Annotated in this window: 124 protein-coding genes, 1 tRNA gene, 2 riboswitches and 1 other annotated feature (2 of these 128 running past the window's edge); of the genes, 27 read left to right on the forward strand and 98 right to left on the reverse strand. The window is 39.5% G+C overall.

The genetic code is table 11. The annotated features are described in order from the left end of the window. Window positions 1-126, reverse strand: partial view of a hypothetical protein gene (locus AC0VYJ_RS13660; RefSeq protein ID WP_475365428.1) — the 5' portion only. 12 nt of this gene lie to the left of the window's left edge; the window shows 126 of its 138 coding nt (coding positions 1-126); the start codon lies at window positions 124-126; its stop codon lies beyond the left edge, outside the window. A gap of 147 nt (window positions 127-273) precedes the next feature. On the opposite strand from AC0VYJ_RS13660, the gene AC0VYJ_RS13665 reads away from it, so the two are divergent. Then, the gene (locus AC0VYJ_RS13665; RefSeq protein ID WP_475365429.1) at window positions 274-813 is read left to right on the forward strand and encodes a P-loop NTPase family protein; all 540 of its coding nucleotides are present in this window, start codon (window positions 274-276) and stop codon (window positions 811-813) included. A 90-nt stretch (window positions 814-903) separates the two neighbouring features. After that, window positions 904-1,365, forward strand: a complete 462-nt coding sequence (locus AC0VYJ_RS13670) for a hypothetical protein (protein WP_226615440.1) — start codon at window positions 904-906, stop codon at window positions 1,363-1,365. A 47-nt stretch (window positions 1,366-1,412) separates the two neighbouring features. Here the strand turns inward: AC0VYJ_RS13670 and AC0VYJ_RS13675 are convergent, their stop codons facing one another. From AC0VYJ_RS13675 to AC0VYJ_RS13685, 3 genes are read right to left on the reverse strand one after another with little or no spacing between them, the layout of a single operon-like run. Further along, window positions 1,413-1,844 carry a GNAT family N-acetyltransferase gene (locus AC0VYJ_RS13675; RefSeq protein ID WP_430246024.1) on the reverse strand — a complete coding sequence of 144 codons (432 nt, stop codon included), beginning with the start codon at window positions 1,842-1,844 and terminating at the stop codon, window positions 1,413-1,415. Continuing rightward, entirely contained in the window at window positions 1,841-3,076 is a 1,236-nt protein-coding gene (locus AC0VYJ_RS13680; RefSeq protein WP_194222046.1) for an MFS transporter, read from the reverse strand. Before AC0VYJ_RS13680 ends, AC0VYJ_RS13675 begins: the two co-directional genes overlap by 4 nt. Window positions 3,077-3,108: 32 nt before the next feature. Next, window positions 3,109-4,731, reverse strand: a complete 1,623-nt coding sequence (locus tag AC0VYJ_RS13685) for an SLC13 family permease (RefSeq protein WP_475365430.1) — start codon at window positions 4,729-4,731, stop codon at window positions 3,109-3,111. Window positions 4,732-5,026: 295 nt separating this feature from the next. On the opposite strand from AC0VYJ_RS13685, the gene AC0VYJ_RS13690 reads away from it, so the two are divergent. Further along, the gene (locus tag AC0VYJ_RS13690; RefSeq protein ID WP_194222048.1) at window positions 5,027-5,704 is read left to right on the forward strand and encodes a hypothetical protein; all 678 of its coding nucleotides are present in this window, start codon (window positions 5,027-5,029) and stop codon (window positions 5,702-5,704) included. 87 nt (window positions 5,705-5,791) lie between these two features. On the opposite strand, the gene AC0VYJ_RS13695 is transcribed toward AC0VYJ_RS13690, so the two are convergent. The 4 genes from AC0VYJ_RS13695 to AC0VYJ_RS13710 form a co-directional block, all read right to left on the reverse strand. Beyond that, entirely contained in the window at window positions 5,792-7,087 is a 1,296-nt protein-coding gene (locus AC0VYJ_RS13695) for a Na+/H+ antiporter NhaC family protein (protein ID WP_283154026.1), read from the reverse strand. 70 nt (window positions 7,088-7,157) lie between these two features. Continuing rightward, window positions 7,158-7,261, reverse strand: a riboswitch (SAM riboswitch). Window positions 7,262-7,454: 193 nt separating this feature from the next. Further along, the gene (locus AC0VYJ_RS13700; protein ID WP_283154025.1) at window positions 7,455-8,294 is read right to left on the reverse strand and encodes an alpha/beta fold hydrolase; all 840 of its coding nucleotides are present in this window, start codon (window positions 8,292-8,294) and stop codon (window positions 7,455-7,457) included. 161 nt (window positions 8,295-8,455) lie between these two features. Then, window positions 8,456-8,785, reverse strand: coding sequence for a YolD-like family protein (locus tag AC0VYJ_RS13705; protein WP_475365431.1), 330 nt, complete (start codon window positions 8,783-8,785; stop codon window positions 8,456-8,458). Between the two features lie 14 nt (window positions 8,786-8,799). Beyond that, window positions 8,800-10,056, reverse strand: a complete 1,257-nt coding sequence (locus AC0VYJ_RS13710; protein WP_194222052.1) for a Y-family DNA polymerase — start codon at window positions 10,054-10,056, stop codon at window positions 8,800-8,802. A 520-nt stretch (window positions 10,057-10,576) separates the two neighbouring features. Between AC0VYJ_RS13710 and AC0VYJ_RS13715 the strand changes: the two genes are divergently transcribed. Continuing rightward, the gene (locus AC0VYJ_RS13715; protein ID WP_475365432.1) at window positions 10,577-12,232 is read left to right on the forward strand and encodes a M4 family metallopeptidase; all 1,656 of its coding nucleotides are present in this window, start codon (window positions 10,577-10,579) and stop codon (window positions 12,230-12,232) included. 112 nt (window positions 12,233-12,344) lie between these two features. Then, window positions 12,345-13,148, forward strand: a complete 804-nt coding sequence (locus AC0VYJ_RS13720) for an SDR family NAD(P)-dependent oxidoreductase (RefSeq protein WP_194222054.1) — start codon at window positions 12,345-12,347, stop codon at window positions 13,146-13,148. A gap of 88 nt (window positions 13,149-13,236) precedes the next feature. Here the strand turns inward: AC0VYJ_RS13720 and AC0VYJ_RS13725 are convergent, their stop codons facing one another. From AC0VYJ_RS13725 to AC0VYJ_RS13735, 3 genes are all read right to left on the reverse strand, one after another. Then, entirely contained in the window at window positions 13,237-13,797 is a 561-nt protein-coding gene (locus tag AC0VYJ_RS13725) for a GNAT family N-acetyltransferase (RefSeq protein ID WP_430247158.1), read from the reverse strand. Between the two features lie 190 nt (window positions 13,798-13,987). Further along, a complete protein-coding gene (locus AC0VYJ_RS13730) occupies window positions 13,988-14,524 on the reverse strand; it encodes a GNAT family N-acetyltransferase (RefSeq protein WP_475365433.1) in 537 nt (178 codons plus the stop codon). A 199-nt stretch (window positions 14,525-14,723) separates the two neighbouring features. Beyond that, a complete protein-coding gene (locus AC0VYJ_RS13735; protein WP_475365434.1) occupies window positions 14,724-15,362 on the reverse strand; it encodes an NUDIX hydrolase in 639 nt (212 codons plus the stop codon). A gap of 308 nt (window positions 15,363-15,670) precedes the next feature. Between AC0VYJ_RS13735 and AC0VYJ_RS13740 the strand changes: the two genes are divergently transcribed. Beyond that, window positions 15,671-16,177 carry an LURP-one-related family protein gene (locus tag AC0VYJ_RS13740; protein ID WP_371018639.1) on the forward strand — a complete coding sequence of 169 codons (507 nt, stop codon included), beginning with the start codon at window positions 15,671-15,673 and terminating at the stop codon, window positions 16,175-16,177. 249 nt (window positions 16,178-16,426) lie between these two features. Here AC0VYJ_RS13740 and AC0VYJ_RS13745 read toward each other — a convergent pair whose 3' ends face one another. Then, window positions 16,427-17,218: an SDR family NAD(P)-dependent oxidoreductase gene (locus AC0VYJ_RS13745; RefSeq protein WP_475365435.1), complete on the reverse strand. Its 792-nt coding sequence runs from the start codon at window positions 17,216-17,218 to the stop codon at window positions 16,427-16,429. Window positions 17,219-17,230: 12 nt separating this feature from the next. Next, window positions 17,231-18,199 carry an MBL fold metallo-hydrolase gene (locus AC0VYJ_RS13750; RefSeq protein ID WP_475365436.1) on the reverse strand — a complete coding sequence of 323 codons (969 nt, stop codon included), beginning with the start codon at window positions 18,197-18,199 and terminating at the stop codon, window positions 17,231-17,233. Between the two features lie 415 nt (window positions 18,200-18,614). On the opposite strand from AC0VYJ_RS13750, the gene proC reads away from it, so the two are divergent. Next, window positions 18,615-19,445 carry a pyrroline-5-carboxylate reductase gene (gene proC / locus AC0VYJ_RS13755; protein ID WP_475365437.1) on the forward strand — a complete coding sequence of 277 codons (831 nt, stop codon included), beginning with the start codon at window positions 18,615-18,617 and terminating at the stop codon, window positions 19,443-19,445. A gap of 90 nt (window positions 19,446-19,535) precedes the next feature. Here the strand turns inward: proC and AC0VYJ_RS13760 are convergent, their stop codons facing one another. Then, window positions 19,536-19,799 (reverse strand): HPr family phosphocarrier protein, encoded by a 264-nt coding sequence (locus tag AC0VYJ_RS13760; RefSeq protein ID WP_194222062.1) that lies wholly within the window; start codon window positions 19,797-19,799, stop codon window positions 19,536-19,538. Window positions 19,800-20,060: 261 nt separating this feature from the next. Between AC0VYJ_RS13760 and AC0VYJ_RS13765 the strand changes: the two genes are divergently transcribed. Beyond that, the gene (locus AC0VYJ_RS13765) at window positions 20,061-20,369 is read left to right on the forward strand and encodes a MerR family transcriptional regulator (protein ID WP_475365438.1); all 309 of its coding nucleotides are present in this window, start codon (window positions 20,061-20,063) and stop codon (window positions 20,367-20,369) included. A 108-nt stretch (window positions 20,370-20,477) separates the two neighbouring features. Then, a complete protein-coding gene (locus AC0VYJ_RS13770; protein ID WP_475365439.1) occupies window positions 20,478-20,864 on the forward strand; it encodes a DUF302 domain-containing protein in 387 nt (128 codons plus the stop codon). A 51-nt stretch (window positions 20,865-20,915) separates the two neighbouring features. Here the strand turns inward: AC0VYJ_RS13770 and AC0VYJ_RS13775 are convergent, their stop codons facing one another. Beyond that, window positions 20,916-21,239 (reverse strand): MGMT family protein, encoded by a 324-nt coding sequence (locus AC0VYJ_RS13775; RefSeq protein ID WP_475365440.1) that lies wholly within the window; start codon window positions 21,237-21,239, stop codon window positions 20,916-20,918. Window positions 21,240-21,380: 141 nt separating this feature from the next. Here AC0VYJ_RS13775 and AC0VYJ_RS13780 point away from each other — a divergent pair, with 141 nt between their 5' ends. Further along, on the forward strand, window positions 21,381-23,027 hold the full coding sequence (locus AC0VYJ_RS13780) for a BCCT family transporter (RefSeq protein WP_475365441.1): 1,647 nt from the start codon (window positions 21,381-21,383) through the stop codon (window positions 23,025-23,027). Between the two features lie 113 nt (window positions 23,028-23,140). Continuing rightward, window positions 23,141-23,344, forward strand: a binding site (T-box leader). A gap of 72 nt (window positions 23,345-23,416) precedes the next feature. Continuing rightward, window positions 23,417-24,760: a sodium-dependent transporter gene (locus AC0VYJ_RS13785; RefSeq protein WP_475365442.1), complete on the forward strand. Its 1,344-nt coding sequence runs from the start codon at window positions 23,417-23,419 to the stop codon at window positions 24,758-24,760. Between the two features lie 54 nt (window positions 24,761-24,814). Here the strand turns inward: AC0VYJ_RS13785 and AC0VYJ_RS13790 are convergent, their stop codons facing one another. Together AC0VYJ_RS13790 and cls are read right to left on the reverse strand one after the other, a co-directional pair. Beyond that, window positions 24,815-26,863, reverse strand: coding sequence for a peptidoglycan D,D-transpeptidase FtsI family protein (locus AC0VYJ_RS13790; RefSeq protein WP_475365443.1), 2,049 nt, complete (start codon window positions 26,861-26,863; stop codon window positions 24,815-24,817). 281 nt (window positions 26,864-27,144) lie between these two features. After that, window positions 27,145-28,590 (reverse strand): cardiolipin synthase, encoded by a 1,446-nt coding sequence (cls, locus tag AC0VYJ_RS13795; protein ID WP_475365444.1) that lies wholly within the window; start codon window positions 28,588-28,590, stop codon window positions 27,145-27,147. Between the two features lie 258 nt (window positions 28,591-28,848). On the opposite strand from cls, the gene AC0VYJ_RS13800 reads away from it, so the two are divergent. Both AC0VYJ_RS13800 and AC0VYJ_RS13805 read left to right on the forward strand, forming a co-directional pair. Next, entirely contained in the window at window positions 28,849-28,986 is a 138-nt protein-coding gene (locus tag AC0VYJ_RS13800) for a hypothetical protein (RefSeq protein WP_194222070.1), read from the forward strand. A 172-nt stretch (window positions 28,987-29,158) separates the two neighbouring features. Next, window positions 29,159-29,794 (forward strand): FMN-dependent NADH-azoreductase, encoded by a 636-nt coding sequence (locus AC0VYJ_RS13805; protein ID WP_430246946.1) that lies wholly within the window; start codon window positions 29,159-29,161, stop codon window positions 29,792-29,794. 53 nt (window positions 29,795-29,847) lie between these two features. On the opposite strand, the gene AC0VYJ_RS13810 is transcribed toward AC0VYJ_RS13805, so the two are convergent. The 3 genes from AC0VYJ_RS13810 to AC0VYJ_RS13820 all read right to left on the reverse strand — a co-directional run bounded on the left by AC0VYJ_RS13810 (window position 29,848) and on the right by AC0VYJ_RS13820 (window position 32,253). Further along, a complete protein-coding gene (locus AC0VYJ_RS13810; protein WP_430246947.1) occupies window positions 29,848-30,057 on the reverse strand; it encodes a cation transporter in 210 nt (69 codons plus the stop codon). Between the two features lie 123 nt (window positions 30,058-30,180). Then, complete coding sequence (locus tag AC0VYJ_RS13815) at window positions 30,181-30,567, reverse strand: DoxX family protein (RefSeq protein WP_303530762.1); 387 nt, start codon at window positions 30,565-30,567, stop codon at window positions 30,181-30,183. Between the two features lie 69 nt (window positions 30,568-30,636). Continuing rightward, a complete protein-coding gene (locus tag AC0VYJ_RS13820) occupies window positions 30,637-32,253 on the reverse strand; it encodes a M20/M25/M40 family metallo-hydrolase (protein WP_194222073.1) in 1,617 nt (538 codons plus the stop codon). A 152-nt stretch (window positions 32,254-32,405) separates the two neighbouring features. Here AC0VYJ_RS13820 and AC0VYJ_RS13825 point away from each other — a divergent pair, with 152 nt between their 5' ends. Beyond that, window positions 32,406-33,191, forward strand: a complete 786-nt coding sequence (locus AC0VYJ_RS13825; protein ID WP_430246950.1) for a glycerophosphodiester phosphodiesterase — start codon at window positions 32,406-32,408, stop codon at window positions 33,189-33,191. A gap of 76 nt (window positions 33,192-33,267) precedes the next feature. Further along, complete coding sequence (gene namA / locus AC0VYJ_RS13830) at window positions 33,268-34,287, forward strand: NADPH dehydrogenase NamA (RefSeq protein ID WP_475365445.1); 1,020 nt, start codon at window positions 33,268-33,270, stop codon at window positions 34,285-34,287. 30 nt (window positions 34,288-34,317) lie between these two features. Here namA and rnz read toward each other — a convergent pair whose 3' ends face one another. After that, window positions 34,318-35,250: a ribonuclease Z gene (gene rnz, locus AC0VYJ_RS13835; RefSeq protein ID WP_475365446.1), complete on the reverse strand. Its 933-nt coding sequence runs from the start codon at window positions 35,248-35,250 to the stop codon at window positions 34,318-34,320. A 90-nt stretch (window positions 35,251-35,340) separates the two neighbouring features. On the opposite strand from rnz, the gene AC0VYJ_RS13840 reads away from it, so the two are divergent. Further along, the gene (locus AC0VYJ_RS13840; RefSeq protein WP_475365447.1) at window positions 35,341-35,937 is read left to right on the forward strand and encodes a lysostaphin resistance A-like protein; all 597 of its coding nucleotides are present in this window, start codon (window positions 35,341-35,343) and stop codon (window positions 35,935-35,937) included. On the opposite strand, the gene AC0VYJ_RS13845 is transcribed toward AC0VYJ_RS13840, so the two are convergent. The 9 genes from AC0VYJ_RS13845 to AC0VYJ_RS13885 form a co-directional block, all read right to left on the reverse strand. Next, entirely contained in the window at window positions 35,914-37,134 is a 1,221-nt protein-coding gene (locus AC0VYJ_RS13845) for a hypothetical protein (protein ID WP_475365448.1), read from the reverse strand. The two genes, AC0VYJ_RS13840 and AC0VYJ_RS13845, sit on opposite strands and share 24 nt — an antisense overlap. After that, window positions 37,131-38,342, reverse strand: a complete 1,212-nt coding sequence (locus tag AC0VYJ_RS13850; protein ID WP_475365449.1) for a DUF58 domain-containing protein — start codon at window positions 38,340-38,342, stop codon at window positions 37,131-37,133. Before AC0VYJ_RS13850 ends, AC0VYJ_RS13845 begins: the two co-directional genes overlap by 4 nt. Beyond that, window positions 38,339-39,292 carry an AAA family ATPase gene (locus AC0VYJ_RS13855; protein WP_475365450.1) on the reverse strand — a complete coding sequence of 318 codons (954 nt, stop codon included), beginning with the start codon at window positions 39,290-39,292 and terminating at the stop codon, window positions 38,339-38,341. Before AC0VYJ_RS13855 ends, AC0VYJ_RS13850 begins: the two co-directional genes overlap by 4 nt. A gap of 36 nt (window positions 39,293-39,328) precedes the next feature. Beyond that, window positions 39,329-40,609: a DNA polymerase IV gene (locus AC0VYJ_RS13860; RefSeq protein ID WP_226614109.1), complete on the reverse strand. Its 1,281-nt coding sequence runs from the start codon at window positions 40,607-40,609 to the stop codon at window positions 39,329-39,331. A gap of 98 nt (window positions 40,610-40,707) precedes the next feature. Then, entirely contained in the window at window positions 40,708-41,196 is a 489-nt protein-coding gene (locus AC0VYJ_RS13865) for a transcriptional regulator, SarA/Rot family (RefSeq protein WP_430246958.1), read from the reverse strand. 139 nt (window positions 41,197-41,335) lie between these two features. Next, window positions 41,336-42,457, reverse strand: coding sequence for a M20/M25/M40 family metallo-hydrolase (locus AC0VYJ_RS13870; RefSeq protein WP_430246959.1), 1,122 nt, complete (start codon window positions 42,455-42,457; stop codon window positions 41,336-41,338). Between the two features lie 25 nt (window positions 42,458-42,482). After that, the gene (locus AC0VYJ_RS13875) at window positions 42,483-44,030 is read right to left on the reverse strand and encodes an acyl-CoA carboxylase subunit beta (RefSeq protein WP_475365451.1); all 1,548 of its coding nucleotides are present in this window, start codon (window positions 44,028-44,030) and stop codon (window positions 42,483-42,485) included. Continuing rightward, a complete protein-coding gene (gene mce / locus AC0VYJ_RS13880) occupies window positions 44,030-44,866 on the reverse strand; it encodes a methylmalonyl-CoA epimerase (RefSeq protein ID WP_283154009.1) in 837 nt (278 codons plus the stop codon). The genes AC0VYJ_RS13875 and mce overlap by 1 nt, the downstream gene beginning before the upstream one ends. A 21-nt stretch (window positions 44,867-44,887) precedes the next feature. Next, entirely contained in the window at window positions 44,888-46,546 is a 1,659-nt protein-coding gene (locus tag AC0VYJ_RS13885; protein ID WP_475365452.1) for an acyl-CoA mutase large subunit family protein, read from the reverse strand. Between the two features lie 206 nt (window positions 46,547-46,752). Between AC0VYJ_RS13885 and prli42 the strand changes: the two genes are divergently transcribed. Beyond that, window positions 46,753-46,845 (forward strand): stressosome-associated protein Prli42, encoded by a 93-nt coding sequence (prli42, locus tag AC0VYJ_RS13890; RefSeq protein ID WP_142329569.1) that lies wholly within the window; start codon window positions 46,753-46,755, stop codon window positions 46,843-46,845. A 145-nt stretch (window positions 46,846-46,990) separates the two neighbouring features. On the opposite strand, the gene AC0VYJ_RS13895 is transcribed toward prli42, so the two are convergent. The 14 genes from AC0VYJ_RS13895 to AC0VYJ_RS13960 all read right to left on the reverse strand — a co-directional run bounded on the left by AC0VYJ_RS13895 (window position 46,991) and on the right by AC0VYJ_RS13960 (window position 61,966). Next, on the reverse strand, window positions 46,991-47,536 hold the full coding sequence (locus AC0VYJ_RS13895; RefSeq protein WP_475365453.1) for a L,D-transpeptidase: 546 nt from the start codon (window positions 47,534-47,536) through the stop codon (window positions 46,991-46,993). Between the two features lie 46 nt (window positions 47,537-47,582). Continuing rightward, entirely contained in the window at window positions 47,583-48,551 is a 969-nt protein-coding gene (locus tag AC0VYJ_RS13900) for an aromatic acid exporter family protein (RefSeq protein WP_475365454.1), read from the reverse strand. A gap of 225 nt (window positions 48,552-48,776) precedes the next feature. Continuing rightward, entirely contained in the window at window positions 48,777-49,499 is a 723-nt protein-coding gene (locus AC0VYJ_RS13905) for an amino acid ABC transporter ATP-binding protein (protein ID WP_430246964.1), read from the reverse strand. Next, window positions 49,492-50,151 carry an amino acid ABC transporter permease gene (locus tag AC0VYJ_RS13910; protein WP_194222088.1) on the reverse strand — a complete coding sequence of 220 codons (660 nt, stop codon included), beginning with the start codon at window positions 50,149-50,151 and terminating at the stop codon, window positions 49,492-49,494. Before AC0VYJ_RS13910 ends, AC0VYJ_RS13905 begins: the two co-directional genes overlap by 8 nt. 26 nt (window positions 50,152-50,177) lie before the next feature. After that, window positions 50,178-50,978, reverse strand: coding sequence for a transporter substrate-binding domain-containing protein (locus AC0VYJ_RS13915; RefSeq protein WP_475365455.1), 801 nt, complete (start codon window positions 50,976-50,978; stop codon window positions 50,178-50,180). 262 nt (window positions 50,979-51,240) lie between these two features. Then, window positions 51,241-51,669: a BrxA/BrxB family bacilliredoxin gene (locus AC0VYJ_RS13920; RefSeq protein ID WP_226614125.1), complete on the reverse strand. Its 429-nt coding sequence runs from the start codon at window positions 51,667-51,669 to the stop codon at window positions 51,241-51,243. 126 nt (window positions 51,670-51,795) lie between these two features. Then, window positions 51,796-53,091 (reverse strand): dihydrolipoamide acetyltransferase family protein, encoded by a 1,296-nt coding sequence (locus tag AC0VYJ_RS13925; protein WP_430246966.1) that lies wholly within the window; start codon window positions 53,089-53,091, stop codon window positions 51,796-51,798. Window positions 53,092-53,118: 27 nt separating this feature from the next. Then, window positions 53,119-54,102, reverse strand: coding sequence for an alpha-ketoacid dehydrogenase subunit beta (locus AC0VYJ_RS13930; protein WP_475365456.1), 984 nt, complete (start codon window positions 54,100-54,102; stop codon window positions 53,119-53,121). A gap of 12 nt (window positions 54,103-54,114) precedes the next feature. After that, on the reverse strand, window positions 54,115-55,107 hold the full coding sequence (locus AC0VYJ_RS13935) for a thiamine pyrophosphate-dependent dehydrogenase E1 component subunit alpha (RefSeq protein ID WP_475365457.1): 993 nt from the start codon (window positions 55,105-55,107) through the stop codon (window positions 54,115-54,117). Window positions 55,108-55,135: 28 nt separating this feature from the next. Further along, on the reverse strand, window positions 55,136-56,557 hold the full coding sequence (gene lpdA / locus AC0VYJ_RS13940) for a dihydrolipoyl dehydrogenase (protein ID WP_475365458.1): 1,422 nt from the start codon (window positions 56,555-56,557) through the stop codon (window positions 55,136-55,138). Between the two features lie 78 nt (window positions 56,558-56,635). Continuing rightward, window positions 56,636-57,742: a butyrate kinase gene (gene buk, locus AC0VYJ_RS13945; RefSeq protein WP_475365459.1), complete on the reverse strand. Its 1,107-nt coding sequence runs from the start codon at window positions 57,740-57,742 to the stop codon at window positions 56,636-56,638. Window positions 57,743-57,756: 14 nt separating this feature from the next. Beyond that, window positions 57,757-58,854, reverse strand: a complete 1,098-nt coding sequence (gene bcd / locus AC0VYJ_RS13950; protein WP_194222096.1) for a branched-chain amino acid dehydrogenase — start codon at window positions 58,852-58,854, stop codon at window positions 57,757-57,759. Between the two features lie 30 nt (window positions 58,855-58,884). Continuing rightward, entirely contained in the window at window positions 58,885-59,781 is an 897-nt protein-coding gene (gene yqiS, locus AC0VYJ_RS13955; RefSeq protein ID WP_475365460.1) for a phosphate butyryltransferase, read from the reverse strand. Between the two features lie 118 nt (window positions 59,782-59,899). Then, window positions 59,900-61,966, reverse strand: a complete 2,067-nt coding sequence (locus AC0VYJ_RS13960; protein WP_475365461.1) for a sigma 54-interacting transcriptional regulator — start codon at window positions 61,964-61,966, stop codon at window positions 59,900-59,902. Between the two features lie 237 nt (window positions 61,967-62,203). Here AC0VYJ_RS13960 and AC0VYJ_RS13965 point away from each other — a divergent pair, with 237 nt between their 5' ends. Beyond that, complete coding sequence (locus AC0VYJ_RS13965) at window positions 62,204-62,443, forward strand: DUF2627 domain-containing protein (RefSeq protein WP_430244680.1); 240 nt, start codon at window positions 62,204-62,206, stop codon at window positions 62,441-62,443. Between the two features lie 65 nt (window positions 62,444-62,508). On the opposite strand, the gene spo0A is transcribed toward AC0VYJ_RS13965, so the two are convergent. From spo0A to AC0VYJ_RS14115, 30 genes are all read right to left on the reverse strand, one after another. Further along, window positions 62,509-63,309 (reverse strand): sporulation transcription factor Spo0A, encoded by an 801-nt coding sequence (gene spo0A, locus AC0VYJ_RS13970; protein WP_194222100.1) that lies wholly within the window; start codon window positions 63,307-63,309, stop codon window positions 62,509-62,511. 242 nt (window positions 63,310-63,551) lie between these two features. Next, entirely contained in the window at window positions 63,552-64,847 is a 1,296-nt protein-coding gene (gene spoIVB, locus AC0VYJ_RS13975; protein WP_430244683.1) for a SpoIVB peptidase, read from the reverse strand. Between the two features lie 124 nt (window positions 64,848-64,971). Beyond that, on the reverse strand, window positions 64,972-66,666 hold the full coding sequence (gene recN, locus AC0VYJ_RS13980; protein WP_194222101.1) for a DNA repair protein RecN: 1,695 nt from the start codon (window positions 66,664-66,666) through the stop codon (window positions 64,972-64,974). A 35-nt stretch (window positions 66,667-66,701) separates the two neighbouring features. Beyond that, entirely contained in the window at window positions 66,702-67,151 is a 450-nt protein-coding gene (gene ahrC / locus AC0VYJ_RS13985; RefSeq protein WP_098444159.1) for a transcriptional regulator AhrC/ArgR, read from the reverse strand. A gap of 178 nt (window positions 67,152-67,329) precedes the next feature. Next, a complete protein-coding gene (locus AC0VYJ_RS13990; protein ID WP_475365462.1) occupies window positions 67,330-68,136 on the reverse strand; it encodes a TlyA family RNA methyltransferase in 807 nt (268 codons plus the stop codon). 6 nt (window positions 68,137-68,142) lie between these two features. After that, a complete protein-coding gene (gene dxs / locus AC0VYJ_RS13995) occupies window positions 68,143-70,035 on the reverse strand; it encodes a 1-deoxy-D-xylulose-5-phosphate synthase (RefSeq protein WP_475365463.1) in 1,893 nt (630 codons plus the stop codon). 18 nt (window positions 70,036-70,053) lie between these two features. Further along, entirely contained in the window at window positions 70,054-70,662 is a 609-nt protein-coding gene (locus tag AC0VYJ_RS14000; RefSeq protein ID WP_194222104.1) for a CNNM metal transporter family protein, read from the reverse strand. A gap of 768 nt (window positions 70,663-71,430) precedes the next feature. Further along, a complete protein-coding gene (locus AC0VYJ_RS14005) occupies window positions 71,431-72,312 on the reverse strand; it encodes a polyprenyl synthetase family protein (protein WP_242057410.1) in 882 nt (293 codons plus the stop codon). Continuing rightward, window positions 72,309-72,545, reverse strand: coding sequence for an exodeoxyribonuclease VII small subunit (locus tag AC0VYJ_RS14010; protein WP_194222105.1), 237 nt, complete (start codon window positions 72,543-72,545; stop codon window positions 72,309-72,311). The genes AC0VYJ_RS14005 and AC0VYJ_RS14010 overlap by 4 nt, the downstream gene beginning before the upstream one ends. Then, window positions 72,532-73,890 carry an exodeoxyribonuclease VII large subunit gene (gene xseA, locus AC0VYJ_RS14015; RefSeq protein ID WP_194222106.1) on the reverse strand — a complete coding sequence of 453 codons (1,359 nt, stop codon included), beginning with the start codon at window positions 73,888-73,890 and terminating at the stop codon, window positions 72,532-72,534. The genes AC0VYJ_RS14010 and xseA overlap by 14 nt, the downstream gene beginning before the upstream one ends. A 21-nt stretch (window positions 73,891-73,911) precedes the next feature. Next, window positions 73,912-74,298, reverse strand: coding sequence for a transcription antitermination factor NusB (gene nusB, locus AC0VYJ_RS14020; protein ID WP_404681630.1), 387 nt, complete (start codon window positions 74,296-74,298; stop codon window positions 73,912-73,914). A gap of 127 nt (window positions 74,299-74,425) precedes the next feature. Beyond that, complete coding sequence (locus AC0VYJ_RS14025) at window positions 74,426-74,821, reverse strand: Asp23/Gls24 family envelope stress response protein (protein ID WP_194222108.1); 396 nt, start codon at window positions 74,819-74,821, stop codon at window positions 74,426-74,428. 10 nt (window positions 74,822-74,831) lie between these two features. Next, window positions 74,832-76,199, reverse strand: a complete 1,368-nt coding sequence (accC, locus tag AC0VYJ_RS14030) for an acetyl-CoA carboxylase biotin carboxylase subunit (RefSeq protein ID WP_194222109.1) — start codon at window positions 76,197-76,199, stop codon at window positions 74,832-74,834. A gap of 11 nt (window positions 76,200-76,210) precedes the next feature. Next, window positions 76,211-76,699, reverse strand: coding sequence for an acetyl-CoA carboxylase biotin carboxyl carrier protein (accB, locus tag AC0VYJ_RS14035; protein ID WP_475365464.1), 489 nt, complete (start codon window positions 76,697-76,699; stop codon window positions 76,211-76,213). A 442-nt stretch (window positions 76,700-77,141) separates the two neighbouring features. Beyond that, entirely contained in the window at window positions 77,142-77,705 is a 564-nt protein-coding gene (locus AC0VYJ_RS14040) for a SpoIIIAH-like family protein (protein ID WP_194222111.1), read from the reverse strand. Further along, on the reverse strand, window positions 77,706-78,344 hold the full coding sequence (gene spoIIIAG, locus AC0VYJ_RS14045) for a stage III sporulation protein AG (RefSeq protein WP_194222112.1): 639 nt from the start codon (window positions 78,342-78,344) through the stop codon (window positions 77,706-77,708). 5 nt (window positions 78,345-78,349) lie between these two features. Beyond that, window positions 78,350-78,955: a stage III sporulation protein AF gene (gene spoIIIAF, locus AC0VYJ_RS14050; protein ID WP_283154001.1), complete on the reverse strand. Its 606-nt coding sequence runs from the start codon at window positions 78,953-78,955 to the stop codon at window positions 78,350-78,352. Window positions 78,956-78,965: 10 nt separating this feature from the next. Then, window positions 78,966-80,156 (reverse strand): stage III sporulation protein AE, encoded by a 1,191-nt coding sequence (spoIIIAE, locus tag AC0VYJ_RS14055; RefSeq protein ID WP_408962615.1) that lies wholly within the window; start codon window positions 80,154-80,156, stop codon window positions 78,966-78,968. Between the two features lie 15 nt (window positions 80,157-80,171). Further along, window positions 80,172-80,561 carry a stage III sporulation protein AD gene (gene spoIIIAD / locus AC0VYJ_RS14060; RefSeq protein WP_194222342.1) on the reverse strand — a complete coding sequence of 130 codons (390 nt, stop codon included), beginning with the start codon at window positions 80,559-80,561 and terminating at the stop codon, window positions 80,172-80,174. A gap of 12 nt (window positions 80,562-80,573) precedes the next feature. After that, window positions 80,574-80,780: a stage III sporulation protein AC gene (spoIIIAC, locus tag AC0VYJ_RS14065; RefSeq protein WP_048308951.1), complete on the reverse strand. Its 207-nt coding sequence runs from the start codon at window positions 80,778-80,780 to the stop codon at window positions 80,574-80,576. 19 nt (window positions 80,781-80,799) lie between these two features. Beyond that, window positions 80,800-81,312 (reverse strand): stage III sporulation protein SpoIIIAB, encoded by a 513-nt coding sequence (spoIIIAB, locus tag AC0VYJ_RS14070; protein WP_194222114.1) that lies wholly within the window; start codon window positions 81,310-81,312, stop codon window positions 80,800-80,802. 1 nt (window position 81,313) lies between these two features. Further along, window positions 81,314-82,249: a stage III sporulation protein AA gene (gene spoIIIAA, locus AC0VYJ_RS14075; protein ID WP_430244698.1), complete on the reverse strand. Its 936-nt coding sequence runs from the start codon at window positions 82,247-82,249 to the stop codon at window positions 81,314-81,316. Between the two features lie 76 nt (window positions 82,250-82,325). Next, window positions 82,326-82,586 (reverse strand): DUF2619 domain-containing protein, encoded by a 261-nt coding sequence (locus tag AC0VYJ_RS14080; RefSeq protein ID WP_475365465.1) that lies wholly within the window; start codon window positions 82,584-82,586, stop codon window positions 82,326-82,328. A gap of 206 nt (window positions 82,587-82,792) precedes the next feature. Further along, a complete protein-coding gene (locus AC0VYJ_RS14085; RefSeq protein WP_430244701.1) occupies window positions 82,793-83,452 on the reverse strand; it encodes a TetR/AcrR family transcriptional regulator in 660 nt (219 codons plus the stop codon). A gap of 15 nt (window positions 83,453-83,467) precedes the next feature. Beyond that, window positions 83,468-84,481, reverse strand: a complete 1,014-nt coding sequence (locus AC0VYJ_RS14090) for an ABC transporter permease (protein WP_475365466.1) — start codon at window positions 84,479-84,481, stop codon at window positions 83,468-83,470. Then, complete coding sequence (locus tag AC0VYJ_RS14095; protein ID WP_194222119.1) at window positions 84,478-85,200, reverse strand: ABC transporter ATP-binding protein; 723 nt, start codon at window positions 85,198-85,200, stop codon at window positions 84,478-84,480. The genes AC0VYJ_RS14090 and AC0VYJ_RS14095 overlap by 4 nt, the downstream gene beginning before the upstream one ends. A gap of 125 nt (window positions 85,201-85,325) precedes the next feature. Continuing rightward, window positions 85,326-85,883 (reverse strand): elongation factor P, encoded by a 558-nt coding sequence (gene efp / locus AC0VYJ_RS14100; protein WP_194222120.1) that lies wholly within the window; start codon window positions 85,881-85,883, stop codon window positions 85,326-85,328. A gap of 19 nt (window positions 85,884-85,902) precedes the next feature. Then, window positions 85,903-86,970: a M24 family metallopeptidase gene (locus tag AC0VYJ_RS14105; RefSeq protein ID WP_194222121.1), complete on the reverse strand. Its 1,068-nt coding sequence runs from the start codon at window positions 86,968-86,970 to the stop codon at window positions 85,903-85,905. 226 nt (window positions 86,971-87,196) lie between these two features. After that, window positions 87,197-87,616, reverse strand: a complete 420-nt coding sequence (gene aroQ, locus AC0VYJ_RS14110) for a type II 3-dehydroquinate dehydratase (protein ID WP_194222122.1) — start codon at window positions 87,614-87,616, stop codon at window positions 87,197-87,199. Window positions 87,617-87,696: 80 nt separating this feature from the next. Continuing rightward, window positions 87,697-88,227, reverse strand: coding sequence for a YqhR family membrane protein (locus tag AC0VYJ_RS14115; protein ID WP_194222123.1), 531 nt, complete (start codon window positions 88,225-88,227; stop codon window positions 87,697-87,699). Between the two features lie 223 nt (window positions 88,228-88,450). On the opposite strand from AC0VYJ_RS14115, the gene AC0VYJ_RS14120 reads away from it, so the two are divergent. After that, on the forward strand, window positions 88,451-89,398 hold the full coding sequence (locus AC0VYJ_RS14120) for a DUF1385 domain-containing protein (protein ID WP_194222124.1): 948 nt from the start codon (window positions 88,451-88,453) through the stop codon (window positions 89,396-89,398). 22 nt (window positions 89,399-89,420) lie between these two features. Further along, the gene (locus AC0VYJ_RS14125; protein WP_430244717.1) at window positions 89,421-89,810 is read left to right on the forward strand and encodes an SA1362 family protein; all 390 of its coding nucleotides are present in this window, start codon (window positions 89,421-89,423) and stop codon (window positions 89,808-89,810) included. 136 nt (window positions 89,811-89,946) lie between these two features. Here AC0VYJ_RS14125 and AC0VYJ_RS14130 read toward each other — a convergent pair whose 3' ends face one another. The 4 genes from AC0VYJ_RS14130 to AC0VYJ_RS14145 form a co-directional block, all read right to left on the reverse strand. Beyond that, the gene (locus AC0VYJ_RS14130) at window positions 89,947-90,852 is read right to left on the reverse strand and encodes a patatin-like phospholipase family protein (RefSeq protein ID WP_475365467.1); all 906 of its coding nucleotides are present in this window, start codon (window positions 90,850-90,852) and stop codon (window positions 89,947-89,949) included. 77 nt (window positions 90,853-90,929) lie between these two features. Then, complete coding sequence (mntR, locus tag AC0VYJ_RS14135; RefSeq protein ID WP_194222127.1) at window positions 90,930-91,376, reverse strand: transcriptional regulator MntR; 447 nt, start codon at window positions 91,374-91,376, stop codon at window positions 90,930-90,932. Between the two features lie 297 nt (window positions 91,377-91,673). Continuing rightward, window positions 91,674-94,238 (reverse strand): vitamin B12-dependent ribonucleotide reductase, encoded by a 2,565-nt coding sequence (locus tag AC0VYJ_RS14140; RefSeq protein WP_475365468.1) that lies wholly within the window; start codon window positions 94,236-94,238, stop codon window positions 91,674-91,676. Window positions 94,239-94,642: 404 nt separating this feature from the next. Continuing rightward, complete coding sequence (locus AC0VYJ_RS14145; protein ID WP_194222129.1) at window positions 94,643-95,473, reverse strand: lipoate--protein ligase family protein; 831 nt, start codon at window positions 95,471-95,473, stop codon at window positions 94,643-94,645. Window positions 95,474-95,771: 298 nt separating this feature from the next. Between AC0VYJ_RS14145 and AC0VYJ_RS14150 the strand changes: the two genes are divergently transcribed. After that, on the forward strand, window positions 95,772-96,143 hold the full coding sequence (locus AC0VYJ_RS14150; protein WP_194222130.1) for a rhodanese-like domain-containing protein: 372 nt from the start codon (window positions 95,772-95,774) through the stop codon (window positions 96,141-96,143). Between the two features lie 165 nt (window positions 96,144-96,308). Here the strand turns inward: AC0VYJ_RS14150 and gcvPB are convergent, their stop codons facing one another. From gcvPB to gcvT, 3 genes are read right to left on the reverse strand one after another with little or no spacing between them, the layout of a single operon-like run. Then, entirely contained in the window at window positions 96,309-97,766 is a 1,458-nt protein-coding gene (gene gcvPB / locus AC0VYJ_RS14155; protein WP_475365469.1) for an aminomethyl-transferring glycine dehydrogenase subunit GcvPB, read from the reverse strand. Beyond that, on the reverse strand, window positions 97,763-99,106 hold the full coding sequence (gcvPA, locus tag AC0VYJ_RS14160; RefSeq protein ID WP_475365470.1) for an aminomethyl-transferring glycine dehydrogenase subunit GcvPA: 1,344 nt from the start codon (window positions 99,104-99,106) through the stop codon (window positions 97,763-97,765). Before gcvPA ends, gcvPB begins: the two co-directional genes overlap by 4 nt. Window positions 99,107-99,132: 26 nt before the next feature. Continuing rightward, the gene (gene gcvT / locus AC0VYJ_RS14165; RefSeq protein ID WP_194222133.1) at window positions 99,133-100,233 is read right to left on the reverse strand and encodes a glycine cleavage system aminomethyltransferase GcvT; all 1,101 of its coding nucleotides are present in this window, start codon (window positions 100,231-100,233) and stop codon (window positions 99,133-99,135) included. A 172-nt stretch (window positions 100,234-100,405) separates the two neighbouring features. Then, a riboswitch (glycine riboswitch) is annotated at window positions 100,406-100,494 on the reverse strand. 209 nt (window positions 100,495-100,703) lie between these two features. Here gcvT and AC0VYJ_RS14170 point away from each other — a divergent pair. Together AC0VYJ_RS14170 and AC0VYJ_RS14175 are read left to right on the forward strand one after the other, a co-directional pair. Further along, window positions 100,704-102,374, forward strand: coding sequence for a DEAD/DEAH box helicase (locus AC0VYJ_RS14170; RefSeq protein ID WP_404681609.1), 1,671 nt, complete (start codon window positions 100,704-100,706; stop codon window positions 102,372-102,374). Continuing rightward, window positions 102,352-103,146, forward strand: a complete 795-nt coding sequence (locus AC0VYJ_RS14175; RefSeq protein WP_475365471.1) for a YqhG family protein — start codon at window positions 102,352-102,354, stop codon at window positions 103,144-103,146. Before AC0VYJ_RS14170 ends, AC0VYJ_RS14175 begins: the two co-directional genes overlap by 23 nt. Before the next feature lie 48 nt (window positions 103,147-103,194). Here AC0VYJ_RS14175 and AC0VYJ_RS14180 read toward each other — a convergent pair whose 3' ends face one another. From AC0VYJ_RS14180 to AC0VYJ_RS14230, 11 genes are all read right to left on the reverse strand, one after another. Further along, window positions 103,195-103,389, reverse strand: a complete 195-nt coding sequence (locus AC0VYJ_RS14180) for a YqzE family protein (protein WP_194222136.1) — start codon at window positions 103,387-103,389, stop codon at window positions 103,195-103,197. Between the two features lie 56 nt (window positions 103,390-103,445). Further along, window positions 103,446-103,943: a shikimate kinase gene (locus AC0VYJ_RS14185; protein ID WP_194222137.1), complete on the reverse strand. Its 498-nt coding sequence runs from the start codon at window positions 103,941-103,943 to the stop codon at window positions 103,446-103,448. Further along, window positions 103,940-104,362 (reverse strand): competence type IV pilus minor pilin ComGG, encoded by a 423-nt coding sequence (gene comGG / locus AC0VYJ_RS14190; protein ID WP_283153997.1) that lies wholly within the window; start codon window positions 104,360-104,362, stop codon window positions 103,940-103,942. The genes AC0VYJ_RS14185 and comGG overlap by 4 nt, the downstream gene beginning before the upstream one ends. After that, window positions 104,313-104,732 (reverse strand): competence type IV pilus minor pilin ComGF, encoded by a 420-nt coding sequence (locus AC0VYJ_RS14195; RefSeq protein WP_475365472.1) that lies wholly within the window; start codon window positions 104,730-104,732, stop codon window positions 104,313-104,315. The genes comGG and AC0VYJ_RS14195 overlap by 50 nt, the downstream gene beginning before the upstream one ends. 302 nt (window positions 104,733-105,034) lie before the next feature. After that, on the reverse strand, window positions 105,035-105,487 hold the full coding sequence (gene comGD / locus AC0VYJ_RS14200; protein ID WP_283153996.1) for a competence type IV pilus minor pilin ComGD: 453 nt from the start codon (window positions 105,485-105,487) through the stop codon (window positions 105,035-105,037). Further along, window positions 105,487-105,816: a competence type IV pilus major pilin ComGC gene (comGC, locus tag AC0VYJ_RS14205; protein ID WP_475365473.1), complete on the reverse strand. Its 330-nt coding sequence runs from the start codon at window positions 105,814-105,816 to the stop codon at window positions 105,487-105,489. The genes comGD and comGC overlap by 1 nt, the downstream gene beginning before the upstream one ends. Window positions 105,817-105,830: 14 nt before the next feature. Beyond that, window positions 105,831-106,859, reverse strand: a complete 1,029-nt coding sequence (comGB, locus tag AC0VYJ_RS14210; RefSeq protein WP_475365474.1) for a competence type IV pilus assembly protein ComGB — start codon at window positions 106,857-106,859, stop codon at window positions 105,831-105,833. After that, window positions 106,834-107,916 (reverse strand): competence type IV pilus ATPase ComGA, encoded by a 1,083-nt coding sequence (comGA, locus tag AC0VYJ_RS14215; RefSeq protein WP_475365475.1) that lies wholly within the window; start codon window positions 107,914-107,916, stop codon window positions 106,834-106,836. Before comGA ends, comGB begins: the two co-directional genes overlap by 26 nt. A gap of 156 nt (window positions 107,917-108,072) precedes the next feature. Continuing rightward, window positions 108,073-108,924 (reverse strand): alpha/beta fold hydrolase, encoded by an 852-nt coding sequence (locus AC0VYJ_RS14220; RefSeq protein ID WP_475365476.1) that lies wholly within the window; start codon window positions 108,922-108,924, stop codon window positions 108,073-108,075. Window positions 108,925-108,961: 37 nt separating this feature from the next. Continuing rightward, complete coding sequence (locus tag AC0VYJ_RS14225; protein ID WP_475365477.1) at window positions 108,962-109,276, reverse strand: YbjQ family protein; 315 nt, start codon at window positions 109,274-109,276, stop codon at window positions 108,962-108,964. Then, window positions 109,257-109,451 (reverse strand): hypothetical protein, encoded by a 195-nt coding sequence (locus tag AC0VYJ_RS14230; protein WP_194222146.1) that lies wholly within the window; start codon window positions 109,449-109,451, stop codon window positions 109,257-109,259. Before AC0VYJ_RS14230 ends, AC0VYJ_RS14225 begins: the two co-directional genes overlap by 20 nt. A 357-nt stretch (window positions 109,452-109,808) precedes the next feature. On the opposite strand from AC0VYJ_RS14230, the gene AC0VYJ_RS14235 reads away from it, so the two are divergent. Next, window positions 109,809-109,883: transfer RNA gene (locus AC0VYJ_RS14235), tRNA-Gln, on the forward strand. 5 nt (window positions 109,884-109,888) lie between these two features. Here the strand turns inward: AC0VYJ_RS14235 and AC0VYJ_RS14240 are convergent. Next, on the reverse strand, window positions 109,889-110,272 hold the full coding sequence (locus AC0VYJ_RS14240) for a Spx/MgsR family RNA polymerase-binding regulatory protein (RefSeq protein ID WP_194222147.1): 384 nt from the start codon (window positions 110,270-110,272) through the stop codon (window positions 109,889-109,891). Window positions 110,273-110,520: 248 nt separating this feature from the next. Between AC0VYJ_RS14240 and AC0VYJ_RS14245 the strand changes: the two genes are divergently transcribed. Then, window positions 110,521-110,766: a DUF2626 domain-containing protein gene (locus tag AC0VYJ_RS14245; RefSeq protein ID WP_098444207.1), complete on the forward strand. Its 246-nt coding sequence runs from the start codon at window positions 110,521-110,523 to the stop codon at window positions 110,764-110,766. Window positions 110,767-110,788: 22 nt separating this feature from the next. Here AC0VYJ_RS14245 and AC0VYJ_RS14250 read toward each other — a convergent pair whose 3' ends face one another. Both AC0VYJ_RS14250 and AC0VYJ_RS14255 read right to left on the reverse strand, forming a co-directional pair. Further along, window positions 110,789-111,862 (reverse strand): SAM-dependent methyltransferase, encoded by a 1,074-nt coding sequence (locus AC0VYJ_RS14250; protein ID WP_283153993.1) that lies wholly within the window; start codon window positions 111,860-111,862, stop codon window positions 110,789-110,791. 24 nt (window positions 111,863-111,886) lie between these two features. Beyond that, window positions 111,887-112,528, reverse strand: coding sequence for an MBL fold metallo-hydrolase (locus AC0VYJ_RS14255; RefSeq protein ID WP_371018260.1), 642 nt, complete (start codon window positions 112,526-112,528; stop codon window positions 111,887-111,889). A 73-nt stretch (window positions 112,529-112,601) separates the two neighbouring features. Between AC0VYJ_RS14255 and AC0VYJ_RS14260 the strand changes: the two genes are divergently transcribed. Both AC0VYJ_RS14260 and AC0VYJ_RS14265 read left to right on the forward strand, forming a co-directional pair. Beyond that, the gene (locus AC0VYJ_RS14260) at window positions 112,602-113,081 is read left to right on the forward strand and encodes a hypothetical protein (RefSeq protein WP_475365478.1); all 480 of its coding nucleotides are present in this window, start codon (window positions 112,602-112,604) and stop codon (window positions 113,079-113,081) included. 147 nt (window positions 113,082-113,228) lie between these two features. After that, window positions 113,229-113,414: a DUF2759 domain-containing protein gene (locus tag AC0VYJ_RS14265; protein ID WP_098444211.1), complete on the forward strand. Its 186-nt coding sequence runs from the start codon at window positions 113,229-113,231 to the stop codon at window positions 113,412-113,414. A 114-nt stretch (window positions 113,415-113,528) separates the two neighbouring features. On the opposite strand, the gene AC0VYJ_RS14270 is transcribed toward AC0VYJ_RS14265, so the two are convergent. The 3 genes in view from AC0VYJ_RS14270 to AC0VYJ_RS14280 are tightly spaced (at most 3 nt apart) and all read right to left on the reverse strand, a layout consistent with a single transcriptional unit that may run on beyond the window. Further along, window positions 113,529-113,834 carry an MTH1187 family thiamine-binding protein gene (locus tag AC0VYJ_RS14270; protein WP_194222151.1) on the reverse strand — a complete coding sequence of 102 codons (306 nt, stop codon included), beginning with the start codon at window positions 113,832-113,834 and terminating at the stop codon, window positions 113,529-113,531. Continuing rightward, window positions 113,834-114,607, reverse strand: coding sequence for an ABC transporter permease (locus tag AC0VYJ_RS14275; protein WP_283153991.1), 774 nt, complete (start codon window positions 114,605-114,607; stop codon window positions 113,834-113,836). The genes AC0VYJ_RS14270 and AC0VYJ_RS14275 overlap by 1 nt, the downstream gene beginning before the upstream one ends. Window positions 114,608-114,610: 3 nt before the next feature. Further along, window positions 114,611-115,054 carry the 3' portion of an ABC transporter ATP-binding protein gene (locus AC0VYJ_RS14280; protein ID WP_194222153.1) on the reverse strand. It continues 252 nt past the right edge of the window, so the window shows 444 of its 696 coding nt (coding positions 253-696); its start codon lies beyond the right edge, outside the window; it ends in the stop codon at window positions 114,611-114,613.

Here is a 115,054-nt window from a genome sequence, read left to right on the forward strand (position 1 = left end):
AATCTGACATAGGTTAATACGGACGTTCGCTTCATGAAGCGACTTGTCTGTAATACCTGCGCCACAAGGAAGATTTTCTTTAACAAGCTGTTTTGCTAAAGAAATAATGGTTTGGAAGCTGCTCAACTTTTTGCCTTCTTCACATTTTTTTGGGTTTTCGATCCATTCGATAAACAAATGTCCTCTTCTGCTCTTCATCATTTTTTAGGCCTGTTTGCTTACGTTAATTTTTGGTAAACTTTAGTAGTGTATAATAATGGAAGGAGCGAGGATATGAACCGAATTATGGTAATGGGATCTTCCGGCGGGGCGGGTAAATCCACCTTCGCCCGTCGGCTTGGTGAAATTCTAGATCTGAAAGTTTTTCATCTTGATACCCTTTTCTGGAAGCCCAATTGGGTGGAAACTAGTCTTGACGAATTCCGTGATACCCAGGAAAAGATTGCTATGACTGAAAAATGGATAATGGAAGGGAATTATAGCAATTCTTACGATATTCGGGTTGCACGAGCTGATACGATTATTTACTTAGATGTTCCGAGATTGCTTTGCATTTACAGGGTGCTAAAACGATGGGTCACTCATATCGGTCAAACTCGTCCTGATATGGGCAATGGGTGTAAAGAGAAAGTGGATTGGTCTTTTTTAACTTTCATTTGGACGACCTATTATCCTCGTAAAGAGAAAATGAGAAGTAGATTCGAACAATTAGAACAAACTTCCCCCGATAAATCCATAATACATTTAAAAAACAAAGCAGATATCGCTAATTTTCTTCATGAACTTCATTCAAAGCATACAATTTTGTCATAAGCCATGATAAGATAAGGTGCAGTATGTTTGAATTGGAAGTTTCCTGTTCAAAATGAATATAGAAAGACTATTGAAGCACATGGAGGCATTATGCTAACTTTTGAAGAAAAATTAGAAATTATTGAATCATCCTTTCCTGAACTGACACGAAAAGACGTTTCTCTTGGACGTGTGAATTTTCACTATGAAGAAGCGGTTATTGATAAGAAAAATGTTGTTTATCATCTTCACCCTAATGGCAACGGCTATGTATTTGGTGACCTTATTGAAGGGTATCCATTAGATGAAAGAGGAATGGTTAATATCCGTGATTTCTCAAGCAACGAGCTTCGTAAAATCATAGGCGAATCCATTCAATCACTTTCTGTTCTTCCTGGTTCAGATATTGAGATCCAAGTTTGGGTAAACGATGAAGATCAAACTCTGGAATTAATGTATGAGCCTGAGCTCGAACTATGGAATGTTTATGCTGGAGATATCCTTGATGGTACATTCCCTTCTCGTAACGAAGCGATCCAATATCTTGATGAAGAAGGATTTACTAGAAAGTAAACCTTAAGCGCCTGCCACCTTTTAAAGGTGGCAGGCTTTTCCTATTATCAATCTATCGGTTTATAAAACCCCGTGGATTTCCCTGTAAACCCACACGCTTCATAAAAAAGGTGTGCAGACTTCCTTTCATCCCGATTCCCACTATTTAAGACGATGGTTGAGGCACCCTTTTCACGAGCTAGATTTTCTGCTTCCAAAAGCAGAGTCTTCCCAACTCCCTGCTGCCGGTAATCTTTTGCCGTTACCATTGTAATAATTCTTGCAACAAGAATATTAGCAACATAAGATCGTTCATAATGCATTCCAAGCAGTCCAATCAAAGACTCCTGTTTTTCACTTACAAGCGTGACGTACAAAGGATCTGACAAAATTGGTTTTAGACGCTCCGTCACTTCGCAGACAGAGGTCTCATACCCCATTTCTGAAAGCAAATAAGTAAGCCATTCCTCATCACCTTTTCTAGCCCTTCTAATGTTCATCGTGCTTTCTCTCCTCGTAAGTCTTCATAATGATATCTTTTTGAAACCTGTTTTTGTGAAAATAATAATAAAAGCGGCACAATTAAAATAAGTAAGCTCACTACCCCTATCCATCCCAAACCGTCCCATAGGATACCAACGCCCGAACTACCTGCTGCTACTCCGGCATAGTAACTAATCAAATAAAAACTAGATGCCCCACTCTTATGATGCTCTGCCGTCTTTGCAACAGAAGCTGATGCCATCGAATGAGAAATAAAAAACCCTGCACAAATAACGCAAAGCCCAATCATTACCACAATCAGTTCTTGATATAGTGTAATGGCAACTCCTAACGTTAATAATAAGAGGCCCGTTACCATCGTGCGCCGTAAGCCAATACGAGATGAAATTCGTCCTGCAATTGGTGGTGAAACTACTCCGAGAATATACGCAAAATAAGCAAGGGAGATCCATTTTAACGAAAGAGAAAATGGATCTTGTTTAAGGAAGAAAGGCAAATATGTCCACACGCCCGTAAAGATCACTTGAATGAGAAAGCCAAGCGTAAATAGCGATAAGAGCCGACGATCTCTTAAATGTACAAACATTCCTTTCATATCCTTTATAACACTGCTATTCCCCCCCTTAAAAAAGCGAGAGGGCGGCAGGAGCCAATAAAAGCAAATGATCGCTATAATAGCAAACCCTGCAAGGATGATAAAACTTACTTGCCAACTATATAAGTCAGTCAAATATCCTGTTGCGACTCGTCCACTAAGTCCCCCCATTGCATTGCTCGCAATAAAAATGCTCGTAGCAAGTCCTACGTTACTTGGAGCTACTTCATCTGCAAGATAAGCCATCGCCGATGCCGGTATACCTGCAAGAAAGAATCCCTCAATACACCGAATAATAAGCAGAAGAAGGAATGAATTCATAAACGGCATTATTAGTAATGAACTAAGGACAAAAAGGAGCGATATTTTCATCACTACTGTTCGCCCATAGCGGTCTGAAACAAAGCCAAGTATAAGAAGTCCTGGTATCATCGTGATGACGGGCATGGACATAAGTAAGCTTGACGTTGTTGCCGTTAAATGAAATTCACTCGCAAATATTGGAAGCAATGGTTGAAAAGCATAAAGTGCCGAAAAGACTAATAATGCTCCACATCCAAGACTAACCGCCGCTCGCCAGAAACCCGCATCTTTTGATGTATATGGCTGATTGTTATTTAGAACAACTGACACTTGATCATCACCTTCAATTTTCTATCTTACTTTTATTTTAACTGATTGGGAATTTGAGTGAGATCAATTCCCCACACCACTGGCATATAAAAATAAATCGCCAGTGTAATAATGACGACAGATGTTAGATTTAGCCAGAAACCTGCTCTCGCCATATCTGGGATTTTTAAATAGCCTGACCCGAATACAACGGCGTTCGGAGGGGTTGCAACCGGAAGCATAAAAGCACAGCTTGACGCAATTCCTGCCCCAATCATTAGAGCATAAGGATGAACTCCGATCGCGGATGATAGAGACGCCATGATTGGAAACATCATTGTCGCCGTCGCCGTATTTGATGTAATCTCCGTTAAGAAAATAACAAGCGATGTGACAAGTAGTAAAATGACGAACAGATGGATGCCTTCAAGAACCGTTAATTGCTCCCCAATCCAATTCGCAAGTCCTGATTCCTGAAAGCCAGAAGCAATGGCGAGTCCGGCTCCAAATAATAGAAGAATTCCCCATGGTAATCCTTTTGCTGTATCCCAATCTAAAAGAAAGGCACCTTTTTTCGAAGGGGCAGGTATAAGAAAAAGTAATAGCGCTGCAGTCATCGCAATGACAGTGTCATTTATATTCGGATTAAGCTCACTTAAAACAAAGGAACGGCTAATCCAGGCAACCGCAGTGAAAGAAAAAACCACCATAATGACCTTTTCTTCCATAGACATTTTCCCAAGATCCGCTTTCTCCTTATTAATCACCTCTTTCCCGCCTGGCAGCTCTTTAACATTCATCGGAAATGCCATTTTCACAAGGTAATACCAGCAGCCGAATAAAAGAAGAACAGTTAGAGGTACGCCAAACATCATCCAGCGGGCAAATGAAATCTCGATGCCATATAGCTCATTGACCACGGCTGCAAAGATGGTATTAGGAGGTGTTCCAATCAATGTTGCTAGACCACCAATTGAGGCACTGTACGCGATGCCAAGCATAATGGCTTTCCCAAAATTAAATTGCGGCACCCCTTCTTCTTGCTTCATATCAAGCTGCTCGGATACTTGATAAATCACGGCCAGCCCAATTGGCACCATCATCATAGCCGTTGCCGTGTTTGAGATCCACATTGATAAAAAGCCTGTTGCAATCATAAAGCCAAGTACAATTCTCTCTGTACTTGTTCCTATTGCTGATATAATGAAAAGAGCAATTCGTTTATGTAAATGCCACTTCTGCATTGTAAGCGCGATCAAAAAACCACCCATAAATAGAAAAATGGTGTTATCGCCATAAGCTGATGCTGTTAAATCACCTTTTAGTCCGCCCGTTAGTGGAAATAAAATTAATGGTAAAAGAGACGTCGCCGGTATCGGAATGGCTTCTGTAATCCACCACGTTGCAATCCACGCCGTACTTGCTAAGATGGCCAAACCTGCTTCTGAAAGACCATTTGGATTAAAAAACAACATTATGCTAAGAAAAAGGACCGGTCCGAGGATTAACCCCGTCAGTTTCCTTTTATCATAAGCAGGATCTGGTCCAGATGCATAACCTGGATTTTTTTGAGAACTTTTTGAAGGGATTTCCGGCGTGTGTGAAGAAGCGAATGTTAAGAGATCTTTTGCTCGATCATGTTCTTTCCATAATTGGTTCCAAAGGTGTTGTTCCATAGTCATACCTCCTATCGTTCATTAAACTATAGTGTAGAATTCGCTCGCCACATCTGTCAATAAATTCACAATTTTGGTACTTTATTACTCTCTTTCGAGAAAGGACTTTTGATTCGTTTTTCCATTTCCATACAAGTAATTCATTTCAAACCCCCTTAAATTTCCATTTGGGGCGAAAATTATAAGTTGATGATATGTTTTTTTATAATTCAAAATAAATAAACTCAATGATTAAATGTAAGAATAGATACACAATCCACAACAAGTTGCTCAAAATCGATCCAGGGGGTATATGATGAGAAAGATACAACAGACTACTATTAATTCGGTTGTGAAATACGGACAAACAAAGCTTCCAAAATCAGCTAATACAGAATGTCCAGAATGCGGAAACGATGCTTCATTTCAACTGAAGTTCGATTATCAAATTAATCAGGCTGTGTTCTCCACGCTTTCTCGCTGCTCTATTTGTAAAGAAGCTGTACTTTTTATACTCATTAAAACGTCCCATAATGATCGCGGAGAAGAAGTTGAGCTATTCGTGCATCAAACCTCTTTTACACGAGAGCCGCTCGGCAGACTGACTAGCACAGCTAGATTACCCGATGACCTTGAGCGTGTTTATCGCTCAGCAGTGAATGTACATAACATGAAGGATTGGACTGCAACGGCTGTAATGGCTAATCGTGTTCTTGAGAGCATTACAGGTAGTTTTCTATCTGAAAATGAGCTAGGACAGCCACTTTCTAAACAGCTAGAAACACTTGCTAAGCAGATTGATTTAGAAGAACCAATTGTAAAACTAGGACACCTACTAGGCAAAGGTAGTAATTTAAATAACCTGCTTTGTCTTGAGAAAGCTACAAGTGAAGAAACGGCCAACTTAATTATCGACTTACTAGATTCACTTATTGAATACTTGTACATTCTTCCTCAACGAATTGTGCATCTTCAAAAACAAATCGAAGGATAATAAAAAAAAGCAGGTAGCTCAAATTGAGCTACCTGCTTTTTAAATGCTCATATCAAATTTTAATTCAAGATTCTGTTTACTATCACTTTAGCCCTTTTTCGAAAAAGAGGGATAGTTGATGAAAATCGCAATAATTCCTGCAATAGCAATGAGGATTGGATAAATTGAATACGGTAGTAGAGCGAGTGGCGAAATCGACGCAAGACCTGCTACTGCAAGCACCTGTGCCCCATATGGGAGCATGCCCTGTATACTACCTGAGAAAATATCAAGAATACTAGCAGACTTTCGTGGGTCTACCCCATATTCTTCGGAAATGTTTTTCGCAAGTGGCCCCCCCATTATGATCGAAATGGTGTTGTTAGCTGTTGATAAATCAAGCACGCTTGCGAGACCGGCGATACCAAACTCTGCTCCTCTACGAGAAGTTACTTTGCTCAGGATTTTGTCCAATACGTATTGTATTCCTCCGTTATGCTTAATGACTTCAATCATCCCTCCGATGACGAGAGCAATCATGGCAAGGTCTTCCATCCCTTTTATGCCCTCTGTAACCGTGGAGATCAGTCCACTCATTCCAAATGTTCCGTTATATAAACCTACAATCCCAGCAAATAAGGTACCACTTACAAGTACAATAAGAACATTAACACCAGCGATCGCTGCGATCAGTACACCTAAATAAGGGATAATTGTAACGAAATCAAATGCGTGTTCTCCTCCAACCGTTGCTTGCTCTCCCATCGTTAAAGCACCATATACAATGGCTGTTACGATAGCAGCTGGCAAGACTATAAAAAAGTTTACTTTGAATTTATCTTTCATTTGCGTATTTTGTGTGCGTACTGCCGCAATTGTAGTATCTGAAATCATAGAAAGATTGTCACCAAACATTGCCCCACCTATGACCGCTGATAAAGCCAGTGCCGGGGCAACTCCGGTTTGCTCTGCAATTCCAATTCCAATGGGAGCAAGTGCTACAATCGTTCCCATCGATGTACCCATCGAAATAGAAATAAAACAGCCAATGACAAATAAACCTACGATTAAAAGATTAGCTGGTAGAATCGATATACCTAAATTAACAATCGAATCTACTGCTCCAATTTTTTCAGCTGTTCCGGCAAACGCCCCAGCCAGTAAAAAGACCAAAATCATTAATATGATATTCGTATTACCTGCTCCACGACAAAACACTTCCACTTTTTTCATAAAGCTTTCTTTTCGATTCATCGAAAGAGCTACGCCCGCCGCAATTAGAGAAGCGAGAATAACAGGCATACTATAAAAGTCCTTTGTTATGATAGCTGTACCAATAAAAAGCACAATAAATATTCCAAGGGGAAGTAAAGCCAGGCCGTTCCCCTTTATTTCTTTCTCCATTATTCATGTCTCCTTCATCTTTTATTCTGTCTCAATAAAAAAAGCCCACTTCAAGAGAAGAAGGCTTTTGCACTTATCTCTCAAGATTTCTCTTGCTGGAAGCAGCACCTTTCTGATGATCAGAGGTTGCTGAAGCTTCTTTGGGCCAGGTCCCTCCACTTCTCTTAATAAGAAATATACAATTATCAATGAGCGCATGCTTCATTTTACTTTTTCATAACGAGCTTTACTTTATCACGCATTATTCTGATGAGTCAACTTTGATTAACTGCATCAAAATAAACTCCTCATCCTTAAAGGAGTTTACCTGATTAACTAGTCTGGTTCAAGCTTTGTATGACTACCAATTTTTGCAATAGATCAATCTTTATTTTCCCAAAAACCGCTCAATATCCTTCATAATCGATTCCGGTTTTTCTTCTGGTAGAAGGTGACCGGTTTTTTCATAGATGATCAGTTTAGCATTGGGGAGATCGTTACTGAGACGCTTCCCAATTTTCAACGGCACAACTCTGTCATTTTCTCCCCATATTAGTAGGCTAGGTGTATGAATTTGATTTAGTTCAGCTTCTGACAAATCTCCTTCGCGATCTCGAATCATCCTAACTAATGACCGAAAGATACCCTCATTGAAGAAAGGTTGGATATATCCATCCATCATTTCTTCATCGATAAGGGAAGGATCATAAACACAATTAAGCAAATTTCCTCTGACACCTTTTCGATAAAGCCACCTTTTCAAGTATACCGAGAAAAAAGGTAAATACGATGTATACACTAGACTCTGTTTAGCCTTTTCAAGATATCCTGAACTGCACAGTAAAATATTCTTACTAACGAGATCATCTTTCATAGCCGAGGCTCTCATTGCTACTTGCCCACCCATAGAATGGCCGATCATAACAGTATGATCAATTGAAAGTCTTTCTAAAAGTTCAACCACCACTTCCGCATAATTATGATAAGAGTGGACAAAACGATTAGACTTTTCACTTTTTCCGAACGGAGGAAGATCAATGGCAACAACAGTATATGCCTTTGTTAATAATGGTATCAATCTTCTGAAGCTGAAGCTCGACGATAGAAAACCGTGAAGAAGCGTTAATACTGGCCGATCGACGGCTGTGTCATTTCTATAGTATTCATAGTGAATATCAATTCCTTTGATCTTTTCCGTATTTTGTTTAAGATTTTGAGCTAATAGCATCTTTCATCTCACTCCGGATTTTGAATTCATCTGATCTGATTTACTCTTCGTTTCTAACCAGAAAGGATAGTCTCACTTATTCAGGTTTGACTTTATACTTATTTTACCCCAATCCTGAAATGAAAAACTTTTTTTACAACCGAGAGGATACTCCATTTTTTTCATTCTAACTCTACGTGCACAAGGTCCAGCAGCTTTATCGTTGTCCTTTTTTCATTATGGTCAATAATACGCAGTTCTTTCGTAAGTGGATCTACATAGTGCACATATCCAAAGAGAGTTTTCATTTCTCCTCCACTAAAATATTGAAAACAAAGCGAGTTGTGAATGGCCATTGCTTCACATATCGTTTCATTCATTTTCGCCATTTTTTGTTCATCAAGTACCGGCTTTTCACTTCTTTTTTCTTCGGTTTTCCAATCTCTTAGCTCTTTCACATGCTCAGGTAACATCATTGATGTCCATTTTATATTTCCGCGATCACGAATCACGCTTCTTCCCCCTTCTATGCTTTATGACCACCCACAAGTTTACTTCTATGCAGTGCCGTACCGGCCTTTGTGTATGAAACGGCACGAAGCAGCGCATCTGAGCCATATTTCTCCCGGATCGAATCCATCACATATCCGAGATCCCGCTGCTTTGGGCGTGACGCATTAAATAAGTCCAACTGCACTTCTTCATCATTGCAAATATTTGAAAGGGTAATGGAAATCTTACGAACCGTTTTTCTTTCAAAAAACTCCTCAAATAACTGAAGACATACATTGTATATTTCGAGCGTAATAGCAGTCGGGCTGTGGATACTCCTTGAACGGTGAAAGCCACCCCCGCCTTCTTCTTTGCTATAACCAATCCCAAGGCTAATCGTACGCCCTGCCTTCCGGGCTTTTCTCGCACGTCTTGCAACTTCTTCACTCATCTCAAGAATGACGTGTTGAATGTCTTTTTCGTCATGGTAATCTCGTAACAAAATTTGGCTTTTCCCATAGCTAATCTGTCCCTGCATAATCGGCGCACCCATTTCAGAAAGATCGATGCCCCACGCATGATGATAGAGCTGATTTCCCATAATACCGAATTTTTCTTCTAGTAGATGTAGCGGGTAATGCGCAAGCTGCTTTACATTCATAATCCCCATGCGATTTAACGTTCGCTCGACACGCGATCCAATACCCCACATTTGACTTAGCGGGGAAAGCGGCCAGAGTTTTTTAGGAATATCTTCATAAGTCCATTCTGCAATCCCTTTTTCTTTCGCTTCCAGATCAAGACAAAGCTTTGCCATTAAAAGATTTGGCCCGATCCCTATGGCGCATGGTAATCCGAATGTCTCTCTTATTTCATTTTTGATCTTGTGAGCTACTTCAAATTTGTTTCCCCAAAGTCGTTCTGTCCCATCAACCTGCAAAAACGATTCATCAACGCTATACGTATGGATACATTCTGATGGTACATAACGATGAAAAAGCCTCGTTATTTCCATTGATTGTTTCAAATATGAAGACATTCTCGCATTAACGATACGAATGTTTTTGTTATTTGGAATTTCAAATAGTCTGCTCCCTGTTCGTATTCCAAATTCCTTTTTTAGTGCCGGAGACGCCGCCAGCACAACACTTCCCTGTCGCTCGGTATCACCAACAACCGCGAGATAGCACGTAAGTGGATCAAGCCCCATCTCTACTGCTGAACAACTTGCATAAAAACTTTTCATATCAATACATAGGATTGTTTTCTTTGGAAATTTAGAATAATCCATTTGTATCCCCCCTTCTCCTAAATGAAAGAACGTTTGTTCCCTTTATGTATACCCGTATTTTAACCGAATATACGTTCCCTTTACAATAAGTACTTTCTTCCAATCATAAAACGATTCACTTAGCATCACCCTTTTCTCTAAAGTAACGAAAAAATACCGGAAGAAGAACGATAATGAACTTAACGCTATTCACTCGAAAGTTAGTCATCAAAGCACATACCGATTAGAGATCCTACACTTGTTCCATTAACAGATAGGGATGTAGAAATACTCGCGCATCAATCTATAAACGCACAGAAAAAGAACCAGTATATTCCATTTCACATGGTCATTCACGTCCTTGTTTATGAGCACACGACCTACTGAGTCTAAAGAACCAATCCCCTTTTTAATAACAGGTATATCTCCCTATAACTATATCCAAAAGGATAGGTCTTAACTATCAAAATAGTTTAAATAGTTTGAATATTAAACCTTTTATGATAATGTTAGCTCATCTTAATCACGAGGGGGATATAGAATGGGAAAGAAAAAAAATTTACTTTCAATCGGTTTATCAGTGGGGCTCGTTAGTACCATGCTCGCACCATCCTCAACATTTGCAGCAGCAGATACGAATATGAATAAAGAAACAGGAACACCTTCTTTTGTTTCAGGAAAACTAACAAAAGCAAGCTCTCAAAATGCCAATCAAGTGTTATTTGATTACTTGAACGAACAGAAAAACCTGTACAAGTTTAGTGGATCTTCTGCTAAGGATTCCTTTAAAATCCTATCAAAAGAAAAAGACGATCTTGGTTTCACGGTTTTTCGATTACAACAACTTCATGAAGGAACACCTGTTTATGGTTCAACTCAAACGGCTCATGTTGATGAAAGTGGTATTTTAACAGCCGTATCAGGTACAGTTATTCCAGACCTTGGGTCGAAGAAAGAGCTTAAAAAAGCAACAAAATTCAAGAAACAGGACGCCGTTAAAAAAGCAGAAGAAGATCTCGGTTTTTCACCAGCCTATGAACAAAAACCCGAATCCAACCTTGTCGTCTATACCGAGGGGGAGTCTGCAACGTATGCTTACCATGTGACCTTGAACTTCCTCTCGCCTGAACCGGGTAACTGGCAATACATAATTGATGCAACAAGTGGTGAAGTTCTAACAAGCTTCAACGCCCTACACGAAGCAAAAAAAGAAGGAGTTGGCAAGCCAGGTGGTGGCGATAATGTTACCGGAACAATTAAGACGGCAAGTGGAACTGGTGTACTTGGTGATCAAAAAACGTTCAATACGCTCCTCTCCTCTTCAACTTATTACTTGAAAGACACTACGCGAGGTGGCGGAATCTTAACATATGATGCGGCAAATCGCACAAAACTGCCAGGCTCTTTATGGGCGGATTCGGATAACGCCTTTAACGCAAGCTATGACGCGGCGGCAGTCGACGCTCACTACTATGCAGGAGCGACGTATGATTATTATAAAGATGTCTTCAACCGAGATAGTTATGACGGAAACGGTTCACCACTAAAGTCCACCGTACATTACGGACGTAACTACAATAATGCGTTCTGGAACGGAAGCCAAATGGTCTATGGTGATGGAGATGGCTCAACTTTTGTATCCCTTTCAGGTGGTGAAGATGTTGTTGCTCATGAATTGACACACGCTGTCACTGATACAACAGCTGACTTAATTTATCAAAATGAATCAGGAGCACTGAATGAATCCATGTCTGATGTATTCGGAACGCTTGTAGAATACTACGACAGCAATAACCCTGACTGGTTAATCGGAGAAGATATTTATACACCAGGTACATCCGGAGATGCTCTTCGTTCAATGTCAGATCCATCCCAATTCGGAGACCCTGATCATTACTCTGTCCGCTATACTGGTTCTCAAGATAATGGCGGCGTTCATATCAACAGTGGCATCATGAACAAAGCAGCTTATCTGCTGAGTGAAGGCGGTACATTCTATGGCGTAACCGTATCAGGAATTGGAAAAGACAAACTCGGCGCTATTTACTACCGCACCCTTACGCAATACTTAACCGCTTCTTCAAACTTTAGTCAGATGAGAGCAGCAGCAGTACAAGCTGCAACTGATCTTTATGGAAGCGGAAGCTCAGAAGTTCAATCTGTAAAACAGACTTTTAATGCGGTTGGAGTTCAATAGAAAGAAGTTAGGCAGGCAGCCAATGGCTACCTGTCTTTTCGTTATGTCAGGGTTTTATAAGTATTCAAACGGGTAAAAGGGTGGTGCTAGACCTTAAAAGGAGGAAGGACGAATGGGAATTTTCAAAGAGGATACGCTTAAGCATGAACATGTTCTCATTACCGGAGCCACGGGTGGTATTGGATATGAAACCGCAAAGGCCGCCGTACAAGCCGGTGCTACGATTACGATAACTGGAAGAAATAAGGATAAATTAACTCAGCTGAAGCAGGAGTGCGATGAGTTAGTGGCGGAAGCAAAAGTTGCTGTTCTTCCCGCTGATTTAAACAATGAGAAAGATCGTTATACCCTTATCGAAAGTGCGATTAAATATAACGGAAGCATCACGGGGTTAGTTAACTCAGCAGGAATTGGCGGCGGCAATACGCTTGATCAATTACAAGAAGAAGATCTTCGCAAAGTAATGGAGCTAAATTATACCTCGACTGTTTTACTGACTCAACTTGTGTATAAGCGAATGCGTGAGGATAAGAAGAAAGGGGCGATTGTAAACCTCTCTTCTCTCTCAGGTCTTAGAGGAACTTTTGGTAACACGGCATATAGCGCTTCAAAGTTTGCTATAACTGGCTTCACGCAGTCGTTTGCCCACGAGGCTATCCGTGATGGAATTAGAGTTAACGCAGTATGTCCCGGCTTCGTTGATACAGAAATGGGCCGAAATAGTATTGCTTCAAAAGGGGCGAGAGAGAATAAAAGCTTTGAGGAAGAATTAAAGGCTGTAGAAGCAGCAATGCCATCTAGAAGAATTACGCAGCCTGAAGAAGTCGCCAATAGCATCATTTACCTTCTCTCAAATGCGTCAGAAAACATTATTGGCGAATCGCTCAAAATTTCAGGTGGAAGCGTTATGCGCTAGGTGCTTTGGAGAAATTATCTACAAATAAAAGATGACTCATACTTGAAGAAAGCATGAGTCATCTTTTATTTGAGCATTCACGAAACCATTAAGTAATACTCGCGTAGATACAAGTATCTGTTATCTGTGTTCCGTCGATCGACATATCTTCGTTTTTGAGAGTTCCTTCGAAATCATAGTCCAATCGTTCTGGAATCGCACGACTTCGCTCGTTTTCTCGATCGCATCTAATCTCGACCCTTCTGCACTTCAAGTCCTGATGTGCATATTCAGTAAGTTTCTGAACGGCCTCAGTCATATAGCCATGACCACTTTGCTTCGTAGCCACCCAATACCCAATTTCAAGCTTTGGAACATCCCATTCAATGTTATGAAACCCAGTGGATCCAACAAACTCATTTGTTTCTTTCAAAAACACCAGGAACCTTAAACTTTCACGCTTTAGGAATTTAATATGCGCCTCTCGTGTATTAATCTCTGTATCCTCAGGAGTCGGCGTTTCTCTAGCAAAGCCAAGCCAGGGCCTCAGTTCACTTATAGAAGATTGAATGGCTTGATTAACTATTTTACCATCCCCGTATTCAGGCATTCTTAACATTAATCGTTCTGTTTCAAGTACTGTTTCAATTTCCATTAAGATTGGATTCATTTCTATCCCTCCATAAAAAACCAAAAATTAACAGACGCAAATCTACCATTGTTAACAAAGAAAAGTCGCTATAATTTCAACCTCCAGCTAGGATCTTAACGAAATTCCCCACACTAATTCACTACTTTATCCTCAGAATTTTAAGGCTACTTAAAAGGAAAGGTAACCATTCAATCATTCCAGGATGTTACTATAAAACTTCTCTTCTCAAAACACTCATCCTAACCCGGTCCACATACTTTCCTTCTCTATACCGATCCTCGCGCAATATCCCTTCTTCAACAAAGCCACACTGCTTGTAAGACTTGATTGCCTTACCATTATCTACTTCTACTCTTAGCCAGATCTTATTTAAACTAAGTTCCGTAAACCCTAAATGAAGCATAGCTTTTATGGCACTCATCCCATAGCCTTTCCCCCAATAGCGTTTATCACCTATGGCAATACCTAGCTCTGCATGACCGTTTAACTGATCAATATTCTTTAAGTCTACCCAGCCAATATGTTGACCTTCACCAGTTACAATAGCTCTTTGCTCATACCCGTTCTTTCGAGTGATGCACATTTGAATCCAGTTCATTGTTTCTTCTCGTGTAAAAGGAGGATATTTCGCCGGCATATTCAGATGCTTCGTTACGTCTCGATCCAGGCACCATTGATAGCGATCTTCAACATCTAATAGAGATAGTTCTCTAATCGTAACAAAAGGTAAGGTTTTTGTTTTCATATTCTGCTCTCCTACTTGATCGATTTTAGTGGTGCATTTCTCCCGTTGCAGAAACTTTAATCTTTACTCCCAATAACAAGCCTGAAGGTAGGGAAAACAAGTTACCATTGGCTCGGCTGGACCATACTTTATGAAGAACCAAAGAATGAAGTAATAAGACAGCATTACCCGATTCTTTTTAGAGACCCCTTTTACCTCCTCAGATTATCTTCACTCTGTGTGAAGTTTTTTCTATCTCCTTCACAACCGATTGATAATAAGAGACTTCATGTGGCACAAAATGAAGTTTATTGATTTTTTCATTCACGTTTATTCTCTCTTCATCGTCATTCAAGCAAAATCCTTTTACATCCACTTCATCCCGCTCTCCCAACCAAAGGTCATAAAATTGATCAAAATCAGCTTGTACGATTCCAGAAACTTCTTCTTTTTGAAGTTTAAACTTCTCCAATGGCTGATTACACTCATAGAGGAAGATATTGGCGATTTCATTATCAAAAAAGTGGTCTTTTTTAATCGAAGCTTTTATGACCTTTAGCGGGGTCAATTCATTATAGGAAACACCAATTCCGAGCTCTTCCTCGACTTCCCTCACTCCGTCTTCAACAGACTCATCAGCCATTAAGTGACCAGCCGCTGTGATGTCATACAGCCCTGGAAAATCCTTTTTCCGATCACTTCGAAGCTGAAAGTAAATCTTTCTAACACCATTTTCGATCCGCACAAACCAGCATTGAAAAACCTCATGCCAGTAACCTTCTCTATGTACCTCTTCTCGAGATGCGATGCCGATCGCTTCTCTATTCTCATTAAATATCCTTACTTGTTCACTTTCCATTTTACACCCTCGCTTTTTATCTTTAGCTGTTTTTGTAAACATTGTTGCTGAGAGGGATTTCCGCTCCAATCAGCTAAGTGTGCTTCTTTATACAAAAATTCTTTCAAAAACAACAATCTCTGAAAAAAGAGACTTATCTTTAGCTGGATAGATAAACTTCTATTTCAGCAAAATCCTCTTCCTTATTTTAGCATTCTTACTATTGACTACAATTATTTTTTCATCAACGTTTCCATTCACATATCTAATAAGCTAGATTATTCCGAAACTTCTCTACTGTATTAATCGTATAAATGGAGGAGGGAGTGATGATTAGTATGAATCAATTATTTTTTTCGGATAACTTTTTTTCGGCAGGAAGAACAGACATCTACAATAGCGATCGCGAGACGGTAGGGGCACTTAACCTTAGAAGCGCGTTCTCTTCTAAAGTCGAAATAGAAGACGTCAATGGAGACGTTACTATGGAGGGAGCCTTTACGTTTTTCGCTAACAAATGGATAGTTAGAAGAAAAAACGGCGATGAACTCGGTTACGTGAAAATGTCATTTACTTTTCTATCAAAGAAATTCCATTATTTCAAAGACGGTAAGAAATTCACTATAACATCACCTGCATTTTCAAAAGCATACAGCATAACCGATGACTCAAATCGTGAGGTAGCTACTTTTCAAAGAACGAATAGCTATTTTGAATCAGCGAATTATGAACTTAAGAATATGTCAAGTAACCTTTTAGCAGAAGAGTTGATTTCAATTATTATAGGCGTGAACGCCTTTCAAAAAAATATTAGTGCAGCCGGAGCAGCTACTTAGCCAATAGGAAGTAAAGAAAGGGGACATCACGATAGTCAGCTATAATCCAAATAATCATCACTGTAGCGGGCATATTGTTTCTCTCTACGAAAGAAAGAGTGGCTCTTTCTAATGAAAACACCACTAGTGCCTATATTTTCATCATCCTCGATCCACTTAACCTTAGGCAGGGGCAAATGAACGAACGGCTCCTAGAAAAGAAAACCTAAAAAAAGAAGAGCACTTTAAAAGCGCTCTTCAAACAACTCATTATTTTTGATCAAAAAACTTCCCCGCCACTTTTTCAACCACGCCTGGGGCAGTATGATAAAGTTTTGCTCCTACGTTCATCCAGCCTGGGAGATTGACTTCTCGTCGACCCTTTTCAATAGCTGCTATGATTTCCTTTGATACCTTCTCTGAAGATAACATCATTTTTTCAACATTCTTAATATAAGTCCCACTACTATCTGCTGTCTCAAAAAAGCTTGTATTAATTGGACCTGGGTTAACTGTAGTAACAAAGATGTTATGTTCCTTCATTTCCATTCTTAAACTATTCGAAAAGCCAAGCACAGCGTGCTTGGAAGCAGAATAACCGGAGGATTTTGGAGTAGCAAGTTTACCTGCCTGTGATGCTACGTTAACAATGTGTCCCTGTCTTTTTGCAATCATCCGAGGCAGCACATGAGATGTAAAGCGCATCAGTCCCAATACGTTCACATCAAACATTGCTTCAATATCTTTCATATCTGCATCTACAAAAGCATCGAATTTCCCAAATCCCGCATTATTAATTAATACGTCTATAGGTGGCATTTCCTTCAGCAAAGAAGGCAATAGTTGATCAACCCGCTTACGGTCACCTACATCCAGGCTCCATACAGCTGGAGGGTATGCTCCACTTTCTTCGATTTGCTTCTTAACGTCCATTAATTTATCTTCGGAACGAGCAACGAGGATGAGTTTAGCGCCTTTTCTAGCTAAGTCAACAGCTAGCTGTCGTCCTATACCGCTTGACGCTCCGGTGATCAGGATTACTTTGTTTTTTAATTTCTTCATTAGTTCCTCCTCTTACAGCTTATACCGATAATAAGTTTGTTCTTTATCCTTTATTTTCACGATGACATTTTCCGACTCTAAATAATCTAAGTGACCAATTGTCTCTGAAAGTGTAAGGCCCACTTGCTTCTTATAAACACCTGGAAATAATTCCTTACATACTTCGAAAGCAGTTAGCGGCTGTTTTTGCAAGAGCAACGCTACTTTATCAGAGCGTTCTTCTTGCTTCCTTAGGCGCTCCTTAATTAAATCACCCGGATTTAAAACAGGCTCTCCATGTCCCGTATATACATATTGCAAATGAGCATCTAACGTTTTCCGATAAGAATCACGCTGCTGAATGAGTGGTTTTGGACGCTCTGTTCCTTTTACATAGGGCGGTTCAAGAAGCGGATTAGATGAGATTTTCTTAATAAGATGATCGCCAGCGATCATCGTTCCTGTTTCTTTATGCCATAGAGAAATATGACTTTGTGCATGACCAGGAGTTTCCATGACCGTCCATTCTGAACATCCAGGCACGGCATCCCCTTCTGATAGATGGATATCGCACTTCGCTCGATCTGTAAAAGCAAGATAATCACGCGTGTCGCGAGCATGATCAAAATACTGATCAGCCACGCCCGCTTCTCGATAGATACTTGTCATAAATGTATCATTTTCTTTCAAAAAAGAATCGCTCATTTGAAGCCAGCGATCATTTTTCCAATGTCCAAGCACACGTACTCCTCTTTCCATCATACCCCCAACCAGTCCAATGTGATCTGGATGATGATGAGTTAGTACTACTTGTTCAATATCCTCCAACGCATAACCATAATTTTTCAACTGCTCATTGAGTTCTCGCTGTGCCTCAGGTGTTCGCGGACCTGTATCTACAAGCGTCAGCACATCTCCTTTTATTAAAAAACAATTAACAGGGCCAACTGCAAATGGTGTTGGTACCGTCATTGAAAGAACGTCAGCTTTCGTTATATTCAAATTACCCGCCACCTCTACTTTTCTTTCGTTGCATGAACTAATTCTATTCTACCGCTCTTCCCTCTATTTGTCATTATAGCAAGATAATTAAATTTGAATTTTCCGACAATGGGTATTGACAATTCTCCCTGTTCGTTGCATACTATGTAAAATTAGATTGAACGTATTGGCTTTGAACGGGACTAGTAAAAGACTAGGTAAGCGTCAGAGAGAGGAATTCACAGGCTGAAAAATTCCTTCACTTCGCCTACTTTGAACCTGCCCCGGAGCCTGCTGTGAAAACACAGCCGCTTCCCACGTTACAGGGTACTTGAGGATATCGCTATGATATCAAATGAAGGTGGTACCACGGATAACGCCCATTCGTCCTTTAAATAAAGACGAATGGGCGTTTTTATATGGAAGGATGAGTAAGATGAAGAAACACACCATCGCATTCATAGGTGCCGGATCGATCACAGAAGCCATCATCGAAGGTATGATCAAAGAAAAATTTATTCATGCAAATCAAATTGTTGTGATGAACCGCTCAAACTTGGATCGCCTTGAAGAACTTAAAGACAAATACAATGTGCAAACTACACAGAACATAGAGCAGCTATTAAAGAACAATAAAGTAATCATCCTCGCCATGAAGCCTGCTGACGCAGAAACTGCCTTAAAAAATATTCAACCATATATTAATGAGAGCCATCTTATTATCTCTGTACTCGCCGGAATCACAACCTCTTATGTTGAGGAGGCTATTGGAACATGCACACCTATCGTTCGAGCTATGCCTAACACATCAGCTATGATTGGATTATCCGCAACAGCGATTTCTCCAGGTCATTTCGCTAAGAAAGAGGACCTGTTATTTGCAGAAAACTTATTCCTTACAATCGGAAGTGTTGTACAGGTTACAGAAGATAAAATGAACGCTGTAACAGGGTTATCTGGTAGTGGCCCAGCTTATTTTTACTATATGGTTGAATGCATGGAAAAAGCTGCGATTCAAAATGGCCTAGACCCGGATACAGCACGCGAGCTGCTGCTTCAAACAATGAATGGAGCCGCAAACATGCTCCGTCGCACTAATCAATCTCCAACTTTATTAAGAGAAAAAATTACAAGTTCAGGAGGAACAACACAAGCTGGAATAACTTCTTTAAAGGAATATCAATTCGAAAGAGCAATATTGTCTTGTATTACGGACGCAACTAAAAAAGCAGAAGAGCTAGGAAAAGCGTTTGAGAAACAAAAATAACTAGCTAAACTAACCCGGACATTCGTACAATGTCCGGGCAAACAAAAATAGAGCGCCATTTTAATTACTTTAAAAGCCCTCTTTATCTATTTAAACACTCTTCTTCTGAACAACTTCACACCTCTTTTTCAAGTGATATAAAGCCTCTTCACTGTCGAGTCCATTTGCAATAATTTTCATTGGCCCAAAATGAGTTGTTAACCGTCCCATACTTAATATACTTTTAGCATTTAATCGTCTTCCTTCAACTTCAACAATAATATAACTACTAAACTCGTTCGCACTTTTGACAAAATCCATTAAAAAGGTCATTGTCACTTTACCTGTGATCAAAACGGTTTCTTTATATACCATTGCAACATCCTCCTTAGTAATATATACAACCGTTTGCACATTTCTATATTGACACCCTCTTTGGCTATCCGCAAGTCTTATGGCACCTTTCCTTACACACTCTTTGCGAACAATACATATCCTACGTTAGGTATTCTAACATGCGATGCATTATCTTTTAGCGCCTATGCTATAATCATAGTAGATTGCCAGTTTAGAAGACTTCAATAGTATATGTAGCGGTAGCTGCATTATGAATATATCCACAGGGAGTGACTGGAGATGTCATACAAAGATAAAAAAGTTCTGCCAATCGGTTCAGTTAGTGAACTAACGGGACTATCTTTACGAAAAATCCGCTACTACGAAGAAAGAGGACTAATCTCGCCAGAACGATCTGGTGGCGGAACTCGAAAATTTTCATTTACGGATGTAGAGAAATTAATGGATATCGCCAATCAAATTGAAGATGGTATGCAAACATTTGAAATCAAAAAGCTATATAAGAAAGAAAAGCAGAAAGACAAAGATAAAATCAGAGATGAAATGATTCGTGGTCAACTAAATGCCGCTTTCAAAATGACGAAATAAACAAAACAGGCGACAAACGCCTGTTTTTTCATATGGACTCGTTTAAAATATACGATGCCGGGTATACCAATAAAGCATAACGATATTTATTATAAGGGGTTGTTCTAAATGAGTTTTCATTACACAGTTGAAACATCCAAAACAGTCGAACAGGCAGTCTCTGATTTAAGTTCGGAACTTCAGACAGAAAAATTCGGTGTATTATGGGATTTCGATCTATCTGCTAAGTTACAAGAAAAAGGAATGGACTTTCATACACCTTATCGTGTTCTAGAAGTTTGCAATCCTAAAGAGGCTGAACGCGTTCTAAATGAAGACAAATTAGTTGGGTACTTTCTCCCATGTAAAATTGTTGTATATGAAGAAGATGGTCAAACTAAAATCGGGATGCCCAACCCAACAACATTATTAAATTTAACGGGTGATGACAACTTAAGCGATATTGGCTCTGACATTGAAAAGCGCCTTGTTTCATGTATTGATAAAAGCAAATAGAATTACTGAACAAGAAGGTGTATCTCTAACGAGATACACCTTCTTGTTTTATTAACCATTGTCTCGCAGAGCTGGCTCATAGCGATAGACAGTTAAATCAACTTTTGAATTAGGTAGAAAGACAATCCCTTCTCCTTCGAGCAACATTTTCTGATCAATAGAGCCTTCTTCCGTTTTGATACCAATTTCCCCTTTTGCGTTGATCACACGATGCCATGGGAGTTTATACTTCTGACTCATTGAATGGAGAATTCTAACCACTTGTCTTGCTCCTCTTGGACTTCCCGCACACTTGGCGATTTGTCCATATGTCATCACTTTACCAGATGGGATTTTACTAATAATCGAAACGACTTTCTCAGTAAATGACTCCAAATACTTCACCCTCTAATGTCACTTTCTATCCACTTATTATAACAAAACCGACGTAATTCCAAAAAATAAAAAGCGTTGTATAAAAAAATGTTCGTGCTAGAAACTAAGCTTAGTCCGCTATTGCAAAGGAGCTTAAATGTAATGGATAAGCGAATAATTGATTGGCCTACCTTTCTGGGTGCTTTAAGTTTATTACTGCTCGTTACCGTCCCACTTACTCTTTTTCCCGAGAGTGGAAAGGAATTCGTCAATAAAGCAAATGAGTTTGTTACAACCCAATTTGGTGTCCTTTATTTAATTGTCGGTCTCGGTATTTTTTTCTTTTTAATCTATGTGGCGTTCAGTGATAATGGACGTGTGCGATTAGGTGAAGAAGGAGAACGTCCTGAATTCAATAATTTTTCTTGGGCAGGAATGCTGTTCTGTGCAGGAATAGGATCAAGTATTTTATATTGGGGAACGATCGAATGGGCCTATTATTATCAAGGACCACCGTTTGGATTGGAGCCCGGAACAGAAGAAGCTATCCTTTGGGCAAGTACATACGGAATCTTCCACTGGGGACCAATCGCATGGGCGATCTACACCCTTCCCGCTCTTCCTATGGCTTATTTCTACTATGTTCGTAAAAAACCCGTTCTCAAAATAAGTGAAGCGACAAGACCGTTAATTGGAAACCTTGTTGATGGGCCTTTAGGGACTATTATTGATGTTCTATTCATGTTTGGACTTCTTGGGGGAGCAGGTACCACGCTTGCCCTTGGAACTCCTATGATCGCTGAAGGAATCGATGCTCTGACAGGTATTGGAGTAACAATGGGCTTAAAGACGATGATTCTTATTCTGGTCACAGCCATTTTTGCCATTAGTGCCTACTCAGGATTAAAGAAAGGAATTAAGGTGCTATCAGATATCAACTTAGTTCTCTCGATTTTTCTGCTTCTCTTTGTTTTAATAGTGGGTCCGACGCGGTTTCTCGTTGAAACGGCAACGAACAGTGTCGGCTTATTGTTAGATAACTTCTTTCATATGAGTACATGGACAGAGCCATTCAATGCTCTTGGCCCATATGATAAAACTGGATTCCCAGAGAGTTGGACCGTCTTCTACTGGGCATGGTGGCTTGTTTACGCACCTTTTGTTGGGCTATTCGTCGCCAAGATTTCAAGAGGTCGTTCTATTAAACAAATGATCCTTGGAACCATTAGTTACGGAACCCTGGGAAGTTTATTATTCTTTGGTATTCTTGGGAATTATGGACTTCATATGCAGTTAACAGGTGAATTCGACGTCATTAAAGTACTCAATGATCAAGGAGCACCAAGAGCGATAATTGAAACGATTGCTCAGCTTCCCCTATCATGGTTTATGATTTTCGTTTTTGTTGTATTAGCGATCATCTTTCTTGCGACTACGTTTGATTCCAGCTCCTATATTCTCGCTTCCGTTGTCCAAAAAGAGGTAAAAGATGAACCCCTCCGTTGGAATCGGCTGTTCTGGGCATTTGCTCTTTGCTTAATGCCACTGGTGCTGATGTTTGTTGGGGGACTCGGAACTCTCCAAACCGCAAGTATTGTCGGTGGGTTTCCCCTTCTATTTATCATGATTATGCTAGGTTGGTCGTTTATGCGTGCTTCAACAGCCGATATTAAAGCTTCTGAACACTATGAGCCCAAAACTTTTTCATTAAACTACAAAAAGATTTTACAGACAATTCGCCGCAAGAAAAATAAGCCGCAAAAAGGGCCGATTGACGCGCATTTTGAAGACGATAAAAAAGACGACTAACTTTTCGGCACCCGATTCAAACACAAAACATGTTATTGATTATTTTTCCATATCGAAATTCATATTGACACTTTCAGTTGGTCATGATAAAAATTGAATAACTCTAAAATAATTGAACTGCTTTGAAGGAAACTAAGTAGCCACCTTTTCCCTATTGAAGAGAGCCGATGGTTGGTGAGAATCGGTATATAAAAGGACGTGAATTTCATTTCTGGAGCTTCTTTTGCAATCGCAAAAGACGGTGAAGATCGTTATACTATGAAGTGGTGAGTTCATCTCACAACCAGGGTGGTACCGCGATAAAAATCGTCCCTACGGATAACGTAGGGACGATTTTTTTGTGGCATAACGTGATCAGCATTCAATACAAATTGAAAGGAGAAAACAGCATGAGTCAAAACGAACAGTGGTCATCAAGACTTGGATTTATCCTAGCTGCAGCAGGTTCTGCCATCGGGCTTGGCGCAATTTGGAAATTCCCTTATACAGCAGGGCAGAACGGAGGCGGGGCTTTCTTTCTGATCTTCATCCTATTCACCTTAATTCTCGGTCTCCCTCTTTTGCTTGCAGAGTTCTCTATTGGACGAACTGCTCAAAGTAATGCGGTAGATTCTTATAAAACCATTTCTCCTGAATCAAAATGGTATCGCGTAGGGATTATGGGCATGATTACTTCATTCATCTTGTTATCCTTTTACAGTGTTATTGGGGGCTGGATTATTGCCTACCTGTATAAAGCTGTGACAGGAGAGCTAAATGGACTATCTTCAGACGAATACGCTCAGGTTTTTGGAACGACCATTTCGAATTCATTTATTAGCATATTCGCACAATTTATTTTTATTATTTTAACGATCCTTGTTGTAGCAAGAGGTGTTGAAAAAGGAATTGAACAAGCAAGTAAAATTATGATGCCTGCATTATTTCTTCTCTTTATTATTCTTGTCATTCGTGCGGTAACATTAGAAGGTTCGATGGACGGGATCTTATTCTTGCTTCAACCCGATTTCTCAAAAGTCACATCACAAACCATACTTGAAGCAATGGGGCAATCTTTCTTTACATTAAGTGTTGGTGTATCCGTTATGGTTACTTACAGTTCTTACTTACCAAAGACGCAGAGCTTACCACGCTCAGCGATCTCGATTGTCGCAATGAACATTTTCATTGTATTGCTTGCTGGTCTTGCGATCTTTCCTGCTGTATTTGCTTTCGATCTTGAAGCAGGCGCTGGTCCCGTTCTATTGTTCAATGTCCTTCCGACAGTCTTTGGGCAATTACCGTTCGGCATGCTCTTTTTCATTGCATTCTTAGTTCTTTTCTTATTTGCAGCATTAACCTCCGCCTTCTCTATGCTTGAAATCATTGTATCGGTGATATCAAAAGGCGATCTTAAGAAACGAAAAAAATGGGCATGGATTATCGGACTTGCGATCTTTGTTGTTGGAATTCCATCTGCCCTATCATACGGCGTTTTAAGCGACGCGACATTATTTAATAAAACGATTTTTGATTTAGCTGATTATGCAGTAAGTAACGTTTTGTTACCAATAGGAGCTTTGTTAATTTCACTATTTGTTCCATTAAAAATGAAGAAATCAGCACTCTATGAGGAATTAAAACGTGGAAGTGGCTTAAAAAAAGGATTGTTTGAAACGTGGTATTTTCTTATTCGCTTCGTTGCACCTCTTCTTATTTTGTTCGTCATGTTAGATGTCCTTGGTATCTGGTAGTATGAGTAAAAGCCTCACCAATCTGGTGAGGCTTTCTTGTTATATCATAATCTGTTATTCAGCATCTTCCTCTTCACCAGGAGAAGCTGGTTTTGGTTCGTCTTTAAGATCAAAATAAGCTTCAAATAATCGTCTAGCTATGTCTTTATTTACTGATTCATTTCGATCACTACTTAAGCTAGGGACTACAACGGCTAAGGCAATTTCAGGGTCCTCATAAGGAGCATAGCCAACAAAGGTTAAATTAAAACCCTTAACCTGATTATCATTACCGAATGACACCTGAGCAGTCCCTGTTTTACCCGCATGAGTGAAATCTACTCCCTTAAAATACTTTGTCGCTGTACCATTGGTAGCATTCGTCACTCGCCATAAACCATTTTGCACTCGATTTATATCACTTTGACTCATTTGAATACGATTCATTACGTTTGTATCGAACTGATCCACGATAATATTCGATAACCCATCGACATTTGAAGCTTCATGAACTTCTTTTAAAAAGTGTGGTTGAATTCTTTTCCCGTCGTTCGCAATCGTTGAAATATACTGAGCCATCTGCAAGGGGGTATACGTATCAAACTGACCAATCATTAAATCCATTAAGTTACCAATTTGCTGAATGCCTCCATTGATTCCTGTTGTTTCAATTGGCATATCAATTCCCGTCTTATTACCTAATCCAAATTGATTGAAGTGATAACGAACAGCATTATAGCCATCTCGATTCCAGGGAATCCCGCTTGTGTCTGGAACATAATCAAACCCTGCTATCATCATAGCGATTCGGTACATATACACGTTGGAGGATCTTTCTAATGCTTCCACATCATTTACCCACCCTAAGTTTGCATATGAAGCTTTCTTTGGAGTAGAAGGAATAGATATTGGAGTATCGAACAGAGTTGTTCCATGGCTAATCACACCCGTTTCATAACCCGTTAGGACGGACGCCCCTTTCACCGCTGATCCCATTTCATATGATTCTGAAAGGGTCCCATAGGAATACTCGATATACTCATTTTCTTTCGAGCTATATTTTGTTCCACCAAATGCTAATACCTCACCCGTTTCTGGATCCATTCCAATCGCATACGCACGATCAGCGTATGGGTTCCCACGAGCTCTAGCTTTTCTTAATTCCTCTTCAAGAATCGATTCAAGCTTCTGCTGAAGATCTATATCTACTGTAAGAACGAGATCATTCCCTCTTTTTCCTGGAGTCACCTCAGGTTCACCTATTGGTTTGCCCGATTTATCCGTTACGTACTTCTTCATCGCTTTCTGCCCTCTTAATAAATCCTCATACTGCTTCTCAAGATAGCTGATGCCTACAAGATCATTATTGTCGTAGCCTTTCATTGTATAGGCATCTAAAGATTCTTTAGGGATTTGTCCTAGATTACCAAACATCGTCTCCATCGTTTCATCGTATGGATAGACACGTTCGGCATCTGGTGAGATATCAACTCCAGGAAGCTCTTCTAGGTTCTCGCTCACTTTTGCGATTTCTTCTCTCGTTAATCCTTTTTTAATAGCCTGAGAAGAAAGCGCATACCCAGTATCCATTTGTCTTTTAATTGCAGCTATTTTTAGTTCCTCTTGATTACTCGTTATTTCTTTAAGATCTTCTTCTTTAATCCGATCAATTTGCAATTGATATGCTTTTTTAGAATCAAGATCATTCCATTCTTCTTCCGATAACTTCTCCTTTGCCTTTTCTGGTCTCGTGATAATCCAAAAATCCTTTAAATCTCGTTCAGTCACTTTATCTGTATCCATTTCTATGTATGCTGCTAACTTACGAGCTACATCAAGTCTTTCCTGCTGTTTCGTGTTCTGATTTCGGATATACGTTAATGTAAACGTTGGTTCGTTATCAACAAGTACTCTTCCATATCGATCATACATCTTCCCTCTTGGTGCTGATGATTTCGCTGTCACATTTTCTGTTTGCTCTGAAATTCGCTCAAAATCTTCCCCTTGCACAATTTGGATCACACCAAGTCGTAAGATTAAAACAGAAAACAATAAAAAAACAAAAAGAAATAAGATATTCAGCCGAAATGGCACATGTGTTTTCTTCATTTTTTCTTTAATCATAAAGGCCCCCCACGACATTTCCTTATCTTCCCAACTATCATAACATAGGTTTATTAGGACTTTTTTCCTTATTAGAAAATAAATACAATTTCATAACACCTAAAAAAAACGCTTACTTTCTCTATAGTTAGACGATTCAATTCGTTTGAATGGTTCAATTTAAAGTGTAAAAGTAGCTATGTGTGATCAATTCAGACCTTTTTACGCTTGTTTCTCCGTAAAGACATAACAAAAGGAGCGTGTTTCGTTAACACACTCCTTTACGTATTTCTATTAAGATCTTATAGTATTGGCGAAAGCAAGCGTGAAATTGATTCTTTAAAACGTATCCAAAGCGAGCGTTCAAGATATCCCACTTCTGTTAGTTCCTCACTCTTCTTCATATCGTTTATGAAAATATTCTCCAGTTTCTTTGAGATTTCCTCATCATAGATAAAGGCATTTACTTCGAAATTAAGTCGAAAGCTACGAACATCAATATTTGCTGTTCCTACTGAAGATATTTCGCTATCAACCGCAATGGTTTTAGCGTGAATAAACCCGTTCTGGTAAATGTAAATTCTAGCTCCCGCTTTCAGTAATTCTCCCACATAAGAATAGGTTGCCCAGTATACAAACAAATGGTCAGGTTTGTTGGGAATCATTAACCTCACATCAACCCCGCTAAGAGCCGCTATACGTAAAGCATCTAACAGACTTGCATCTGGTATAAAGTAAGGGGTTTGAATGAATATGGTGCGTTTTGCTGATGTAATAAGTTTAATGTACCCATTTTTAATTTGTTCCCATTCTGAATCTGGTCCACTACTGACGACCTGCACACCTGCTTTTCCAATCGATTCGATAATAGGAAAGTAACAAGATTCATACCCTACTTTGTTCCGAGCAGCATGATTCCAATCTAAGAGGAACCGTGTTTGCATAGCGAGCGTTGCACTTCCTTCTATTCGTAGATGTGTATCACGCCAATACCCAAACTTCGGATTTAAACCTAAGTACTCATCACCAACATTAAACCCACCAACATAGCCAAGTTTCCCATCAATAATAACGAGCTTGCGGTGATTTCGGTAATTCAAGCGAGTATTGACATATGGAATTCGAGAAGGGAAAAACACCTCCACTTCTCCTCCCGCTGCAATTAAATCTTGGAAGAATCGCTTCCTTGTTTTTCTTGAACCCATCTCATCATAAAGAACACGTACCTTCACACCTTCTTGTGCCTTTCGAGTCAACTTTTCTACCAGTTTCCTACCAAGATCATCTTTTTGAAAAATATAGTATTGAAAGTGAATATGATCACTCGCACGACCAATATCCTCAATTAGTGCGTTGAATTTTTCTTCTCCATCTGTAAAAACGCTTATTGCATTATCCTGAGTAAGTACTGCGTCATCATTTACAAGATGCATATAAATAAGATCTTTATGTCTGGAAATTTCTTCATGTCTAAATGGATAAATCCCACTTTTAATCTCACTAACTTGTTCCTCAATTAAATCCTCGATTCCTACTTTTTTAATATTATCCCAATCAAATAATCTTCTTCGACTAAGGTTTTGTCCAAAAACTAAATACATCACAAAACCAAGGAGCGGAATAAAAAGAAGGACCATTAGCCAGGCCCATGTGGCACCAGCATCCTTCCGTTCCAGGAAAATAACGAGCGCAGCAAAACCAAGATTTAGAACGAATAATATTCCTAATAAAATCGATATAATGTGCATAAATCATAACTCCTTTATTAACCACAATGACAAATTTTACTCTCTAATCCCTTAAGTTTACCTTATTTCTAAACTGTTATTAAGATTAATTGTGAAACAAGTGAATCCTTTCCATATTTCATCTCATTATTAAGTGATTTTATCCATTTTCTCTTGTTAGTTGAAACAAAAAAATATTGAATTTTATTACATAAAAGCTATTCCACTTCTTCTTTTTTCCAAGTAAAATAGAAGCAACAAATACAAGGAGGAGTTTAAATGAATGGTAAACCAATTCATTTCGATGGAAGCTCTGTTCCCTCTGTAACTTCAGCTAAGAATCAACCTCTTAAAATCACTGATGACGTTCGAAAATGTATCAGCTGCAATCCATTTCAACTGCCACCAACTAAATAATTCTTCATAAAAGCCTTGCTCATTTAGCAAGGCTTTTATGACTTTAACATTGATTTAATTACTATGAGGCAAATTCCTTGAATCAATCTTACGTCTGTTTTATAATTTGTCTTGAATTAAGAATAACTCAATTCGAGATAATCGGAACGAATAGGAAAGGAATGAATCTGTAATGGCAAAAGTTTTATACATCACTGCTCATCCACACGATGATACTCAATCTTATAGTATGGCAGTAGGTAAAGCATTTATAGAGACGTATAAGCAAGAAAATGAAAACGATGAGGTAGTTCATATAGATCTTTATAGTGAGCATATTCCTCAAATCGATGCTGATGTGTTCAGCGGCTGGGGAAAATTGCAGTCAGGAAAAGGGTTTGAAGAACTATCAGCAAGTGAGCAAGAAAAAGTACAGCGTCTTAATGAATTAAGTGAAGAATTTATTGAAGCAGATAAATATGTATTCGTTACTCCACTCTGGAATTTCTCTTTCCCTCCAGTAATGAAAGCCTATTTTGACTCTGTATCTGTGGCTGGTAAAGCCTTTAAATATACTGAAAATGGCCCTGTAGGTCTTTTAACAGATAAAAAAGCCATTCATATCCAGGCACGTGGTGGCGTGTATTCTGAAGGTCCCGCTGCTGAAATGGAAATGGGTCATCGTTACTTCACAACGATGATGCAATTCTACGGTGTTCCAGAATACGAAGGACTCTTTGTAGAAGGTCATAATGCTATGCCAGATAAAGCAGAAGAAATTAAACAGGATGCTATTGCTCGTGCAAAAGACACTGCACATACATTCTAATCTCGATATTTATTCACGAAAACCAGCTGAAGAATTAATTTCAGCTGGTTTTTTTATACCTTCACATCATACCCCTGCTTTTCCACTACTTTCTGTATATCTGAGGTAGACACTTCATTTTTATCATAGGTTACTTTAGCATTTCCTTCCTTGAGATGAACTTCTACAGCCAAAACTCCATTCAATTCTAGTAAAGCAGTCCGAACGATCACCATACAATTTTCTCCAGTCATTCCTTTAATCTTCAAAGTTGTTTTTTCCACTCCTTGTTCACCCCTCCAGTTGTTAAGTTGACTCTATTCTTCCCCTATTCTTGTTAAAGTACTATGTCCAAAAATTCAAAGCTAGAACTTTCAATTATAGCAAAAGACAGCAGGGGAAATTCCCTAACTGTCTTTTTGAGCTGCGGCCCAGAATACCCACCAGATCAATAATGGTTGGAAAAGTAATCTCACCCATAATAATACTTGATTTGCTTCATCTTGCCCTGGAGCAGGTACGCCAGCAATTGCTGCATAAATATTTGCTGGAAAAATGGCGATTAAATATATGACCGTCCACAATCTAGCCTGTTTTCGTGTGGAAGGAACAAGTAGAAGAATCGCTAATACGATTTCTATGATTCCAGTTAAATAAATGAGGCCGAGTTTAAACGGAACCCAATCGGGTACCATTGCGGCAAAACCTTCACCCTGAAGAAAATGAGCAAATCCTGCAAAAATAAAGAAGAAAGCAAATAAGACGAGCGCTATCATCCGAATCGTTTTTTTCATAAATTATCTCCTTTTCACTTCGATTCTTTCATGATAGCAAACTCACCTTCATTTGTTGAAGGAAAACGCTTAGCGAAGCAGCTCCTTAATTGTATAAGGAAGCATTTCATGAAGCGTTTCAAAAGAATAGGTGAGTTCAAGGCGTTCTGTCCATTTATGCGCATCTTTACCCTTAGGGCCAAGGTTCATGACGGGAACTTTTAGCTGCTCTAAAGCTTCTAGAGGCAATTCGTATGATTGACCATATAACGGCATGTTGCTCATTAATGGTTGGATTGTTTCTTTCGTTCTTTCAAGCCCTACGAAGCTTAAATCAGAAAGTCCTGGAAAATAATGTTGAGGTTTCAGCGTCACCTTATGTTTAGTTGAACTATAAGCGACCACTCGCTGAATGGTTTCCTGAATAAAAGAATCATGCCTGGAAGATACAGCCGGATAAAATGGCGGATTATAAAAAAGGATAATCATCGGACCATCATCTTTACAAAGTGCGGCTAAATCAAAAACCATTCTTGTTGAAAGATCTCGATCGCCTAGATCTTTAAAATTGGCAGATATATAATCTTGCCGACGTTTAATTTCTGCCTCCCCAAACAGCATAACAGCACGTTGGTGCAGCTGCTCATAAGTCAGAACGTTAACCTTGAATGGTTCAGGGACATAGTTTTGGAGCATGGAGAACGCTGTAGCTTTCTCCAAATAGTGATTTTCAATGCGTTTGGCAGCAACTTTGACTGCCTCCATTAATTGATTTGTAATATGCTGAATGCTCCTCTCCATACCAAGAACATTGAAAAGAGTTACACCCACATGCGGAATCTGTACGGAGTATCCTTCTTTTAAATCCTTTTGCATTAAGTTAGTTGGCGGAGGTGTTACCTCCCCATCGACAACTTCACAAAAATCAGCGTTAAGCTCAAGCTCTCTTGTTACTTCAGCAGCCATGTAGTTAGCGTTCAATCCTGAGAACGGCTCACCAACGTGCGTTTCTTGACCGTAACAGAAAAAGCCAGGTAATAGCTTTCCAATTGATCCTGAATAAACATACAAGTTCTGGTCGCCAGGATAATTTGTAAAAACAGGTTCTGAATTTAAGCAGGCAGTATAAATTAAATCATGCTGTTTAGCCATTTCGACAAGTACAGGAACAGCTTCGATCATGCCAAGTGAATTCGCTTCTTCATCAGGAACGGTAAGGAATAAAATATTCCCATCAAATTCACCAAAATTTGCTTTTTCAAGCATACTCATTTGAAGGGCAATCCCAGCTTTCATATCCATGACACCACGCCCAAACATCCACTCGCCACTTGTAAGGTCGTTTTGAACTTCAACCGGCATTTTATCAATATTTTTGTATATTTCTTCTGTAAGATCATATGGACTAAAAGCTAGATTTTTGAATTGTCCGTAGTCTTCTATGTCTACCACATCAAAATGGCTAATTAAAATAACTGTTTTCTTAGACCGTCCTTTTTTAATAAGTCCTGTAACGAAAGAGCGACCATCACTTGTTGGATGAAGAGCGAGCATATTAGGATTGTCTTTGAAATAGTCCAAATCCTGAAGCTGAAGGTGAATATATTCAGCAAGTGCTACCTCCGGATATGATCCCGTTACACTCTGATGTTCAACTAGTCTGGATAGTAAGTACATTAAGGTTTCTTTCGTTTGCCATTTCCCCATCTCATCGCCCCCTCATATGTCTGTTATTTTTGCAAATCCAACCTGTTTTTGGTAGGTTTAATGGGAATAGACGGACTTTTATGAACTCTTTTTCCGTTTATCATATTTTATACATACTAAACCCGAAAAGACCAGCAGAAATGAGGGGAACAATGACAATTATATTCGCTCACAGAGGCGCAAGTAGACAATGCCCCGAGAACACAATAAGTGCTTATCAACGCGCTGTTCATCTTGGAGCAGGCGGAATTGAAATTGATATTCAGCTTTCAAAAGATGGGATCCCTGTCGTCATTCATGATCGAACGCTGAAAAGGACAACATCCGGAAAGGGGATTGTGACACAAACCACTCTCTCTGACCTCAAAAAACTTGATGCGGGAAGTTGGTTTTCTCCCGATTTTAAACATGAAAAAATCCCTTCGTTAGAAGAGGTTTTGTTATGGGCAGCAGACTACCCAGACGTTTGGTTAAACATTGAATTAAAATACTATCGAGAAGACGACGAACAGCTTGCCAAAGTGGCGATTCCACTCATTAAGAAATATCGCTCTGAGAAGAATACAATGATTTCTAGCTTTGAACACCATCGGCTGATAGATGTGCATAAGTTATGGCCAAAATTAGAAACAGCACCTCTTTATAAGGGGAATTTACATGAGCCATGGCATTATGCTAAGAAATTAAAAGCAAAAGCGATCCATCCGCAATTCAAATCAATCCATGCATCACTCGTAAAAGCAGTGCATTCACATGGCATTAAAATACGTCCTTACACGGTCAATGACGAAAAAGGACTCAGACAATTCCTCGATTGGGAAGTGGATGGAATTATGACAGACGTCCCAGACCTGGCGCTTAATATCATGCATAATAAACAAATTCCTCAACAAAAGAAATCATGGTGGAAAACTGTCTGGAGTGTAGTAACAAAGTAGATCAAGATTTGCGACATCTATTTTAAGACATGCTATACTTTTGGGGTCACGAAAGAAGTAATAAAGGAGCGATTGCATGTCTTCAGCATTATTTACACCATATACTATTAAAAATGTCACCTTCCCTAACCGGATTGTGATGAGTCCCATGTGCATGTATTCATGTGAAGCACAGGATGGTAAAGCCACAAACTTCCACTATATTCACTACACTTCCAGAGCTGTAGGAGGAACAGGCTTGATTTTCACAGAAGCAGCAGCCGTCACAGAACAAGGTCGTATTTCTCCACAAGATCTTGGAATCTGGAGTGATGACCATATCGAAGGATTAAAAAAAATTGTTCATCTTTCTCAAGAACAGGGATCAAAAGTTGGCATTCAACTTGCGCACGCAGGTCGAAAAGCCATTCTGGATGGACCGATTATCGCACCATCTTCCATTCCTTTCAATGAGGAGATGAAAACACCAGAAGAAATGACGGTCGAACAAATTAAGGAAACCATCGTTGCTTTTAGAAAAGGAGCGGAACGAGCGAAGGAAGCAGGATTCGATGTGATTGAACTACACGGCGCTCACGGATATTTAATCAATGAATTTCTATCCCCACTCACTAACAAACGTAAAGATGAATATGGCGGTTCAAAAGAAAACCGTTATCGTTTCTTAAAAGAAACCATTAATGAAGTAAACAAAGTTTGGGACGGACCACTATTCGTTCGAATTTCTGCTGAGGAATACCATGAAGAAGGTAATACAATGGAGGATTTCATTTATTTTTCTGACGAAATGAAAAAGCAAGGCGTCGATCTTGTTGATTGTAGTACTGGTGGAGTTGTTCCTGCGCGTATTCAAGCCTACCCAGGTTATCAAGTAAAGCATGCCGAACAAATCCGAAGGGAATCTAACATTGCAACTGGAGCCGTTGGATTAATTACCCATCCTCTTCAAGCAGAAGAGATCATTCAAAATGAACGCGCGGATCTCGTTTTACTCGCTAGAGAAATGTTAAGAGATCCTTATTGGGCTAGAACTGCCGCAGCTGAACTTGGAGGAGATTTAAAAGCTCCTAAACAATATGAACGTGGTTGGAACTAATGTGTTGAAATAGATATAGATAAAGCGAGCTCAAGTTGAGCTCGCTTTTCTTAATGGAATATGTACCGTTGTCTGGTCCTCCATTAAATCGGTATTTTCAAAAACATTTCTCGCTTCTTCCACCAGTCCTACAACATCAGATTCCTGGTAGCGAGAACTAATATGATTTAACAACAGTTTCTCCACCCGAGCATCCTTTGCAATTCGAGCTGCTTGCACTGTAGTGGAATGATAATACTCATACGCTAGTCTAGTGTTTGCCTCAGAAAAAGTAGCTTCATGAATCAAAACGTCGGCATTTCTGGCAAAATCAATGGTCTTTTCTGTAAATCTTGTATCGCCACAAACGACAATGTGCCTACCTTTAATGGTTGGTCCTGTCACGTCACACGCATGAATCGTTTGCCCATTCTCCAGTTTAATTGAACTACCGCTTTTCAACTTTTGATAGATCGGTCCAGGCTGTACGCCGAGAGCCTTTAATTTTTCAACATTTAACGTACCTGCTTTATCCCTTTCTTCAATGCGATAACCAAAGCTATCGATTCCGTGCTCCAAAAGAGCAACCTTAATGGAAAAATGAGATTCATTCACTTGAACCCCGTCCTCTACTTCTACAATACGCAGCGGATAACGTAGGTAGGTGCCACTAATCCGAATCGCTGTATCAATAAAATCAGCTAATCCTTTGGGACCGTATACAACCAACTCTGATTCTCCTCCCTGAAAGGAGCGACTTCCAAGGATGCCTGGTAATCCAAAAATGTGGTCTCCGTGCAAATGAGTAATGAAAATTTTCGTCATTTTACTAAGTGTAATAGATGAAGTAAGAATTTGATGTTGTGTCGCTTCTCCACAGTCAAATAACCATACTTCTCCAGAATCCAATCGAAGGGCTGCGGAACTGACGTTGCGTTTTGTGGAAGGAACACCGGCACCCGTCCCAAGAAATGTGATTTCCATCTAAATCCTCCTTTTCATCGTCTCTTTGTCGCAAACATTTAGATGATCAGCTACACTATATGTATGAATTTCATATAGGAGCTGAATCTCATGTCTTCGAAGAATAGATTAATAGTTGCATTAGTCCTATCTCATATTCTTTTATTCTTGTCTTTCTTTTTGTTAAATGACATCTTCTGGCCGCTCTTTACCGTATCTCTTCTCTTACTCGGTAGTTTTTCATTCCGTCATGTTAAATGGAGGAAACTTTCTTTCGCTCAACTCATAATCGGAATTGGAAGCGGTGGCTTGCTGTATCTCATTTTTTATGTGGGTAAAGTGATGATGCTCTACATTTTCCCTCAGTCGATCACTCAGGTTGAAGCACTCTATCAACTTGTAGCGCCTGATCAAACCTGGCATTATTACAGCCTAATTCTTATCATCATTCCGGGAGAAGAACTGTTTTGGAGAGGATTTGTACAAACACAGCTAAGAACGATTCACATCAAGTATCCAATCTTACTAGCTGCTCTTCTTTATATGAGTGCACACATATATGCAGGCGCTTTTCTATTGCTGATAGCTGCTGTTTTAGCAGGAATTGTATGGGGATACCTGTATAACCGCACAGAAAATATAATCGTTCCGCTGCTTTCACACCTTGTTTTCGACTTATTTCTTCTAGTTTTCTTTCCGCTTCTCTAGTTTATACGAAAACTTTACTTCATGAAGGAGGTTCTTCACATGCTTTTTATACAGAAGAGCCTCTTTGTGATCTGGATCTTTCTCTCCATAGCGAACCTTCTCGTAAATTTTAATAATAAACTCTTTGTTTTCACGACTACCAGGAATCCTTCGCAACCATTCACTTAACGTTTCATCTTTTTGGCGACCATTACGATATTTGAACGCTTTTATTTCAAGATCATAGAGCTGCTTTCTTATTTGATCAGAAGGTGGCTTTAATTGCTTCATTTGCTTACCTTTTTGTGAATACAGTGTTTCACTTGTCGAAGTTGCAAACGATTTGACTTGAAAACGAGTAAGAGCCAACCTTTTCTTATACAAAACGATTGCAACAATAACGAAGCAAATGAAAAGTAATGTATAGAAAATCATCTCTATCGGAATATCCATCCCTTGATTCAGAATTTTTTTATCGTTCATGATTTCTTGAGTCTCACTACTCGAGCTCGTCTGTAATAATTCCTGACCATCTTCAGTAAAGCGACCTTCAAGAAACGATGTTAACCAGTAAATCGGTAGACCAATAACATAACCTAGTCCGCTTATCGAATAAGAGATTGCTTTTACTATCGGTTCTTTCACCCAAATCAGGATACTAAACAGAACACTTGAAGCAGATAACAAAATGAAGATAAAGCTTATCGCCCACCTTGCCTGCTTCTTCCCTCCTGTTTTTCTAACTTCTACAGCAGCTCTACAAATAAGAAGCATCACAAACTGCACAAGAGGCAACAAAAAAATAACCTGTCGCAGCTCAGATGAATTACTAAATAAAAAGAATAGAAACGCCCCAATTAAACTCAAGAAAAATATGAGCGCATCATTACTTCGCTCGATTTCCCACATGTTTATATAACTCCGCCAGGCAATGACCATCGAAAGAAGAACCGTATATAGGAACGGGAAACCTAGCACTACTACTCCCGCAAGAGTCGTCAAAACCATTAGCAGCAACATCCATGTAAACGAAATGTATGCTCGGTTTCGGGCGTAGACACCGAAAAATACTAAGCCTCCCCCTATAACCATGGTCAGAAAGGGAAATATCGGTGGAAAGGTTTTTTCATACAAATAAAAAAACGAAATGATAAGATACACAAACACCATGTCATAAACGTAATAAAGAATATGAGGGAGTTCCTTTCGTAAACTCATGACTCCTTCTTCCTCTCTAAATGGCTAAGATATGCGTCATCACCTGACATTTTCACTTCATAGCATTTATGTCCTTTCCTTTCTAATAGATGGTAAAACGCTGCTTCTTTGCTCTCTTGGATCGGTTCTCCTAATCGAATGACAACAGAACGATCTGTTATTCGCTTCCGCAGCCATGCACTCATTCGCTCAAAAGATAACAAAGGTCTCGTTTCGTCAATTCGAGCTAGCAATTCAAGCGCATTACTCAACTGAGCATTTCCCTCACCTGCTTCCAGTGTCATACATGGGGACGGTCCTTCTGGATCTAGATTGATATGTAATTCGAATGACACTCCTCTTTTGGTAGCAAGTTTGCAGAGAAAAGCAAGTTGACTTATATACGTCTCGATGTCTTTAGAGACCTGCCCAGGACTATTTTTCCTTTTAACAGATAAATCAAGAACAAATATCCACCTCAAATCAATCGAACGTTCGTATACTTTTGTTTTCAATTCTGAGGTTCTAGCTGTGGCTTTCCAATGAATGCGATTGAATGGGTCCGAACTTTCGTATTCCCTGGCACCTGCTGGAGATGAGAGGTTTTCATATAGCGAATGTTCATAAGAATGGCTTCCCATTTCGAATGTCGAAAGTCGCTCTACACCTTTTACCTCTAAAAGTTCGGGATATATTAGGATTTCTGTCTGAAATAAACTTTCAAGAATGGATAACTGTCTCCCCCATCCAAAGAGATCTTTAATCAAAAGCTCTACTTTTCGTATCCGAGTCACTCCTCTTTTATCTGCATAAATCGGAAAGGAAATGGTTTTCCCTTCCTTTCTACCAAGATAATAAGGTATGGAATAAAATTGAAGGTTTTTGGTATTTTGGACTAGATCAACGTTTGAAACATGCAGAATAGGCTCTAGAGAAAAATGGAGCTGCCCATTCCATATCGGCACTTTCCCTGTATTGTTTAGTGTAAAAGAGAGGGTTTCCTGCTCCCCTTTGAAAAGCTTAATCGTTCGACGGTTATTTACTAATTCAACATGCTCACCTGCATTTTTCAAGTACAGACGAGTAAAAAAGGTTAATAGCAATAGCGCAATGGTGATTAAGAAAAGTTCAAAAGACTGAAAATAAAATGAGAGAAGAAGGACAATCCAGCTCAGGGCAAAAAATGAAGTTAGAAACAATGAAAGCGTGGTTGACGATCTCCACCTCATGTTGCTGATGTCCCTAACACTTCCACAGGCACTTCAATTTGAGTGAGAATTTCATTAAATACTTTTTGTTTCGTCATCCGCATGGATCCTTCCATCGTAAGTACAAGACGGTGACTAAGAACATAAGGAGCCACGAACTGGAGATCATCAGGAGTGACATATCGTCTCCCTTCTAAATACGCTTTTCCCTGTGCGGCTTTCATAAAGGCAATTGTGCCCCTTGGACTAACGCCAACACTTATGTACTCTGAATTTCTTGTGGCTTCCACAATATTAAGTAAATAATCTTCAATCACATCAGAAAGTTCAACTCGTTTTACTTCCTCTTGAAATGATTCAATCTCACCTTCTTCAAAAAGACACGTCAAATCATCAAATGGATTATGTAATCTCATCATTTGAATCATCTGTTTTTCTTCTTTCATGGTTGGGTACCCACTTTTCATTTGCATAAAGAAGCGATCCATTTGTGCTTCAGGTAATGAGAAGGTGCCCTGTGATTCTAATGGGTTCTGTGTCGCCATGACGATAAAAGGAGTAGGGAGCTTTAACGTTATTCCTTCAATGGTTACTTGCTTCTCTTCCATAACTTCCAATAAACTCGACTGGGTTCTTGGAGTAGCTCGATTTATCTCATCTGCGAGTAATACATTCGTCATAACGGGTCCGGGTCGTAATTCAAAATCTTGTTTCTTAGGATTGAAAAATTGAATACCTGTGACGTCACCTGGAAGAACATCAGGAGTAAATTGTATTCTTTTAAATTCCCCTCCTAGTAAAACGGCCATTGACCGGGCAAGAAGTGTTTTCCCGGTACCTGGAACATCTTCTAATAAAACATTCCCATTATTCAACAATGAAATCACTACAAGTTCAATCGTTTTTTCTTTGCCGATCAGCACCTTTCGCATTACTTGTTGAACAATCTTCATTTTTTCTACAATTTTCATTTTGTCAGCTCCCTTTCAGACCAGATGAAAAATAGGCTATTCTTTTTCTTTTTTATAATTCCAAAGAAAATCACGATCTAGACTCGTCCCACGTCTTTTCTCGTCTCGCAGTTTATGGCTTCCATCTTCGCCAAGCTGGTTCCCTTTTAGAAGAGCACTATCTCCGTATTTTGATCGGATAGATCCAATGGTTTTCTGTAAGCTATCTCTTCTTGAATCAGCTTCAAAAGAAAATAAATCAAGCTGAACAGTGGCTTCGTTTCGATCAACTAATTGCTGTCCAGTTATTCCGAGTAATCGAATTGGCTGCCCGGACCAGTTCTTTTCAAATAGTCGCTGAGCTGCATCTAAAATATCAGCAGATTGAGAAATCGGGTTTTGAAGCTTCTTGCTTCTGGTTACAGTTGTGCGATCATTGTAGCGAATCGTCAGCTGAATATTAAAGCTCAAAACATTTTTCTTACTCATACGCTTCGCGACCGAATCTGATAAATTAGTCAGCGCAGTATTAATACGATGATGATCAATGAGGTCCTCTGGAAAAGTGGTTGAATTCCCAACGCTTTTAAACTCATCTATGGCGTCAGGATCAACCGGACGGTCGTCCCTCCCATTTGCGCGGTCATGTAACCTTCTTCCGTTAATACCAAGCTTCATTTCAAGCTGCAGAGGATTCGCATGAGCAAGATCGTGAATGGTTTTAATATTGAGTTCATGCAATTTTTCCTTCGTTTTCTTGCCTACGCCATGCATTTCACCAACATCTAGCGGCCAGAGTAATTTATCTAGCTCTCTTTTACGAAGAATCGTTATACCTAAAGGCTTCTTCATATCAGAAGCCATTTTAGCCAAGAATTTATTAGGGGCAATTCCGATACTACAAGGAATACCAATTTCAGAATGAATCCGCTGTTGAATTTCCTTTGCAATAGCAACAGGACTTTTCTCACCACAATCTTCCGTAATATCTAAGTAACCTTCATCAATCGATACTGGCTGAACGAGTGGCGTGTAGGTTTCTAACAATTCGAATATTTGGAGGGAGGTTTGGCGATAAAGGGGAAAGTTAGGTGGCATGATGAGAAGTTCTGGACAGTACTTTTTCGCTTCCCATACCGGCATTGTTGTTTTCACACCTTTCTTTCTCGCTTCATAGCTACTCGTCACCACAATGCCTCGCCTTTCCTCAACATTCCCGGCAATCGCAAGAGGTTTTCCGCGAAGCTCAGGATTATGAGCAGCTTCAACTGACGCATAAAAACTGTTCATATCCACATGAAAAATAATTCTCCCTCTTCCCTTTGCACTCCTATCCATTCCACACATCTCCTTAAACCTAAATCGACTCCGTTCGAGTCTATTCGGGCGGTGCCTGTCACTAGTAACTAACAAAAAGACAGGAGTGGCCCCCTGTCTTACGTCGTTTTAACTTGTTGTCTTTCAACCCATTTCACAAATTCATTTCCGTGAAAATGCTTATTGAACTCCAACTGAAATTGATACATTGCTTCAAGAAATTCAGCGTTTTCTTCTGATTTGGAGCGATATTCTTCAAGGTATTTCATAACGGAGTATGAATACTGGTCACTCGCTTCTACTTTCGTTAGTCCTTCTTCAGTCAAAGTAACGTATGATACGCGTCGATCATCCGTTTTCTTTTCAAGTTTAACGAACATTTTGTTTTTCAACCGCTTTAATACCTGCATAACGGTGGAGACATCCCATAAACCGATTTCCGATATTTTGGTTATCGTTACCTCTTCCTCAAAGTAAACAATCCACATGACATGTTGTTCAGCCTGAGTTAATCCAATCTCTCTTGCATTTTTTTGCCATTCATTTTCGAGAACTTTATATGTTCCGCGCATATAGTTCATTAGTTTATGAGTTTGAATAGAGTCCATCTTAACACCGCTTCCACTTCTTAAATTGTAATCATACGAATCTATTTTAACATAATATAGGAATCCTGCCACGAAGATGAGAACAACAAAAAAAGAACATTGTCTAAATTCGACAATGTTCTAAACAATGCTTTACTTACTATGCATTTGCAACTTCTTTAATAATAGATACAACGGCTTCAGAAACTTTCACTAATTCTTTAACCGGCATCCGTTCATTTGTCGTATGAATTTCTTCATAACCTACCGCAAGGTTAATTGTAGGGATACCGTGTCCAGCTATAACGTTTGCGTCACTTCCACCGCCACTAGTTAATAATTCTGGGGAACGACCAATCTTTTCCATAGCTTTTTTCGCTATTTCTACAACGTAATCACCATCGTTGAACTTAAATCCAGGGTACATGACCTTTATATCAAGATCAACGGAGCCTCCCATATCTGAAGCTGTTGTCTCAAATGCTTTCTTCATTTTTTCTACTTGAGCTTCCATTTTCTCTGGAACGAGCGAGCGTGCTTCTGCAAGAACTTCCACATAGTCGCATACAATGTTTGTTTGTGAGCCACCTTGAAAACGACCAATATTCGCTGTCGTTTCATTATCCAAACGTCCAAGAGGCATCTTAGCAATAGATTTTGCTGCCATCGTGATTGCAGAAACTCCCTTTTCAGGTGCTACTCCTGCATGAGCCGTTTTTCCATAAATAGTTGCCTTGATTTTTGCTTGAGTAGGAGCCGCTGTGATAATTTTACCAACTTCACCATCACTATCGAGAGCGTAGCCAAATTTGGCAATTAGCTTCTCTGGATCAAGAACTTTTGCACCTTGTAGCCCAGACTCTTCTCCAACAGTTATAATAAATTGGATCGTTCCATGCTCGATATTCTGTTCTTTTAATACACGAATAGCTTCAAACATCGCAGCTAGTCCAGTTTTGTCATCGGCACCAAGAATCGTTGTTCCATCCGATACAACATAACCATCTTTAATTGAAGGCTTAACTCCTTTTCCTGGGACAACTGTATCCATATGCGAAGTGAAGTAGATCGGATCTGCACTTTCGACGTTGCCTTTTAGTGTACAAATTAGGTTACCGGCTTCATGTTCCGTTTTTTCTGCTGCATCATCTTCTTCTACTTCCACACCAAGTGATGTGAACTTTTCTTTTAAAATGGCAGCTATTTTCTTTTCGTTTTTTGTTTCAGAATCAATTTGAACGAGTTCTAAAAACTCATCCACAAGTCTTTGTTCATTAATCATGATGTCGTGCCTCCTGTAATTCATTTTATAGCGGAATGTTACCATGCTTTTTCTTTGGACGTTCTTCTCGCTTATTTCTCATTAATTCCAGTGCTTCAATCAATTTCTTTCTAGTCTCTCTCGGATCAATGACATCATCAACCATCCCGCGTGATGCGGCTATGTATGGATTAGCAAATTTCTCCCGATACTCTTCAATCTTTGAAGCGCGCGTTTCTTCGGGATTATCGCTCCCATTAATTTCTCTCGCAAAAATGACGTTTGCGGCTCCCTCTGGACCCATTACAGCTATCTCTGCATTCGGCCATGCATATACAAGGTCAGCTCCAATGGATTTCGAGTTTAGGGCAACATATGCTCCACCATAAGCTTTTCTTAAAATGACTGTAATTTTGGGCACCGTTGCTTCAGAATATGAATAAAGAATTTTTGCTCCGTGACGAATAATGCCCCCATGTTCTTGCTTGATTCCTGGGAAAAATCCTGTAACATCCTCAAACGTGATCAATGGTATATTAAATGAATCACAGAATCGGATAAACCGTGAAAGCTTATCAGAAGAATCAATATCAAGTCCTCCGGCCATTACCTTAGGCTGATTGCAAATCATTCCAACTGTTTCTCCCTTGATTCTTGCAAAACCAATGACGATATTCTTCGCAAAATACTTTTGTACTTCTAAGAAAGAATCTTTATCTACAACTGAGTCAATAACGGCTCTAACGTCATATGGCCTCGTGGAGTCAAATGGGACAATATCGGCAAGATCTGAACAAAAATCATCTCGTTCCTGACTTGTCACTATTGGGGTTTTCTCCTCGTTATTGGATGGTAAGTAAGTGATCAAATCGCGAACGTTTGCGAGAACTTCTTCCTCAGTTTTTCCTGTGAAGTGCGCATTTCCACTTTTAGAACGGTGAACTTTCGCACCGCCAAGATCTTCAGCAGAAATTTTCTCGCGCGTAACGGTCTCGATTACTTTCGGACCAGTAATAAACATTTGACTCGTATCTTCTACCATAAAAACAAAATCAGTAATTGCAGGTGAATAAACAGCCCCACCTGCGCATGGCCCCATAATCACAGAAATTTGTGGGATCACTCCGGAATAGATCGAATTTCGATAGAAGATATGTCCGTACCCGTCCAATGATACCACACCTTCTTGAATTCTCGCACCTCCAGAGTCATTCAAACCAATGATTGGAGCACCATTTCGAGCAGCAAGATCCATAACATGGGTTATTTTTTTGGCGTGCATTTCCCCTAATGCGCCACCAAACACAGTGAAATCTTGGGCAAAAACATAAATAGGACGACCATCTACTTTTCCATAACCTGTCACAACACCTTCTCCAGGTGCTTTTAAATCTCCCATTCCGAAGTCTTGAGAACGATGTTCAATGAACGAGTTCAGCTCAACAAAGGTACCTGAGTCAACCAGCAAGTCAATTCGTTCCCTGGCGGTTAATTTACCTTTCTCGTGCTGCTTGTTAATCCGTTCATCACCACCGCCCATTTCAACTTCTCTTCTGCGATCATACAGTTCATTAATTTTATCGTACATGTCCATTATTCTGCCTCCTTCGTTCCCTTTTCACAAAGTTCGTATAGTACTCCTCCTGCTGATTTAGGATGCAGAAATGCAATGTTCGCTCCACCAGCTCCTTTAACAGGTGTTTCATGAATCAGCTTAACACCGTTTGAAGAAAGCTCTTTCAATCGTTCTTCAATCCTGTCATCAGCTAGAGCAATATGGTGAATACCCTCGCCTCTCTTCTTAATGAATAAGGCCACTGGACTAGACTCACTCATTGGTTCGAGAAGTTCGATTCTCGACTCACCGATTTTCATAAAAGCGACTTTCACACCTTCAGAAGCGACTTCCTCAATCGCTTCAAGCTTCAAGTGAAGCTGATTCACATAAAAAGGTAGTGCTTCTTCAAGAGAAGAAACGGCAATCCCAATATGATCAATTTTCTTAGGTGGCTCTTTAACTGTTTGGTCAATTCCATCACGCTCATATACTGCTTTTTCAATAAAAATGGCTGTATCTTTTGTAGGGGTTCCAGGCGTGAAAACTTTTTGAATCCCTTTTGATTCAAGAAACGGAATGTCTTCCCATGGAATTACGCCCCCTCCCACTACAATAATATCCCCTGCACTGCGCTCTTCTAATAATGAAACAATCTCAGGGAATAATTCATTATGGGCCCCAGATAAACAAGATAGGCCAATTGCATCTACATCTTCTTGTACAGCAGCTGCAACGATTTGCTGTGGCGTCTGTCTTAACCCTGTGTAGATCACTTCCATTCCATAGTCTCGAAGGGCCTGCGCAATAACAAGAGCACCTCTATCGTGTCCGTCAAGACCTGGCTTCGCAATCAATACTCGAATCTTCTTCATATCGTTCAACTCCCAGTTTGTTTAGATTCCTGTGTACTCACCAAATTCTTCCCGAAGTACCCCGCAGATTTCGCCAACCGTGCAATAGTCTCTAACACAGTTAATAATAAGAGGCATTAAATTGCTAGTTCCTTTAGCTCCCATTCTCAATTCTTCCAACCGAGCGCTCACTCGATTCGGTTCTCTCGTTGAGCGCAGCGATTCAAGTTTCTCGATTTGTTTGCGCTGAAGCTCCGGATCAATACGATGTAATTCAGGCTTTGGTTCATCTTCTAGAGTATATTGATTCATTCCAACAACGACTTCTTCGCCGCTTTCGATTTTCTTTTGAGTTTCATAAGAAGCTTGATGAATTTCCCGCTGCATATAACCTTGCTCAACAGCTGAGACTGCACCACCCATATCATCAATCTTGCGAATATAATCAAACACATACTCTTCTAACTGATTAGTTAGTTTCTCAATAAAGAAAGAACCTCCTAGCGGATCAACCGTATCCGTAACACCACTTTCATTCGCGATAATTTGCTGCGTTCGAAGAGCAATCCGTGCTGAATCTTCTGTTGGTAACGCTAATGCTTCATCCTTTGCATTCGTATGCAAACTCTGGGTACCACCTAATACTGCTGCAAGCGCCTGAATGGTAACTCGAACGATATTGTTATCCGGTTGTTGGGCTGTTAGCGTTGATCCGGCTACTTGAGTGTGAAAACGTAGCTGAAGGCTTTTCGCTTTTTTAGCTCCATACCGTTCCTTCATAATCTTTGCCCAAATTCTTCTCGCAGCTCTGAACTTCGCAATTTCTTCAAGGAACTGATTGTGTCCGTTAAAGAAGAAGGCCAATCTTGGTGCAAAGTCATCGACCTTTAACCCAGTTTCAATGGCTGCGTCAACATAAGCGATTCCGTTAGCTATTGTAAAAGCTAGCTCTTGGGCCGCTGTCGATCCCGCTTCTCTTATGTGATAGCCTGATATACTAATCGTATTCCATCGCGGTACATGCTCAGCACAATAAGCGAAAATGTCTGTGATAAGTCTCATAGATGGTTTTGGTGGAAAAATATACGTGCCTCTGGCGATGTATTCTTTTAAAATATCATTTTGGATCGTTCCAGAAATTTGTGCCTGTGACACTCCCTGTTTTTCTGCAACGACAATATACATAGCAAGCAATACAGATGCTGGAGCATTAATGGTCATGGAAGTACTGACTTTATCAAGAGGGATATCTCGTAAAAGCGCTTCCATATCATTGAGTGAATCAATAGCAACACCCACTTTACCAACTTCACCTTTGGCCATCATATCGTCTGAATCATAGCCGATCTGTGTAGGAAGATCGAAGGCTACTGATAATCCAGTTTGACCTTGATCAAGTAAATATCTAAAGCGACGGTTGGTTTCCTCAGCTGATCCAAACCCCGCATACTGTCTCATTGTCCATGTTCTACCTCGGTACATCGTTGGTTGAATACCTCTTGTATATGGATATTGTCCTGGTAAGCCCAATTTCTCCATGTAGTTCTCATCCAAAGTTTCTGGATGTCCCAAACGGTCTATATCAATTCCAGAGCTCGTCTTAAACGCTTCTTTCTTCTCCGGAAACTTCTCAATAAGTTTTTCAGTTAGTTCTTTCCATTCCTCAAATTGAGTTTGAAAATCTTTCTTCTCTGTCTCCATCCCCATTCCTCCCTAGTTGTCTTGCTATAGAATTAATTCGAAATTTAGATGTCTAACTTATATCTAATTCTTCATTAAGTAAGCGTTTTCCTTCTAGAACTACAAAATTTGTCGATACTCGCTACCGTTTCATGAAGGATTGTCTTGTCCAACATAAGAAATCCATGTAAAATGACAATAGAATGTTTATTTTGGGAGGGACTCTCATGCCTCGTAAAGCCACAAAGATTGTTGTATATATTATGATTATCTCGATGCTTCTTAGTTTGTTTGCTGGAGCAACTGCGATGTTGTTTTGATAACGAATTGTTTTAGCAAAAAAATCATTTCCAAATAAAGAAATAGTTTTTATCCTATACAAAGAAGAGGCTGTCAGCTGACAGCCTCTTCTTTGTATAAGCAATCTCTTTTAGTATCTATCATTATTCATAGCTATGAACGAAGTTAATTTTGGGCTCCTTTATGATCTAAAATAGCTTTATCCTTAGATAGGGCTCCAGATTCAACTCCAAGCTCATAAAAATCGTTCTCACTCGTAGTAATCATGATTTTCGTTCCAATTGGAACGACCTCAAAAAGCGACTCAACCTCTTTATTTAAAAGACGTATGCACCCCGCCGTTATATATTCACCAATTGAATCTGGACGATTAGTACCATGGACACCGTAAATCCGACCATCTGTACCTTTTGCATCAAACCCAATCCACCTTGTACCAAGTGGATTGTCTTTCCCACCACCCTTTATGTTTTTCTTTCTGTAATAAGGGTCTTCTGCTTTTATAATGATTGTAAAAAGCCCTTCTGGTGTATCTTCTATACTTCGACCGGTCGCTACTGGTAAAACACGTTGAATTTCATTGTCATTAATGAAAGCAAGCTTATTTGTCATCTTGTTAACGATAAGAAACGGATCTCCGGCGTTAGGCTGATTACCGAACGGGAAAAGAATGGACACAGAGAGATATATCGATAGTAAGAAAGAAGTCATAGTCTAACACCCCTTTTAGTATCTATCATGCATCCATTTATTCAATTCATTCGGATTTTGAGAAAGCTCCCGGTTTAAAGTATCGTTTTAATAGCAAATATTGTTCGATTTCATTTAGAAAATATAGAAGAGCTGACCGCGTTTCAAATTCGTCTCGAGCAACAGGTAACGGCGAATTCCTAAATTCTTCTCTCATGGATTCAAGCTCTTCTAGAAAAAGATTCGCAGTATTTTGGGGTTTAACAGCTTCACTAAGCTTTTCCATAAAATCGGCAATTTTACGACCGTGAATATATGTTTGATCGAGTGAAGAAATAATCGGCAACACTCTCTCTAATATCGTAAATTGTTTTTCTCGCATTTTGAAATAAACATAGTACTTATCATCATCGCGAATCATATGATTTTCGATATCTTTAAGAGCTAAGTTCTTCGCATACTGAAGCAAATCACCTACTTCAATGATTTCTTTACCGTCCCAGTTGCTTTCACCTTCTCGAAGATAAACCGCGTATTCCATTAAGATCACAGAAAACTTCTCTTCAATTTGTTTTCTAATATTCAATAAATCTTTCTCAAGACTTGGCATATAGAGGTTAAATAGAAGAGCAACACCTATACCAATAACAATAATAGCTACTTCGTTCCATACAATGTCCCAGCTTACTTGATTAAAATTATAAATATGGAGAATGATAACTGAGCTTGTAATAACGCCTTCGGTTGCCTTGATGGCGACAACGGCTGGTATAAAGAAAAGCAACAATAGTGAGATGCTAAACGGTGTATATCCGATTCCTTCAAAAAATACAGCGCTAAACACAATTCCGAGTAAACAAGCTAGAAATCGTTCCCATGAACTTCGAAAAGACCGTTTAGTCGTCGGTTTTATACAAAGAATGGTAAGTATGCCAGCAGAAACGTAGTTATCAAGAGAAAACAATTGGGCGATTGTTATCGCAACACCAGTACCTATTGCCGTTTTTACCGTTCTATAACCAATTTTCACTTTCAATAAAGATACTTCCTTCCAAATATGACTTACTACTTTAATATCCTTCAATTATCAGAGTCTAAACCATTTTCGAATCGTTGAACAGCAAATTCTCTTTAAATAGCGCTTTCAAAAAAATATTTTCACAATAAAACCTTACATTCTATAGTTGTGATAGTCCGATTATATATCCAATTCAGACGCTTTATCTTATACTCAACAAAAAAAGTGAGCCATAGGCTCACTTCATAACACTTTTTCTAAGAATGCTTTTGCTCGATCTGTTTTTGGTTCATTGAAGAATACTGCAGGTTCACTTTCTTCCACAAGCTTTCCTCCATCAAGAAAAAGGATACGATCAGCTGCTTCTCTTGCAAAAGCCATTTCATGTGTAACAATCACCATAGTCATCCCTGATTGACCAAGATCCTTCATTACATCAAGAACTTCTTTTACCATTTCAGGATCGAGTGCAGAAGTCGGTTCATCAAACAACATATACTCAGGTTCCATAGCTAGGGCTCTAGCTATGGCTACACGTTGCTTTTGACCTCCAGAAAGCCGTTTCGGATATTCATTCGCCTTCATTGAAAGCCCAACTTGCAATAGGAGCTCATGTGCTTTTTTCTCAGCAGCCTCTCGCTTTAATCCTTTTACTTTCATTGGGGCATAAATAAGATTTTCCAATACTGTTTTATGAGGAAAAAGGTGAAAATGCTGGAACACCATCCCAATAGACTGACGTAACTCCATGACGTTTGTAGTGGGATCTGTTAATTTTTTATCATCTACCCAGATTGTTCCGGAGGTTGCATTTTCTAATTGATTCATACATCGAAGAAGAGTTGATTTACCAGATCCAGAAGGTCCAATAATTGCAACTACTTCTTCTTTTTGAATCGTTGTTTGAATATCAGTTAATACTTCAAGAGTTCCAAACTTCTTGTGTAAATTGTCTATTTTAATCACTCCGGCTCATTCTCCTTTCCACCATTTTTCCAACTAGAGTTAATATCATAACGAGTAAGTAATAAATGATCCCCGCAATAAGTAACGGCTCAAAATACTTGAACTTCTCTGCAGCCACTATTTGACTTCTTCTCATAATATCAAACACACCAATAACAGATACAATCGCTGATTCCTTCGTTAATGTAATAAATTCATTCATGAGTGCAGGTAAAATGTTTTTCATAGCCTGTGGTAGAATGATATCCTTCATCATCGGACGATAAGGTATACCTAATGCAGCAGCCGCTTCATTCTGTCCGCTGTCTACTGCACGAATTCCAGCCCGAATAATTTCGGAAATATATGCAGCTGAATTTAGACCAAATGAAAGGACACCGGCTTCAAAAGCTGAAATATCATAACCCGTTAGCTGAGGAGTTGCATGATAGAATAATAGTAGCTGTAAAATAAGTGGCGTTCCCCGGAAAACGGAAGTATAGGCATCAGCTATCCAAGTTAGAACCTTTACTCTACCAATTTTAAATAATGCGAGAACCGTACCAAGCACAAATCCTACTATTGCAGATACACTTACAAACTTTAACGTGACCAATATTCCTTGCAGGATGTAGGGAATATTAGGCACGAATTGGCTGAAATCCAAATCCATGCCTGATCATCCTTTCTTCTAAGGTGTTATTCTACAGTGTCTTGACCAAACCATTTTTCAATAAGCTCGTCCATCTTGCCATTTTCTTTCATTTCTTTAATTACTTCGTCAAATTCTTCAGTCAGTTCACTATCTTTTGGAAAAGCGACAGCTGACCCTGCTTCCTCGGTATTAGGAAGGTTCTCACCAGTTAAATCTTCATTACTTTCTAAGTAGCCCTTCGCTACCGTATCTTCAATAATAATGGCATCGTAACGTCCTGACTTAAGTTCTTGAATCAGTTCTGGAATTCGATTTAATGTGATAATCTCCATATTTATTCCACTGTCTTTTAGCTCATTCGCTTTATCTTCTTGAATCGATCCAAGCTGAACACCAACTTTTGCTCCGTTAAGGTCTTCTGGCTTTGACATTTTATTATCTGATAAAGAAACAACCATGTGATTAGCTGAATAATAAATTTCTGAGAAATCGACATTTTCCTTACGTTCATCTGTAGGCGTCATTCCTGCAAGAACGAAATCAACACGTTCACTACTTAGTGCTGTAATTAATCCGCTAAAATCCATATCTTTAATTTCCACATTATATCCCAACTCATCAGCGATGTAGTTTGCAATATCGACGTCAAAACCAATAATATCTTCTCCTTTTGCAGAATCAATGTATTCAAACGGCGGATAATCAGCTGAAGTTCCCATAATGAGCGTTTCTTCAGATGAACCTCCACTTTCTTCTTCGTTCGAATTTTCATTTGAAGATCCGCATGCAACTAGTGCCATCACCATGAATAATCCAACCATAACCATTAGCCAATTTTTCTTCATTTTAATTCCCCCTGATCAATGTATAATAATTCGTTTTTTTGTATATTGATTACTATAGCAGATAATAATTTAGATTTCTACATATTTATTCATATTATTTCATATTATTTCATATAAATTAAAGTTGTTAAATTCGGTTTATTCTGTATTATTAAACAAAAAACCCTCTTGTTCCTTCTTAATTAAAGAAGCAGAAACTAATATTATATGCAAAAAAGCACCAGGCAAGTTTGCCTGGTGCTTTTGAGTAAATGAGTTCAATTTAACAATATTTATTAAATAAGTATTGTAGCATTCCAGATACTTCTTCAGGATCGCTACCTTCGATTTCATGACGTTCAACCATATTAATAATTTCTCCGTCTTTTAATATAGCAAACGATGGAGAAGATGGTGCAAAACCTTTGAAGTATGAACGTGCTGTTGCTGTAGCCTCTTTATCTTGACCTGCAAACACAGTTACAAGTTGATCTGGCACCTTCTCGTTTGTAATAGCCATTTTTGCAGCCGGTCGCGCAACCCCTCCTGCACATCCACATACAGAGTTTACCATCACAAGCGTTGTTCCTTTACTTGTCACAACCTCTTCTACTTCTTCAGAAGTTGTTAATTCTTTATATCCTGCTGCTTTGATTTCTTCACGAGCTGTTGCAACAACGTCGTTCATAAATAAATTAAAGTCCATAGACATTTTATATTCCTCCCTTTATCATGAAAGCTTCTCTCTTATTGTATCGCGAATCCCTATACTTTTCCAAGAAACGCTTTCAAACTTTATCAAAAAAAACAGCCATCCGAGTAGGGACGGCTGTATTTCTTAATAAACGGAAGTATTGTCTTTTGAAATCGTCTCTAGATTTTCTTTTACCCGAGCAAGAAACTTACCGCAAATCATGCCATCTAGAACTCTATGGTCAAGAGAAAGGCAAAGGTTAACCATATCACGAACAGCAATCATACCGTTGTTCATAACTACAGGACGCTTCACAATACTCTCAACTTGAAGAATGGCTGCTTGAGGATAGTTTATAATCCCCATGGATTGAACAGAGCCGAAAGACCCAGTGTTATTCACAGTGAATGTTCCACCCTGCATTTCTTCACCCTTCAATTTACCCGTTTTGGCTTTTTGAGCAAGCTCTTTCACTTCGCGAGCAATGCCTTTAATTGATTTTTCGTCTGCATTTTTAATAACAGGGACGAAAAGAGATTCATCTGTTCCTACAGCAATGGAAATATTAATATCTTTTTTCTGAACGATCTTATCGCCAGCCCACATTGAATTCATTTGAGGGAATTCTTTCAGAGCTTCTACGACAGCTTTAACAAAGAACGCAAAGAACGTTAAGCCATATCCTTCCTTCTTCTTAAAGTCATCTTTTATCCCATTTCGATATTCAACGAGATTCGTTACGTCAACTTCAATCATCGTCCATGCATGTGGCGCTTCATGCTTACTGCGAAGCATATTGTTGGCAATCGCACGACGAACACCAGTAACAGGAATTTCAATATCCCCTTCTGCTACAGGAACATCTGCTCCTTTTCCTTCAGAAGTTTCTTTCACTGGAGCTTTTGGAGCTTCTTTCTTCTCTTCCTTCTTGCTAACAGCTTTAGGTTCTTCTTTAGGTGCTGGCATTTCACCTGACTCAATCACCTTCTGGATATCTTTACGGGTAATACGCCCACCTTTACCAGAACCGCTTATTTGTTCAAGATCAAGATTGTTTTCCTGAGCCATACGGAGAACAGCTGGTGAATAACGACGTTTCATCGGCTGATCTACTTCTTCTTGATCTTTTTTATCTTCAGATATATTCTCTATCGCTTTTTGACCAGTAGATTCTTCTTGCTTTTCTTCTGATGCTCCACCTTCAATATCGATATAGCAAACCAGTTCGCCTACTTCAATCGTATCGCCTTCTGCAGCTACAAGCTCTTTAATTACGCCTGTATAAGATGATGGAACTTCCGCATTCACTTTATCAGTATTTACTTCCGCAATTGGATCGTACTTATTAACAGTATCGCCAACTTCAACTAGCCATTTCTCAATTGTACCTTCTGTGACACTCTCGCCCAACTGGGGCATGAGTATTTTTTCAACTGCCACTCTAATCCCTCCTATTCATCCCACGGTTTAAAATTCAGCTAATTCACGCATCGCTTTCTCGACTTTATCAGGATTTAACATGAAATATTTCTCCATCGGAGGAGAATACGGCATTGATGGGACATCAGGTCCTGCAAGGCGTTGAATTGGAGCGTCAAGATCAAAAAGACACTCTTCCGCAATAATCGCTGAAACTTCACTAATAATGCTTCCTTCTTTATTATCCTCTGTAACAAGAAGAACCTTTCCTGTCTTCTTCGCCGCTTCTACAATCGCTTCACGATCAAGCGGGTATACTGTTCGAAGATCAAGAACATGAGCAGAAATACCGTCTTTCTCAAGCTTCTCGGCTGCTTGAAGGGCAAAGTGAACGCTTAGACCGTATGTAATAACCGTGATATCGTCACCCTCACGCTTCACATCCGCTTTTCCTATGGGAAGCGTATACTCTTCTTCAGGCACCTGTCCTTTAATTAAACGATAAGCTCGTTTATGCTCAAAGAAAAGAACTGGATCGTCATCACGAATCGCTGCTTTTAGTAATCCTTTTGCATCGTAAGGAGTTGATGGCATAACAATTTTAAGTCCCGGTACATTAGCAAAAAGCGCTTCGACAGATTGCGAATGATAAAGAGCACCATGCACTCCACCACCATAAGGAGCACGAATGGTAATTGGACAGCTCCAATCATTGTTAGAACGATAACGAATTTTTGCCGCTTCTGATACGATTTGATTGACCGCAGGCATGATGAAATCAGCAAACTGCATTTCAGCTACAGGACGCATCCCATACATTGCAGCACCGATACCAACGCCCGCGATAGCAGACTCTGCAAGTGGAGTATCAATCACTCGTTGTTCTCCAAACTCATCATACAAACCATCAGTAGCGCGGAAAACTCCACCTCGTACCCCAACATCTTCACCTAATACAAAGACTTTCTTATCACGCTGCATTTCTTCTCTTAGGGCCTGGGTTATCGATTGAATATATGAAATAACTGGCATAATGGTTCCCCCTTACTCTGCGTATACATGCTTCATTGCATCTTCGGCAGGTGCATAATCCGCATTTTCTGCGTATTCTGTTGCTTCATCGACCTCTTTTTGAACACGGTCGTGAATTTCTTTTTCAATCTCATCTGTTAGAACGCCAACCTCTTTTAAATAAGCTGCAAAGGTAATGATCGCATCCTTTTTCTTAGCTTCTTCTACTTCCTCACGCGTACGATAGGCGCGATCGTCGTCATCACTTGAGTGAGGCGTTAAACGATAAGAAACTGTCTCAATCAATGTTGGACCATCACCGCGACGTCCTCTTTCAACTGCTTCTTTTGATGCTTCATATACAGCAAGTGGATCATTTCCATCAACAGTTACTCCTGGCATACCATAACCGATCGCACGGTCTGATACTTTCTCACAAGCTAACTGCTTAGAAACTGGTACTGAAATCGCATATTTATTGTTTTCACATACGAATAGAACTGGTAACTTATGAACACCAGCAAAGTTTGCTGCTTCATGGAAATCACCCTGGTTCGATGAACCTTCACCGAATGAGCAGAATGTGACAAGATCTTTCCCTTCCATACGCCCCGCAAGAGCAAATCCTACCGCATGTGGTACTTGCGTTGTTACTGGAGAAGACCCAGTAATGATATTATTCTTCTTCTGTCCGAAATGCCCAGGCATTTGACGACCTGCAGAGTTTGGATCTTCTGCTTTCGCAAATCCAGATAGCATAAGGTCTTTTGCAGTCATACCGAACGCAAGGACAACTCCCATATCACGATAATAAGGAGCGACAAAATCTTTTTCTGGATCCATTGCAAGGGCAGAGCCTACCTGTGCTGCCTCCTGCCCTTGACAAGAGATTACAAATGGAATTTTCCCAGCTCGGTTAAGTAACCACATGCGTTCATCAATTTTACGAGCCATTAACATTGTTTCAAACATTTCGAGCACTCTTTCATCAGAGAGACCTAATGCTTCATGACGATTTTCAGCCATAATGTTTTACCTCCTTATATAACCTTTATTAAGAATGAATTGCTTTTCCATCCACTGCAAGCGCAGCTTCACCAATTGCCTCGGATAATGTAGGGTGAGGATGGATTGTATGTGCCACTTCCCATGATGCAGCATCTAGTACTTTTGCAAGACCAGCTTCAGAAATCATATCTGTTACATGAGGACCAATCATATGTACGCCAAGGAGATCCTCGTTATCAGCATCAGCTACAATTTTCACAAAACCATCAGACTCCCCAAAAACAAGCGCCTTGCCAATCGCTTTAAAAGGGAATTTCCCAACCTTAACATTATGACCTTGTTCTTTTGCCTGATTTTCTGTCAAGCCTACACTTGCCATTTCTGGACTGCTGTAAATGCAGCTAGAAACCATTGTGTAATCAATTGGTTCAGGATTTTGATCCGCTAAATGTTCAACGGCGGTAATCCCTTCATGAGAAGCCACGTGAGCTAGCTGCATTCCTCCAATAACATCACCAATCGCATAAATATGAGATTCTTTCGTTTGGTAATATTCATTGGTCTGGATGACACCCTTGTCTACCTCGATCGTCGTGTTCTCAAGTCCAATGTTTTTCACATTTGCCTCACGCCCAACTGATACAAGCATTTTGTCAGCAGTAAATGTTTTGGTTTCCCCTTCATGCTCAGCATCAATGGAGACACCATTATCTATTGTAAGAGAATCACCCATCACCTTTGCCCCAGTGAAAAGCTTGATTCCTTTTTTCTTCATAAGCTTATGCGCTTCTTTAGAGATATCCTTGTCTTCTGTTGGTACGATCCGATCCGCATATTCTACAACCGTAACGTCTACACCAAAATCAACAAGCATTGAAGCCCATTCAATCCCGATTACGCCTCCGCCGACAATGATGATCGAAGATGGTAGACTTTCCATACGAAGCGCTTCATCAGAAGTCATAACATATTCGCCATCTATTTCAAGGCCTGGAAGCGTACGCGGTTTAGAACCAGTTGCAACAATAACGTTTTTGGGAATTAGCATTGCATTTTCTTCTCCGTTATTCATCTCGACTGAGACCGTACCAGGCATTGGAGAAAAGATAGATGGTCCAAGAATTCTACCAAAGCCCTCAAATACATCAATCTTCCCCTGCTTCATTAGGTGTTGAACACCTTTATGAAGTTGGTCAACGATACCTTGTTTACGTTCTTGAACTTTCTTAAAGTCTAGGGCAATTTCTTTAGCCATAACGCCAAACTCTTCACCGTGCTTAGCAGTAGCATACACTTCAGCACTTCGAAGCAATGCTTTACTAGGAATACATCCACGATGCAAACATGTTCCACCAAGTTCACGTTTTTCAACAATTGCCGTTTTGAGACCAAGTTGTGAAGCCCGTATAGCGGCTACATAGCCACCAGTACCTCCACCCATAATGACGAGATCATATTCTTCAGCCATTCAAATTCTCCTTTATAGAACAATTTATTCCCTTTTACAGTTAAGGTCGTAACAATCATATGAAAAAGTTAATAACCATTACATGACAGTCGATTCTACGGAAGTAACAGGGTATACTTTTGCCTTTTCTTCTTTTCTCAACACCCGTAATCCACCTTCAGCTAAAGCCTGGAGCTCATTTTCTCCAGGATGGACAATAACGTCAGCGATCCACTTAATCTGATCTGTTATTTGAGATACAAACTGCTTACCATATGCTAGTCCACCCGTTAATACAATCGCATCGACCTCTCCAGCAAGAACAGCGCTAGCAGCACCGATCTCTTTTGCTACTTGATATGCCATTGCGTCAAAAACGAGCTTTGCTCTCTCATCACCTTCACTGATTCGCCGCTCTACTTTCACAGCATCATTCGTCCCCAGATAACCAACGTAACCAGCTTGTCCAACGACCTTTTTCATAATTTCATCTGCATAGTATTCTCCGGAGAAGCACATAGATACTAATTCTCCTACCGGAACTGTACCGGCACGTTCAGGTGAGAAAGGACCTTCCCCATGCAAACCATTATTCACATCAATAACTTTCCCTTTATGATGCGCGCCTACCGTAATCCCCCCACCCATATGAGTTACGATAAGGTTCAACTCTTCGTATTTACTATTCAGTTGGGATGCAACTCTTCTAGCAACAGCCTTTTGGTTTAAGGCATGAAATATACTTTTGCGCTCTATTTCAGGCACTCCCGAAAGACGGGCCACATCTTGAAGCTCATCCACAACAACCGGATCTACAATAAAAGAAGGAATATTTAGCTGTTCAGCAATTTCAAAGGCAATAATTCCACCTAAATTTGAAGCGTGTTCACCTGAGAAACCGTTTCGAAGATCTTCGAGCATCATGTCATTGACTGAATACGTCCCCCCTTCAATGGGACGTAATAAACCACCACGGCCTACTACTGCCGATAACCTCGAAATGTTAATATCTTCTTCATCTAACGCTTCAAGAATAGTGTTTTTTCTGAATTCATACTGATCGATGATGGTTTTGAATTGATTAATCTCATCCGTATCGTGCCGTAATGATTTCTCAAATACGGCACGTTCATTATCAAAAACACCTATTTTAGTCGATGTTGATCCCGGGTTGATTACCAGAAGTCGATATTCTTTATCTGTCACTCGAAACCCTCCGTTTATCTGCGATGACCTAGAATGTGCTGAGAATTCATTAAGAATTGGCTTCTTGATTGCTTCATTTGCTCAATTCTTTCTTCAGCAAGGCGGTCAGCTGCTGCATAAGTAGGAATACCATCGCGTTTAGAGATTTCAATGACTTTCGCAATGGTGTCATAAATGCCATCAACACGTTTCATAGCGCGATCGCGATTATAACCATAAAGCTCATCAGCAACGTTAATAACGCCACCTGCGTTAATTACATAGTCCGGTGCATATACGATACCCATTTCGTGAATCTGATCACCATGAGACGTTTCGCGAAGCTGGTTGTTAGCCGCTCCTGCAATAACTTTTGCTTTAATTTTCCCTATAGTCTCGTCATTAATAATGGCACCAAGTGCACAAGGAGCGAAAATGTCGCACTCTACTTCGTAAATATCGTCCGGATCGACTGCTTTCGCTCCAAAATCAGCAACTGCACGATCAACAGATTCTTTGTTAATGTCAGTGACTACAAGTGAAGCTCCTTCTTCGTGAAGATGTTTGCAAAGGTTATATGCAACATTCCCAACTCCCTGAACTGCTACTGTTTTACCTTCTAACGAATCGGTACCGAAAGCTTCTTTTGCAGCTGCCTTCATTCCAACATAAACACCGTATGCTGTTACAGGAGAAGGGTTACCAGAAGAACCAAATGCCGGTGAAATACCCGTTACATACTCTGTCTCTTCGTGGATCATATCCATATCTTGAACTGTTGTACCTACGTCTTCCGCAGTAATATAACGACCATTTAGACCCTGAATGTAACGACCGAACGCACGGAACATTGCTTCGTTTTTGTCTTTGCGAGGGTCACCAATAATAACAGTTTTTCCCCCTCCAAGATTCAAGCCAGCCGCAGCATTTTTGTAAGTCATCCCTTTTGCAAGACGAAGAGCATCTTCAAACGCCGCTTCTTCGGAAGCATATGTCCACATTCTTGTACCACCAAGAGCTGGTCCTAGTGTTGTATCATGAATGGCGATAATCGCTTTTAACCCTGAAGCTTTATCCTGACAAACTACCACTTGTTCGTAATCATATTTCTCCATATAAGTAAAAAGTTCCATTTAAATCTCCCTCTCTGTTTTCCTAAAAATTTATTTAGCTGAACTAACCGCAAGCGCGATACTATAAACTTTACTTTGTGCACTATCTGCTCGAGAAGTTAAAACAATTGGCGCCTTTGCACCTGCAATAACTCCACCAACTTTTGCATTTGCAAAATAAACGAGTGATTTATATAGTGCATTCCCCACTTCAATTGAAGGGACAAGAAGAATATCTGCTTTACCTGCAACTTCACTCTTTATCCCTTTATGCTCAGAAGCCTCGACAGAAATAGCATTATCTAGTGCAAGTGGTCCATCAATGATACAATCAGCAATTTGACCTCTATTATTCATTTGTGTAAGTGCTGATGCATCAAGCGTCGCCTGCATAGCAGGATTGACCACTTCTACTGCAGCAAGCGGTACAACTTTAGGTAATGTAACACCAATGCTTTTCGCAATATATACAGCGTTTTTAACAATTTCAACCTTTTGCGTTAAATCCGGGGCAATATTCATACCTGAGTCTGTCACGAAGATCAGGCGTTCGTATCCCTGAACGTCAAACGCAGCTATGTGAGAAAGTACTTTTCCTTTTCGTAACCCATATCCTTTATTTAAAACTTCTTTTAAAATAACCGAAGTGGAGACCATTCCTTTCATTAACACATCAGCTTCTCCATTTCTAACCGCCATAACAGCAGCTCTCGAAGCCTCCTGGTCTGATCGAGCCTGGACAACCTTGATAAATGTTGATTGAGATAATCCGTGATTATCTAGCATTTGCTCGATTTTGTTCTGATCTCCGTAAAGGATGAATGAAGCAAGTTGTTTGTCAATGGCTTTATGAACTGCTTCAATCACTTCTTGATCTGCCGCGGAGGCAAGCGCAACTGTTTTAGTCGGCTGTTCCGCTACCTTCTTCACAAGTTGATCTAGATTCATTGATGTCCCTCCTTTTACGCCATCATACTATTATGCAAGTTCCATGCCAATTCTCACTTGTTGACGCAACAAGGATTCGCGGTTATTGAACTATGCAATAATTCGCAACCCATGCAAATTATTGCATGCTAGATTTTTCAATTTCGTGTTTCTCCATTTTATAATACAAATTTCGAAGTGACACTCCTAACGCCTTTGCCGTGGCAGTTTTATTCCCACCGTAATGCTCAAGAGTTTGCTGAATCGTTTTCCTCTCAAATTCATCAACTAACTGGGATAGCATTTTGTCAGGGGTACGTTCTACCGACAATAAATCAGCGTCTTTCTTTTCGCTTAATAAGGACGGAAGATGTTCAAGGTCAATCATGCTTTCAGATGTATCCATATGAATAACAATTCTACCAAGTACATTTTCAAATTCTCTAACGTTTCCAGGCCAATCATAGCTTTTTAAATAATCAATAGCTGATGACGTAATCCCCTCAACGTTTCTTCCATAATCTTGGTTGATTTTTGTAAGAAGATGCTCAGCAAGTGAAGCAATATCTTCTTTGCGTTGCCTTAGTGGAGGGATTTGGATCGGTAAACGATTTAATCGATAGTATAAATCTTCCCTAAATGAACCATCGATTATTCTTTTTTCAAGTTTTGCATTGGTGGCTGCAATAATTCTTACATTGATGGAAACCGGCTTCGCTCCACCCACTCGAACAATTTCACGTTCCTGAAGAACGCGAAGAAGCTTCGCCTGTGTACCTAATGACACCTCTCCAATTTCATCAAGAAAAATACTTCCGCCATTCGCTTCTTCAAAAAGTCCTCGTTTCCCCCCTTGACGGGCACCTGAAAACGCACCGTCCTCATAGCCAAAAAGTTCACTTTCAAATAGTGATTCTGAAATAGCCGCACAGTTCACTCTAACAAACTTGTTGTACTTACGATCACTGGCATTATGTATGGCATGTGCAAATAGTTCTTTCCCAGTCCCGGATTCTCCACGGAGGAGCACGGTTGCTGGTGTAGAGGCTGCAAGCTTTGCTTGCTGGACAGAAAACGTCATTTCTTCTGATTTCCCTATAATATCTTCAAATGAATATTTCGCTTCAAGCGTTCGAATAATTTGTCTTGCTCTCTGCAGTTGACTATTCAATGAATGAAGTTCTGAAATATCGTGAATGACGCCTACACTGCCCTTCAATCTGCCATCGACAATAACCGGAGAAACATTAACAACAACTTCTCTCTTACTCGGTCCAACCTTCATCTGAACACCACGCACAGGCTTCCTGGTCCTTAATACACGCATATGCATGCTTTCACCTTCAGATATGTCTGTACTCGCCGGCTTGCCAATAACTTGGTCATGTTCAAGACCCGTTAACCTCGTATAAGCCGGATTGATCATTAGACCTTTCCCTTGTTCATCAACAACAGAAATCGCTTCATCAGATGATTGAATAATGGCTTCAAGCATTGACTGCACGCTTTTTAAATTAGTAACTTCTTGTGCCATTTGCTCAATAGCTGTCATGTCTTTAAAAACCGCTAATGCGCCAATTCGTCTGCCTTCATCATCAAACATCGGGATTCGTGTCGTAATAATTTTTTTCCCATTTGGAAGAAGCTGCTCTTGATTAATTTCCGGCTGGCCGGAAGATAAAACCCGAGGCAACATGCTAGAGGCCATGAGAGACCCAATTATTTTTCCACCAGCATGTGTTTTGGAAATTCCGGTAATTTTCTCAGCACTCCGATTAAATAACGTCACTTCTTCATTTATATTGACCGCAATCATACCGTCATGAGTAGAATCAAGAATAATTTCCTGCTGTTTTGATTGATGGCGCAAAGTGTCAATTAAATCTTCTTTTTCTTCAATTAACTTAAGGACGATGTTAGCAACTGAACCTGGAATCAATACAGTATGCTTCTCTCGCATGTCTCTAATCTCTTCAAAAACACTCTCATTTCCAGTAGCTTCAACAATGACATCGATTTCAAAACGCTTTAGTGCAACTTTCCAATTGTCAAAAACAGCAATGCCGCTTTGACGAGCTTTAAGAATACCAGGCGCATCTAAATTACAATCAACCATTGCAATAACATTCATCATTTCAGTCTCTTGTAAGATATCCAAAAGTGCTACCCCGCCTTTTCCGGCACCTACAATCATACATGTTCGCAAATATTCATCACCTGCATCCTATACATGCAATATATTTCATACCTATCATACATCTCTTTTCTTATTTTGACAAATCATGCATGGTTCACTTTTTTGACTATGTTAACTTATCGTGTTGATTATCCATTTAGTATTTCTCAATGCCGTTGTAACAAAATCCGGTACAAACACGCATAGACACTTTATTCAGAGTTCGCTACAATAACACTAGTGATGTCTAGAAAGGGTGCGCGGGTAATGAGGTTAATCGCTTTACTTATCGTATTAATTCCAGGGATTTTAGGAGTAATCGGTATTAAATTAATGAGAGACGTTCTTTTCGGTGTACTTAACCCACCGTTCAATTCTCTTATTGTTCAATTCATTCTCGGTCTAGTCTTTCTTATAGCCGGTCTTTCTTTTGTCGGTGGGTTTATTTTCTATCGTGATCGTAAGCGAAATAAAGTGCAGCAGAAATTTTCTTCAAAGAAACAATAACAAAAAAACAAAGCCCTTTTGATTTCGGGCTTTGTTTTTCGTTATAAATTATTTAATAGTGCACTTTACCTGCTATGAGAATAATTATCCATATTGTGCTCAATGCGAAGCTTATCGGCAACCATCGCAATGAATTCACTATTTGTTGGTTTTGCTTTTGACATGCTTACTGTATAACCAAACAGATTGGAAATAGACTCCACATTCCCTCGACTCCATGCTACTTCGATTGCATGACGGATAGCCCGCTCAACTCTTGAAGAGGTTGTATTGAATTTCTTTGCGATATCTGGATACAAGACCTTCGTAATAGATCCAAGTAGTTCAATATCATTGTAAACCATCGTGATCGCTTCTCTCAAATACATGTAACCTTTAATATGTGCAGGAACTCCAATTTCATGAATAATACTAGTGATACTTGCATCAAGGTTTCTTGGTCTGTTTTCTCGTTGCGGGCGTTTGTATGATCCGCCATTTGTGGTAAACGTTGTTTTCTTACCACTTACCTGCCTCACATGGCTTGCCAAATTATCCATATCAAACGGCTTCAAAATAAAGTAGGATGCTCCAAGGTCCACAGCTTTTTTGGTTACATCCTCTTGTCCGAACGCAGTAAGCATAATAACGCTACAAGTGTAATTCATTTCACGTAAGCGTTCCAGAACTGCTAGGCCATCGAGATGAGGCATGATAATATCTAGAACAAGTACATCAGGCTCGTGATCTTCAAGCACTTCCAAGCACTCCTGACCATTGGAAGCGGTTCCGACTACCTCCATATCCTCCTGTCGTGACATATATTCCTCAATCAAATTAACTAATTCGCGATTATCATCAGCTAAACATACTTTTATTTTTTGCACGGTTCCGTCTCTCCTTCCACAAGTTTGGTTACCGTAGTATAGACATTCAACGGATTTGGTAAATTTCCTCTAAAATTTCTAAAAACTTTTAAAAACAATATTTATTCCACATAATTCTTAGCTATTCATCAATTTACTACACGTTACTACTTTTTCTGAATACTCTTTCAATTTTGTCGAATTTTCTTCATCCACAGTATATCATGGTTGAAAAACGAAAGAAAGCGAACAGTGAGCTTTTTTTAGCTCGCTGTTCGCTTCTCATGACGACTTTCTTCATAAATATTAATCCCAGCCTCTTCAAGCATCCATTCAATGTGAACACCATAGCCTGAAGTGGAATCATTGACGAACACATGCGTGACTGCACCGATTACTTTTCCCTCTTGAATAATCGGACTTCCACTCATTCCCTGTACAATTCCACCTGTTTCTTTTAATAGTTCAGAATCCGTTACCTTAATAACCATTCCTTTTGTAGCTGGAAACTTCTGTGGTATTGAACTGATCACTTCTACATCGTATTCTTTTACTTCACTACCTTTAACCACTGTTAATATTTTGGCAGGACCTTCCTTCACTTGGTGAGAAAGTGCAATAGGCATTGGTTGGTCATACATGCCTTTTTTGACTTCATTATTCATTTCTCCAAAGATTCCAAATGGACTGTTGCGCGTAATCGTTCCAAGCTTTTGGGCCGTATTAGAAAATCTAGCCAGCTTCTCACCTGGATGTCCATTGCTCCCTTTCTCAATAGAAGTGACAGATGATGGATAAATTTCTCCATGGTTCACTACAATTGGCTTTTTTGTATCCATATCAGATATAACGTGTCCGAGTGCACCATACTTCTTTGTATTAGGATGGTAAAATGTTAATGTTCCAACTCCAGCTGCAGAATCACGTATATATAATCCAATCCGGTATGATTCATTTTGTTTATCTTTCACCGGAATCAGCTTCTTACTTAATTCTTCATTTTCTCTCACGATTGTAACTTTTAGTGCATTACCGTCGCTACCGGCTTTCTTAACAATTGTTCCAATATCACTCATTTTCTTAACGGTCTGACCATTGATCTTAGTAATAATATCGCCAACTTGTATATCTGCTATTTCTCCCGGAGAACGATCTCCCTCATTTGTATGAATTAAATGGTGGCCAACTACTAACACCCCACGTGTGTTTAATTTAACACCTATAGACTGTCCTCCAGGTATAACCTTAAAATCAGGAAGAACTTTCACGCCAACTTTTTTGACCGGGAAATCGCCTACCGTTAAATCCAGAATATCAGAACCGCTTTTTTTGCCGTTTATCGTAAGGTTGCTTTGCTGCTGATCTAGGCTTGCCACTTCTGTACTTCCTAGCGAAGCAACAGCGGGTATTACAGATGAGATCCTAGTTTGATCTCCTTCGAACATGATAATCTCGTCTGGGATAGTTAAAAATAATTGTACTGGCTTTGAAAAACCAAGTGCAATTAAAAAACCAAGGAGAACTACGCCTAACAATTTACGAAACATCTCTATCTTCAATCCTTCACTCTCCTCGCTCTTGCTCACACCTCCAACATGGCTGTATCTATAATTTTGCCTTGAGTCGCGGTTATTATAACCTCTAAAAATGAAAATGCTACCCTGAGTTGGATAGCATTTCAAATCATGATTTTATTTGGTTCGCTTGATGCAATAATTCTCTCGCATGTTTCTTTGTTAGCTCTGTCATTTCAGCGCCAGATATCATTCTTCCAAGTTCTTCAATTTGTTCTTCATCACTTAAATTACCAACACTTGTCTTTGTTCGCCCTTCACCCGTTTCTTCTTTAGAAATATAAAGGTGATGGTCAGCCATTGCGGCAACCTGAGGAAGATGTGTAATAACAAGAACTTGTGAACCAGAAGAAAGGCGCTGAATCTTCTCAGCCATCGCTTGAGCAACTCTTCCACTAACACCTGTATCAACCTCATCAAAAATAATAGAGGTTATTCCCTGGTGTTTTGAAAAGATGGATTTTAACGCTAGCATTATACGTGATAATTCTCCGCCAGATGCTGTTTTTGAAAGCTCTTTAAGCGGCTCACCTGGATTTGTAGAGATCATGAAATCAATATCATCTTGTCCTGATCTGTGAAAGGATTCTTTTTTATTATTTAAGTCGTTAAAATGAATAGCAAATTCTGTCTTTCCCATATATAAATCTCTAAGTTCATGATGAATCGCCTCTACAAGATCACTGGCGACCTTTTTACGAAGTCTTGTAAGGTTTTCCGCTTCTACGGTCAGGTCCGCTTTAATACCTTTTAAATTGGATTCAAGCTCTTCTACGCGGTCTTCTCTATTTACAAGTTCATCGACTTCATCTTCAATAGAAGCAGCATATTCCAAAATTTCTTCTACCGATTCACCGTATTTCCTTTTGAGCACCTGTATTTCATTAAGACGCTCTTCTACAAAATCTAGACGAGCAGGATCAAATTCAAGTTGATCTCGATATGTATTTAACTTTCCAGCCGTTTCTTCAAGCAGATAAAATTGATTAGCTACTTCTTCGTGGTATCCTTGTAATTCCTCATCAAGATCAGTTACTGATTCAAGTTGCGCCATCGCAAGTCCTACCCAGTCTAATCCTTTATTATCTCCATGCAGAGAATGATAGACATCTTGAAGAGCAGAAAATAATTTCTCAAAATTGCCAAGACGTAGCTTCTCTTCCATTAATTCTTCATCTTCATTTGGAGATAATTCTGCTTTTGAAATTTCTTCAAGTTGGTATTGAATTAAATCTAATCTATGTGCCATTTGTTGTTCGTTTTCTGTCAGATTCTTCATCTGCTGCTGAATTTTCTTGTATCTTTGAAAAATGTCTCGATATTCCACTAACGCCGGACTAATAGCACGGTCACCAAATTGATCGAGCAACGTTAAATGTTTGTCTGATTGCATCAAATCTTGGTGTTCATGCTGCCCATGTATATCAATAAGTGTTTGACCAATTTCCCTTAAAATCCCGAGTGTGACTAACTTTCCATTGACTCGACAAATGCTCTTACCAGTATTTGAGATATCACGTCGCAATACGACCATATCATCAGTAAACTCAATCCCAACGTCCTCAAGTTTTTGAACTGTTGGATGCTCAGGTTCAATGTGAAACAACCCTTCGATTTCTGCTTTTTTTGTTCCATAACGAACGAATTCAGCAGAACCTCTCCCACCAACTAAAAGTCCAATGGCATCTATGATAATGGATTTACCTGCGCCCGTTTCTCCAGTAAGGACTGTTAATCCACGATCAAATGAAACGGTGATCGCTTCTATGATCGCAAAATTACGAATGGATAGTTCCGCTAACATATTCTCCCACCTTCAAAAGATCCTCTTTCATTTTCCTAAAGCATGTCAATAAAGCGTTGTGATAACATAGGTGCAGCATCAGCACTTTTGCAAATGATTAATATAGTATCATCTCCGCTAATGTTTCCCATGATTTCTTCCCAGTCTAAATTATCTATTAGCGCACCAATCGCATTCGCATTACCAGGAAGCGTTTTCATAACGATAAGATGATCCGCATGATCTATGCTAATAAATGCATCTGTTAATGTTCTCTTCAATTTCTGAAGTGGATTAAAGCGCTGATCTGCAGGAAGACTGTATTTGTATCTACCATCAATTGTTGGCACTTTAACAAGATGAAGTTCTTTAATATCCCGTGAAACAGTGGCTTGAGTTACATTAAAGCCAGCGCTCTTCAGGCAATACACAAGTTCATCTTGTGTTTCAACATCTTGATTGGCAATCATTTCACGAATTTTGATATGACGTTGTCCTTTATTCATTGTATAACCTCCAGAAGTTCCGGTAAGTAAAATCTGACAGCCTTATTATATAGCCACGCTTCTCTTTTGTATAGACCCTCATAAATATTCACTCGTAAAAAGATATTTTCTGGACTAAATACGAATATCTTCTCTGGTACAGTGACGAACGAGAAAAAGGACACACAGCGTGTATCCTCTATAACTTTTGATGCGCTTCTTCTACAACTTCTTCAGGCGTAGGAATTGTTTCGTTAACCATATCCTGCTGCCAGCCCAAGTATAATAGAAATTCGATATTTCCTTCACCACCGGTTATTGGAGAAAAAGAGATGCCTTTGATCTGATAGCCTTCTTTAGTCGCGAAGTCCATCATTTCTATTAGTACACGTAAGTGAATTTTTTTATCACGTACGATTCCTTTTTTCCCAACTTCTCCTCTTCCAGCTTCGAATTGAGGTTTTACAAGTGCAATCACTTCTCCATTTTCTTTTAGGATCTGCTTAAGAACTGGCAAAATCAACTTTAAGGAAATAAAAGAGACATCTATGGTGGCAAGATCTGGCAACCCCTGTTCAAAGTCTGCTTTCTCTGCATATCTAAAATTTGTTCTTTCTTTAACAACTACTCGGTCATCTACACGTAATTTCCAAGCTAATTGATTATAACCAACATCAAGTGCATACACGAGTGAAGCACCATTTTGCAGCGCGCAATCCGTAAACCCACCTGTAGATGAGCCGATATCCAATACAACTTTGTTTTCGGTGAGAAGAGAGAAGACGTTAATCGCCTTCTCAAGTTTTAAACCACCGCGTCCAACATAACGAAGCGTATCACCTTTTATTTGTAAACTAATGTCTTCTGCTACTTTCACACCCGGCTTGTCCATTCTTTCTGTTTCCGAAAATACAAGGCCAGCCATGATCGCTCTTTTTGCTTTTTCTCTTGTATCGATTAGTCCACGATTAACAAGGATTACATCAAGTCTTTCCTTCTTAGCCATTCTCTTTTATGCCCTCTTTTGTTTTGCTGGAATTATTTTCTTTGCTTTCGCAACAATATCATCTGGAGTTAAGCCGATTTCTTTTAATAGTTCATTGACACTGCCGTGTTCAATATATGCATCTGGTATGCCCATTCTTTGAATTGTACCGTGTTGATAACCGCTGTCGTTCACATACTCAAGTACAGCACTACCAAATCCACCTTGAAGAATCGCTTCCTCCACTGTTAACATCGGAATTCCTTCTTGCATAAGTTCAGCCATCATTTTCTCATCAAGAGGCTTAATAAAACGAGCATTAATTACTCGAGCTGAGATGCCTTCTTGTTCAAGTTTCTCTGCAGCTTTCAAAAGGTCTTGAAGCGTAGGACCAAAAGAAAGGAGTGCGACATCTGTTCCTTCGCGAATGACTTCCCAAGTGCCAATTGGAATTTCTTTTAAGTCTTCATCCATCTTCGCACCGATGCCATTTCCTCGCGGATACCGAACTGCAATCGGGCCTTGATTATACTTCATTCCAGTATTCACCATATGTTGCAATTCATTCTCATCTTTAGCCATCATTAAGACCATGTTCGGTAAATGACGAAGGAACGAGATATCGAATACTCCCTGATGTGTTTCCCCGTCTGCTCCTACAAGACCAGAACGATCAACTGCAAGAAATACGTTTAGGTTCTGCCTGCACACGTCGTGGACAAGCTGATCATAGGCTCTTTGGAGAAACGTGGAGTAGATAGATAAGACAGGCTTTAGGTTTTGTGTTGCAAGTCCTGCTGCCATCGTTGTAGCATGCTGTTCTGCAATTCCTACATCAAAAAGTCTTTCTGGAAATTGCTTTTCGAACGCTTCCCATTTTGAACCAACTGTCATAGCTGGCGTAATAACAGAAATGCGATCATCTTTTTCAGCGAGCTTCCGTACTGTTTCACTTACTACCTTGCTGTAGCCTGGGGCAGCAACTTTCGGTTTAATCTGTTCACCAGCTTCGATTTTATAAGGACTCACACCGTGCCATACACCGATTTGATCGCTTTCAGCCGGTTGATAACCTTTTCCTTTTTTTGTTAACACGTGGATAAGGACAGGCCCTTTTGTTTTCTTAGCGTACTTAATATTCTCCATTAGAGCTTCAACGTCATGCCCATCTACTGGTCCAAGGTAGGTAAATCCAAGTTCTTCAAAGAAAATACCAGACACCAATAGATATTTCAGAGCATCTTTAACACGCTCAGCAGTCGAAGCAAGCGCACCACCGAAAGCAGGGATTTTCTTAAGCAAATATTCAAGCTCTTCTTTCGCTTTATGATATTTACCTGCTGTACGAAGTTTTCCTAGAATATTATGAAGTGCTCCAACGTTAGGAGCAATCGACATTTCGTTATCATTTAAAATCACTAGCATATCTTTCTGCTCATGACCAATATGGTTGAGCGCTTCTAAGGCCATTCCACCTGTTAATGCGCCATCCCCTATGATCGCGACAACACTCTCGTCGCTTCCTTTCATATCACGAGCAGCAGCCATACCCATCGCCGCAGATAATGATGTAGAACTATGACCAGTTTCCCAAACGTCATGCTCACTCTCATTTCGCTTAGGGAATCCACAAAGACCTTTGTATTTTCGCAAAGTATCAAATCTAGAAGCTCGTCCTGTCAGAATTTTATGAACGTATGCTTGGTGTCCTACATCCCAGATAAATTTATCTTTTGGACTATCATAAATTTTGTGAAGAACGATTGTCAGTTCAACCACACCAAGGTTAGGACCAAGATGTCCACCAGTTTCAGACAATTTATTAATTAAAAAACTTCTAACTTCTTCTGCAAGCTCGGTCATTTCATTGATATCATAATTTTTGAGAAACTTAGGATTCTCAATCTTTTCTAAATCCATGGGAATGTCCTCCCCTTCTTATTTCGATTTACGGTTTCCCTTTTTCTTTTTGGATTGGTTGCCTACCATTTTAATTTTAAATGTTTTTTCTACATAATATAAGAACCGACCTACTTGAAAAATGATTCCAGTAGAAAAATGGATCGCAAACGTTTTTCCGAGCGCTTTTCCTCCGACCGTCAACGCAGCTATGACGCTGGTAAATACTACTGATACTATATATTGAAACAAAGATCCATCGCTATGTCCAAGTTGAAGTGTTAATTGTACGACAACGGTTGCGGAGGCTGTACCACTTATAATACCCGAAATATCACCAATTACATCATTACAGAAGCTTGCTACGCGATCTGCGTTACGTGTAACAAAAATTGCATGCTTCGCCCCGGTTAGGCGTTCAGCAGCCATAGCGTGGAAGGGTACCTCATTTGCTGCTGTTGAAGCAACCCCAATTGTATCAAAGAAAATACCAATTAGAACGATTAATAATACTACAATCATACCAATTGCCCAAGATACACCACTTAATACAGCCGTCGATATAATTGAAAAAATAGCCGCTAACACAAGTGTGATAACGGCAATAGCTAAACTCCAGTTTATGGATTTTGATACGGAAGCTTTCATATCTACTCCTTGTCCATTATATAATCACATAAAAATAGGTATCCAGCTGGCAGGAATTCATGGGGTCAGTTCGTTTCCCCCTGTTCCCTGTCAGTTGAACACCCCTTTACTCATATGTATCGAAGAGTGGTCACTTAAAGAGTAAAGACTGCGGCTTAGGTCCAGTAGGTTTTCCCAGATAGATACCTGAACGTCGCCATTCAGGCGGTTTCCCTTTACATCTATCTTAGCGTAGTCACCATGCGCTAGACTGGATTACCACTTAGTCCGCACTATAATCCCCTTTAAGTGTCACTCGGAACAGTCTAGGAGTTTTCCTCAACAGTTCCACACATTTCCTAGCCTCTTTTGCAGAGCAGATTTCATATGGGTGGTAGGAAAAAAGCGGCCGGCCGAGCTGCAAATTTCCAATAATCCATAATCCCCTCTAGCTCCACTCAAGGCAGGCTACGCTGTTCAACTGCGTTCCCATGCAGCTGCAACAGGTTCATACCCCAATTCATAGCAGGCAGCGTTAACCGCTCTACTACAAGAATGGGCCTCCGCGGAAGCAGGGTCAACGCCCACATGCCTTTGTGGATCGCCCTGCGACCTTAACTCCCAGCATCGACCCAAGTCTGGGCGACTCAAGCCAACACCAGGAACTTCATCGATGTGCCCTATGGCGGATTTTTAGGCCCGCCTTCAGAAATGGCGAACTGACTAGAATACTGCACCACTCAATCTTAACTTATTATACCACAGGTTATGATTATGCTCAATTATATGTTAATGATCACGCTCTACAATAAACTTTGCAATCGACCTTAATCTATTTTCCTTTATGTTAGCGGCAGAAAGGTGAGATAATCCCTCATCAAAATGATGCTTTAATTTTTCTTTAGCGCCCTTTAAGGACAGAAGCTTAGGATATGTGCTTTTCTCGTTATTCTCATCACTTCCTGGTTGTTTACCAATCTTGCCTTCATCCCCTTCAACATCAAGGATATCATCACTTATTTGGAAAGATAACCCGATGTGCTCACCGAATGCTTGGAGATGTTCCCGTTGAAGTGGCGAAGCATTTCCAATAATCGCCCCTGCCATAATGGAAAACATAAGAAGCTTCCCAGTCTTATGATGATGAATATACTCAAGTTGTTCTAACGTTAATGCTTGTTTTTCACCATCCAAATCTGCCATTTGCCCACCAACCATACCCGAAGGTCCAGCAGCATGAGACAATAACTTAATAAGCTCTACTTTTTGCTCGCTCGTTAAGTTGGAGTCTGCAATAAGTTCAAAACTTTGGGTTAAAAGGGCATCACCAGCAAGAATAGCCGCCGCTTCGCCGAAAACGATGTGGTTTGTAGGTTTTCCTCGACGCAAATCATCATTGTCCATAGCCGGCAAATCATCATGAATTAGCGAATACGTATGAATCATTTCTACAGCACAGGCAATGGGAATTGCTTGATCAATCGATTCGCCAAATGCTTCTACAGTAGCAAGCATTAATATCGGGCGGATCCGCTTCCCTCCCGCATGAATCGAATACAACATCGCTTCTTTTAATGATTCTGGCATTTCAAGATGATTAATATATGAAGGCAGTTCTTGATCAAGCAGTTTTTTACACTCATTCATATAAGAGCTAAGATCTTGGATCACGCTTCATCCTCCTGCACAGAAAAACGCTTGATTTCACCGTTTTCCTCAACAATTTGATCCATTTTCCCTTCAACGGATTGCAGTTTTTCATGACAGATGTTTGATAAGTTCATCCCCTCTTGAAAGAGTGAAATAGCTTTTTCAAGAGGAACGTTTCCCTCTTCTAAGGCCCCTACGATTTGTTCTAACTTTTCCATTGCTTCTTCAAATGTGACGTTCTCATTTTTCTCCATTCGAATCACTCTCCTCTAATCCCCATACATGGCAATCAATTTTTCCATCTGTCATTTCAAGTTTAAGAACATCTCCAGGTTGGACCTGACTAACAGACTTAATGAGTTCTTCTTCTTTATATGCAAGGCTATACCCCCGCTCCATTACTTTCAATGGACTCAATGCATTCAATTTCCCAGCAGCAAGTGAGAAATCACGTTGTTTTCCAACTAAAACACGTTGCATTTCCTTATTCAAAGAATTCTTGAGCTCTACAAGCTCTTGACTCGCTTCTTTTAAAAGTTTTTGGGGGTGCTGCTTTTTTAATTGCTTATGGTTTCGATCGACTTGTTCTTTTGTATACGACAATAACCGCTTCATATTTCTCTGCAATCGCTCTACTTGCAAATCAAGCTCTTGTTCCTTTTGCTTCAATAGTTGATCTGGATAGCGAAAAGCATAAGACTTTTGGAGGTTTGACAGCCGATCTCGATCGGAGACAAGTTTTTCTTGCATTACTCTCATGAGTCTATGTACTCTTTGATCAACTCGCTCTTTCAATTCCACTACACTAGGGACTGCTAATTCAGCAGCACCAGTTGGTGTCGGCGCTCTTAAGTCAGCAACGAAATCCGCAATCGTAAAATCCGTTTCATGGCCTACCGCAGAAATAATCGGTACGTGCGACCTAGCAATACTTCTTGCGACTTCTTCTTCATTAAATGCCCATAGTTCTTCAATAGATCCACCGCCACGCCCCACAATCAGCACATCAATCATTTTCATCGCATTCGCCATCTCTATAGCTTGAACAATCGATCCCTTAGCACGATTTCCCTGCACGAGAACGGGAAAAACCGTAATTCGCGCAGCTGGATACCGTCTTTTAATTGTTGTGAAAATATCTCGAATGGCCGCTCCAGTAGGGGAAGTAATAACGCCAATTTCTGTAGGATAGCGTGGGATTTGCTGTTTGAGGTTATCAGAAAACAATCCTTCAAATTCGAGTTTTCGTTTCAACTCTTCGTAAGCTAAATACAGATTACCAATTCCATCAGGTTGCATTTCTTTTGCATATAGCTGATATTGGCCATACGGCTCAAACACAGATATTTCTCCACGGATCAGTACTTTCATTCCGCTTTCGGGTTTGAATTTCATATGCCGATTATTTCCTGCAAACATGACAGCCTGAACACGTGATTTATCATCTTTAACTGTAAAGTAAAGATGTCCTCGATTGTGAAGCTTCACATTGGATAATTCGCCACGCAACCAGACATCTTGCAGTGCAGGTTCATTATCAATCATTCGCTTAACATGTCTCGTAAGCGCCGTTACCGATATATAGCGATCCGCTTTCACAACTATCCCCTCCTACTTAAATTAGCTTTTTTGGATAATCTTAGAGAGGACACCATTCACAAAACGCCCTGATTCTTCTCCACCGAATAACTTCGCAAGTTCAACGGCTTCATTTAAACTAACGTTAACGGGTATATCATCTCTGACTACCATTTCATAAGAAGCCATGCGTAGTACTGAACGGTCAACATTTCCGATCCGATTAAATGTCCAGTTCACAAGATTTTCTTTAATGACTTCATCAATTTTTTCGAGGTTCTCAAGCGTTCCGAAGACAAGCTCAGATAGAAACTCGTCACCTTCTCCCTCATTTAAAACGTGTTGAAGAGCCTCACGTGGATCGGTGTCTGTTACATCTATTTGAAACAATACCTGGATGGCTTTTTCTCTTGCATGTCTTCTTTTCATTGCTATACTCCCTTTACGCTAATATTGCTATACCAATAAATAATAGCATACTGTAGAGGACAAATACAGGTTTTGCAATGTCCAATTGTTTTCACAAACAAAAAAGCAGGGGGACAATCCCCGCTGCTTATTCTTCGTTCTCTGGTTCTTTTTTATCAAATGTAATGCCTACAACACTCACGTTGACGGCACTGATTTCTAGAGCAGTCATTGTAAGAAGGGCCTGACGGATATTTTCCTGAACCTTCTCACATACTTCCGGAATGGATAAACCATAGCTTACCACCACATAGGCATCTAGGATGATCCCATCTTCATCAAGTTCCACCTTGACGCCTTTTCGATGATCCTTTCGCCCAAAGCGTTCTACAACACCAGAGGCGAAATTCCCTCTCATCTCTGCTACACCATCAACTTCAGAAGCTGCAATACTTCCAATGACTTCGATAACTTCAGGTGAAATCTCTACTTTTCCAAGACCAGTATCGTGCTCTTCCATTTCAAATGATTGAAGTTCATTCATTCTGAACACCTCACTTAGAATTCATTGATTGCTCTGTTAAATCATATTTCTCAAGAAACTTTGTATTGAAATCGCCGCTTACAAATTTCTCATGATTCATAAGGCGCATATGGAACGGAATAGTTGTTTTAACACCTTCAACGACAAATTCTCCTAGTGCTCGCTTCATTCTAGCGATAGCTTCTTCTCGAGTATCAGCATAAGTAATCAGCTTTGCAACCATTGAATCATAAAAAGGTAAAATATCATACCCTGGATAAACAGCTGAATCAACTCGAACTCCAAATCCACCCGGCGGCAGGTACATTTCAACCTTACCAGGGGACGGCATAAACTTTTTGTCAGGATCTTCTGCGTTGATACGGCACTCAATCGCCCATCCTTTAAACGTCACATCTTCTTGTTTGTATCGAAGTTCTTCATCAGAAGCTGCTCGGATTTGTTCCTTAATTAAGTCAATACCCGTTACCATCTCAGTCACAGGGTGCTCAACTTGAATGCGCGTATTCATTTCCATAAAATAAAAATTCCCTGTTGGCTCAAAAATAAACTCCACAGTTCCTGCACCAGAATATTGAACGGCTTGAGCAGCTCGCACTGCCGCATCTCCCATTTTCTTTCTGATTGTTGCGTCAAGAGCTGGAGAAGGGGTTTCTTCCACTAGCTTTTGTAAACGCCTTTGTATAGAACAATCACGCTCACCTAGATGGATCGCATTCCCATGATTATCTGCAAGAACCTGGATCTCTACATGTCGGAAGTCTTCAATAAACTTTTCAATGTAAACCCCAGGGTTTCCAAATGCGGTAGAGGCTTCTTGTTGCGTAATATTGATTCCTTTTACTAATTCATTCTCATCCTTAGCAATACGGATTCCTTTACCGCCACCGCCAGCAGTCGCTTTAATAATGACGGGATAACCCATTTCGTTCGCAAGAGCTACTGCTTCGTCAGCATCTTTAATAATCCCTTCAGAGCCAGGTACAATCGGAACTCCAGCTTCCTTCATTGTCGTTCTAGCAACGTCTTTCGTGCCCATGCGATTAATGGCTTCAGGGCTAGGACCAACAAACGTCACATTGCATTCTCTACAAAGCTCAGCAAAATCGGCATTTTCAGCTAGAAAACCATATCCGGGATGAATGGCGTCAACCCCTGTCACAGTAGCAATACTCATGATATTTGTAAAATTTAAATAGCTGTCTTTTGCTGCTGTGGGTCCGATACAATAAGCTTCATCAGCAAGTCTAACATGAAGCGCATCTTTATCCGCCTGGGAATATACGGCTACTGTTTCTATTCCGAGCTCTTCACAAGCTCGTATGATTCTTACTGCTATCTCTCCGCGGTTAGCTACAAGTAATTTCTTAATCTCCATCCTATCATCACCTATGCTTTCACTAAAAACAGAGGCTGTCCGTATTCAACCAGCTGACCATCTTCAACTAGCATTTCTACGATTTCTCCATTTACCTCTGCTTCTATTTCATTAAAAAGCTTCATTGCTTCAATGATGCAGACTACGCTATCTCCCGAAACTTTTTCTCCTGTTTTCACATAAAGATCTGACTCTGGATTTGGACGAGCATAGAACGTTCCCACCATTGGGGATTCTATCTTATGTAATGATTCATCCTGTTTCTCTTCTTTTGGTTCTTCAGTAGCTTGCTCTTTTGAAGAAGACGCCACTTGCTTCACTGGCTCAGGCGCCTGTTGTGCAACGGGCTGCTGAACAGGCTGCTGTACCGGTGCTTCAGCATATTGTACGTCGTTTTTCTTTAATACAATTTTAGACCCATCATTTTCGTATTCGAATTCATCAATGCTTGATTGATCAATAAGTTTGATCAATTCGCGAATTTCTTGAACTTTTAACAAGACTTCCACTCCCTGTCATCTTTTTTCAAATTTAGTATTTAGGAGGTTTTTCTGTGCAGAAGACACGCTCCAACCTATAGCAATTATAGCATAATAAAGATGTGTATTAGTATCTCCAGCATTTCATCTAACAAATCAAACCTCAGAATTAAGACCATTATATAAAAGCAGGTCCTAAGCCTATTCATCATATCATATCTTCAGTTTACTTGGTAGAAGGCATCTTTGCACACCGACCTATAATAAGGGTAACAAACCTAGAAAACGTTTTCATCTATAAAATTATTGTGTGGATTATCTATATACGCTCACTTTATAAAATTGGTATTTTATCTACTATTGTTTATTTTTCAATAACCGCTTCTTTCTGAATGAAACTCTTTTCACAATACTTTCAGAGCATAAATGGGTCAAAACAAAAAAGATGGAGTGAACTCCATCTTTACTTTGCTGCAGCCTGAAATTCAACCGCTATTCTATGGCCTTCTCCTAGTTGTTCCTCTGCTAGTACCATAATGTTGTTGGCTTCTTCATTCGAGAGTTGATCTGCTTTAACAATAACTCTTACTTTATCATCATCTAGCGTATAAACTACCGCATCGCTATAACCTTCTGACTTTATCACATTTTCCAATACAGATTCTTTTTGAGATAATGCCATCAATTCTTGACGTTGCTCATGTGCCTCATTTCTAAGGTCAGCAGATGCTTCGCTTGCAATAACTGCCGTATAGTCTTCAATCGCTGCATCTCGTTGTTCTTGAATCTCAAGTCTTATGGATGCAAATCCTTCCTCACTTGAAACACTTGAAGAAACAGCATCTCCTTCTTCTGCGTTCGTTTCTTTTGCCTCTTCTCCTTTACTTTCCTCACCACTCTGCTCTTGATCCTGATCCCCTACAAACGCTACATTATCAGTTCCAGGAGTCATAATATAATAGGCTGATAAAACAATGATTAAACTTAACATCGTTAGTAACCACACTGTTTGCTTTTTCAAAACCATTTAGGATTCCCCCTTTAATTTTTTCGGAAGCACCATGACACGGTGACTCTTGACGTCTAGCAGTCTTGTTACTGCATCCACGATCATTTTCTTTACTTCCATATTCTCTGCTCCAACTGCTACCACTACAACTCCTCGTACGACAGGCTTCTTTGTACTAACAATGATAGGCTCCTGTCCGTTGTCATTTTGAATGACGACAACTTGTTCTTCACTTGACTGTTCTTCAATCTTTCTTGAACCTCCATCATTTGGAGATTCATCCGTATATTTATCAGTAGAAGTGCTGTTCTTCTCAACGATTTTTTCTTCTGTAGAATCTAAATTCACAATAACTGTGGCATCAGAAACTCCTGCCACTTCATCTAAAGCTTCTTTCAGCTGTGTTTCGTATACATTCTCGTATTCAGCCATAGACGACGGATTGGACTTTTTTTGACTAAAGGTAGGTTCACTATCCTTCGAACCCGCCTGCTCTGAAAACACTTCCTGGACTTGTTCAGGTGACTGGAAAAAGCTTCCGGAAAACATGAAGATAACGCCAATCCCCGCAGCAATAATCAAATATAATAACGGGATTCCCTTTTTCTTTTTAGGCTTCTTCAATTGATCAAGCCAGCTAGTTGGTTTTTCATCCACGTTCCCTACTCTCCTCCTTTCACCTGAACTCCGACTTGTTTTGGATACAACTCCCACTCATCTGCAAGAAAGTATGCAACCTTACGCGAGAGAGTATCCGTTTCTTCGACCTCTTCCTCTTGAATATCAATTGATACGGATACAGCATCCACTTCCTGAACAGATTTTTCTGCTCCTGCTTCATTTACTGTTACTGCAATTTGATCAATATCCTTTTCCCCATCAAGATTCTTTAACTGAAGACTAACGCTTGTGATCTCGAGGTTAAACTGGTCCCTCAACTCCTTTTCTACCTGGCTTTTCATTTGGACAGCCATTTGTTCTTCAATATATGCAGCATTGGATGCTTGTATTTCACTTTTCTTTGATTCTATCTGATTTTCCATATTTGCATTTTGAGTTGAGTCAGTGAGCGTTACTGTTCGGAGCATGGCATCAAAGTCTTTTGTGAAAATCGTGAGTATAGGAGATAAAATAACCGCCATTAACATTAAACCTATAACCATCTTTACATAACGCTGCATATTTGAATTTGGCAACAATAGTTCTAGCACTGTTGCTAGAAGGATTAACACAATAATATTTGTAATCCATCCTGTAATAATATCCACACGACACCTCCTAACGCACCATTAACGTAATATTGCCAGATGCTATAATAATCGTTACAGCAAGAAAGAACATCAATGAAACAATAGCAAGGGCCGCAAATATGAACAAAATGCTTTTTGATATAACATTTAGGGATTGAATAATTGGACCACCGCCCAATGGTTGAATCACCGCTGCAGCAATATTATAGATTAGTACTAGTGATAATACTTTTAGCGCCGGAAAAGCGCAGATCATTAAGAGAATGACAACCCCAGCTAAGCCCACCGTGTTTTTTAATAGAACAGAGGCGCTTAACACCGTGTCGGTGGCATCTGTAAACATCCGACCAACGACTGGGATAAAGTTACCCGTTACAAATTTCGCAGCTCGTATCGTAACGCCATCCGCTACCGCAGTTGTCGCACCTTGTACTGAAATAACCCCTAAAAAAACCGCAAAGAAAACGCCAAGAGTTCCTATCGCTACATTTCGTAATAAATTAGAAAGCTGGGTAACCTTGTACTGCTCACTGATAGTACTTACAATAGCGAGGACCGCTGATAGAAAGAGCATTGGAAGTACAAACTTCTGAATAAGTAATCCACCAGTATTTACAAGAAATAAGACGATCGGATGAAAGAAAGCAACAGAAGCTACTCCACCCACAGATGCCATTAAAGCTAAAAGCAATGGAATTAATGCAAGTAAGAATCCCATCATGTTAGCTATAGCATCTTCTGTATACTGAATCGCAACATGAAAGCTATTTAGTGCCAGGATAATTAAAACCATATAAATAATGCCATACGCTACTGTACTAACTGCTTTATGTTCAAATGCATTTTGCATGTTCTGCAGAAGGATACTAAAGATTGTAAGAAGGATCAGACTCCCAAGAAGCTTTCCATGCACAAGCAGTTCATGGAAGAGAAACTTTAGTAGGCCAATAAAATACGCTTTTAAAGATATCTGCTTTTCTCCTTTAATGAATTCCATAAAGGAGCCTTTCTGACTTTCAGGTAAAAAACCCCCGTATTCTTCAATGACTTCATCCCAATAATCTTGTATTTCTTGTAAACCAAGCGTATTTAACTGCTTGTCTACAAATTGACTTGAAAGAGGCTCCTCTTCCCCTTTTGCCGCTACGGAAGATTCAAAAAACATAAGAGAAAAGCAGAGGAATAGCAGCATCAACAGCATTTTTTTCATGTGAGGCATGTCCCTCTCCCCCTCTTATGATGGTAATAATTTCAATACTGTTTCTATGATTAACGTTAAGATTGGAATTGCCATAGCAAGAATCAATAATTTACCAGCAAGTTCAATTTTCGATGCAATTGCGCCTTGACCCGCATCTCTTACAATTTGCGCACCGAATTCTGCTATATAAGCGATCCCGATAATTTTTAAAACCGTTTCCACATAAACGATTTCAACATTCGCTTTTGCTGCAAGACTCTCAAGCATACGAATAATGTGTTGAATTTCTCCTATTAAGTAGAGAAAAATTAAAGCGCCTGTGAAAACCGTAATCGTGAAGGCAAACACAGGCTTTTGCTCTTTGACCACAATAACTAGGAAGGTAGCGATTAATCCTAAGCCGACTATTTGTAAAATATCAATCGCAGTCACCCCCTACCCTTGAAAAAGGAAGACTCCTCGTATTTTCTGAAAAAGATCATCTATAATTGTAATGACCATATAAAGGACAACAATAAATCCTATTAAAGTGACCCAGTGCGCGTATTCCTCTTTTCCCATTTGCTTTAAGATTGTATGAAGCATGGCAACGATAATACCAATACCAGCTATTTGAAAAATCGTATTTACATCATGATTCATCTACGCTTCCTCCCAATGACTAAATCAAAAGTATGACAAGAAGAATACCGCCAAGTACACCAAGGCTTTTAAACATTCTTTCATATTTCATCTGATTATCTCTCGCTTCACTTTCTTCTCTCTCTAAGTGAATTAATGCCAGCTTCAGTTGCTTTTGCTCATGTTCTCGATCATGCTGACCAATGGTAGCGCCTAATTGCTTCATCACTTCTTTTTCCTCATTTTTAAAGGCAGTGTATTTCCAAACTTCCTCCATACTTTCAATCCATGCTTCATACGCAGTAGCATGGCCTGCCTCAAGCTTCCTCCTAAATGAATCAAAAAACCACGATACAGGATGACCAACCTGTCTACATATATGACTACAAGCAACGCTTAAAGGTGTCATTCCGTAAACAATCTCTGCTTCTAGTGACTGTAATGCCGCCTTCAACTGACGTAATTGGCGTGACCGTTCACTAACTGTCCTGGACCATTCCACACCTGCCCATGTGCTTGCCATAATGATGAGCACTGCACCTAGTAACTTCATGCTAGATCACCTTTTTACGTCGAATTTCCTTACCGGTTTTATCTTTAATCGCACTAATTGTTCCTGGACCATCTTCTCGCGACAGTTCGACGATACGATCAAAGCACCCCGACTTTAATAACCCCTGCATACTTGGCCTACGGTTTAAATCATCCAATTTCGTCCCATGGACTGTCACTACGAGGTTAATCCCAGCATTTATTGCTTCGATAATCGCTTCACTGTCTTCTTTTCGTCCAATTTCATCTACAATAAGTATTTCTGGACTCATGGAGCGAATCATCATCATCATTCCTTCCGCTTTTGGACAAGCGTCGAGTACATCAACACGATCTCCCAGTCGATGTTGAGGGATCCCCTGTACACATCCAGCTATTTCTGATCGCTCATCGACAACGCCTACCTTTGCTGATGGAATCCTTCTTAATTCATCACCTTCAGCCATAAGTCGAGTTAAATCACGAAGCATTGTCGTTTTACCAGACTGAGGGGGCCCTAATATAATCGTATTCATCCATCTCCCAGCATATAGATATGATACTAGTGGTATAGCTATTCCAAGCTTTTGCTTCGCAATTCTCACATTAAATGAAGCAATATCTCTAATGGCTTTGACATGTCCATTTAGTGTAATAACCTTCCCTGCGAGGCCTACACGATGCCCTCCCTCAATCGTTACAAAACCTTTTTTAAGTTCTTCTTCCAGAGCGTAGAGAGAGTAGTGACTTAGCTTATTTATCATTTGTAGACCATCTTCTTTTGAAATAAAATAGCCATGGCCATTTAAGAGAGGAAAATCCGGCTTCCCGTTAATCATGATCTCAAGTGGACGGTTAATACGCATTCGAATTTCTTCAATCGTCGATCTTTCAACAATTGAATACTGATTCAAGATTTTTTGTACATTTTCCGGAAGCACGCGAAGAACTTCTTCCAAGAATGTCCCCCCTCTCTAAGCTTGTTTCTCCCTACACTACTATTCCTGTCTTGCTTAAATTATGTCTCTACTAAATCTATGAAAGGGTTCCAATTAAAATAAAAGCAACCCCTATCATGATAAAAATAATTTTCATAATTGATAGATCACCTGCTAGACCAATCAACCCCACTGACATGGTAACTACTAAAATAATTGGACCAACTATAGCGAGAATGGCATTAATCATCATGGCTATTCTTAGATCCTGAATAAAAAGAATGAGAATCGCTGCTGTAAGCTCGATCACACCAGAAAGTATTCGAAGCACTCCCATGACAAGAACGGAATGAATCATCTCTAGCCTCCCACAAATTGTTTGTACAACTTATGATGAATTTATGATTTTCAGAAGAAATTCGTAAATCATATAACTCATTTCATTATTGAGAAATCAGCTTCATAAAACACCGGAAGCAAATAGTTTGTTAGCTAAATTGTTACATTTAAAATATTGAACTTATTGGAGGAAAACAAAAAAACCACCCAGCGAAGGCTGGATGGTCATTTTGCTTTTAAACCATTTAATATAAATTGAACTGTCAGTTCGATCTCCTGCTCATCATCCCACTCACTCTCCGGCACCATAATGTATCGTGCAAGAAAAAAACCGAGAACGGCTGTTATCGAAAGTCTGATCGCTGAGGAAGGCGGAATTTGGATTAATTCGCCTTTCTGTTGGAAGTGGAGAATCACTTTTTCAAACCGATCAAACAAATCCTTCGCTACATGCTCGATAAATTGAGTACGAAGTTCCTCATGAAAAGGAATCTCCTGCATCAAAATCTTAACAATTGGTAAGTGCTTGTGTATGAACACCTGTCTATTTTTTACAACAGCTCTCAAAAAATCCTCATAGTGCTCATAGTTTGGTTTTAATACTTTGTCTAAATCTTTCACGATGAAAGGGGCGACCAGATGGCTCATAACAGGTGTAACAATAGCAAGCAGCAAGTCTTTCTTCGTATTATAATGGCGAAATATTGTTCCTTCCGCTACGCCTGCACGTCTCGCAATTTGACTTGTTGAGGAAGCGGAGAATCCTTTTTCCTGGAACATTTCAACTGCCGCTTTAACGATGCGTTTTTGTTTCTCAGTTAAATCTCCGGACTCGCTTACCTCTTCATCAAATAGCCATTCCATGCTGTCTTCTATCTTTTTCATAAGCTCCCCCTGACTCTAAATGCGTCGGTGTTTTTTTAGTGCGTATATATTTAAAATCATAAAAGCGATTGAGAATCCAAATAAAATAAGTAAATCAATCCATATTTCTGTTATTCCCTGTCCTTTAATCATAACATTTCTAAGAGCTTCAGCTCCATAATACAAAGGAGTTAACGGACCAATCCAGCTTAAATAATTTGAAATCGTATCAAGATTAAATAACCCAGAAAAAAAGAGTTGCGGTACAACAACAAGTGGTATAAACTGAATCATTTGTAATTCATTCTTTGCAAATGATGAAAGTAAAGTTCCTAAAGTTAGGGCACTTAATGCTAGCATGAGTGTTATAAGTAGTACATAAAAGAAAGCGCCTTCCATTTTTAAATCAATCACATAAATACTATATAGGGCAATGATCGCTGATTGAAACATAGTAAATAATCCAAAGCCGATCACGTATCCAATTACAAGTTCCCACCTTTTAATAGGACTAGCTAAAACTCGTTCGAGCGTCCCCTGGGTTCTCTCTCTCAAGAAAGAAACTCCAGCAATTAAAAACACAAAAAAGAAAATAAAGAAACCAACTAGTACAGGACCAAAGTGATCAAATGAAGTCATGTCACTCGAGCCAAAAAGATAAGATACATCTAAATCCACTTCTTCGTTGTTTACCATAGAATTACTTCTAACAAGATTAATTACTGCTTGATTAATGGAGGGATCACTGCCCTCTAGATGTAGTTTCTTTTCCCCATTGCTGAAGTCAATGACTGCATCATAATCTTCTTTCAGTAGTGACTCAATGGTATCTTTTGACGTAACTTTTTTAACAATAGCATGCTCTTCTATTCTTTCGACGAGTTGCTCAGGTATATTTAGTGTGCCCACTTTCAACTCCAGGTCTTCCCCGTTAAACACTAGCGATAACATGGTTAAAATGATAATTGGTGCCACAATCATTAGGCCCATCGTTCGCTTATCATGAATGAACTGCCTCAATATACGTTTTACAACGGCTGTAATTCTCATTCCTTAACACCCCCATATGAAAGAAAAGCTTGCTCAATTGTCGTCGAATCTGTTTGCTTTTTCAATTCTTCTGGGGTTCCAACAGCAATCAACCGACCATCTCGAATCATCCCAAGCCTTGAACATCTATCAGCTTCATCCATTACATGAGTCGTAACGAGAATAAGCACGCCCTTTTGTCTCAGATTTTCAAACGTATCCCATATCTTTTGTCGCAAGGACGGATCTATGCCAACAGTCGGTTCATCAAGCAACAGAACTTCAGGGTCGTGCAATAAAGCGATAGCAAGTGATAAGCGACGCTTCATTCCTCCTGAGAAGTCTTCCACTCTTTTCTGAAGTTCTTTTTCTAAATCTACTAGCCTCATAGCAGATAAGATACGATCTTTTCGATCACGACGACTCACACCGCTAAGCGTTGCAAAGAATTCTAAATTCTCATAAGCGGATAGTTCACCATACAAAGCATCCGCTTGTGCCATATAGCCGATCCGCTTCATTATCTTTAAATCAGGCATTCGTTCACCTAATACTGTTACCTTTCCTTCTGAAGCCTCTTCAATACCACAGAGCAGTTTGACAAATGTCGTTTTTCCAGATCCTGATGGTCCTAGCAGACCGAAGATCTCACCTTCCTTAAGTGAAATGCTAATATTATCTAAGATCGTAGTCGTGCCAAATCGTTTTGTAACACTTGCTTGGATAGCATCTTTTTGCATATGATCCCTCCTAAAATGAGTGATTACTCACTTTATTATACCATCCATCCCTTTGTTGTAAAGTGAGTAATCACTCATTTTTATTTTTAAAAAAAAACCGCTCAAACAGAGCGGTTTAAAAATGTTTATCCTCTTGATACATACTCCCCTTTAGAAGTATCGATAATTAAAACATCTCCCTGATTAACGAAGAAAGGCACTTGAACAGTTAAACCTGTTTCAACAGTTGCAGGCTTAGTTCCACCGGAAGCTGTGTCCCCTTTAATACCAGGCTCAGTTTCAGTAACAACGAGTTCCACCGTATTCGGCAATTCAACTCCGATCGTTTCTTCACCATAAGTACGAATTGAAATTTCCATGTTTTCTTTTAGAAATTTAAGTTCATAACTAATTTGCTCTGCAGGAAGTTCAACTTGCTCATAAGTAGTAGTATCCATAAACGTATGCATGTCGGCACTTGCATAAAGATACTGCATTTTACGATTTTCAATATGAGCTTTTGCTACTTTTTCTCCTGCTCGGAAGGTTTTCTCTTGAATTCCACCAGTACGAAGGTTACGTAGCTTCGTTCTTACGAAAGCTGCTCCCTTACCAGGCTTCACATGCTGGAAGTCCATTACCGTCCAGATGCCATTATCCACTTCAATTGTAAGTCCAGTTTTTAAATCGTTAACAGAAATCATTAATAGTCCCTCACTTTCATTATTCGCCGAGGATCAGCAATTCCTTAGTAGAATGAGATAACGTCTCATTGCCAGTTTCAGTAATTACTGTATCATCTTCAATTCTTACTCCGCCTTTACCAGATAGGTAAATACCTGGTTCAACGGTTACTACCATACCTGGCTCTAATACTGTATCAGATTTGGTTGAAAGACTAGGTCCCTCATGTACTTCAAGACCAACCCCATGGCCTAGTGAGTGCCCAAAGTATTCTCCAAAGCCTTTAGAAGTAATTAAGTCACGTGATAGAGCATCTGCTTCTTTCCCGCTCATTCCAGGCTTAATTTGTTCCATCGCCTTTAATTGAGCTTCTAGGACAGTATGATAAACACCTTTAAGCTCTTCTCCAGGATCCCCAACAGCCACAGTACGTGTAATATCAGAACAGTACCCTTTATAATAAGCACCAAAATCAAGTGTTATCAGTTCGTTCTTTCCAATGATTTTATCACTTGCGACGCCGTGCGGAAGAGCTGAACGTATACCCGACGCAACTATAATATCAAATGAAGACGAGGTTGCGCCATTTTTTCTCATGAAAAACTCTAGTTCATTAGAAACGTCCAATTCAGTTAGACCCGTACGAATGTATGATGTAATATGTTGGAAAGCAGCGTCTGCTATTTCGGTTGCTTCTTTAAGAACCTTTAATTCACTCGAATCTTTAATCATACGATGTTTCTCAAGAATACCATTAATCGGTACAAGTGTACCGTCTACTTTATTCTCATATGCTTTAAAAACTTGATATGTAACCTGCGTTTCTTCAAAGCCAAGTTTTTTAACTCCTAGTTCATTCGCAAGCTTTGCTACTTCTCCAACAATCGGGCCTTTATGCTGCACAATATCAAACCCTTGTGCTTGCTCTCGTGCCTGATCCATATAGCGGAAATCTGTTACAAACTTCGCTTCTTTCTCAGTAATGAGAACAACACCTGAGCTACCTGTAAACTGGGAAATATATCTACGATTGCTTGCTGAAGTAATTAACATCGCATCTATATCATACTCTGTAAATGACTGACGTAGTTTCTCAATACGTTCCACTGTTTCGTCCCCCTTTAAAATGATGGCTATGTTAATGAACGTTGTTTATTATTGGCTCATATACGCTCTGTGACGACCAACCGTCTGAACAAATTTATTTGCTCGAAGCGATTGATCGTCACAGAGCGACCTTTCAATAGAGCTGAAAGGCAAGTGAAATGAAGATTTCACTCGAGTGAGCCAAAAATCGAGAATCAACAGTATAAGCTAACATAGCTAACTAAAATTATAGAAATGACCGCAATGCCAGTTCGTACCCATTCAAACCAAATCCTACCACTTGCCCTTCCGTTACTGGTGAAATAACAGATGTATGGCGAAAAGGTTCTCGCTTATGTACATTCGAGATGTGTACTTCCACAACCGGTACAGGAACACTTGCGATAGCATCTCGTATGGCGTAACTATAGTGAGTAAAAGCACCAGGATTTAAAATGATACCTGAAGCACTTTCTGCTTCGTGAATCCAGTCAATGATATCTCCCTCATGGTTTGATTGACGAAAAACAACAGCAGCGTCATTCTCACTAGCAAATTGTGTTAACCGTTGTTCAAGCGTCTCTAACGTGTCATTACCATAGATGCCGGGTTCACGCTTGCCAAGTCGATTTAAGTTAGGTCCATTTATTACGTAGAATGTTTTCATCCCGGTCTCCTTCATCACGATCTGACTTCTATATTAAATAGAAAAAAAAGAGAATGTTCCATGAACATTCTACCATAGCTTCATTTATTTGAATAGGAAGCGCCCTTCTGCTGGTTTTCATGATATTCAAAAGAAATCGAATACCCGATAAAGACGCCGTAAAGAAGATAAAGGCATATCGTAGTAATGACTGTGTTACGATCAAGTTTCGTGATCGTTGGCAGATCGATGAACATTGGATTGAGTAAATAAAATACAATTATCCATAATACAATCCCATAAGCAAGTCCTGCAAGCATGTTATTTATTTTCACGAGCGTTACTTTGTACAAAAAAGCCACAAGTATGGATACAAGCCCAAGGGCAAGAATTCCAATCCACTGCCCTAGCTGTTCATTTTTCCATTCGCCAAGTGCCCATGGTGACAAAATGAGAGAGGGTGGTATCTTAGTAAATTTAAATAAGTATGTGAGATAACCAATTACACCCCAAAAAAGCCCTCCAGCAATCCCGATTGTAATAACTTTTGATGTAAAAGATAAAGGTTGCTCCTGCTTATTTTGTTCAAGTTGCTCATTCTCTTTACCATCTTTCTGCTTCTCTTTATCCATAACACTCACCTCCCCCTTAAGCATTCCCTGTTGATGATGGAATTATTTATTAGAAGAATTGTCTATTGAAAAGATTAAAATTGCCGGTGTTGGGGAAAATGATTATTACAATCTATTACCTAGAGGTTTTTGCCTATTTCTTGTAGAATGGTATAAAGTACAATTTGTTAGAGTTTGATCGCTTCAAAACATTCTACTTCATACAATAGGTTGGTGAGAGATATTGTCAGATACAAATAAGCCTGCTTATGGCGGGCAAGCGGTTGTTGAAGGTGTTATGTTTCAAGGGAAACATACGTCTGTAACCGCCATTCGGCGCAAGGATGATTCAATTGATTATTTAGAAGTTCCGAAGCAGCCGAAGCCTATCCGAACAAAGCTTAAGAAAATCCCATTCATACGTGGTGTTGTTGCGATTATCGACGCCAGTGGCAATGGAACTAAACATTTGAATTTTTCAAGTGAACGCTATGATGTGGACCCTTCGGAAGATGAGGAAGTGTTAGGTAAGGAAGAGCCTTCCAAAATAACGCTTTTATTAGGTGCAGCAGCCATAGGCGTTATCTCGTTTGCATTCGTAAAAACGATTTTCACTATATTACCCGCCTTAGCCGCAGCCTCACTTGAGTTTATATTTCCAGGGCACGTTGTACAGAACTTGATTGAGGGTTTCATTAAGCTCATTCTATTGCTTGGGTATATTTATTTTATTTCGTTAACCCCAATTGTAAAAAGAGTCTTTCAATATCATGGCGCTGAACATAAAGTCATCAACGCTTATGAAGCAGGACTTCCTATTACAATAGAGAATGTTCAAAAGCAATCGCGTCTTCATTATCGATGTGGAAGTAGCTTCATCCTTTTCACAGTAGTCATTGGGGTATTTATTTATCTTCTTGTTCCTACTGATCCATTATGGGTAAGGTTACTCTATCGTGTTGCATTAATTCCGGTAGTTCTTGGAGTTTCATTCGAAGTTCTCCAATTAACGAATAAAGTTAGAGAAGTTCCTGTATTAAAAGTGCTTGGCTATCCTGGGTTATGGGTTCAGCTACTAACAACCAAAAACCCAGATGATAAACAAGTTGATGTTGCAATCCACTCATTTAATGAACTACTTTCTCGAGATAAACAACGAGAGGAAGACGATTCAAGCACAAAAGTTGTGTAAAGATGAACAGGAGGTGAATCATTTGTCGCGCCGTGTTGTTCAACCTCTAATTTATTTATTAATTGGCCTAGCAGCTATTGGTTTTGTTTGGAAAATGGTCACAGACCCTCAAGGACTTTTCATGCAACTTCTAATCACTGCTGCGATTGCTGCAATCATGATCTTCGTTGTCAGAAAGTTAATGGCTAGAAGAATGGGTCAACAATCAACTTCTTATCAAAAGGCCGTTAAACAATCAACCAAAATGAAAAAGAAAAAAGCTACACCAAGAAGAAATGCACCTCACCTTCGTGTCATTCCATCTAAACGTCTTTCTCCTAGAAAGCGCTCTTTACAGGAGGATCGAAAACAAAATCCTTTTACCGTAATCGAAGGACGTAAAGGAAAAAAGAAAAACAGAGCTCTCTTTTAACATGGTTCACTTGTTTTACCGATAAGATTGGGCGACTTAATAAAAAGTCATTGTCCTGAATGGAAAACTCCTTCTATTTGGAAGTAACTAAACTAACATAAATATGAAAAGGTGGCTGATGAAATCAGCCACCTTTTCATGTAATATTGTCAGGCAATTTTCTCCACGTATTGAGAAATTGAGAGGTTCGCTCTTCTCCTAACAAGATTAGTTTCTTTTGACTTTGTCTCTCTAGTTTAAAAGCTGTCGTCAGATCATGATCCACAGGTATAAACACAATGTTCTTGGCTTTTTGTTCTTCAATATATCGAGCATCATGAGCCTGCTTCATTGTTTCAAATAATGCCTGATACATATCAACAGCATTTGTAATTTTATTTTCAGGAACGTGGTTAAAGTTTGCACTCAATTGAAAGCCTAATACCGGTCTTTGTGGTTTTTTATTTTCAGGAGGTTGGAATATCCATAAAGGGAAGTTACTTAAAATTCCGCCATCTACCATATAGTGCTTTTTACCATCAATGGAGTAGAGCGGTTGAGGTTTAAAGAAAAATGGTAAACTCGCACTCATCCTAACAGCTTTCGCGACAGAGAACCGCTCTGGTACGAAGCCGTACTGTGCTAAGTCATCAGGTATAACGACAAGCCTACCTTTCGATATATCGGATACAATAATCTTCAGTGATCCCTCGGGTAAATCACCGAATGTTTCAATGCCTTTGTTTTTTAATAAATCCCCAACCCATAATTCTAGGTCCTTTCCAGAATAGAGTCCAAGATTCCAATACAACATCAACCACCGTATCAACGGGAATGTATAACCCGAGTTTTTTTCGAGTAGTGTCGTTAGATCCGTATCGAGCAAGATCTTTTCTAACTCATTTCCCTTATAACCTGAAATAATTAAAGATGCAATTATAGCTCCAGCACTCGTGCCCGCTGTACGTTTAAATTCGAGGCCTTTTTTCTCAACGGCTTGAAGTGCTCCCACTAGCGCTATCCCTTTAACTCCGCCACCTGAAAAGACGCCATCAATGTACACTCTCAAACCTCCTTCCCACCTTATTAAAGCCTAAGCTTTAACGGGGGAATTTAGTACAAAAAAAAGAAACAACCCGATTAAACTTCGGATTGTTCCTCGTGTGCTTCTTCATTTTTACGTTGCACTTCTCTAAGTTCATCCACTCGTACATTTGTCTCTTCAAAGTACTGGACAAGATCACCAATGCGATCGATAGCGTCCCAGCTTAGATGATGTTCAATACCCTCAACATCTTCATATATATTCTCTTCGTTAACCCCGATAACACCTAGAAATTGTTCAAGCAAAGCATGGCGATCAACGAGTCGCTTTCCTAGCTTTTTCCCTTTAGGAGTAAGCATAAAGCCGCGATATTTTTCGTATACGACATATTTACCTTTATCTAATTTTTGAATCATTTTGGTTACCGAGGAGGGATGTACCTCTAATGCTTCCGCGATATCTGATACGCGAGCATACCCTTTTCCGTCTATAAGTGCATAAATACGTTCAATATAATCTTCCATACTGGGAGTAGTGGCCATTGGATTCCCTCCATCTTTTATTCCATTTAAGCCAGTTAATAAAAGCATACACCATAGTATGGGCGGATACAAGGAAAGGTTCCATAAGCTTCTATTAACTGCATTAACTCAGTTCTAATACTCTTATGTAGAGCAGATATTATATCATATTTCATTTAATCGGTTTTGTAAATTAGTGGATAAAATACAAAGTCACTTGAACACCCCAACAGCACTTGCGAAAAATGTCCCTAATCTACGCACAAAAAGATGAAGGATAAACGTTTCCGTCTATCCTTCCCTTACATCAGTTAGCTATTAAAGTCCGCACTTCAGCTGTGCACCACAATTATCACAAGTATTGCAACCACCCATTTCCTTTACCTGACCCTTTCGACAAACAGGGCACGTATTACCTACTTCAGACCCGATTGTAACGTCTGTAGAGCGTAGATCTGTAATCGTGTCAACTAGTACTACTTGCTTCTTTTCTTGCATGCCATCTTCAAACTCAAGCTGTTCAAATGAATTTTCTTCTGCTTTAAGAGTTAGAACCTGAGAATCACGGCTACCATCTACATAAACGGTACCGCCTTTGGCTCCTCCATTATATAGACGCTCATAAACTGCTTCCACTTGTTTCACTGAATACCCTTTTGGAGCATTAACAGTTTTTGAAATCGAGCTATCAACCCAGCGTTGAATAACGCACTGAGTGTCAGCATGATCTTCTGGTGCGAGCTCCATTGCTGAAACGAACCATTCCGGAAGGTTTTCTGTATCAGCTTCTGGGTTTCTTTCAAAGTACTCTGCAAGAATATCTGCTTTTACTTCGATAAATTTACCAAGTCGTCCACTACGGTAATAAGAGAAAGAGAAGTAAGGCTCAAGACCGGTAGAAACCCCTACCATCGTGCCAGTGCTACCAGTAGGCGCAACTGTTAGAAGATGTGAATTACGTATACCATAGTCCATAATGCTGTCGCGTAGGTCATTTGGCATTTGTTGCATATAACCTGTGTTAACAAATGCTTCACGTAATCTATTTGTTTCCGCAACTGTTTCACCCTCAAGGAAAGGGAAGCTTCCCTTTTCTTTAGCAAGATCCACAGAAGCACGATAAGCTGTTGTAGCAATTGTTTCAAAAATCTGATCTGTTAAATTATTCCCTTCTTCTGATCCATATATTGTTTCACAGTATATAAGAAGGTCATGTAGCCCCATTACTCCTAGTCCTACTCGACGTTCGCCAAGAGCTTGCTTCTCATTCTCTTCTAAGAAGTAAGGTGTCGCATCAATAACGTTATCTTGCATGCGTACGCCAACTTCAACCGTTTCTCTCAGCTTATCGAAATCAACAGTCTTTGTCTCCTTATTAGCCATCTCAGCAAGGTTCACTGCTGCTAGGTTACATACAGAGTAAGGTGCTAATGGTTGCTCACCACATGGGTTAGTAGCGACAACTTTTTGACCGTAAGAAGTTGCGTTTGTTTTTTCATTTGCATTATCAATAAAGAAGATACCTGGCTCTGCAGAGTAAGTAGCACAAATATTAATTAAATCCCACAGCTCTTTTGCCTGAACCTTACGATAAGTTCTTACTGGAAAGCCTTGCTTCTCCCAGTCACGTACATCCCCTGATTCATGCCAGTTCTCATTATAAAGTGCCATTTGTTCTTTCGTATAGTTCTCTACATCCGGGAATCGAAGTTCATATTCAGAATCATTTTCAACCGCGTCCATAAAGTCTTTAGTTAAACAAATCGAGATGTTTGCACCAGTCAAGAAGTCAGGATTGTGGACAGAATACGTTCCACCCGTTGCAAGCTTATCCTGCGCATCCTGCATCACTTTTTCTTCAAAGCCACCTGTTCCGGGAATACTACGGTAGTTTAAGATACTTTGGTACATAGATCTTTCCGACTCTGAGAGCGGTGTGAATTTCAACTTATCTTCTGCAAGTTTCTTAATTTGTTCATCCTTTGTATTCTCCATAAGGAAACGAAGAATGCGTGGATTCTGCATTTTTGAAATGATAAATTCAATAATATCAGGATGCCAGTCAGCGAGCATAATCATTTGGGCCCCACGTCTTGAGCCACCTTGCTCCACTAGATGCGTCAGCTTTGCAATATCATCCAGCCATGAAACCGAACCTGATGATTTACCATTCACACCCCTAGCAAGCGTGTTTCTAGGACGAAGTGTAGATCCGTTCGTTCCTACTCCACCACCTCGACTCATAATCTCCATTACTTGTTTACGGTGTTCAGAAATACCTTCTCTTGAATCCTGTGGAAACGGCATAACGTAACAGTTAAAGTACGTCACTTCCGTATCAGCTCCAGCTCCGTAAAGCACACGTCCTGCAGGAACAAAGTTCATTGATGAAAGTTCTTTATAGAAACGATCTTCCCAATATGTCTTTTCCCCATCTGTTTTCTCTACATCAGCAAGACCACGTGCATTACGACGAGCAATTTGCTCATAATATACTTCCAAGGGCTTTTCTATGACATCCAACGAACGGACAATAATACCTGATTCTCTTTCTTCTTCTGTGTCTAAAACGCCAACGTAATCCTCATGAACAGCTACAGTTGCTTTCTTAGATTGAAGATCGAATTCTTCAATATACCCAAGACCTCTTGCTGGAAATTTTGGATCTTCTTTAATCGTTAAGACAACAAAATCACCTTTTTGTAATGTCTTTTTCTCTGTATCTTTAAATGCATAGCGGTCAAGCATCACAAGACGACTAACACCTTTGTGAGTTAGATGCATATCCTCTGTAATCGGATGAACCTGCGCAAACATTTCAATATCCTTATTCAACTGCTCAATGTTAATAGATCTTCTTTTTTCATTGGTTTGTATTGTCATATAAACCCCTCCGTTTCGACATTTATACACTTAAGAGCATCTCTAGATGTATGTAGCTATGATAAATCGTCTTGATTAATAGTAGCACATGTACACGAACCAGACAATCATTTTTAACCATATATAGTGTTCAGAATTCTTCAATCAATACTACATATAGTAAAAGAGCGAATACTTTAGCGATTTGTCAACTTTCAAATCCAGTGAAAATGAAAGGTTTTCCTCGATAAATAAAGGTTAGATTAGAAGAATAGAGAAAAAAGAGGAATTTTGTCTATTGCACATTTTTCCACACTCTGCCTTTTTAACATAGGAGACAAAAATTAATTAGTTAACAGACCATGATTAAGATTAGAACATTTGTTCTTGTTAAGTCAATAGGAAAAAGCACCCAACGAAGGTGCTTATTTGCTAAAGTTCCATTCCTTGCTAGCGTATTTCTCCTCTGCTAGTTGAACAACAAAGGACTCTTGTTCATCCGTTAGTTGATATGGAACCAATTCAATATCAAGCCCCTGTTGAAAACCATCATAAAAAGCTTTAACCGCTTCTGATATCGATACAGGAGTTTCACGGAGTGCATTAATAGCTACAGCCTTTTTTCTAAAACCTCGCTGCATCCGCTCACGTATCCGTTCATTTTTAAATTTGAAACAATCAAACAATTGGTCCTCATCAATGTCAAGAAGAATCGATCCATGCTGGAGAATGACACCTTTTTGACGAGTTTGAGCGCTCCCAGCGACTTTTCGCCCTTCTACAACAAGTTCATAATAGGATGGAGAGTCAAAACATACACCCGACCTTGGTGCACGTAGCTCTTCTTTCTCTGCATCCGTTTCAGGAACAGCGAAATAAGCATTCAATCCAAGTTTTCTGAAACCAATCAATAACCCTTCTGAAATAACCCGGTACGCTTCTGTTACGGTTGAGGGCATGTCTGGATAATCTTCAGAGACAATAACGCTATAAGTCACTTCCTGATCATGAAGGACAGCTCTTCCACCAGTAGGGCGTCTCACAAACCCTAGACCATTTTTTTCTACAGCATCCATATTAATATCACGTTCGATACGCTGGAAATAACCAATTGAAAGTGTTGGGGGATTCCACCCGTAAAATCGAATAACAGGGGGGATAGTCCCATCACTATGCCATTTCAATAATGCTTCATCAAGTGCCATGTTATAAGCTGGAGAACGTTCTCCCGAATCAATAAATGCCCATTGCTTCATTTTCGGAACTCCTTTATCACTGTCAGTTTTCTAACACCTTCCCTATTCTAGCAGAGGAGAAAATGGATGACCAATGAACACTCTCAATTATTTTAGCTATGTCTTGAACATTATTGGTTTTTCGATCTTTCGAGTATAGGCGAATCTCCTCTATCCCAACTAATTTAGAACAAATTTGATTTAATTACTGAATACTACCTATTCTTTTTATAGTTATTCCTTTTTTCTTTTGCGGAAAGCCGAAAAGACGTGTAAACTTAAAGTTGTCGATTTTACTTGAAAGGGTGTAACAAAGTTTATGGAATGGATTATCGCAATACTCGTCGCGATCATTGTGTATGTTGTCATTACTCGATACATGCAAAAGAGGAATTTGAAAACGTTAACGGAGGAAGAATTCCGTGCCGGCTATCGTAAAGCCCAACTGATTGATGTTCGTGAACCAAACGAATTTGATAATGGCCATATTCTAGGGGCAAGAAACATCCCTGTTAGTCAGCTAAAAATGCGAATTAAAGAAATCCGCAAAGATCAGCCAGTTTATATGTACGACTACAACGGAATTATTGTAGCTCGTGCTGCAAGCATTCTTAGAAAACATGGCATTAAAGATCTTTATCAATTAAAAGGCGGCTTCAAAAAATGGGGCGGCAAAGTAAAGAAAAAATAAAAAGCAGCTGCCTTTGCAGCTGCTTTTTTTGATTGCTATTCAGCAACTCAAAATGGCTTTGTTGATTTTGCATCATTGATTTATCCATGTTAAACGTATCTCTCATTTGAATGAGCCATAATCGAGTAGTGAACAATATAAATTAACAGGGCCTATCAATAAGCATTAGGCTTTTTGATAACGTAAAACAGGCTTTCTGGCAGCCGTGGTTTCATCAAGGCGACCAATAACTGTTGTATGTGGGGCTTCCTGAACAATTTCCGGATTTTCCTCTGCTTCTTTTGCAATTTGAAGCAGTACATCACAGAACTCATCAAGTGTTTCTTTTGATTCTGTCTCCGTAGGTTCAATCATCATACATTCCTCAACGTTAATTGGGAAATAGATCGTTGGCGGGTGGTAACCAAAGTCTAGCAGTCGCTTTGCCATATCAAGCGTTCTGACACCAAGTTTCTTTTGTTTTTTTCCTGAAATCACGAATTCATGCTTGCAGTGCTGTTCATAAGGTAACACAAAGGCATCTTGTAAGCGTCTCATCATATAGTTAGCATTTAATACCGCATTTTCCGATACTTGCATTAAGCCTTCTGGCCCCATAGTACGAATATACGTATATGCTCGAACATTGATACCGAAGTTACCATAGTAAGGCTTTACACGACCAATGGACTGAGGACGGTCATACTCGAAACGATAGGCATTATTCTCCTTCACGAGTACCGGCTTAGGAAGATAAGGAATTAAATCAGATTTAACACCAACCGGTCCAGATCCAGGTCCACCACCACCATGAGGTCCAGTGAAAGTTTTGTGTAGATTTAAGTGCACAACATCAAAACCCATATCTCCAGGACGAGCAGCCCCCATAATAGCATTCATATTTGCACCATCGTAATATAGCTTTCCACCTGCGTTATGAATAATTGACGCCATCTCTGTAATCTGTTCTTCAAATAGTCCAAGTGTATTTGGATTTGTCAGCATCAGCGCAGCCGTATCTTCATCTACTACACGTTTTAAATCTTCAAGATCAACTAGACCTTTTTCATTTGATTTCACTGTCACTGCCTCAAAACCAGCAACTGTTGCAGAAGCAGGGTTTGTACCGTGAGCTGAATCTGGAACAATGACCTTTGTGCGATTGAAATCACCGTTCGCTTCATGATAAGCACGGATCATCATTAATCCTGTCCACTCTCCGTGAGCACCTGCTGCAGGTTGAAGCGTTACTTCATCCATACCTGTTACAGCCACGAGGTTTTCCTGAAGATTGTACATCATTTCTAGCGCACCTTGAACGCCCTCCTCTTCTTGAAGCGGATGTATGAAGGCAAAGCCAGGATACCTTGCTACATCTTCGTTAATTTTTGGATTGTACTTCATCGTACAAGACCCAAGTGGATAGAATCCAGAATCCACTCCATGGTTACGCTTAGACAAGGCTGTATAATGACGCATCAATTGTAATTCTGACACTTCTGGTAACTCTGGTTCTGTTTTACGATTAAACTCTTCTGGCAACCACTGATCTAAATCCATATCAGGAACATCAAGTTCAGGTAGACTATAAGAAATACGCCCCGGTTCACTTAGTTCAAATATTAATGCCTGATCTTTACTCATTGTGCTCCCCCCACTTCTTTTACGAATGCATCAATTTCTTCTTTCGTCCGATTCTCTGTAACAGCTATAAGCATGTGATCCTTCAGTTCTGGATAATCTCTTCCAAGATCATATCCACCAATAATCCCTTTTTCTAATAACATTCGATTAAGATCTTTAACCGAACCGTTTAATTTAATCACGAATTCATTGAAGTACACTCCATCAAAAACGGTTTCAACTCCCGCCTGTTTCAGCTGACTATTTGCATAATAAGCTTTCTTCATATTTTGCTCTGCCATATGTCGAACGCCTTCTTTACCAAGAGCACTCATAGCAACTGAAGAGGCAAGAGCATTCAACGCCTGATTGGAACAAATATTAGAAGTCGCTTTATCCCTTCGAATATGTTGCTCGCGTGCTTGTAAGGTTAGAACGAAACCGCGCTGTCCATTATCATCAGTTGTTTGCCCAATCAAACGACCTGGTACTTTTCGCATCAGTTTTTTTGTCACTGCGAAATAACCACAATGCGGTCCACCAAATTGTGCTGGAATTCCAAACGGTTGACAATCTCCAACAACGATATCTGCCCCCATCTCTCCTGGAGGAGTTAAACGACCAAGGGCAAGCGGGTTACTTGAAACAACAAACATCGCTTTTTGCTCATGGACAAGCTTTTCAATTTCGGGTAAGGGCTCTAACTGACCAAAAAAGTTCGGGTACTGAACCATAACACATGCAGTATCTTCGTCGATTTCATTTTTCAATTTATTAAGATCTGTACACCCATTCATCGTATCTACTTCAACCACTGAAAGACGCTGTCCACGCGCATATGTATCAATAACAGCACGGGCTTCAGGATGTACGCTCTTTGAAACAATGATCTTTTTCTTTTTAGTTTGTCCAGCACTGAGCAGACCAGCTTCGGCAAGAGCAGTTGGACCATCATACATCGAGGAATTCGCAACATCCATTCCAGTAAGTTCGCTTATCATTGTCTGAAATTCAAAAATGGCCTGCAATTCCCCTTGTGAAATTTCAGGTTGATATGGAGTATAAGCTGTATAAAACTCTGAGCGACGAATTACATGATCTACAACAGAAGGAATAGCGTGATCATAAACACCAGCACCAAGAAAAGATACATTCTCCTGTGTATTCGCATTCTTAGAAGCCAGTTTTGACATATATCGAATCAGTTCAGGTTCAAATAACTGTTTCTCTACTTTAAGATCTCCCTTAAAACGAATAGCCTCCGGAATATCTTCAAAAAGAGCTTGGACTGAGTCCACTCCAATTGTTTCAAGCATTTCCTTTCGATCTTGATCAGTTGTCGGCAAGTAGCGATGTTTCATATGTTTTTCTCCTCCTCTATTTCCCTTTATTTCTGTCGTTTATAAAATGGTGATGGAACAACTTTAGCTCCCACACGTTTGTTACGAATTTCAACATCTAGCTCAGTACCCATTTCTGTAAACTCTTTCTTTATTAATACAAGACCAACATTTTTCTTCAAAGTTGGAGATTGTGTCCCAGTAGTAACTTCGCCAATCAATTGTTCCCCTTTGTAAACAGGATAGTGGGTCCGCGGAATCCCGCGCCCAGTCATTTCAATCCCAACTAACTTTCGCTCAAGACCATTTTCACGCTGACTTAGTAGAACAGATTTTCCGATGAAATCAGCTTCTTTACTAGTTTTAACAGCAAAACCTATTCCCGCTTCTAGCGGAGAAATATCTTTCGTTAACTCCTGCCCATAAAGAGCTAGCTTTGCCTCAAAGCGAAGCGTATCGCGAGCCCCAAGGCCACAAGGTAGAATATTTTCTGGCTCCCCCGCAGCAAGAATCGCCTTCCACAGTGAAGGGGCATCCTCCCAAGAAGTATACAGTTCAAAACCATCTTCACCCGTATAGCCGGTTCTAGACACTAACGTATTAATGCCCTCAATCACGACTTCATTCTGAAATTTAAAGAAACCGATAGTTGAAAGATTCACTTCCGTTAGACGTTGGAGAATCATCTCTGCTTGTGGACCCTGAATAGCAAGTTGGGCCATCTGACTTGATATGTTCTGAATAGAAACTCCTTCGATAAGGTGTTTTTCAAGCCAGTCAAAATCTTTCTCAGTGTTAGCAGCATTAACTACCAATAAATAATGGTGTTCTGAGTGCTTGTACACAAGAAGGTCATCCACAGTTCCGCCATCTTCATAGCACATTGCTGTATATTGAGCACCGTTGACCTTTAGTTTGCTTATATCATTTGTCATCATCTTTTGAAGGTAATGAAGCGACTGTTCACCACTAACATCAATTTCTCCCATATGAGAAACATCGAATAAACCAGCTCTCGTTCTAACGGCCTCATGCTCTTCTTTAATACTTGAAAACTGAACCGGAAGAGCCCAGCCTCCAAAATCAATTGTTTTAGCGCCCATAGCTTTATAGGTTTCAAATAATGGTGTTTTTAATAGTTCACTCATCTTATTCCCTCCTAAAATCATTCATCTTAAAAAGCTTATACCGAAGCATAAAAAAGGACAGAGAAAACCGCTTTAAGTAGCGCGGTTTCTCTGTCCCGTTGACCTGAAAGTTTCTCCTCACATTACGCGAGAATTACATCTTTGGCGGCTATAAAAGCTCTCTCCAGAGGTGCGTCTAGCAAGAGTCTTTTTGCCTGAGAGATTCACAAATTTGTTTGCTCCTTCGGCGCTGCATATAGCAGTCTCTCCTCTTGCTTTCATTCGCCTATTTTCAGTTTTAAGGTATTGGATTCTACTGATTGATTCATACTAATAGTGCTTTCGATTTCAATCCTACCACTACCATAGTGGCATTGGCAACAATCTTTTTAATAATGAAAGTATTTTAACTAATATATTAAACACGAACATTATTATATATTAATCATGCATCATTCGTAAATAACCTTTACCGAGAAAGGGTTTTCATTTTGAGAACAGAGTTGAAATTTGATCAAGAGTGGACAAACAACTTTCTGAAACAAATTGATGAAGACGGCCCCTGGGCTAACTGGGACCTTTTTAAACTGGCTATCGAAGCTGAGCATCATACAACCATCCCCACTTTCGCAGGCTTACAGGCGCCATCACATCTCCCTCATTTAACACCACATCCTTACCAGCTTGAAGCAGCTCGGCGAGTTGTAGAGGAAATGAACGGAAAAGCTATTCTAGCAGATGAAGTTGGCCTTGGAAAAACCATTGAAGCTGGTTTGATTATTAAAGAATATATGATTCGGGGTCTTGTCAAAAAAGTCCTGATCCTTGTTCCGGCATCATTAGTATCACAATGGGCTATTGAATTAAATCAAAAATTCTACATTCCAGCTGTAGTCCAGAGGAAAAGCTATGTATGGGATCAATGTGACGTTGTGGTTTCATCGATAGATACAGCTAAACGAGAGCCTCATCGCTCAATAGTTTATGAGCAGAACTACGACATGGTTATTATCGATGAAGCACATCGTCTAAAGAATAGTCGTACAAAAAATTATGAATTTGTACAGCACTTACCTAAAAAGTTCTGTCTGCTATTAACGGCTACCCCTGTTCAAAATCGTCTTGATGAAGTTTTTAACCTTGTATCTTTATTAAAACCAGGACATCTAGGAAGCTTGGAAAATTTCGAAAAAGACTACAATGGTAAAGAAAAAAAGGTCGAAGACGAAGAAAGACTTCGCGCTCTCATTCAAAAAGTGATGGTCAGAAACCGGCGTGAAGATACCGGAATGGACTGGCCAGAACGTATTGTTCAAACAGTACCTATTACTTTCTCACCTGAAGAAGAGGAGCTTTATCGTTCAGTCGAAGCGCTAAAGAAACAGCCCGTGGCTACGAGAAGTCAATTCTCGATCATCACTTTACTAAGAGAAATCTGTTCAAGCCGCGAAGCAGCATATATGACATTAAAAAAAATGCTTGATAAAGAACACCTTGACGACTCTTCTCAAACTCTCATTCAAATGTTAATTAAAAAAATTGAAGGAGTGCCAACGAATTCAAAAGCAGAAAAAGCCCTTGAATTGGTTCAATCAATCGAAGGTAAGGTCATTATTTTCACAGAATATCGAGCGACTCAGTTATATTTACAGTGGTTTTTAAAAGAACATGGAATTACTTCTGTCCCATTTAGGGGTGGATTTAAACGGGGGAAAAAAGACTGGATGAGAGAACTCTTCAAAAATCACGCAAAAGTCCTCATTGCAACAGAAGCAGGGGGAGAAGGAATCAATCTTCAATTCTGTCAGCACGTTATCAACTACGATCTACCTTGGAACCCAATGAGAATTGAGCAGCGCATCGGTAGAATACATCGGCTTGGGCAAGAAAGCGATGTGCACATTTATAATTTTGCTACGAAGCATACAGTTGAAGAGCATATCCTTACCCTCTTATATGAAAAAATCCAACTATTTGAAAGTGTTATCGGACAATTAGATGAGATTTTAACACGACTTGGCATGCGCGATATTGAAAAGCATATTTCTGATATACTTCTACACTCTGAAAGCGAAGGAGAAATCCGAATTAAGATGGAGAATATTAAAGAGCTTATCAATTATCAGAAGGAGGAGACAGATGCAACAAGAAAATATTCATAATTATCTGCGCTCGTATTTTCTTGCCAATGACTGCCAGATTCGAGAAGAAAAATCCGGCTATCTTGATGTCCAATTAACGATTGATCTTGATAAAGAACTTATGAACCGCCCTTTTTACTGGCACTATCTTGAGAAGACTGGTGGTACTCCTCGACCAATGACACTCACCCTAATTACAAATCAATCAAGCGATGAAAAGGGGGAGTTCGTTCACTTTGGTGCACCAAGACTACATCAAATTTTCTCATCCACTAAAAAGCTTGCGTCCTCTATCCGACTTTTTGAGGATGTGCAAACAAATTATCAACAACAATATTCTCTTCATCCATGGCTATGCCTTAATATTAAAATATCTTATCAGTGTGATCGAAAGAAACACCGTCTCCTCTCCCTCGGTCTACACCTTGTAAGCGGAGCGGTTGTTGATGACTTTCACCAGTTATTACTAACAAAGAAACTCACTCCTAAAATTCCAGATTATGCTTTTACTATAACGCCAATTATTAAACCCTCAAGCGGCTTGAAGAGACTTGAAGATGTGGTAGAAATGCTTATTTCAAAGGAGGATTTAGAATGGGCAGAAGAAGCAAAAATGAGATGGGCCACTGATTTAAACCTTCTTGATCAATTTTATAACGGAAAAACCAATGATCAGAGCTATCAAGTTGAAAGAGATGCTCTTCGAAAACAATATGAGCCAACAATTACGGCAGAAATAATTAACGGGGGCATCTTTCATTTAGCACCAGGTATTGAGTCACATCCTTCCTAAACGAAGGATGTTAAAATTAGCGAATCCATACAAAAAAGCTCAGACGAGTCAGTCCGAGCTTTCATGTTTCTTTTTTTTAACAAACATTGAAATCGACATAGGGATAATGCCAAACCATCGAAACAAAAATGGTTGCTTTTTGGCTTTTTTGACAGCACGCTGTTGCTGCCTTTCCTCTTTTGGTTGATCAATATAAGACACAACTTGCTGAGTCATATATTTCACAAGATCATTTGATGACATCTTGATCACCCTTTAATAGTTGTCTTCTATTTTAAGGATGCCCATTTATTCTTTGTTTAACCAAGCAGGTTACATATTTCCTTTACAATTCCCCCTACTGAACGTTTCGTTGTGTCAATTTCATATTCAGCTTCACGATAGAGTGATAATCGCTCTTTGAATATCGTATGAACCTTATGTTCTAGATCGGCTCCAGCAAGTAAAGGCCTTGATGTATCACCTTCAAGTCGCTTTATGATTTCTTCTGGTTCACAATGTAAGTAAATCACCGTTCCATTTTGCTTCATAAATGTTCGATTTTCTTCTTTTAAAACAATCCCACCGCCTGTACTAATGATCACGTTTTCAGTTGGTAGATCTTTTAGAGAGGCTGATTCATACGTTCTAAAAGCAAATTCTCCTTCCTCTTCAAAAATGGCAGGAATGGTCTTGCCTTGCATTTTCGTAAGATGCTCATCTGTATCAACCGATTTCAGCGATAACGCTTGAGATAATTCCTCACCTATAGTTGTTTTGCCAGAGCCCATAAATCCTGTTAAATAGACCGCTCTCATGTTGAACCTTCACTCCATTCTACGACTTGCTTCATCATTTGATTGTATTGAAAAGACGCAGCTACGCGTATTCCATTATCCGTCGTTCCACTCAACGTAATTTGCAATACATCAGAAGAAGAATTAATCACAGCGCGAACTGTACCTTCATTGTACGTAAACGTTCTCTCCGCACTAGATCCCCCTGTTTTCTGTATATATGAAATTGTATCTTTCATACTAAGGACTAGCAAGGTCTGCTTCTTAATTTCTTCCTCTTCACGATCAAGAAAAACTCGCTCATTTTGTGTCACATTCCATAAATGAAAAACAAACCCAAGAAGCAGCGTACTAATCATCATCATCATAGCCGTCATATAACCTTTTTCATTAAGGTTTATGAGACATTTGAAATATAGCGCGCTTTTCTTTCTGTCCATCAGCAAGTTCCACCTCAACAATCACTCTTCCATCAGTTACTTCAAGAAATAACTCCCGAATGTTCTGTAATACAATTTCATGCCCAGCATTGTTTACTCTACGCCGAATAGACGATCCGTAGCGTTCGTATCGTATAGTTGTTCCGTTCTTCGACAACACCTCAATTCCGCCATTATGGATCTGAATTCGAGAAGATTCACGAACTTCTTTAGAAAACAAATGAAAGAACAATTGTGCTTCCTCATGCTGAAAATCTGCATTCACTTCTTGTAAAGAAGCGTTCATTATCAAAGGAAGCACACATACAATCGCAATGAGAATGGTCACAGTTAACATCAATTCTAGTAATGTGATTCCTTTTTCATTCATTATCTTGCGGTAAGCTTTTACATATCATTGATTCAGTTTTTACTCCGCTATCAAAAGAAACACACACTTTATCAACTATTACTAAAAAGGAAAATTTGGAGCCTTCAACGGTTTCGCTTGCAGGTAGAATTCTCCCCTCCAAGACCATTCCCCTCCAGTATTGATCAAGCAATATCACTGCAGTTTTTCGCACATGTATCACCTCTCGCTCTTCATAAAGATGGGTATAAATCGGTAATACACTTGAAGATAAGATCGTTAAGATAGAGAGACCCGTTAATGCATCAAGCAAAGAATATCCTTTACAACTTCTTAATATAGAAACGACCAGCTCCCACCTGCACCACAAGTTTATACTCCTCCTTGCCATCCTTTATATAAAGTGTTCCTGCTTTTTGAACGTTTCCATTCCCCCCAAACACAATTTGATACCCCATTGTTCCTTCATCAATCGTAATATGTTCTGGAATTTCATTCGACTTCACTACCGTAGATGCGGTGCCCTGTATACTATACGACCCTTTACTAGGTGAAATGGAAAATCGATACGAGGATTTATTTACATATGCAAGCTCCTGGGTATACCTTAGATCTGATTGGATGTCGTCTAGAAAATGTCGTGTGGAAGAAGCATTTTGTGTAGGGGAAATGTGTAGAAAGATCAGACATAGAAGAATTGATAAAACGGAGAGAACAATCATCATTTCTAGCATGGTGTAGCCAAAAGAATTTCTGAATTGTACACGAAAAAACATTAGTTAGCTAGCTTTACCTTCCCATCGGCGACGGTTAACTCTTCACCTCCAGGACAAGTTACTTCATCCATGTCTAGGTATTCTTGTGAAACAAGATCATCGATTGAAGTTGGATAGGATCCAAAATTCGCTTTATACGCCGCTACCTGTGTTTGGGCAACTTTTATTGTGGCCTCGCAGCTTTTCGCCTCAACAACCTCATTGTTTTTAGTTAATCCTGGTACCGCAATTAAAAGCAATATTGAAATGATCATAATAACAATCATCATTTCAATTAGCGTAAACCCTTTCTCATCTTTAATAAAACCTAACCATTTCCTTATTTTCATTTACAATCTCCCCTTTAAATATTTTGCAAATAATAAAACATGGGTAAAAGAATAGACATAAACATCAACATAACGACAAGACCAACACCGACAAAACTAACTGGTTGCAAAATCATAAATCCTTTTTTTACCAACTCCTCAAACCGTTCACCGATCACCTCCCCATATAAGATTAGCTCTCTTCCTAAATTCCCACTTGCCTGGCCATGCATTAAAATTTCTTTAAATTCAGGAACATACAAACGTGGCTGATCAAATAAAACCTCTAATTTTTCACCACGCATTAATGATCGTGAAACACGTTCGGCTTCTTCTTGAAAAAACACAAAGTGAGATTGTTTAGTTAATAACGAGAAAGCTTCTGCAATTGAAAGACCGCTTTGAAGTAGGAGCCCCAGGTGAAGAGAGGTATGATGTGTCAGATAAAGAGGAATAAAAAAATGCACGAACGGAATTTTACTGTAGACAAGCATTTTGTGTACAGCTGAACTTTTCTTGTTTTTTATCAAAGTGGAAAGGTAAAGGACAATAGAAAGTAAAATTAAACCGACAAAAATAGCCGGAGTAAATCTAACGAGCGTCATAAAAAATCTTGAAATAAAAGGGAGTGGAACATCAAGGGAGTGGTAGAGCGTATTAAATTGAGGTAATAAATACTTTCCTACGACAAACAGCATGATCGCTGTCATCCAAAATAAAAAGATGGGGTAAGCAAGCGTACTTCTAAGTCGTTTTTGCCATTCACTTCGCGTTTTCATCAACTGACCGGATGCCGAAATACCGGTTGCAAAATCTCGCTGCTCAGACATATATAAATAGGATAAGATATCTGCTGGAAACTGAAAATCTGCTAAAACATCGTGAAAGGAATCACCACCCTTAAGTCTGATAATAATCATTTCAATATTTGATCGAATATGGTCGTTTTGATATAAGGCGTATACCTCCAAACATTTGGCAAGTGAGTATCCTTCCTCAAGCATCTTCCCTATACGACAAAGAAAATCTGCTTTACGGTCAAGCTTCCATTTGAATCGTTTCACGATTAAATAAACCCAACTCCTTCTCGACAGTCTCTTTTTGAATATAACCTAGGGCATAAGCTCGAAGAATGTAATCTTTAATGGTGGATTGACCAGGGATCGATAAAAGATCTGGATGATCGAGGGCTTTTTGAAGGTGAAGACCAGCGAGAATTTCAACGACAGCAAGTTTTCTTCGTGTTCTTCGCTTTAGACACTCCAGAGAGCATACTTGACAATAGGGACACTTTAGGGGAACAAGTCGTTGAGTGGCGACTCCTCTTAACGTTTGAGTAATATTATGAAGAGGAATACCAAACTCAAGTAATCTTGGAATGCACTCTAGCGTACTTCCGGTGTGTAGCGTTGAAACCACAAGATGCCCCGTCATGCTAGCTCGAATAGCGAGTTGGGCAGTTTGTTCATCTCTTATTTCCCCGACGACAAGAATATCTGGATCATGCCTGAGCCCAGCTTTGAACCCCTCATAATAAGATAGTCCAGCTTTCTCATTGACTTCCATTTGAATAAAATCAGGATTGCGCTTTTCGATGGGATCTTCAATTGTAAGAACTCGCCTATGCCGCTTAACGCTGAGAGTTTGAAGGAGGGAATACATCGTTGTAGTTTTTCCAGAACCTGTTGGTCCTGTAATCATAAATAAGCCACTGTTACAACTTACGATTTGGAGAAGTCGAGTTGCAGTTGAGGGGAAAAGAAAGAGTTCTTTAAAGGAGTGGGTTTCATCTTGCGGAAGGATACGAACGACAAGACTTTCGTGATAAGGGGTGGGAATCGTTGAGAGTCTTAAGTGGAGTTTTCTTGGATATAGAACCATATCCATGGCCCCATTTTGTGGGCGACGCTTCTCTCCAATATCCATACCACTGAGGAATTTAAAATGAGACAATAGCTTTTCTGCTACCAACATAGGAAGCCAAAGCGCATCATAAAGTCTATTATCAACACGAAATTGAATCAACGCTCCTTTTTCTTTCGGATGAAAGTGTACATCTGAGGCCCCTACTTCCACCGCCTGCTTAATAATATCCTTTCCTTTTTCTTCAATGTTCAGCAAAAACACACCTTCCTTTCATATAAATTGACAGCAAAACCAGTCACGATTTTTAAATCGTAAAGAGAAGGATTCGCCAGGTAAATGGCAATTCCTTCTTAATAAAGAAATTTCTTTTTGACTAGCCCTCAATAATGATTTGGGGTTTATACTCAATATTCAATATCTAAATGACGCATCATTGAGAAAATCATGAACCTTTGTTTCAAATAATGCTTTTTCTTCAAGAAAAGGATAATGATTGCTTTGATCAAAAATAGCCAGTTGGGCATTTGGAATTCCATCTGCTATTTCTTCCGAAAATAATAAAGGACACTGGACGTCATGCTTCCCACATGCTATTAAAGTTGGGGCAGATATTATATTAAGTTGTTTCGTTACATCAAATTGGATGATTTCGCGGGCAAAAAAGTTCATCCGATTTGTTGCCATCTTTTTATTTATTCGTTTTGAAAAATAGTCTTGATATTTTTCTGGCAAATAAAGAGACAGCTTGGTTCTGTCTCTGGTGATCCTTTCCCGCTCATCATCACCAAGTCTCGAGTCTTTTAGTTTTTCTATGTAATGTTGCATGATGTGATAATTCTCATGCGCAGGGTTATATATACATGCTGACGACGAAGAACCATATTCTCTAGCTGCAGCTCCTACTATTATTATGGTTGTAAGCGAACGGGATGCATGAATTCCATATACACAACCAAGCATCCCTCCCGTAGAATGAGCAGCGAATGTCCACTGTTTAACTCCAAGAGCTGATCTAACACTTTCAAGATCAAATACAGTCTCCAACATAAAATACTCATAAGGTGCGTTTACAGAATCTGAATGACCCGCATCCTTTAAATTAACTAAGTAGACTTTATGACTAGTCGTAAACGTATCTGCAAAATAGTCTCCGCTTTCATTAAATTGAGAGTACAGGTGCGTCACACATAATGGAGGACCGTTCCCTTTGATAAAAACTTCAAAAGTCCCTCGCTTTGTATTAATAAGCGTTTGTTTCCACATATAGACCACTCCCTTTACTTAGGTTGCGTGAATCCCGTCATCCTATAATAACCGCTGTTCCATAAGCTATAATTTCTGATGCGCTTGACATTACAGCTGAAGACTGAAGGCGAAAACCGACAATCGCATTTGCTCCCTTTCCTTCAGCATCTTTGAGCATTCTTGCGATAGCTCTTTGCCGTGCTTCCGTCATCATTTCTGTATATTCTGTTATTTCTCCCCCTACTATTGTTCGAAGACTTGCTAGTATGTCTTTCCCTACGTGTTTGGATTGAACTGTGCTCCCACGAACATACCCAATAACTTCCTTGATCTCTTTCGTTGCTATCTCATCAGTAGTTACGATCATCATCACTTTTTTCTCCTCTCTCCATCGATCTTCGTTCTTTTATTAGTACAAGAATTAAAAATAAAAGTGAAAGAACATATGCCAACGCAACAATCGGCACCCAAACTTTCTGGATAAAGAACATTACTACAATAAGGAACTGAAATACAGAGGCGCTAATTATAAGGAATATCTTCATTATGCTCTTCCCTTTCATTCTTCAATTACTACTTAAAGAATACCTTATTAGGATCTACTTCACTTCGTTTTCTCTGAAAATTTCGCCTTTATTAGTGAACATTTTTATTTTTCACTAATTAATTAAAAAATCTTTAACAAACTACAAAAAAGCGATACGCAGAAGTTTTCCGCATATCGCTGTGACATGGATTATGATGCTATCTTATTCAAATAAGCAGTAGGACATTCCTAAAACATACATTACTTATTATTATTTAAAGTGCTAACTCAGAAAAAAGATACCATTACAATTCGCACCTTCAATGTAAGTATAAGTTACTGATTCTCTGATCATACTATCAGAGAAATACATGATTGGGCTATAGCCAAGCGGTAAGGCAACGGATTTTGATTCCGTCATGCGCTGGTTCGAATCCAGCTAGCCCAGCCAATTTCTTATGAAACCACCGCGAGTTTTTTCTTTCGCTGTTTTAAGTTCTGAAGTCCTGATTTGTTATAGCCCACAATCAGTTTTTTTCCATTTGTTACGATAGGTCTTCTAAGAAGTTTTGGTTCGTTATGCATAAGCTCTAACATCTCTGTTATGGTTAAATCGTCAATTTCAACATTTAGCTTTTTAAAGGAGCTACTCCTTCTAGCTAGAATCTCTTCAATTCCGTCAGTAGAAAGAGTGATAATTTCTTTTAGCTCTTCAATGGAAGGTGTGTCTTTAAATAAGTGACGCTCCTCAAAATTAACGCCATTTTCTTTTAACCAGGCTTTCGTTTTTCTACATGAGGTACAACTTGGATAAGTGTAAAACAATAATTTATCTTCCAATTTAAATCCTCCCCGTTACGTTTTCCGTTAATAACTAACATTACCCACATTATACAACACTTAAACAAATATTGTACAAGAAAAAGATTTGTATTTTTGTGAACGATTTGGGATAATAAATTGGAACCCTTTTCAAGGTTAAATAAGGAAAGTCATTATTTTGCCATGAGACTAGCATTTACTTTTCTACAGAACCTCATATATAATACGATATGTATGAGGAATGAACGAGCAAGGGAGGAACTTTTATGCCTAGAATGTACCGAGTTTTAGCTTTCTGGACCGGCATTTTCTCACTAATGGGCTTTGTTGGTGAGATGCCAGTATTGGGATTGCTGTTCCTTGGCCAGGCCGGCATGTTTTTAGCGTTAAGTTATTTAAACTTAACAGAACGTACTTATCTGTATATTTTTGGTGTATACTTAACTTTATTTATGGTCGGTTTTTCATACTGGTCAGTGTTCATGATGACGCCTGGATCAGGCGGACATTAATTCGAACGAAAAAAGACGATGCTCATGCATCGTCTTTTTTTCTTTGGCGCTTTTCTTGAATCATGACAAGAAACTGATTTGATTCTGCTAACCATCTAATTGCTCGATTTTGTTTTTGTTCATTAGAAAACGGTTTATCTGGATTGACTTGCTTAATAAAGCTTAATAGATCATGCTTCAAAAGAAACTGTCCCTGCGGCAAGCACTCAAGCCATTCTAGTCCATTTTCTATTCCAATCTTTTCAATTGCATCAATAGAAACATGGGTGGTTAAATCCATTTCCCCTGGATACTGAAGAACGTCTTCCATTAATTGGTGTTTCCTGTACCCGCGCAGACTCCCCCTTTTCCTTGCAGGATGTTGCCATTCCTCGTTCGTGTAGCCGTAGTCAATTGTATAAACTTTCCCCTCGGAAATCCATTCACCAGTCTTATAAAGCCAATCGCTCATGATCAAGGGTACTTCAAAGCGTTGATCTTCCGCAAGAACAACGTCATGATGATTTAACCATTTGATTAGCTTTGCATCTGTACAAGGTTTGTAGATCTCCCTAAAAGAACCACGATGATCTATTCCCACACACACTTCGTACAATTGATTTTGAAATTTCTCTACAACCCGAACAGGAAAAGCATCTAACAGTTCATTGGATAAAAGAATACCGTTTAATATAGGTACGTCATTCTTTATTTCAGAAAGTGAAGAATACATTCTCACGTTAAGCCCGTGCACCTTTTCTTTAATTAGACGACGATGGTATTGACTTGCTTCTATCACACAATAAGTTAGTTGATGAAAAAGTGCCTGGTCTTTTTGTTTCACTTCATCAAGAAAGGAGGCAATGAAGTTCCCATCACCAGACCCTGCATCAACAATGAAAGGTTCAAGATTATGCTTGTGAATATCGGCAATCAGAACCCGAGCCATAACTCTAGGAAAAATATCATGAACACTTGTAGATGTATAGAAATCACCGTTTCGACCTGTTTTAGGTTGATTTACCTGGTAATAGCCATACCGCTCATGATAAAGAGACAGCGTCATAAATTTCTCGAACGATATAGCGCCTCCAGGACTACGCTCGATCTCCTTCATGATTTCATCCCTTAAAGACGTCATTTATAAAGAAAATCCATTTAGAAACGGATTCTCTACCATCTCCACTTCTATTGTCGTAGACGGTCCATGACCAGAGGCTACAATCGTTTCTTCTGGTAATACTAGAAGGCGGTTATGTATACTGTTCAGCAGCTGCTTTTGATTTCCACCAGGAAGATCAGTTCTTCCTACGCTACCTGCAAAAAGGGCATCACCTGAAAAGACTAGATTAACGTCTTTAAAATAAAATGAGACGCTACCAGGTGAATGTCCTGGCGTTTCAAATACCTCAAATTGAAACGGTCCAATTGTCATTTCCCCTTCACTTTCAATTAAATGATCAGCCGGCTTACCTTCAATATTATCAACTACCGGAAACAGCTTAGAGCCATTTAAAGAAGCATCTGAAAGCCATTTTTCCTCATAAATATGTAAGTAAACTGGGATTTGATACGTTTCTCTTATCAGATCCACCGCTCCAATATGATCGAAATGAGCATGAGTTAAAAGAATAGCGATTGGTTTTAGTTCTAGCTTTTCCACTTTCCTTTTGATTCGACCACCTTCAGCTCCCGGATCAATGATAAGAGCCTCATTTTGCTCATTCCATAAGAATCCTGCGTTTGCTTGCACCGGCCCAACAGCCATTTGTTTCCATTCCATTGTCATCGCCTCCATTGAAAGATTATGTTTCTTATTCTACACTATACAAAAGGTTGTACCAAAGGAGATGTTTATGTTGAAAAACATGTATGGCGTAGAAATGAATCCCCCAAATAATAAACTACCTGGCTTCATAGCCCAGATAGTGAAAAAGACAGCCGAACTTGCAAAAGTGTTTGATCGAGATAAACAGCTCGTTATTCTAAATGATCGTGAAGAAGCTGTTGCTCTTCAGGAATACTACATTTCAAAAAATATATTTCAAGAGTTCTACTCACTTCTATACCTTTCTCCAAACACAGAAATAACTCCCTCTTTTTCAGATTATGGCTTTGTTTCTCAAAACAATGAGTATTTTCTTTATAAAAAGATGATCTCCTGCTTCACTATAAGGAACGGAGAGCAGTCGCAAATCGAAATGGCGATTCTTCAAATGGAAGAGCATTTGATTTGCAAAGAGGGTGAACTCTTTTTTGTTGATCATATGTCCATTGAACTAATGGAGGGTATTGCTCGAGCTTATAACATTGAACTTACATTTTTGGTTGAATAACACCTCGACAAACGAAAAGAAAACGGTTAAAATAAGAAAGGACTTATCGTACATACCACGCAAGTTAGAAAAATTTATGATTTAACCATGCAACAGCTATTTTACGGGTATACTGATAAAGAGTGCATGGATAGGGAGGTATTCCAAATGGGGTTAGCAATTATTTTTGCAATCGTTACGTTATTTTGCGTATGGGGCGTATTCCGTTCTCTTCGTGAAAAGAACTTTATGGGCCTTGCCTTTGCAGGATTAACAGTGCTTGTATTCGGCGCCTTTACTGTTGCCACAATGATCGATATACTTTTCGGATCTGGGGGCGGCGGAGGCCACTAAAAAAACAGCCATTTAGGCTGTTTTTTTATTTTGAAGAAAAATGAAAAGAATAAGCTTATGAACCTGTCACAGCATAGCAAAACAACCAGTAATCAACTAAATGATGACAGGCACTTATTCTAAGTGCCTGTTTACCGAATCAAGTTTATCATCCATCTTAACCTTTTTATCACGACGATCATCTATACGAAGGTTAGTAGCGACACGCTCTATCCCCGCTTGAAAAGGTGCCTCATGTATGGCATGGACCACCTCGAGAAGATCTGCTATTTCCCCTTCAATAAGAGTGCTCATTGGTGTTAACCTATAAGTAACTCGATCTGAATAAGATTCAAGAATTTTCTGTACCTCAGCTACATATTTGCTGACACTAGGAGTTTCTGTACCAATCGGAATAACCGTAACGTCTACAATTGCCATTATTTATTTCCTCCTTTGACTTCTAATAACTGCATCTTTCGATTATAGAAAAAGCGATATGTAACTAACGATATAATCATCGCACATATGGAAACGGATGAGAAGATGCTTATCGATATTACAATTTGATATCGTATAGCTTCAATGGGCGAAGCGCCACCTAGAATAAGTCCTGTCATCATACCGGGCAATTGTACAAGACCAATCGTTTTTAATCCATCTACGTTAGGGATCATAGCCGCACGAATTGTTTTCCTTATGATCATTTGAGAAGCTTGTGACGAATTTGCCCCAAGTGACAACGCTGCAAGAATTTTCCCTTTGCTATCATGAAACTCATTTTTCATTCTCTCAAATGCTAGACCTGTTGCAACCATACTATTACCAATAATCATTCCACTCATTGGAATGACTTGTTCTGATTTAAATGGAATGATATCAAAAATAATCCATAGTGAGAGAACAAACACTTCAATCAATATGAGAGAACAAAGAGATAGCAGAAAGGCATAGGGTATACCCTTTCCTCTTTTGGCAGCTTGTAGAGAAGCAATGACCAGCATAACCGCTACCCAAAGTCCTATTCCCTGCCAATCAGGCATTGAAAACAAAAAAGTAAGAATGTATCCTATAAAAAATAATTGAACTACCCCACGTAAGGAGGACCAAATCGCGGATTTGCCAATTCCTAGTGAAAATAAATAAGAAAGGGACACGGGGATCATGACAAAGAGAATCATCGTTAATAAAGATAGATTTGATATTTCAGTCATTGGTTATCCTTCCAAAAAGTGCTTTAAAGCATCTGATTTAGGCGATTGAAACAATATTTTCGTTTCTCCTTGTTCTTCAATCTTTCCTTCATTCATAAAGAGAGTATATGAACCAAGCCTCTTCGCCTGTTTTAGATCATGTGTAATCATTAGAATCGTTTTCCCTTCTTCATTTACAAGTGTATGTAACAATTCTTCCATCCAATCAACTGTACGCATATCAAGCGCACTAGTCACCTCGTCTAATAACAACACCTCAGGATTATTAGCAAGCGTTCTCGCAAATGCCACTCTTTGCTCTTCACCACCAGATAAATTTTCCACATCTTTTGTTAAAAAATCGCGAGGTAATTGAACTTTCTCTAATAGTTGAATGCCCATTTTTTCATTCCATTTCTTTTCTAGAAGCGGTCCAAACTTTAAATTATCTTCAATTGTTCCATTAAA

The organism is Anaerobacillus sp. 63XJN7_5_ISO-PGPR-S23-430, from assembly GCF_056173695.1.

What these genes read in the sequence shown, in the direction of transcription:
- AC0VYJ_RS14185 (WP_194222137.1), bottom strand. Translation starts at nt 103,943, where the DNA reads ATGAGAGCGGTCTATTTAACAGGATTTATGGGCTCTGGCAAAACAACT.
- AC0VYJ_RS14090 (WP_475365466.1), bottom strand. Translation starts at nt 84,481, where the DNA reads ATGAGAATTACAGCCGTTGTAAAACGTATATTGAGGCAGTTCATTCAT.
- AC0VYJ_RS13895 (WP_475365453.1), bottom strand. Translation starts at nt 47,536, where the DNA reads ATGACTTCTTTCTTACTATCGATATATCTCTCTGTGTCCATTCTTTTC.
- AC0VYJ_RS13815 (WP_303530762.1), bottom strand. Translation starts at nt 30,567, where the DNA reads ATGAAAAAAACGATTCGGATGATAGCGCTCGTCTTATTTGCTTTCTTC.
- AC0VYJ_RS14145 (WP_194222129.1), bottom strand. Translation starts at nt 95,473, where the DNA reads ATGAAGCAATGGGCATTTATTGATTCGGGAGAACGTTCTCCAGCTTAT.
- AC0VYJ_RS14115 (WP_194222123.1), bottom strand. Translation starts at nt 88,227, where the DNA reads ATGGATAAAGAGAAGCAGAAAGATGGTAAAGAGAATGAGCAACTTGAA.
- aroQ (WP_194222122.1), bottom strand. Translation starts at nt 87,616, where the DNA reads ATGAAAACATTCTACGTAATAAATGGACCTAACTTAAATCGACTTGGC.
- namA (WP_475365445.1), top strand. Translation starts at nt 33,268, where the DNA reads ATGTCTTCAGCATTATTTACACCATATACTATTAAAAATGTCACCTTC.
- spoIIIAE (WP_408962615.1), bottom strand. Translation starts at nt 80,156, where the DNA reads ATGCCTCACATGAAAAAAATGCTGTTGATGCTGCTATTCCTCTGCTTT.
- AC0VYJ_RS13865 (WP_430246958.1), bottom strand. Translation starts at nt 41,196, where the DNA reads ATGGACTCTATTCAAACTCATAAACTAATGAACTATATGCGCGGAACA.
- AC0VYJ_RS13935 (WP_475365457.1), bottom strand. Translation starts at nt 55,107, where the DNA reads ATGGCTGAAAATCGTCATGAAGCATTAGGTCTCTCTGATGAAAGAGTG.
- AC0VYJ_RS14175 (WP_475365471.1), top strand. Translation starts at nt 102,352, where the DNA reads ATGCAACAAGAAAATATTCATAATTATCTGCGCTCGTATTTTCTTGCC.
- AC0VYJ_RS13825 (WP_430246950.1), top strand. Translation starts at nt 32,406, where the DNA reads ATGACAATTATATTCGCTCACAGAGGCGCAAGTAGACAATGCCCCGAG.
- AC0VYJ_RS13710 (WP_194222052.1), bottom strand. Translation starts at nt 10,056, where the DNA reads ATGGATTATTCTAAATTTCCAAAGAAAACAATCCTATGTATTGATATG.
- AC0VYJ_RS13840 (WP_475365447.1), top strand. Translation starts at nt 35,341, where the DNA reads ATGTCTTCGAAGAATAGATTAATAGTTGCATTAGTCCTATCTCATATT.
- AC0VYJ_RS13770 (WP_475365439.1), top strand. Translation starts at nt 20,478, where the DNA reads ATGAGTTTTCATTACACAGTTGAAACATCCAAAACAGTCGAACAGGCA.
- AC0VYJ_RS13725 (WP_430247158.1), bottom strand. Translation starts at nt 13,797, where the DNA reads ATGAATCCAATCTTAATGGAAATTGAAACAGTACTTGAAACAGAACGA.
- AC0VYJ_RS13740 (WP_371018639.1), top strand. Translation starts at nt 15,671, where the DNA reads ATGATTAGTATGAATCAATTATTTTTTTCGGATAACTTTTTTTCGGCA.
- AC0VYJ_RS13785 (WP_475365442.1), top strand. Translation starts at nt 23,417, where the DNA reads ATGAGTCAAAACGAACAGTGGTCATCAAGACTTGGATTTATCCTAGCT.
- AC0VYJ_RS13730 (WP_475365433.1), bottom strand. Translation starts at nt 14,524, where the DNA reads ATGAAAACAAAAACCTTACCTTTTGTTACGATTAGAGAACTATCTCTA.
- AC0VYJ_RS13735 (WP_475365434.1), bottom strand. Translation starts at nt 15,362, where the DNA reads ATGGAAAGTGAACAAGTAAGGATATTTAATGAGAATAGAGAAGCGATC.
- dxs (WP_475365463.1), bottom strand. Translation starts at nt 70,035, where the DNA reads ATGGATTTAGAAAAGATTGAGAATCCTAAGTTTCTCAAAAATTATGAT.
- efp (WP_194222120.1), bottom strand. Translation starts at nt 85,883, where the DNA reads ATGATTTCTGTTAACGATTTAAAAACTGGACTTACAATTGAAGTGGAT.
- AC0VYJ_RS13910 (WP_194222088.1), bottom strand. Translation starts at nt 50,151, where the DNA reads ATGGATTTGGATTTCAGCCAATTCGTGCCTAATATTCCCTACATCCTG.
- comGG (WP_283153997.1), bottom strand. Translation starts at nt 104,362, where the DNA reads ATGGACAGAAAGAAAAGCGCGCTATATTTCAAATGTCTCATAAACCTT.
- AC0VYJ_RS14255 (WP_371018260.1), bottom strand. Translation starts at nt 112,528, where the DNA reads ATGGAATGGAAACAAATGGCTGTTGGGCCGGTGCAAGCAAACGCAGGA.
- AC0VYJ_RS13990 (WP_475365462.1), bottom strand. Translation starts at nt 68,136, where the DNA reads ATGGCTAAGAAGGAAAGACTTGATGTAATCCTTGTTAATCGTGGACTA.
- AC0VYJ_RS13745 (WP_475365435.1), bottom strand. Translation starts at nt 17,218, where the DNA reads ATGAAGAAATTAAAAAACAAAGTAATCCTGATCACCGGAGCGTCAAGC.
- AC0VYJ_RS13875 (WP_475365451.1), bottom strand. Translation starts at nt 44,030, where the DNA reads ATGGACATGTACGATAAAATTAATGAACTGTATGATCGCAGAAGAGAA.
- rnz (WP_475365446.1), bottom strand. Translation starts at nt 35,250, where the DNA reads ATGGAAATCACATTTCTTGGGACGGGTGCCGGTGTTCCTTCCACAAAA.
- AC0VYJ_RS13765 (WP_475365438.1), top strand. Translation starts at nt 20,061, where the DNA reads ATGTCATACAAAGATAAAAAAGTTCTGCCAATCGGTTCAGTTAGTGAA.
- gcvT (WP_194222133.1), bottom strand. Translation starts at nt 100,233, where the DNA reads ATGAGTGAACTATTAAAAACACCATTATTTGAAACCTATAAAGCTATG.
- AC0VYJ_RS13690 (WP_194222048.1), top strand. Translation starts at nt 5,027, where the DNA reads ATGAGAAAGATACAACAGACTACTATTAATTCGGTTGTGAAATACGGA.
- AC0VYJ_RS13665 (WP_475365429.1), top strand. Translation starts at nt 274, where the DNA reads ATGAACCGAATTATGGTAATGGGATCTTCCGGCGGGGCGGGTAAATCC.
- AC0VYJ_RS13675 (WP_430246024.1), bottom strand. Translation starts at nt 1,844, where the DNA reads ATGAACATTAGAAGGGCTAGAAAAGGTGATGAGGAATGGCTTACTTAT.
- AC0VYJ_RS13760 (WP_194222062.1), bottom strand. Translation starts at nt 19,799, where the DNA reads ATGGTATATAAAGAAACCGTTTTGATCACAGGTAAAGTGACAATGACC.
- AC0VYJ_RS13860 (WP_226614109.1), bottom strand. Translation starts at nt 40,609, where the DNA reads ATGGATAGGAGTGCAAAGGGAAGAGGGAGAATTATTTTTCATGTGGAT.
- AC0VYJ_RS13805 (WP_430246946.1), top strand. Translation starts at nt 29,159, where the DNA reads ATGGCAAAAGTTTTATACATCACTGCTCATCCACACGATGATACTCAA.
- AC0VYJ_RS14225 (WP_475365477.1), bottom strand. Translation starts at nt 109,276, where the DNA reads ATGATGATCGTAACTACTGATGAGATAGCAACGAAAGAGATCAAGGAA.
- AC0VYJ_RS14230 (WP_194222146.1), bottom strand. Translation starts at nt 109,451, where the DNA reads ATGAAGATATTCCTTATAATTAGCGCCTCTGTATTTCAGTTCCTTATT.
- AC0VYJ_RS13820 (WP_194222073.1), bottom strand. Translation starts at nt 32,253, where the DNA reads ATGGGGAAATGGCAAACGAAAGAAACCTTAATGTACTTACTATCCAGA.
- mntR (WP_194222127.1), bottom strand. Translation starts at nt 91,376, where the DNA reads ATGGCCACTACTCCCAGTATGGAAGATTATATTGAACGTATTTATGCA.
- AC0VYJ_RS13885 (WP_475365452.1), bottom strand. Translation starts at nt 46,546, where the DNA reads ATGGAGACAGAGAAGAAAGATTTTCAAACTCAATTTGAGGAATGGAAA.
- prli42 (WP_142329569.1), top strand. Translation starts at nt 46,753, where the DNA reads ATGCCTCGTAAAGCCACAAAGATTGTTGTATATATTATGATTATCTCG.
- nusB (WP_404681630.1), bottom strand. Translation starts at nt 74,298, where the DNA reads ATGAAAAGAAGACATGCAAGAGAAAAAGCCATCCAGGTATTGTTTCAA.
- AC0VYJ_RS13870 (WP_430246959.1), bottom strand. Translation starts at nt 42,457, where the DNA reads ATGATTAATGAACAAAGACTTGTGGATGAGTTTTTAGAACTCGTTCAA.
- AC0VYJ_RS14085 (WP_430244701.1), bottom strand. Translation starts at nt 83,452, where the DNA reads ATGAAAAAGATAGAAGACAGCATGGAATGGCTATTTGATGAAGAGGTA.
- AC0VYJ_RS14000 (WP_194222104.1), bottom strand. Translation starts at nt 70,662, where the DNA reads ATGAAAGCTTCCGTATCAAAATCCATAAACTGGAGTTTAGCTATTGCC.
- AC0VYJ_RS13780 (WP_475365441.1), top strand. Translation starts at nt 21,381, where the DNA reads ATGGATAAGCGAATAATTGATTGGCCTACCTTTCTGGGTGCTTTAAGT.
- AC0VYJ_RS14080 (WP_475365465.1), bottom strand. Translation starts at nt 82,586, where the DNA reads ATGATTCATTCCGTTCTTGTCATGGGAGTGCTTCGAATACTTTCTGGT.
- spoIIIAB (WP_194222114.1), bottom strand. Translation starts at nt 81,312, where the DNA reads ATGAAGTTACTAGGTGCAGTGCTCATCATTATGGCAAGCACATGGGCA.
- AC0VYJ_RS14275 (WP_283153991.1), bottom strand. Translation starts at nt 114,607, where the DNA reads ATGACTGAAATATCAAATCTATCTTTATTAACGATGATTCTCTTTGTC.
- lpdA (WP_475365458.1), bottom strand. Translation starts at nt 56,557, where the DNA reads ATGGCTGAAGAATATGATCTCGTCATTATGGGTGGAGGTACTGGTGGC.
- AC0VYJ_RS13715 (WP_475365432.1), top strand. Translation starts at nt 10,577, where the DNA reads ATGGGAAAGAAAAAAAATTTACTTTCAATCGGTTTATCAGTGGGGCTC.
- AC0VYJ_RS14010 (WP_194222105.1), bottom strand. Translation starts at nt 72,545, where the DNA reads ATGGAGAAAAATGAGAACGTCACATTTGAAGAAGCAATGGAAAAGTTA.
- AC0VYJ_RS14025 (WP_194222108.1), bottom strand. Translation starts at nt 74,821, where the DNA reads ATGAATGAACTTCAATCATTTGAAATGGAAGAGCACGATACTGGTCTT.
- AC0VYJ_RS14265 (WP_098444211.1), top strand. Translation starts at nt 113,229, where the DNA reads ATGGGGTTAGCAATTATTTTTGCAATCGTTACGTTATTTTGCGTATGG.
- AC0VYJ_RS13850 (WP_475365449.1), bottom strand. Translation starts at nt 38,342, where the DNA reads ATGAGGTGGAGATCGTCAACCACGCTTTCATTGTTTCTAACTTCATTT.
- AC0VYJ_RS13685 (WP_475365430.1), bottom strand. Translation starts at nt 4,731, where the DNA reads ATGGAACAACACCTTTGGAACCAATTATGGAAAGAACATGATCGAGCA.
- accC (WP_194222109.1), bottom strand. Translation starts at nt 76,199, where the DNA reads ATGGAGATTAAGAAATTACTTGTAGCTAACCGCGGAGAGATAGCAGTA.
- AC0VYJ_RS14250 (WP_283153993.1), bottom strand. Translation starts at nt 111,862, where the DNA reads ATGAAGGAGATCGAGCGTAGTCCTGGAGGCGCTATATCGTTCGAGAAA.
- AC0VYJ_RS14195 (WP_475365472.1), bottom strand. Translation starts at nt 104,732, where the DNA reads ATGAATGAAAAAGGAATCACATTACTAGAATTGATGTTAACTGTGACC.
- proC (WP_475365437.1), top strand. Translation starts at nt 18,615, where the DNA reads ATGAAGAAACACACCATCGCATTCATAGGTGCCGGATCGATCACAGAA.
- AC0VYJ_RS13930 (WP_475365456.1), bottom strand. Translation starts at nt 54,102, where the DNA reads ATGCCAGTTATTTCATATATTCAATCGATAACCCAGGCCCTAAGAGAA.
- gcvPA (WP_475365470.1), bottom strand. Translation starts at nt 99,106, where the DNA reads ATGAAACATCGCTACTTGCCGACAACTGATCAAGATCGAAAGGAAATG.
- AC0VYJ_RS13720 (WP_194222054.1), top strand. Translation starts at nt 12,345, where the DNA reads ATGGGAATTTTCAAAGAGGATACGCTTAAGCATGAACATGTTCTCATT.
- AC0VYJ_RS13800 (WP_194222070.1), top strand. Translation starts at nt 28,849, where the DNA reads ATGAATGGTAAACCAATTCATTTCGATGGAAGCTCTGTTCCCTCTGTA.
- spoIIIAC (WP_048308951.1), bottom strand. Translation starts at nt 80,780, where the DNA reads ATGAATCATGATGTAAATACGATTTTTCAAATAGCTGGTATTGGTATT.
- AC0VYJ_RS13790 (WP_475365443.1), bottom strand. Translation starts at nt 26,863, where the DNA reads ATGATTAAAGAAAAAATGAAGAAAACACATGTGCCATTTCGGCTGAAT.
- AC0VYJ_RS14140 (WP_475365468.1), bottom strand. Translation starts at nt 94,238, where the DNA reads ATGACAATACAAACCAATGAAAAAAGAAGATCTATTAACATTGAGCAG.
- AC0VYJ_RS13965 (WP_430244680.1), top strand. Translation starts at nt 62,204, where the DNA reads ATGAGGTTAATCGCTTTACTTATCGTATTAATTCCAGGGATTTTAGGA.
- comGC (WP_475365473.1), bottom strand. Translation starts at nt 105,816, where the DNA reads ATGAAAATAAGGAAATGGTTAGGTTTTATTAAAGATGAGAAAGGGTTT.
- AC0VYJ_RS13920 (WP_226614125.1), bottom strand. Translation starts at nt 51,669, where the DNA reads ATGTCTATGGACTTTAATTTATTTATGAACGACGTTGTTGCAACAGCT.
- AC0VYJ_RS13700 (WP_283154025.1), bottom strand. Translation starts at nt 8,294, where the DNA reads ATGCTATTAGCTCAAAATCTTAAACAAAATACGGAAAAGATCAAAGGA.
- AC0VYJ_RS14220 (WP_475365476.1), bottom strand. Translation starts at nt 108,924, where the DNA reads ATGTGGAAACAAACGCTTATTAATACAAAGCGAGGGACTTTTGAAGTT.
- gcvPB (WP_475365469.1), bottom strand. Translation starts at nt 97,766, where the DNA reads ATGAGTAAAGATCAGGCATTAATATTTGAACTAAGTGAACCGGGGCGT.
- AC0VYJ_RS14040 (WP_194222111.1), bottom strand. Translation starts at nt 77,705, where the DNA reads ATGGTTTTGAAAAAGCAAACAGTGTGGTTACTAACGATGTTAAGTTTA.
- AC0VYJ_RS13670 (WP_226615440.1), top strand. Translation starts at nt 904, where the DNA reads ATGCTAACTTTTGAAGAAAAATTAGAAATTATTGAATCATCCTTTCCT.
- ahrC (WP_098444159.1), bottom strand. Translation starts at nt 67,151, where the DNA reads ATGAATAAAGGACAACGTCATATCAAAATTCGTGAAATGATTGCCAAT.
- AC0VYJ_RS14095 (WP_194222119.1), bottom strand. Translation starts at nt 85,200, where the DNA reads ATGCAAAAAGATGCTATCCAAGCAAGTGTTACAAAACGATTTGGCACG.
- mce (WP_283154009.1), bottom strand. Translation starts at nt 44,866, where the DNA reads ATGAAGAAGATTCGAGTATTGATTGCGAAGCCAGGTCTTGACGGACAC.
- bcd (WP_194222096.1), bottom strand. Translation starts at nt 58,854, where the DNA reads ATGGAACTTTTTACTTATATGGAGAAATATGATTACGAACAAGTGGTA.
- AC0VYJ_RS13915 (WP_475365455.1), bottom strand. Translation starts at nt 50,978, where the DNA reads ATGAAGAAAAATTGGCTAATGGTTATGGTTGGATTATTCATGGTGATG.
- AC0VYJ_RS13695 (WP_283154026.1), bottom strand. Translation starts at nt 7,087, where the DNA reads ATGGAGAAAGAAATAAAGGGGAACGGCCTGGCTTTACTTCCCCTTGGA.
- AC0VYJ_RS14270 (WP_194222151.1), bottom strand. Translation starts at nt 113,834, where the DNA reads ATGGCAATTGTAGACGTTACGGTTATTCCGATTGGTACAGAAACTCCT.
- AC0VYJ_RS14150 (WP_194222130.1), top strand. Translation starts at nt 95,772, where the DNA reads ATGGAATGGATTATCGCAATACTCGTCGCGATCATTGTGTATGTTGTC.
- recN (WP_194222101.1), bottom strand. Translation starts at nt 66,666, where the DNA reads ATGTTAGCGGAACTATCCATTCGTAATTTTGCGATCATAGAAGCGATC.
- yqiS (WP_475365460.1), bottom strand. Translation starts at nt 59,781, where the DNA reads ATGAATCTAGATCAACTTGTGAAGAAGGTAGCGGAACAGCCGACTAAA.
- AC0VYJ_RS14180 (WP_194222136.1), bottom strand. Translation starts at nt 103,389, where the DNA reads ATGTCATCAAATGATCTTGTGAAATATATGACTCAGCAAGTTGTGTCT.
- cls (WP_475365444.1), bottom strand. Translation starts at nt 28,590, where the DNA reads ATGCACATTATATCGATTTTATTAGGAATATTATTCGTTCTAAATCTT.
- AC0VYJ_RS14245 (WP_098444207.1), top strand. Translation starts at nt 110,521, where the DNA reads ATGCCTAGAATGTACCGAGTTTTAGCTTTCTGGACCGGCATTTTCTCA.
- AC0VYJ_RS13845 (WP_475365448.1), bottom strand. Translation starts at nt 37,134, where the DNA reads ATGAGTTTACGAAAGGAACTCCCTCATATTCTTTATTACGTTTATGAC.
- comGD (WP_283153996.1), bottom strand. Translation starts at nt 105,487, where the DNA reads ATGTTTTTTCGTGTACAATTCAGAAATTCTTTTGGCTACACCATGCTA.
- AC0VYJ_RS14260 (WP_475365478.1), top strand. Translation starts at nt 112,602, where the DNA reads ATGTTGAAAAACATGTATGGCGTAGAAATGAATCCCCCAAATAATAAA.
- AC0VYJ_RS13855 (WP_475365450.1), bottom strand. Translation starts at nt 39,292, where the DNA reads ATGAAAATTGTAGAAAAAATGAAGATTGTTCAACAAGTAATGCGAAAG.